The organism is Isoptericola sp. NPDC019693 (assembly GCF_044389085.1).
Taxonomy (GTDB): domain Bacteria; phylum Actinomycetota; class Actinomycetes; order Actinomycetales; family Cellulomonadaceae; genus Isoptericola.
In genome coordinates this window covers 113307-226849 of the sequence record NZ_JBIRXP010000006.1, presented here as the reverse complement: position 1 = coordinate 226849, position 113543 = coordinate 113307, and the positions used below count along the sequence as shown (strand labels likewise).

The 113543-nt window shown below is 74.3% G+C and carries 102 protein-coding genes, 4 tRNA genes and 1 riboswitch (2 of these 107 cut by a window edge); of the genes, 54 read left to right on the top strand and 52 right to left on the bottom strand.

All coding sequences use genetic code 11. The features are described from left to right. Together ACH436_RS17895 and ACH436_RS17890 are read right to left on the bottom strand one after the other, a co-directional pair. A protein-coding gene (locus ACH436_RS17895; RefSeq protein ID WP_430561544.1) for an MFS transporter crosses the window boundary here: on the bottom strand, window positions 1-961 show its 5' portion. It extends 371 nt beyond the left edge of the window; the window shows 961 of its 1332 coding nt (coding positions 1-961); its start codon is at window positions 959-961; its stop codon lies off the left edge, out of view. Then, the gene (locus tag ACH436_RS17890) at window positions 958-1590 is read right to left on the bottom strand and encodes a helix-turn-helix domain-containing protein (protein ID WP_430561543.1); all 633 of its coding nucleotides are present in this window, start codon (window positions 1588-1590) and stop codon (window positions 958-960) included. The genes ACH436_RS17895 and ACH436_RS17890 overlap by 4 nt, the downstream gene beginning before the upstream one ends. 104 nt (window positions 1591-1694) lie before the next feature. Here ACH436_RS17890 and ACH436_RS17885 point away from each other — a divergent pair, with 104 nt between their 5' ends. After that, on the top strand, window positions 1695-2525 hold the full coding sequence (locus tag ACH436_RS17885) for an HAD family hydrolase (protein ID WP_430561542.1): 831 nt from the start codon (window positions 1695-1697) through the stop codon (window positions 2523-2525). A 206-nt stretch (window positions 2526-2731) separates the two neighbouring features. On the opposite strand, the gene ACH436_RS17880 is transcribed toward ACH436_RS17885, so the two are convergent. Then, a complete protein-coding gene (locus tag ACH436_RS17880; RefSeq protein WP_430561541.1) occupies window positions 2732-3322 on the bottom strand; it encodes a GNAT family N-acetyltransferase in 591 nt (196 codons plus the stop codon). Between the two features lie 274 nt (window positions 3323-3596). Between ACH436_RS17880 and ACH436_RS17875 the strand changes: the two genes are divergently transcribed. The 3 genes from ACH436_RS17875 (at window position 3597) to ACH436_RS17865 (ending at window position 6727) form a co-directional block, all read left to right on the top strand. Next, window positions 3597-4148 carry an alternate-type signal peptide domain-containing protein gene (locus tag ACH436_RS17875; RefSeq protein ID WP_430561540.1) on the top strand — a complete coding sequence of 184 codons (552 nt, stop codon included), beginning with the start codon at window positions 3597-3599 and terminating at the stop codon, window positions 4146-4148. A gap of 96 nt (window positions 4149-4244) precedes the next feature. Continuing rightward, window positions 4245-6029 carry an alternate-type signal peptide domain-containing protein gene (locus ACH436_RS17870; protein WP_430561539.1) on the top strand — a complete coding sequence of 595 codons (1785 nt, stop codon included), beginning with the start codon at window positions 4245-4247 and terminating at the stop codon, window positions 6027-6029. Window positions 6030-6193: 164 nt separating this feature from the next. After that, entirely contained in the window at window positions 6194-6727 is a 534-nt protein-coding gene (locus tag ACH436_RS17865; protein WP_430561538.1) for a signal peptidase I, read from the top strand. Window positions 6728-6733: 6 nt separating this feature from the next. Here ACH436_RS17865 and ACH436_RS17860 read toward each other — a convergent pair whose 3' ends face one another. Continuing rightward, window positions 6734-9268, bottom strand: a complete 2535-nt coding sequence (locus tag ACH436_RS17860; RefSeq protein ID WP_430561537.1) for a LuxR C-terminal-related transcriptional regulator — start codon at window positions 9266-9268, stop codon at window positions 6734-6736. 288 nt (window positions 9269-9556) lie between these two features. Here ACH436_RS17860 and acs point away from each other — a divergent pair, with 288 nt between their 5' ends. From acs to ACH436_RS17835, 5 genes are all read left to right on the top strand, one after another. Next, a complete protein-coding gene (gene acs, locus ACH436_RS17855; RefSeq protein ID WP_430561536.1) occupies window positions 9557-11569 on the top strand; it encodes an acetate--CoA ligase in 2013 nt (670 codons plus the stop codon). Window positions 11570-11730: 161 nt separating this feature from the next. Continuing rightward, window positions 11731-13155 carry a cellulase family glycosylhydrolase gene (locus tag ACH436_RS17850; protein WP_430561535.1) on the top strand — a complete coding sequence of 475 codons (1425 nt, stop codon included), beginning with the start codon at window positions 11731-11733 and terminating at the stop codon, window positions 13153-13155. Between the two features lie 92 nt (window positions 13156-13247). Beyond that, the gene (gene mshD, locus ACH436_RS17845; protein ID WP_430561534.1) at window positions 13248-14237 is read left to right on the top strand and encodes a mycothiol synthase; all 990 of its coding nucleotides are present in this window, start codon (window positions 13248-13250) and stop codon (window positions 14235-14237) included. A 49-nt stretch (window positions 14238-14286) separates the two neighbouring features. Then, the gene (locus ACH436_RS17840) at window positions 14287-16668 is read left to right on the top strand and encodes an RNA degradosome polyphosphate kinase (protein ID WP_430561533.1); all 2382 of its coding nucleotides are present in this window, start codon (window positions 14287-14289) and stop codon (window positions 16666-16668) included. 58 nt (window positions 16669-16726) lie between these two features. After that, complete coding sequence (locus ACH436_RS17835) at window positions 16727-17722, top strand: NUDIX domain-containing protein (protein WP_430561642.1); 996 nt, start codon at window positions 16727-16729, stop codon at window positions 17720-17722. A 122-nt stretch (window positions 17723-17844) separates the two neighbouring features. Here ACH436_RS17835 and ACH436_RS17830 read toward each other — a convergent pair whose 3' ends face one another. The 4 genes from ACH436_RS17830 to ACH436_RS17815 all read right to left on the bottom strand — a co-directional run bounded on the left by ACH436_RS17830 (window position 17845) and on the right by ACH436_RS17815 (window position 21421). Next, window positions 17845-18774, bottom strand: coding sequence for a hypothetical protein (locus ACH436_RS17830; protein ID WP_430561532.1), 930 nt, complete (start codon window positions 18772-18774; stop codon window positions 17845-17847). Between the two features lie 140 nt (window positions 18775-18914). Continuing rightward, window positions 18915-19919: an anion permease gene (locus tag ACH436_RS17825; RefSeq protein WP_430561531.1), complete on the bottom strand. Its 1005-nt coding sequence runs from the start codon at window positions 19917-19919 to the stop codon at window positions 18915-18917. 2 nt (window positions 19920-19921) lie between these two features. Continuing rightward, window positions 19922-20542 carry a DUF47 domain-containing protein gene (locus ACH436_RS17820; protein WP_430561530.1) on the bottom strand — a complete coding sequence of 207 codons (621 nt, stop codon included), beginning with the start codon at window positions 20540-20542 and terminating at the stop codon, window positions 19922-19924. A gap of 279 nt (window positions 20543-20821) precedes the next feature. After that, window positions 20822-21421: a hypothetical protein gene (locus tag ACH436_RS17815; protein ID WP_430561641.1), complete on the bottom strand. Its 600-nt coding sequence runs from the start codon at window positions 21419-21421 to the stop codon at window positions 20822-20824. Window positions 21422-21604: 183 nt separating this feature from the next. Here ACH436_RS17815 and ACH436_RS17810 point away from each other — a divergent pair, with 183 nt between their 5' ends. The 4 genes from ACH436_RS17810 (at window position 21605) to ACH436_RS17795 (ending at window position 25975) form a co-directional block, all read left to right on the top strand. Next, window positions 21605-23041, top strand: a complete 1437-nt coding sequence (locus tag ACH436_RS17810; protein WP_430561529.1) for a sugar porter family MFS transporter — start codon at window positions 21605-21607, stop codon at window positions 23039-23041. 237 nt (window positions 23042-23278) lie between these two features. After that, on the top strand, window positions 23279-23752 hold the full coding sequence (locus ACH436_RS17805) for a MarR family winged helix-turn-helix transcriptional regulator (protein ID WP_430561528.1): 474 nt from the start codon (window positions 23279-23281) through the stop codon (window positions 23750-23752). Further along, entirely contained in the window at window positions 23752-25377 is a 1626-nt protein-coding gene (locus ACH436_RS17800) for an MDR family MFS transporter (RefSeq protein ID WP_430561527.1), read from the top strand. The genes ACH436_RS17805 and ACH436_RS17800 overlap by 1 nt, the downstream gene beginning before the upstream one ends. 112 nt (window positions 25378-25489) lie before the next feature. After that, window positions 25490-25975, top strand: a complete 486-nt coding sequence (locus tag ACH436_RS17795; protein WP_430561526.1) for a MarR family winged helix-turn-helix transcriptional regulator — start codon at window positions 25490-25492, stop codon at window positions 25973-25975. Window positions 25976-26076: 101 nt separating this feature from the next. Here the strand turns inward: ACH436_RS17795 and ACH436_RS17790 are convergent, their stop codons facing one another. From ACH436_RS17790 to ACH436_RS17780, 3 genes are read right to left on the bottom strand one after another with little or no spacing between them, the layout of a single operon-like run. Beyond that, complete coding sequence (locus ACH436_RS17790; RefSeq protein ID WP_430561525.1) at window positions 26077-26841, bottom strand: tyrosine-protein phosphatase; 765 nt, start codon at window positions 26839-26841, stop codon at window positions 26077-26079. Between the two features lie 60 nt (window positions 26842-26901). Beyond that, entirely contained in the window at window positions 26902-27306 is a 405-nt protein-coding gene (gene msrB, locus ACH436_RS17785) for a peptide-methionine (R)-S-oxide reductase MsrB (RefSeq protein ID WP_430561524.1), read from the bottom strand. A gap of 56 nt (window positions 27307-27362) precedes the next feature. Continuing rightward, on the bottom strand, window positions 27363-28847 hold the full coding sequence (locus tag ACH436_RS17780) for a DEAD/DEAH box helicase (RefSeq protein ID WP_430561523.1): 1485 nt from the start codon (window positions 28845-28847) through the stop codon (window positions 27363-27365). Window positions 28848-29121: 274 nt separating this feature from the next. Between ACH436_RS17780 and ACH436_RS17775 the strand changes: the two genes are divergently transcribed. Beyond that, on the top strand, window positions 29122-29868 hold the full coding sequence (locus tag ACH436_RS17775; RefSeq protein ID WP_430561522.1) for a M50 family metallopeptidase: 747 nt from the start codon (window positions 29122-29124) through the stop codon (window positions 29866-29868). A gap of 25 nt (window positions 29869-29893) precedes the next feature. Here ACH436_RS17775 and ACH436_RS17770 read toward each other — a convergent pair whose 3' ends face one another. Both ACH436_RS17770 and ACH436_RS17765 read right to left on the bottom strand, forming a co-directional pair. After that, complete coding sequence (locus tag ACH436_RS17770; RefSeq protein ID WP_430561521.1) at window positions 29894-30697, bottom strand: DUF1206 domain-containing protein; 804 nt, start codon at window positions 30695-30697, stop codon at window positions 29894-29896. 189 nt (window positions 30698-30886) lie between these two features. Next, a complete protein-coding gene (locus ACH436_RS17765) occupies window positions 30887-31171 on the bottom strand; it encodes a Fe-S cluster assembly protein HesB (RefSeq protein ID WP_430561520.1) in 285 nt (94 codons plus the stop codon). 272 nt (window positions 31172-31443) lie between these two features. Between ACH436_RS17765 and ACH436_RS17760 the strand changes: the two genes are divergently transcribed. Together ACH436_RS17760 and ACH436_RS17755 are read left to right on the top strand one after the other, a co-directional pair. Next, window positions 31444-31516, top strand: a tRNA-Lys gene (locus ACH436_RS17760). Between the two features lies 1 nt (window position 31517). Then, the gene (locus ACH436_RS17755; RefSeq protein WP_430561519.1) at window positions 31518-32276 is read left to right on the top strand and encodes a glycerophosphodiester phosphodiesterase; all 759 of its coding nucleotides are present in this window, start codon (window positions 31518-31520) and stop codon (window positions 32274-32276) included. Between the two features lie 14 nt (window positions 32277-32290). Here the strand turns inward: ACH436_RS17755 and ACH436_RS17750 are convergent, their stop codons facing one another. Continuing rightward, on the bottom strand, window positions 32291-32866 hold the full coding sequence (locus ACH436_RS17750; protein ID WP_430561518.1) for an antibiotic biosynthesis monooxygenase: 576 nt from the start codon (window positions 32864-32866) through the stop codon (window positions 32291-32293). A gap of 294 nt (window positions 32867-33160) precedes the next feature. On the opposite strand from ACH436_RS17750, the gene ACH436_RS17745 reads away from it, so the two are divergent. Next, window positions 33161-34447 (top strand): D-alanyl-D-alanine carboxypeptidase family protein, encoded by a 1287-nt coding sequence (locus ACH436_RS17745; RefSeq protein ID WP_430561517.1) that lies wholly within the window; start codon window positions 33161-33163, stop codon window positions 34445-34447. 67 nt (window positions 34448-34514) lie between these two features. Here the strand turns inward: ACH436_RS17745 and ACH436_RS17740 are convergent, their stop codons facing one another. Continuing rightward, on the bottom strand, window positions 34515-34859 hold the full coding sequence (locus tag ACH436_RS17740) for a metallopeptidase family protein (protein ID WP_430561640.1): 345 nt from the start codon (window positions 34857-34859) through the stop codon (window positions 34515-34517). Window positions 34860-34955: 96 nt separating this feature from the next. On the opposite strand from ACH436_RS17740, the gene ACH436_RS17735 reads away from it, so the two are divergent. The 5 genes from ACH436_RS17735 (at window position 34956) to ACH436_RS17715 (ending at window position 36231) form a co-directional block, all read left to right on the top strand. After that, window positions 34956-35028, top strand: a tRNA-Glu gene (locus tag ACH436_RS17735). Window positions 35029-35177: 149 nt separating this feature from the next. Next, a tRNA-Asp gene (locus ACH436_RS17730) sits at window positions 35178-35251 on the top strand. A gap of 50 nt (window positions 35252-35301) precedes the next feature. Next, window positions 35302-35377, top strand: a tRNA-Phe gene (locus ACH436_RS17725). Window positions 35378-35500: 123 nt separating this feature from the next. Beyond that, a complete protein-coding gene (locus ACH436_RS17720; protein WP_430561516.1) occupies window positions 35501-35917 on the top strand; it encodes a phage holin family protein in 417 nt (138 codons plus the stop codon). Continuing rightward, window positions 35914-36231 carry a DUF3618 domain-containing protein gene (locus tag ACH436_RS17715; RefSeq protein ID WP_430561515.1) on the top strand — a complete coding sequence of 106 codons (318 nt, stop codon included), beginning with the start codon at window positions 35914-35916 and terminating at the stop codon, window positions 36229-36231. The genes ACH436_RS17720 and ACH436_RS17715 overlap by 4 nt, the downstream gene beginning before the upstream one ends. 61 nt (window positions 36232-36292) lie before the next feature. On the opposite strand, the gene ACH436_RS17710 is transcribed toward ACH436_RS17715, so the two are convergent. Beyond that, window positions 36293-36499: a BldC family transcriptional regulator gene (locus tag ACH436_RS17710; protein ID WP_079575713.1), complete on the bottom strand. Its 207-nt coding sequence runs from the start codon at window positions 36497-36499 to the stop codon at window positions 36293-36295. Window positions 36500-36893: 394 nt separating this feature from the next. Between ACH436_RS17710 and ACH436_RS17705 the strand changes: the two genes are divergently transcribed. Further along, window positions 36894-37094, top strand: a complete 201-nt coding sequence (locus ACH436_RS17705; protein ID WP_430561514.1) for a DUF3073 domain-containing protein — start codon at window positions 36894-36896, stop codon at window positions 37092-37094. A gap of 133 nt (window positions 37095-37227) precedes the next feature. Here the strand turns inward: ACH436_RS17705 and purM are convergent, their stop codons facing one another. The 11 genes from purM to ACH436_RS17650 form a co-directional block, all read right to left on the bottom strand. Further along, a complete protein-coding gene (gene purM, locus ACH436_RS17700; RefSeq protein ID WP_430561513.1) occupies window positions 37228-38334 on the bottom strand; it encodes a phosphoribosylformylglycinamidine cyclo-ligase in 1107 nt (368 codons plus the stop codon). 64 nt (window positions 38335-38398) lie between these two features. Continuing rightward, window positions 38399-39946 carry an amidophosphoribosyltransferase gene (purF, locus tag ACH436_RS17695; protein ID WP_430561512.1) on the bottom strand — a complete coding sequence of 516 codons (1548 nt, stop codon included), beginning with the start codon at window positions 39944-39946 and terminating at the stop codon, window positions 38399-38401. A 48-nt stretch (window positions 39947-39994) separates the two neighbouring features. Next, window positions 39995-40393, bottom strand: coding sequence for a hypothetical protein (locus ACH436_RS17690; RefSeq protein ID WP_430561511.1), 399 nt, complete (start codon window positions 40391-40393; stop codon window positions 39995-39997). Window positions 40394-40435: 42 nt separating this feature from the next. After that, window positions 40436-43246 carry an ExeM/NucH family extracellular endonuclease gene (locus ACH436_RS17685; RefSeq protein ID WP_430561510.1) on the bottom strand — a complete coding sequence of 937 codons (2811 nt, stop codon included), beginning with the start codon at window positions 43244-43246 and terminating at the stop codon, window positions 40436-40438. 239 nt (window positions 43247-43485) lie between these two features. Then, window positions 43486-43860 (bottom strand): sterol carrier family protein, encoded by a 375-nt coding sequence (locus ACH436_RS17680; RefSeq protein ID WP_430561509.1) that lies wholly within the window; start codon window positions 43858-43860, stop codon window positions 43486-43488. Between the two features lie 368 nt (window positions 43861-44228). Continuing rightward, on the bottom strand, window positions 44229-45056 hold the full coding sequence (locus tag ACH436_RS17675) for an ATP-binding cassette domain-containing protein (RefSeq protein WP_430561508.1): 828 nt from the start codon (window positions 45054-45056) through the stop codon (window positions 44229-44231). Next, window positions 45053-45973 (bottom strand): ABC transporter ATP-binding protein, encoded by a 921-nt coding sequence (locus ACH436_RS17670; RefSeq protein ID WP_430561507.1) that lies wholly within the window; start codon window positions 45971-45973, stop codon window positions 45053-45055. The genes ACH436_RS17675 and ACH436_RS17670 overlap by 4 nt, the downstream gene beginning before the upstream one ends. Beyond that, window positions 45970-46986, bottom strand: a complete 1017-nt coding sequence (locus ACH436_RS17665; RefSeq protein WP_430561506.1) for an ABC transporter permease — start codon at window positions 46984-46986, stop codon at window positions 45970-45972. The genes ACH436_RS17670 and ACH436_RS17665 overlap by 4 nt, the downstream gene beginning before the upstream one ends. Continuing rightward, window positions 46979-47971: an ABC transporter permease gene (locus ACH436_RS17660; RefSeq protein ID WP_430561505.1), complete on the bottom strand. Its 993-nt coding sequence runs from the start codon at window positions 47969-47971 to the stop codon at window positions 46979-46981. Before ACH436_RS17660 ends, ACH436_RS17665 begins: the two co-directional genes overlap by 8 nt. 131 nt (window positions 47972-48102) lie before the next feature. Further along, entirely contained in the window at window positions 48103-49851 is a 1749-nt protein-coding gene (locus ACH436_RS17655) for an ABC transporter substrate-binding protein (protein ID WP_430561504.1), read from the bottom strand. Window positions 49852-50123: 272 nt separating this feature from the next. Next, on the bottom strand, window positions 50124-51632 hold the full coding sequence (locus ACH436_RS17650; protein ID WP_430561503.1) for an RNB domain-containing ribonuclease: 1509 nt from the start codon (window positions 51630-51632) through the stop codon (window positions 50124-50126). Window positions 51633-51801: 169 nt separating this feature from the next. On the opposite strand from ACH436_RS17650, the gene ACH436_RS17645 reads away from it, so the two are divergent. Beyond that, a complete protein-coding gene (locus tag ACH436_RS17645; RefSeq protein WP_430561502.1) occupies window positions 51802-54033 on the top strand; it encodes an NADP-dependent isocitrate dehydrogenase in 2232 nt (743 codons plus the stop codon). Between the two features lie 113 nt (window positions 54034-54146). On the opposite strand, the gene ACH436_RS17640 is transcribed toward ACH436_RS17645, so the two are convergent. Next, complete coding sequence (locus ACH436_RS17640) at window positions 54147-54545, bottom strand: hypothetical protein (protein ID WP_430561501.1); 399 nt, start codon at window positions 54543-54545, stop codon at window positions 54147-54149. A 66-nt stretch (window positions 54546-54611) separates the two neighbouring features. On the opposite strand from ACH436_RS17640, the gene ACH436_RS17635 reads away from it, so the two are divergent. Together ACH436_RS17635 and ACH436_RS17630 are read left to right on the top strand one after the other, a co-directional pair. Further along, complete coding sequence (locus ACH436_RS17635) at window positions 54612-55547, top strand: alpha/beta hydrolase family esterase (RefSeq protein ID WP_430561500.1); 936 nt, start codon at window positions 54612-54614, stop codon at window positions 55545-55547. A 117-nt stretch (window positions 55548-55664) separates the two neighbouring features. Next, on the top strand, window positions 55665-56150 hold the full coding sequence (locus ACH436_RS17630; protein ID WP_430561499.1) for a Dps family protein: 486 nt from the start codon (window positions 55665-55667) through the stop codon (window positions 56148-56150). A 93-nt stretch (window positions 56151-56243) separates the two neighbouring features. Here ACH436_RS17630 and gdhA read toward each other — a convergent pair whose 3' ends face one another. Together gdhA and purL are read right to left on the bottom strand one after the other, a co-directional pair. Then, window positions 56244-57581: an NADP-specific glutamate dehydrogenase gene (gene gdhA / locus ACH436_RS17625; RefSeq protein ID WP_430561498.1), complete on the bottom strand. Its 1338-nt coding sequence runs from the start codon at window positions 57579-57581 to the stop codon at window positions 56244-56246. Between the two features lie 237 nt (window positions 57582-57818). Beyond that, complete coding sequence (gene purL / locus ACH436_RS17620) at window positions 57819-60170, bottom strand: phosphoribosylformylglycinamidine synthase subunit PurL (RefSeq protein ID WP_430561497.1); 2352 nt, start codon at window positions 60168-60170, stop codon at window positions 57819-57821. Window positions 60171-60363: 193 nt separating this feature from the next. On the opposite strand from purL, the gene ACH436_RS17615 reads away from it, so the two are divergent. Then, on the top strand, window positions 60364-60882 hold the full coding sequence (locus ACH436_RS17615; RefSeq protein ID WP_430561496.1) for a putative immunity protein: 519 nt from the start codon (window positions 60364-60366) through the stop codon (window positions 60880-60882). Window positions 60883-60888: 6 nt separating this feature from the next. Here ACH436_RS17615 and ACH436_RS17610 read toward each other — a convergent pair whose 3' ends face one another. Further along, entirely contained in the window at window positions 60889-61611 is a 723-nt protein-coding gene (locus ACH436_RS17610) for a hypothetical protein (RefSeq protein WP_430561495.1), read from the bottom strand. 264 nt (window positions 61612-61875) lie between these two features. Between ACH436_RS17610 and ACH436_RS17605 the strand changes: the two genes are divergently transcribed. Next, complete coding sequence (locus ACH436_RS17605) at window positions 61876-62403, top strand: hypothetical protein (protein ID WP_430561494.1); 528 nt, start codon at window positions 61876-61878, stop codon at window positions 62401-62403. A gap of 98 nt (window positions 62404-62501) precedes the next feature. Beyond that, window positions 62502-62825, top strand: a complete 324-nt coding sequence (locus ACH436_RS17600) for a hypothetical protein (protein ID WP_430561493.1) — start codon at window positions 62502-62504, stop codon at window positions 62823-62825. A gap of 135 nt (window positions 62826-62960) precedes the next feature. On the opposite strand, the gene ACH436_RS17595 is transcribed toward ACH436_RS17600, so the two are convergent. Together ACH436_RS17595 and ACH436_RS17590 are read right to left on the bottom strand one after the other, a co-directional pair. Beyond that, window positions 62961-65054: an acyl-CoA dehydrogenase gene (locus ACH436_RS17595; RefSeq protein WP_430561492.1), complete on the bottom strand. Its 2094-nt coding sequence runs from the start codon at window positions 65052-65054 to the stop codon at window positions 62961-62963. Further along, window positions 65051-65839: a TetR/AcrR family transcriptional regulator gene (locus tag ACH436_RS17590; RefSeq protein WP_430561491.1), complete on the bottom strand. Its 789-nt coding sequence runs from the start codon at window positions 65837-65839 to the stop codon at window positions 65051-65053. The genes ACH436_RS17595 and ACH436_RS17590 overlap by 4 nt, the downstream gene beginning before the upstream one ends. An 86-nt stretch (window positions 65840-65925) precedes the next feature. On the opposite strand from ACH436_RS17590, the gene ACH436_RS17585 reads away from it, so the two are divergent. The 4 genes from ACH436_RS17585 to ACH436_RS17570 all read left to right on the top strand — a co-directional run bounded on the left by ACH436_RS17585 (window position 65926) and on the right by ACH436_RS17570 (window position 70744). Then, on the top strand, window positions 65926-67311 hold the full coding sequence (locus ACH436_RS17585; protein WP_430561490.1) for an acetyl-CoA C-acetyltransferase: 1386 nt from the start codon (window positions 65926-65928) through the stop codon (window positions 67309-67311). Between the two features lie 16 nt (window positions 67312-67327). Beyond that, window positions 67328-68686, top strand: a complete 1359-nt coding sequence (locus tag ACH436_RS17580) for a 3-oxoacyl-ACP reductase (RefSeq protein ID WP_430561489.1) — start codon at window positions 67328-67330, stop codon at window positions 68684-68686. Beyond that, the gene (locus tag ACH436_RS17575; protein WP_430561488.1) at window positions 68683-69699 is read left to right on the top strand and encodes a MaoC family dehydratase; all 1017 of its coding nucleotides are present in this window, start codon (window positions 68683-68685) and stop codon (window positions 69697-69699) included. Before ACH436_RS17580 ends, ACH436_RS17575 begins: the two co-directional genes overlap by 4 nt. A 124-nt stretch (window positions 69700-69823) precedes the next feature. After that, complete coding sequence (locus ACH436_RS17570; RefSeq protein WP_430561487.1) at window positions 69824-70744, top strand: LLM class flavin-dependent oxidoreductase; 921 nt, start codon at window positions 69824-69826, stop codon at window positions 70742-70744. A 37-nt stretch (window positions 70745-70781) separates the two neighbouring features. Here ACH436_RS17570 and ACH436_RS17565 read toward each other — a convergent pair whose 3' ends face one another. The 3 genes from ACH436_RS17565 to ACH436_RS17555 form a co-directional block, all read right to left on the bottom strand. Beyond that, entirely contained in the window at window positions 70782-72896 is a 2115-nt protein-coding gene (locus ACH436_RS17565; RefSeq protein ID WP_430561486.1) for a CocE/NonD family hydrolase, read from the bottom strand. Window positions 72897-72967: 71 nt separating this feature from the next. Then, window positions 72968-74464, bottom strand: a complete 1497-nt coding sequence (locus ACH436_RS17560; protein WP_430561485.1) for a peptide MFS transporter — start codon at window positions 74462-74464, stop codon at window positions 72968-72970. A gap of 151 nt (window positions 74465-74615) precedes the next feature. Then, window positions 74616-75197 (bottom strand): GNAT family N-acetyltransferase, encoded by a 582-nt coding sequence (locus ACH436_RS17555; protein WP_430561484.1) that lies wholly within the window; start codon window positions 75195-75197, stop codon window positions 74616-74618. A gap of 115 nt (window positions 75198-75312) precedes the next feature. Between ACH436_RS17555 and ACH436_RS17550 the strand changes: the two genes are divergently transcribed. Both ACH436_RS17550 and ACH436_RS17545 read left to right on the top strand, forming a co-directional pair. After that, a complete protein-coding gene (locus ACH436_RS17550) occupies window positions 75313-76791 on the top strand; it encodes an amidase (RefSeq protein WP_430561483.1) in 1479 nt (492 codons plus the stop codon). A 113-nt stretch (window positions 76792-76904) separates the two neighbouring features. Further along, the gene (locus tag ACH436_RS17545; protein ID WP_430561482.1) at window positions 76905-77078 is read left to right on the top strand and encodes a CsbD family protein; all 174 of its coding nucleotides are present in this window, start codon (window positions 76905-76907) and stop codon (window positions 77076-77078) included. Between the two features lie 99 nt (window positions 77079-77177). On the opposite strand, the gene ACH436_RS17540 is transcribed toward ACH436_RS17545, so the two are convergent. Beyond that, window positions 77178-78620 (bottom strand): aminotransferase class V-fold PLP-dependent enzyme, encoded by a 1443-nt coding sequence (locus ACH436_RS17540; RefSeq protein WP_430561481.1) that lies wholly within the window; start codon window positions 78618-78620, stop codon window positions 77178-77180. Window positions 78621-78654: 34 nt separating this feature from the next. Next, window positions 78655-78771: riboswitch (SAM riboswitch) on the bottom strand. Window positions 78772-78940: 169 nt separating this feature from the next. On the opposite strand from ACH436_RS17540, the gene ACH436_RS17535 reads away from it, so the two are divergent. The 3 genes from ACH436_RS17535 (at window position 78941) to ACH436_RS17525 (ending at window position 81449) form a co-directional block, all read left to right on the top strand. Then, window positions 78941-79444, top strand: coding sequence for a hypothetical protein (locus ACH436_RS17535; protein WP_430561480.1), 504 nt, complete (start codon window positions 78941-78943; stop codon window positions 79442-79444). Window positions 79445-79695: 251 nt separating this feature from the next. Next, window positions 79696-80187, top strand: a complete 492-nt coding sequence (locus ACH436_RS17530) for a rhodanese-like domain-containing protein (protein WP_430561479.1) — start codon at window positions 79696-79698, stop codon at window positions 80185-80187. Further along, a complete protein-coding gene (locus ACH436_RS17525) occupies window positions 80184-81449 on the top strand; it encodes an O-succinylhomoserine sulfhydrylase (protein ID WP_430561478.1) in 1266 nt (421 codons plus the stop codon). Before ACH436_RS17530 ends, ACH436_RS17525 begins: the two co-directional genes overlap by 4 nt. Before the next feature lie 43 nt (window positions 81450-81492). On the opposite strand, the gene ACH436_RS17520 is transcribed toward ACH436_RS17525, so the two are convergent. The 6 genes from ACH436_RS17520 to ACH436_RS17495 form a co-directional block, all read right to left on the bottom strand. Further along, window positions 81493-82161 (bottom strand): hypothetical protein, encoded by a 669-nt coding sequence (locus ACH436_RS17520; RefSeq protein WP_430561477.1) that lies wholly within the window; start codon window positions 82159-82161, stop codon window positions 81493-81495. Then, on the bottom strand, window positions 82158-84347 hold the full coding sequence (locus ACH436_RS17515) for a hypothetical protein (protein WP_430561476.1): 2190 nt from the start codon (window positions 84345-84347) through the stop codon (window positions 82158-82160). The genes ACH436_RS17520 and ACH436_RS17515 overlap by 4 nt, the downstream gene beginning before the upstream one ends. Further along, window positions 84347-84616 carry a hypothetical protein gene (locus tag ACH436_RS17510; protein WP_430561475.1) on the bottom strand — a complete coding sequence of 90 codons (270 nt, stop codon included), beginning with the start codon at window positions 84614-84616 and terminating at the stop codon, window positions 84347-84349. Before ACH436_RS17510 ends, ACH436_RS17515 begins: the two co-directional genes overlap by 1 nt. Before the next feature lie 219 nt (window positions 84617-84835). Beyond that, the gene (locus ACH436_RS17505) at window positions 84836-85309 is read right to left on the bottom strand and encodes a hypothetical protein (RefSeq protein WP_430561474.1); all 474 of its coding nucleotides are present in this window, start codon (window positions 85307-85309) and stop codon (window positions 84836-84838) included. A 247-nt stretch (window positions 85310-85556) separates the two neighbouring features. Beyond that, window positions 85557-86573, bottom strand: coding sequence for an NADP-dependent oxidoreductase (locus ACH436_RS17500; protein WP_430561473.1), 1017 nt, complete (start codon window positions 86571-86573; stop codon window positions 85557-85559). Window positions 86574-86623: 50 nt separating this feature from the next. Next, window positions 86624-87010, bottom strand: a complete 387-nt coding sequence (locus ACH436_RS17495; protein WP_430561472.1) for a DUF1304 domain-containing protein — start codon at window positions 87008-87010, stop codon at window positions 86624-86626. Between the two features lie 102 nt (window positions 87011-87112). On the opposite strand from ACH436_RS17495, the gene ACH436_RS17490 reads away from it, so the two are divergent. Beyond that, on the top strand, window positions 87113-87691 hold the full coding sequence (locus tag ACH436_RS17490) for a TetR/AcrR family transcriptional regulator (RefSeq protein ID WP_430561471.1): 579 nt from the start codon (window positions 87113-87115) through the stop codon (window positions 87689-87691). 51 nt (window positions 87692-87742) lie between these two features. Here ACH436_RS17490 and ACH436_RS17485 read toward each other — a convergent pair whose 3' ends face one another. The 5 genes from ACH436_RS17485 to ACH436_RS17465 all read right to left on the bottom strand — a co-directional run bounded on the left by ACH436_RS17485 (window position 87743) and on the right by ACH436_RS17465 (window position 92282). Further along, window positions 87743-88459 carry a hypothetical protein gene (locus ACH436_RS17485; RefSeq protein WP_430561470.1) on the bottom strand — a complete coding sequence of 239 codons (717 nt, stop codon included), beginning with the start codon at window positions 88457-88459 and terminating at the stop codon, window positions 87743-87745. An 86-nt stretch (window positions 88460-88545) separates the two neighbouring features. Beyond that, the gene (locus ACH436_RS17480) at window positions 88546-89205 is read right to left on the bottom strand and encodes a response regulator (protein WP_430561469.1); all 660 of its coding nucleotides are present in this window, start codon (window positions 89203-89205) and stop codon (window positions 88546-88548) included. Continuing rightward, a complete protein-coding gene (locus tag ACH436_RS17475) occupies window positions 89202-90521 on the bottom strand; it encodes a sensor histidine kinase (RefSeq protein WP_430561468.1) in 1320 nt (439 codons plus the stop codon). Before ACH436_RS17475 ends, ACH436_RS17480 begins: the two co-directional genes overlap by 4 nt. Before the next feature lie 124 nt (window positions 90522-90645). Next, the gene (locus tag ACH436_RS17470; RefSeq protein ID WP_430561467.1) at window positions 90646-91566 is read right to left on the bottom strand and encodes a hypothetical protein; all 921 of its coding nucleotides are present in this window, start codon (window positions 91564-91566) and stop codon (window positions 90646-90648) included. Beyond that, window positions 91566-92282, bottom strand: coding sequence for an ABC transporter ATP-binding protein (locus ACH436_RS17465; RefSeq protein ID WP_430561466.1), 717 nt, complete (start codon window positions 92280-92282; stop codon window positions 91566-91568). Before ACH436_RS17465 ends, ACH436_RS17470 begins: the two co-directional genes overlap by 1 nt. 183 nt (window positions 92283-92465) lie before the next feature. On the opposite strand from ACH436_RS17465, the gene ACH436_RS17460 reads away from it, so the two are divergent. Continuing rightward, on the top strand, window positions 92466-92810 hold the full coding sequence (locus ACH436_RS17460) for a hypothetical protein (RefSeq protein WP_430561465.1): 345 nt from the start codon (window positions 92466-92468) through the stop codon (window positions 92808-92810). After that, window positions 92807-93187: a hypothetical protein gene (locus ACH436_RS17455; protein WP_430561464.1), complete on the top strand. Its 381-nt coding sequence runs from the start codon at window positions 92807-92809 to the stop codon at window positions 93185-93187. Before ACH436_RS17460 ends, ACH436_RS17455 begins: the two co-directional genes overlap by 4 nt. An 84-nt stretch (window positions 93188-93271) precedes the next feature. Here ACH436_RS17455 and ACH436_RS17450 read toward each other — a convergent pair whose 3' ends face one another. Next, window positions 93272-93874 carry a TetR/AcrR family transcriptional regulator gene (locus tag ACH436_RS17450; RefSeq protein WP_430561463.1) on the bottom strand — a complete coding sequence of 201 codons (603 nt, stop codon included), beginning with the start codon at window positions 93872-93874 and terminating at the stop codon, window positions 93272-93274. A 74-nt stretch (window positions 93875-93948) separates the two neighbouring features. On the opposite strand from ACH436_RS17450, the gene ACH436_RS17445 reads away from it, so the two are divergent. From ACH436_RS17445 to ACH436_RS17390, 12 genes are all read left to right on the top strand, one after another. Next, window positions 93949-94470, top strand: a complete 522-nt coding sequence (locus ACH436_RS17445) for a DUF1992 domain-containing protein (RefSeq protein WP_430561462.1) — start codon at window positions 93949-93951, stop codon at window positions 94468-94470. An 84-nt stretch (window positions 94471-94554) separates the two neighbouring features. Continuing rightward, window positions 94555-95262, top strand: a complete 708-nt coding sequence (locus tag ACH436_RS17440) for a TetR/AcrR family transcriptional regulator (RefSeq protein WP_430561461.1) — start codon at window positions 94555-94557, stop codon at window positions 95260-95262. Continuing rightward, window positions 95255-97951, top strand: a complete 2697-nt coding sequence (locus ACH436_RS17435) for an MMPL family transporter (RefSeq protein WP_430561460.1) — start codon at window positions 95255-95257, stop codon at window positions 97949-97951. Before ACH436_RS17440 ends, ACH436_RS17435 begins: the two co-directional genes overlap by 8 nt. Window positions 97952-98017: 66 nt before the next feature. Further along, window positions 98018-101461, top strand: coding sequence for an exodeoxyribonuclease V subunit gamma (gene recC / locus ACH436_RS17430; RefSeq protein ID WP_430561459.1), 3444 nt, complete (start codon window positions 98018-98020; stop codon window positions 101459-101461). Next, on the top strand, window positions 101458-105003 hold the full coding sequence (locus tag ACH436_RS17425) for a UvrD-helicase domain-containing protein (RefSeq protein ID WP_430561458.1): 3546 nt from the start codon (window positions 101458-101460) through the stop codon (window positions 105001-105003). The genes recC and ACH436_RS17425 overlap by 4 nt, the downstream gene beginning before the upstream one ends. Continuing rightward, window positions 105000-107033 carry an exodeoxyribonuclease V subunit alpha gene (gene recD / locus ACH436_RS17420; protein WP_430561457.1) on the top strand — a complete coding sequence of 678 codons (2034 nt, stop codon included), beginning with the start codon at window positions 105000-105002 and terminating at the stop codon, window positions 107031-107033. The genes ACH436_RS17425 and recD overlap by 4 nt, the downstream gene beginning before the upstream one ends. 100 nt (window positions 107034-107133) lie before the next feature. Further along, window positions 107134-108207 (top strand): LLM class flavin-dependent oxidoreductase, encoded by a 1074-nt coding sequence (locus tag ACH436_RS17415; RefSeq protein ID WP_430561456.1) that lies wholly within the window; start codon window positions 107134-107136, stop codon window positions 108205-108207. 64 nt (window positions 108208-108271) lie between these two features. Further along, window positions 108272-108529: a type II toxin-antitoxin system Phd/YefM family antitoxin gene (locus tag ACH436_RS17410; RefSeq protein ID WP_430561455.1), complete on the top strand. Its 258-nt coding sequence runs from the start codon at window positions 108272-108274 to the stop codon at window positions 108527-108529. Beyond that, complete coding sequence (locus ACH436_RS17405; RefSeq protein WP_430561454.1) at window positions 108526-108924, top strand: type II toxin-antitoxin system VapC family toxin; 399 nt, start codon at window positions 108526-108528, stop codon at window positions 108922-108924. Before ACH436_RS17410 ends, ACH436_RS17405 begins: the two co-directional genes overlap by 4 nt. 23 nt (window positions 108925-108947) lie before the next feature. Then, window positions 108948-109745, top strand: coding sequence for an MBL fold metallo-hydrolase (locus ACH436_RS17400; protein WP_430561453.1), 798 nt, complete (start codon window positions 108948-108950; stop codon window positions 109743-109745). Between the two features lie 63 nt (window positions 109746-109808). Then, entirely contained in the window at window positions 109809-110720 is a 912-nt protein-coding gene (locus ACH436_RS17395; RefSeq protein ID WP_430561452.1) for an LLM class flavin-dependent oxidoreductase, read from the top strand. A 67-nt stretch (window positions 110721-110787) separates the two neighbouring features. Further along, window positions 110788-111171, top strand: coding sequence for a VOC family protein (locus ACH436_RS17390; RefSeq protein ID WP_430561451.1), 384 nt, complete (start codon window positions 110788-110790; stop codon window positions 111169-111171). A gap of 3 nt (window positions 111172-111174) precedes the next feature. On the opposite strand, the gene ACH436_RS17385 is transcribed toward ACH436_RS17390, so the two are convergent. The 3 genes from ACH436_RS17385 to purS are packed head-to-tail and all read right to left on the bottom strand — an operon-like array spanning window position 111175 to window position 112702. Beyond that, window positions 111175-111699: a GNAT family N-acetyltransferase gene (locus tag ACH436_RS17385; RefSeq protein ID WP_430561450.1), complete on the bottom strand. Its 525-nt coding sequence runs from the start codon at window positions 111697-111699 to the stop codon at window positions 111175-111177. Then, entirely contained in the window at window positions 111696-112415 is a 720-nt protein-coding gene (gene purQ, locus ACH436_RS17380) for a phosphoribosylformylglycinamidine synthase subunit PurQ (protein WP_430561449.1), read from the bottom strand. The genes ACH436_RS17385 and purQ overlap by 4 nt, the downstream gene beginning before the upstream one ends. Next, complete coding sequence (gene purS, locus ACH436_RS17375) at window positions 112415-112702, bottom strand: phosphoribosylformylglycinamidine synthase subunit PurS (RefSeq protein WP_079575850.1); 288 nt, start codon at window positions 112700-112702, stop codon at window positions 112415-112417. Before purS ends, purQ begins: the two co-directional genes overlap by 1 nt. Window positions 112703-112935: 233 nt before the next feature. Between purS and ACH436_RS17370 the strand changes: the two genes are divergently transcribed. Next, window positions 112936-113543, top strand: partial view of a septum formation family protein gene (locus ACH436_RS17370; protein WP_430561448.1) — the 5' portion only. It continues 217 nt past the right edge of the window; only the first 608 of its 825 coding nucleotides appear in the window; it begins with the start codon at window positions 112936-112938; its stop codon lies beyond the right edge, outside the window.

Here is a 113543-nt window from a genome sequence, read left to right as displayed (position 1 = left end):
CGCCGAGGCCGTTGAGCACCCGCGCCGCCATCGCCGTGCGGGCGACGCCGAACCGTCGCGAGGCGAGCCCGCACAGGGCGGCGCCGAGCGCGAACGCCCCCCAGCCGGCCGACGCGACCGGGCCCATGACGGCGCCCGCCTCGGCCTCGCCGCCGAGCATCTCCGCCATCCGGATCGGCTGCAGCGACTCGAACACGACCATCGCGGTCGCCGCGAAGAGCTCCACCAGGAGCAGGCCGCGCAGCACCGGGTTGTCACGGGCGAGGCGCAGCCCGGAGGCGACGACCGCGGGCATCTGGCGGGCCGACCCGACGGTGGAGCGCACCGCGACGCGCCACCGGCGTCGTCCGGCGAGGGCCACGCCCGCGCCGTCGCCTGCCCCACGGCGCGGTGCCTCGCGCACCAGCAGCGTGACCATCACGAGGTGCACCACGGCCAGCGCCGCGTACGTCGCGTACGGCAGGGTGAGCGCGGACCACGCGCCGATCGGGTGCCACCACACCAGCCCGCCCGACACGAGCGCGCCGAGCGCGATCGACACCCCGAGCACCGTGCCCTGATGGGCCAGCGTGCGGTCGACGTCGGCCCCGGGGTGCTTCGCGTGCACGGCATCGACGAACCACGCCTCGAGCGGGCCGGAGTCCAGCGCGCGGAACATGCCCATGAGCGCGGCCGCCGCGAAGAACGCCCAGATCGACTGGGCCAGCAGGAACGTCGCGGCCGCCAGCACCTGCACCACGGCCGAGGCGATGAGCATCGGCCGCCGTCCGACCGCGTCGGCAGTGCCGCCCGTCGGGAGCTCGAGAGCGAAGACGACGAGGCCCGTCACGGAGGCGAGCGAGAGCGTCTGGGCCACGGTGAGGCCGCGCTCGATCGGCAGCAGCGTGGTGACGGTGACGACCAGGCCGACGGGGAACCACCGGGTGGCGGTGAGCAGGAGGAAGACGCGCTGCGGGCTCATGACTCGTCGTCCTTGCTCTCGTTCTTGCTCTCGGGAAACCCGCCGGGCACGTCGTCGGCGTCCAGCGGGAACAGGAACCGCCACAGGTGCAGCCGCCGCGCCCGGGGGTCGCCGGCGCCGGCACGCAGGTACGTGTTGACCACCGCCTCGAGCTCCTCGCCCATCGCGGCCGCCTGCTCGGGCGTGACCTCCACCCAGGTGTCGGTCATGCCGGCGACGTCGGTCCACTCCTTCGGCCAGCCCTCCTGCACGTCGAGCCAGTGGGAGTAGTTCGTGTCGAACTGCCGGTGGTAGTCGCGCACCAGCCAGCCGAGCGCCGTCTGCGCGTCCTCGTCGCCGCCGAAGTCGGAGTCGCGCCAGCCGTGGCTCTGCGTGGTCGCCGCCCAGAGGCGCTCCTTGCCGCGCCCCTCCTCGGTGTCGGTAACGAGGCCGACGGACTCCAGCCTGCGCAGGTGGTAGCTGGTGGCACCGGTGTTGGTGGACAGCTCGGCGGCGAGCGCGGTCGCCGACGCCGGGCCGCCGCGCCGCAGCGCGCCGAGCAGCCGCGAGCGCAGCGGGTGCGCGAGCACCTTGGCGGCCTCGGCGGTGAGCTCGAGGTGGGTGTACGGGCGCTCCGGCGTCGGTTCCATGCGTGCACGATAAGCATGCATAACTCTTGTGCACAAGACTTCTGCACAAGAGTTATGCATGAACTCCTGCCCGACATGACGACCCGCCCGGCTAGGCTCGGGCCGTGACCGACCAGCGACCCGGACCGCACGAGGCGGCACCGGCGACCCCGCCGGTGCGGGTCGCGGCGTTCTTCGACCTCGACAAGACGATCATCGCGACGAGCTCGTCGGCGGCGTTCTCCAAGCCGTTCTACGCCGGAGGCCTCATCACGCGCGGCGACGTCCTGCGCAGCGCGTACGCGCACCTGCTCTTCTACGCCGGCAACGCCGACGCCGACCAGACGGAGCGGATGCGCAAGCACCTGTCCGAGCTCGCCACCGGCTGGGAGGTGAGCAAGGTGCAGCAGATCGTCGCGGAGACCGTGCACGAGCTCATCGACCCGTACGTCTACGCCGAGGCCGTGGAGCTCATCGCCGAGCACCACGAGCTCGGGCACGACGTCGTCATCGTCTCCGCCTCGGGCACGGAGCTCGTCGAGCCGATCGCCACCGTGCTGGGCGCCGACCACGTCGTCGCCACGCGGATGGCCGTCGAGGACGGCCGGTACACCGGCGAGATCGAGTTCTACGCGTACGGCGAGCAGAAGGCCGAGGCCGTTCGCGAGCTCGCAGCCCGGCGCGGCTACGACCTCGAGCGCAGCTACGCCTACTCGGACTCGGTCACGGACGCGCCGATGCTCGGCGCCGTCGGGCACGGCTTCGCCGTCAACCCGGACAAGACGCTGCGGCGCGTGGCCGCCGAGAACGGCTGGGGCGTGCTCACGTTCTCCCGCCCCGTGGCGCTGCGGTCCGCGATCAGGCCGCCCGCCGTGGCGCTCACCGCGGGCGTCGTCGTCGTCGCGGGCGTGGCCGCCTGGCTGCTCCGCCGCTGGTGGCGCCGCCGGCACGGCTGAGCGCTTGCGGCCCTGCCCGGGCGGGCGTTCCATGGGAGGAGACAGCCGGACGGGGGACCCACGCCAAGGAAGTCCCCGGTTGAGGACCCACTCGGTGGGAACGACCCCACCCAGTGATCGGACCAGCGCCTGCTACCCGCGTCCGGGCTGGCGAGAGCGGCGCTCGGTCGACATGTCTCCCGGGCGCCGTCCTCGTGTCCGGGGCCTCAGCCGGCGGCGTCGACGGTCGGCGGGCCGGCCCACTCGTCCGCGAGGACCGCATACGTGTACCCGTCCACCCAGCCCAGCTCGTCGTGCCAGGAGTCGCGGACGCCGTGCTGCTCGCGGCGCATCCCGAGCTTCTCCATGACCCGCCACGAGGCCTCGTTCGCGGCGAAGCACCCGGCGGTCACGCGGTGCAGGCCGAGGTCGGTGAACGCGACGTCGAGCAGCGCGCCCGCGAGCGCCGTCGCGATCCCCCGGCCCGCATAGGCGGGGTCGACGAGGTAGCCGATCGACCCCTCGGCGCGGTGCCACGCGGCGCCCCGCGGCTGGCCCATGCCGTCGCTCACCTCCAGCTCGCCGGTCGCGACGACGACGCCGTCCACATCGACCACGATCGCCTGGTCGTAGGCGTCGTCGAGCGCACGGCGCCACGACCCCCGCAGCTCGTCGGCGTCCTGCGTGGTGCGCAGCAGCCATCGCGTCACCTCGGGATCGTTGCGCCACGCCAGCACCCGGTCGACGTCGCGGCTCGTCGGCACGCGCAGGCGGAGGTTCCCCGCCTCGCGCGGCCAGGACACGTAGGGAGTCGTCATGGTCGACGTCTACCAGGGCCCGACGACAGGAGCCCGGACGATCTCGCCCCGTCGCACGCCGCGCCGGCGGTACCCGGGGCTACTGCGCAGGGCCGTCCCAGTAGCGCACCGGACTACTGCACTCGTGGAGGACGGCGGACGTCGTCGCAGGTCGTGGGCGTGGGCGTACCTACGGCGGGTGCCACGCCGCCCCCGCGCGCGCCCGCGGCCACCGACAGTGGACGTGTCAGGCGCAGCGAGCGTCGGGCCTCGGTCACTGGGGAGGAACAGCACGATGACGAACACGACCACGAAGAAGGGTGCCGTCAAGGGCACCGTCGCCGCCGCTGCCGGCATCGCCGTCCTGCTGGGCGGGGCCGGCACGTTCGCGCTGTGGAACACCAGCGGGGCCATCGGCGGCGCCGCCAGCGAGACCGGCACGCTCACCGCGGACTTCAGCGGCACCACGGACTGGCAGGACGTCACCCCGGGTGCCGCCAACGCCATCACCGACATCACCACGTTCCACATGGTCCCGGGCGACGTCATCGAGGGCACGACCACCCTCACCGTCACGGCCACCGGCGAGAACCTGGTCGTCGCCGCCACGCTCGACGACACGCAGGCCACGCTTCCTGACGACGTGACCGCCACGATCACCCTGACCGACGCGGCGCACTCCGACTCCGGCGAGTCGCTCGCGCTGACGGGTTCCGACGCGGGGACGACGTACGACCTCACGGCCGTCGTGAGCCTCGCGTTCGACCAGTCCGCCGAGGCCTCGAAGAGCGCGGCGATCAACCTGCAGGACGTCAAGATCGATCTGCAGCAGGTCCTGAGCTCCTGACCCCTGACCACCGCGGGCGGCAGCTTGCCCCTCCCCCGAGCGCTGCCGCCCGCGGTCCCTACCGCCCGTCCGAGCGAGTCGAAACCAGGGTGTGAGATGCGTCGTCAGGTCCGGTTCCTGAACCCGGTGCGCGTGGTGCCGGCCGCCGTGGCGGTCGCCGCCGCGATGCTGCTGGCACTGCCCGGTGCGGGCTCGTTCGCCGCCTGGAACGCCTCCGCGCCCGTCGGCGGAAGCACGACCACGGGCAGCCTGGGCATCGACGAGGACACGCTGACCGCCGGGGCCTGGACCAGGTCCGGCGCCTCCTTCGATCCGGCGACGGACACGCTGAGCGCCGGCGACACGATCACCTCGACGATCGCCGACGTCCCCGTCACCGCCGTCGGGGAGAACCTCCGGGCGTCCTTCGCGATCTCCGGCGCCGGCCTGCCGGACGCGATCAAGGACCACGTCACCGTCCAGCTCACGGCGGGCTCCGTGCCCGTGCAGGGCCTCCGGTCCGACGACGACGGCCACCAGACCGTACGGCTCACGCTCGCGGTCACCGCCGACGCCGGGCTGCCCGCCACCGCGCGCACGATCGACCTGTCCGGCCTCACCGTGTCCCTGTCCAACGGCAACGGCTGGACGGACACCGCCGCCCTCGACGCCGGCACGATCTCGACCGGCGCCCCCGAGCCGCAGGGCGGCACCACCTTCCGCGTGGACTTCGACCTCTCGCTCGACGACGACGGCGTCGTCGGCTTCTACCTCACCGACCCCGCCCCGGGCACGATCATCACCTGGGGTGTGTGGGACGGCGGCAGCGAGCGCCAGACGGACGCCGTCGACGGCCTCAACGAGATGGACTTCGGCACCGCCGGGTTCACGCCGAACGTCCGGGTCGTCGGCGCCTTCCGAGGGTTCGGGTCCGCGGAGCAGACGACCTCCGAGGTGGGGTCGCTGACCCACGTCAGCGGCTGGTCGGAGGACTACGGCACGCGGTCCGCGCGGTACGCCCTCAAGGACGCGGTCCACCTGCAGTACGTCGAGCAGCTCCCGGACACGCTGACGGACACGTCGTACGCCTTCCAGAACGCGGGCTCGGCGAACGCTCCCGGGACGTCCTTCCAGATCACCGGCTGGGACTCGTCCCGCGTCACGACGATGGCGCACATGTTCGACGGTGCGACGAACTACAGCCAGTACAAGCCGACGTTCGACACCTCGAACGTCACGGACATGTCGTACATGTTCGCCGGTGCCGAGAGCTTCACCGGCCCGACCGGGTTCACCGACACGTCGAAGGTGACGACCATGGAGGGGATGTTCCAGGGCGCCACCGGTTTCGTCGGCGCGAGCTGGGACGCGAACGACAACATCACCCGGTGGGACGTCTCCCACGTGACGAACATGTCCCACCTGTTCGAGGGCGCCACGAGCTTCGACGGCGACATCACGGGCTGGAGCACCGGCAGCGTGACGACCATGGAGGACATGTTCAAGAACGCGTCGAGCTTCTCGCGAGACCTCTCCGGCTGGGACGTCGCCGCGGTGACCGACCACGAGGAGTTCGGCGACGGCTCCGGGCTGACCCCCGAGCGGCTCCCGCTCTGGAGCGGCGCGACGTCCGCCACGGCGGCACCGTCGGCGGACGTCACCACCGTGAAGGGCAGCGACCAGGAGGCGGACGACGCGACGAGCGGCGAGGCGCCGGCGGCCGAGCAGACCGAGCAGACCGAGCAGACCGAGCAGACCGAAGCCACAGAGCCCGAGGAGACGCCCGCACCCGAGGAGCCCGCCGGCCCCGACCAGGCCGTCGCCGACCAGGCCGCCGCCGACCAGGCCGCCGCGCCGTCGGCACGTCCGACGGCGACGCCGGAGGGCGAGCAGGCAGACTGAGCAGCGCCTGTGGGGGCGGTCCCCCACGGGAGACCGGGGAGGTCGACATCGACGCGGAAGACACGGCGGACGGCCCGGCGACGACGCCGGCGGCGGACGCGGAGGGCAGCCGGCAGGTCCGGCACCCGGCCCTGTCGGGGCTCTGGGCGGGGCTCACCTACGGGGTGCTGGGCCTCGTCATCCTGCTGGCCGCCGCGGTGATCGTGGTGCCGAAGGTGCTGGGCGGCATCCCGTTGACCATCCTGTCGGGCTCGATGGAGCCGAACCTTCCGGTGGGGTCGCTCGCCGTCGTGCTCCCGGTGGAGCCGGAGGACGTGCGCGTCGGCGACATCGTCACCTACCTGCCGAACCCGGACGACCCGACCGCGATCTCGCACCGGGTGACCGCGATCGACAACCACCAGGACGGCACGCGCACCTTCACCGTCCAGGGCGACGCCAACGCCACCGAGGACGACCCCGTGCAGGAGTACCAGGTGCGCGGCCGGGTCGCCTACGCCGTCCCGTGGCTGGGCTCCGTGAACTCGGCCGTCAACGGCGACCACAAGTCGGTGGCGGTCTACGCGGTCGCCGGCGCGTTCTTCCTGTGGGCGGTCAGCCTGTGGTGGCGCGCCTGGCGGGGCCGACGCCGGACGCGCACCGCCGGGCCCGCGGAGACCAGGCCCGCGGAGACCGGGGCCGGCACGGACCGGCCCTGAGCCCCGTCACCCGCGCAGCTGTCGCCGATCGGTGACGCCCAGCTTCTGCATCGCCCGGTAGAGGTGGCTCTCCACGGTCCGCACGGAGAGGAACAGCCGGCTGGCGATCTCCCGGTTGGCGAGGCCTTCGCGGGCGAGGGTGACGATCTCGGCCTCGCGCGTGGTGAGCCCGGACGTCGGGCCGACGTCGACCCTCGGGGCGGTGGTCCCGGCGATGTCGGCGACGTCGTCCACGGTGAGGACGCGACGCCCCTCGGCGTCCGAGCGCTGCCGGGCGACGGCGATCGCGACGTGGGCCAGCGGTCCGCGCGTGCGCATGGCCCGCAGCGACTCGAGGGCGACGCCGCTGGTGCCGTGCGCCAGGTGCCGGTGCAGCCGCACTGCGGGCGTGAGCAGCGGCATGCGCACGGACGCGAACCCCTCCTCCAGCCGGGCGAGGCGGGCGTCGTCGAGCATCTGCGGCGTGAGCGCCCAGCAGAACACGGCCGACGCGGTCCAGCCGCGCGCCCACAGGTCCTCGCCCGCCGCCCAGAGGAGGTCGGCGTCCGGCTCGCCCCCGGTCGCCGCGTGCTCCACCTCCATCCGGGCCCACGGCCGCATGAAGTCGAGCACGGGCACGAACGGCCGCGGGGTGCGCTCCAGCTCGTCCAGCAGGGTGCGCGCGAGGTCGTGGTGGCCGGCCCGCGCGTGCAGCACCGCGGCGAGCGCGAAGATCCGGTCGTCGAAAGGGCTCATCACCGGACCGCCCCGTCCGAGCCGGAGCACCACGCTCAGCGCACGCAGGGCCCGGTCGTGGTCTCCGCGCACGAACAGCGCGGTCGCCAGCCCGCGGGCGGCCAACCGGATGCCGAACGGGCTGACCTCGTCGTAGGCGGCGCTGACGCGCTCGCGTGCCCAGGTCACGGCGTCGTCCACCTGGCCCACCATGAGCAGCGCGTCGCCGCGCAGGGCGTCCAGCCGGTGCGTGTAGGGCCGCTGGTGAGGCGTGCCGCTCCAGCCGCCCAGCAGCTCGAGCGCCCGGTCGGGGGCCCCCGCCTCGAGCGCGGCCCGCACCAGTTGGACGGTCGCGTAGCCGCGCAGGGACCGCGGGACGTCGGCCTCCAGGTCGAACGCCGCGGGGTCCGGGGCCCGCTCGGGCTCCCCGTACACGTCGTCGAGGTAGTGCAGGAACGGCTCGCCGACGCCGTCGACCGTCACCAGCCCGGACGGGCCGGGGTCGTGCAGGAACCCTTCGCGCACGCTGCCCCCGCGCTGCACCACCCACTGCCCGCGGAGGACGGCGTGGGCCGCCACCTGCTCGGGGTCGTCCGTGGGGGCACGCGACGTGCCGGCGAAGATCTCGTCGGCGTCGACGGGGGCGAGCCCGTCCACGAGGTGCAGCCGGAGCAGCGGCAGCGCGCTCGCGACATCGTGGCGCTCGGCCCAGGCGCGCGACCAGAGCGACGCCCGGGTGCGGACCGACTCGGTGACGATCGCGACCTGCTGGTGCACCGGCTGGTCCTCGGGCACCGTCGTGCCCGCGAGCGCGGCCAGCGGCGACTCCTCGCCGGCCTCGTCGCCGCCGGCCGGCCCACCCGTGCCGAACAGCTCCTCCGCCCGCTCCCGCAGCAGCGCCCGCCGGGCGCCGGTAAGCTGTGCGCGCAGCGCCTGGGCGAGCACGGGCGGGCTCACCGCGACGAGGCGGGCCCGCGGGCGCTCGTCGACCGCGACCCGGCCTGCGGCGTCGAGCGCGGCGAGCCGGTCCTCGCCCAGCAGCACGCGCGCGTGGTCGACGTCGAGCAGCCCGAACCAGGCGAGCGACTCCAGGCCCTGCCTGAGCGGGTCGGGGAGCCCGCCGAGAAGGCCGTGCAGCACCGACCCGGTCGGCACGGCCTCGAGGCCGTGCACCTGCGCCCACCTGCCCTCCACCTGGGCGACGGCACCCGCCCCGGCGGCCGCGACCGCCAGGGCCACGGCGGCGCGCGGGTTCCCGCCCGACCGGCCGGCGACGGTCGCGGCCAGGCTGCCCTCGACCTGACCACCCAGGAGGTCCCCGACGAGGGTCGCGACCTCGTTCACGCCCAGCGGCTCCACGGCGACGGCACCCGCGCCGCGGGCGAGCACCGACCACGGGCCGTCACCGGCGACGCCGAGCGGCACCGTCGTGACGAGACGTACCCGGTCCCGCCGCAGCCGCGCCACCGTGTCGACGACGGCGAGCGACGGACGGTCGAGCAGGTGCGCGTCGTCGACGAGGACGGTCGCCTGCCGGCCGGCGAGCGCCTCGTCGAGCGCGGCCGTCGCCTCGGGCACGCCCCACCGGGGGACGGAGCCGCGGGGCCGGAGCGTCGGGTGGGTGAGGAACGCGCCGAGCGGCACGGCTTCCCCGCCCGCCGACCCCGCGAGCTCGACGACGGCCGCCCCTGCGGACCGCCGGGCGTCGGCGAGCGCGCGCAGCACCGTGCTGCGCCCTGCGCCGACGTCGCCGGTCACGTGCACGTCGTGCCCGGAGCGCAGCCAACGCTGTGCGTCGTCGAGGGTCCTGTGGTGGACGAAGGTCACCGTCGCGCCTCCCTTCCTCCCGACCCACTGCCGGGCCTCGGCCGCGAACGCCCTGCTCAGGATGGCGTCGACGGACCCGCTCGGCCACCGCAGCAAGCATCGTGGCTGGCATCGCAGCGGGCATCGCGACGACCTGTGCGGAGGGCCGCCGGACCGGGGGCGACGTGACCCCGGTCACGCCCCCGGTCTAGACTCCCGACGGCGAGGCCCACGGGCCCGCCGTCCCCGGCCGCACCGCGTCGTGCACCGGCGGACCGCACCAGCGACGATGCGCAACCGGAGGTAAGCGTGCCAGAGAACGAGACCACCGCCCCCAGCCTCGAGAACCTGCTGCACGAGACGCGAGCGTTCCCGCCGAGCCCCGCGTTCGCGGCGCAGGCCAACGCCCAGCCGTCCCTGTACGAGGACGCGAAGGCCGACCGGCTCGGGTTCTGGGCCGACCAGGCGCGTGAGCTCGTCACGTGGTCCACGCCGTTCACCCAGACGCTCGACTGGTCCGAGGCGCCGGTCGCGAAGTGGTTCGCCGACGGCACGCTCAACGCCGCGTACAACGCGGTGGACCGGCACGTCGAGGCCGGTCTCGGCGACCGGGTCGCCATCCACTTCGAGGGCGAGCCCGGCGACACGCGGACCGTCACCTACGCCGACCTGCAGGCCGAGGTGTCCCGCGCGGCGAACGCCCTCACGGCGCTCGGCGTGACCAAGGGCGACAGGGTCGTCATCTACCTGCCGATGCTCGTCGAGTCGGTCGTCGCGATGCTCGCGTGCGCCCGCATCGGCGCCCCGCACTCCGTGGTCTTCGGCGGCTTCTCCGCCGACGCGCTGCGCAGCCGCATCGCCGACGCCGAGGCGAAGCTCGTCATCACGGCCGACGGCGGCTACCGCCGCGGCGCGCCCTCCGCCCTCAAGCCCGCGGTCGACGAGGCGCTGGCGCCCAAGGACGGCGAGCCCGCGACCACGGTGGAGCACGTGCTCGTGGTGCGCCGCACCGAGCAGGACGTCGAGTGGACCGACGGCCGCGACGTCTGGTGGCACGACGCCCTGGAGCACGCCGACACGTTCCACGAGCCCGTGGCCGTCGAGGCCGAGCACCCACTGTTCATCCTGTACACGTCGGGCACCACGGGGAAGCCGAAGGGCATCCTGCACACCACGGGTGGCTACCTCACGCAGGCGGCCTACACGCACAAGAACGTCTTCGACCTCAAGGCCGAGTCGGACGTCTACTGGTGCACCGCCGACATCGGCTGGGTGACCGGGCACACGTACGTCGTCTACGGACCCCTGACCAACGGCGCGACCCAGGTGCTGTACGAGGGCACGCCGGACACCCCGCACCGCGGCCGGTGGTGGGAGCTGGTCGAGAAGTACCAGGTCTCGATCCTCTACACCGCGCCGACGGCCATCCGCACCTGCATGAAGTGGGGCGAGGACATCCCCGCCGGCTTCGACCTGTCGAGCCTGCGCGTGCTCGGCTCGGTGGGCGAGCCCATCAACCCCGAGGCGTGGATGTGGTACCGCCGCGTCATCGGCGGCGACACAGCACCGATCGTCGACACCTGGTGGCAGACCGAGACGGGCGCGATCATGATCAGCCCGCTGCCCGGCGTCACCGCCACCAAGCCCGGCTCGGCGCAGGTCGCGCTGCCCGGCATCGTCGCGGACGTCGTGGACGACGAGGCGCACTCCGTGCCGGACGGCGGCGGCGGATACCTCGTGCTGTCGGAGCCGTGGCCGTCCATGCTGCGCGGGATCTGGGGCGACCTGCAGCGCTTCAAGGACACGTACTGGTCGCGGTTCCAGGGCCTGTACTTCGCCGGCGACGGCGCCAAGAAGGACGAGGACGGCGACATCTGGCTGCTCGGGCGCGTGGACGACGTCATGAACGTCTCCGGCCACCGCCTGTCCACCACGGAGATCGAGTCCGCCCTCGTCTCGCACGACGTCGTGGCCGAGGCCGCCGTCGTCGGCGCCGCCGACGAGACCACCGGCCAGGCCGTCGTCGCGTTCGTCATCCTCCGCGGCGAGCACGCGGACCGCGCGTCGACGCCGGAGGGCGCCGAGGAGGTCCAGCAGGAGCTGCGCAACCACGTCGCCAAGGAGATCGGCCCGATCGCCAAGCCGCGCCGCATCCTCGTCGTGCCGGAGCTGCCCAAGACCCGGTCCGGCAAGATCATGCGCCGCCTCCTGCGCGACGTCGCGGAGAACCGCACCGTCGGCGACGCGACCACGCTCGCCGACTCCTCGGTGATGGACCTCATCTCCGCGGGTCTCGCCAAGCCGGCGTCGAACGAGGACTGACACCCCGGGCCTGCCGGGACCCGCACGGTCCCGGCAGGCCCCTCGGGCCCGTCACGCCGGACGAATCGTTTCAGCGTCCTGACCGGCGCCGACACCTCGACCACTGTGGGACCGCACGCGCAGCGCGTGCCGAGTCGCACGAGAGACGAGGACGTCCCGCCATGCAGCACTCCCCCACTCCCCCCGGAGCACCTCCGCACCAGCACGCCGCCGCGACGGCGCGCCCCGCGGCCCGCCACGTCGTGCCGGCGGCCCTCGCCGCGGCCGCCCTCGCCGCCGGCGCCGCGGCCGCCGTCGTCGCGACGGCGCCCGACGCCCGTGCCGACGCCCCGCCCGGCATCCATGTGGCGGACGGCCGCGTCGTCGAGGCCGACGGCACCGACCTCGTGCTCCGCGGCGTCAACCACGCGCACACCTGGTACACGCACCAGACCGACTCGTTCGCGGACATCAAGGCCGCCGGCGCCAACAGCGTGCGGGTCGTCCTGTCCAGCGGCGACCAGTGGACCCGCAACACCCCCGAGGACGTCGCCGACGTCGTCGACCTGTGCGAGGAGAACCGGCTCGTCTGCATCCTCGAGGTGCACGACACCACCGGGTACGGCGACGAGTTCGCCCCTGACGCGGCCACCCTCGACCAGGCCGTCGACTACTGGGAGGACCTCTACCCGACGCTCGCCGGCACCGAGGACTTCGTCATGGTGAACATCGGCAACGAGCCGATGGGCAACGACGACGCCACCAACGAGACCTGGGGCAGCGCGACCTCCGACGCCATCGTGCGGATGCGCGACATCGGGTACGAGCACGCGCTCGTCGTCGACGCGCCCAACTGGGGGCAGGACTGGAAGAACTACATGCGGCCCGCGGCCGCCGACGTCTTCGCCTCCGACCCTGACGCCAACACGATCTTCTCCATCCACATGTACAGCGTGTACAACCAGCACCAGACGGTGACCGACTACCTCGAGTTCTTCGTGGACGCGGGGCTGCCGATCATCGTCGGCGAGTTCGGCTGGCAGCAGACCGCCGCCGACGTCGACGAGGACTGGGTGCTGTCCGAGGCGGAGCGTCTCGACCTGGGCTGGCTGGCCTGGTCGTGGAGCGGCAACACCGACCCCTACCTCGACATGGTGCTCGGCTTCGACCCCGCCGACCCCAGCGCGTGGGGCACCCGCATCATCGACGGCCCGGACGGCCTGCGCGAGACCGCCGTCGAGGCGTCGTGGTTCGGCGCCGAGCCGCCGGAGCCGACCGAGCCGCCCGAGCCGACCGAGCCGCCGGCCGACGCCTGCACCGCCGTCGTGCGGGTGACCCACTCCTGGCCGGGCGGCTGGCAGGGCGAGGTGACCGTGACGGCCGGCGACGCCGCCGTCGACGGCTGGGACGTCACGTTCGCGCTGCCCGGCGGCAGCACGGTCGCCCAGGCCTGGGGCGGCGAGGCGACGTCGGACGCCGACGGCGTGCACGTGACCCCCGCCGCATGGAACGGCACGCTCGCCGCGGGCGCCTCCACCACCGCCGGTTTCATCGGGACGGGGGCCGCGCCCTCCACGGCTCCCGCCGCCACCTGCACCGCGAGCTGACGGCGCCCGCCGAGGTAGTCCAGCTCTCGCCGAGGTAGTGGTCCAGACCACTACCTCGCGGAGAACTGGACCACCTCGGCGAGAATGGGGGCGTGCCCACCCAGACCACGCTCTCCTTCGACCCACTGGACGCGCCCACGCAGGACGCCGTGCGCGCACTCGCCGCGGCCGCGGCGTCCCAGGACGGCGTCGCCCCGCTCTCGGAGCAGCCGCTGCTGCGCCTCGGCACCGAGGCCGACTGGCTGACGCACGTCGTGGCCCGCGGTGACGACGGCGTCGTCGCCGGCTACCTGCAGGTGGACCGCGGCGGCGAGGACGCCAGCGCCGAGCTCGTCGTGCACCCGGCGCACCGCCGGCAGGGCGTGGGGACCGTGCTGCTCCGCACGGCCGAGCGCGACGCCCGCCTGCCGATGTTCTCGGGCGCCCCTGGTCAGCGCGGCAAGCCGCTGCGGGTGTGGGCGCACGGCGACCTGCCCGCGGCACGGGCGTTCGCGGCGGCCCACGGCTACGAGGTGGCGCGCGAGCTGCTCGTGCTCGCCCGCCCGCTGGGGCCCGACGACGCGGCCAGCGACGTGCCGGACCTGCCCGGCCTCGCCCTGCGGACCTTCCGGCCCGGGGCCGACGACGAGGCGTGGGTGCGGCTCAACGCGCGCGCGTTCGCCGACCACCCCGAGCAGGGCCGCCTCACCGTGGACGACCTGCACGACCGCCGGCGCGAACCCTGGTTCGACCCGGAGGGCTTCTTCCTCGTCGTGCCCGCCGACGCCGGCAGCGATGACGCAGGAGGCGAGCCGCTCGGCTTCCTGTGGACCAAGGTGGAGAACGACCAGCCGGACGGCGCCCGGGACGGGGAGCGCCGTGCTGGTGAGATCTACGCGGTCGGGGTCTCGCCCGACGCGCAGGGGCGCGGGCTGGGCCGCGCGCTCACCGCCGTCGGGCTGCGGCACCTGGCGCGCGCCGGCTGCGACCGCGCGGTGCTCTACGTCGACGGGGACAACGCCGCGGCGCTGGCCACGTACGCGGGCGCGGGGTTCGAGCGCGCCGCCGTCGACGTCCAGTTCGCCCGCCCCGCCGGCGCCTAGCGTCCGACGGGAGAACTTCGTCACCCGCCGTTCACCTATCGGTGCCACGATGGGGGACATGACAGCGTCGCGCCCCCGAACGTCCCGGTCCCGCGACGGACGCGGCCGGTACGCTCCCGCCGCACCGGACCCCGCCGTCGCGGCCGCCGAGGTGACGGACAGCCGGCCGCGGTCCACCGCCGTGGCGCCGGCCCGCCCCCTGGACCCTCAGCTCGCCGCGCACATCGCGGAGCACATCGCGGAGGAGCCCGAGCCGGTGGACGGCGCGGCACGGACCGCGCCCGAGCCCCTGCCGGACGACCGGTTCGCGGAGCGGGAGCTGAGCTGGCTGGCGTTCAACGAACGGGTGCTGGAGCTCGCGGAGGACCCGACGCTGCCGCTGCTGGAGCGCACCCGCTTCCTCGCGATCTTCGCCTCCAACCTGGACGAGTTCTTCATGGTGCGGGTAGCGGGCCTGAAGCGGCGCATCGCCACCGGCATCGCGGTCACCGCGGCGTCGGGCATGAGCCCGCGCCAGGTGCTCGAGTCGATCGGCGAGGGCGCGCACCGCCTCATGACGCGGCACGCGGAGGTCTTCCGCTCCGACGTGCAGCCCGCGCTCGACGCCGAGGGCATCACGATCGTGCACTGGGACCAGCTCGAGGTGCGCGAGCAGGAGCGCCTGCACAAGTTCTTCCGCAAGCAGATCTTCCCGGTGCTCACGCCGCTGGCGGTGGACCCGGCGCACCCGTTCCCGTACATCTCGGGGCTCTCCCTCAACCTGGCCGTCGTGGTCGCGAACCCGCTGACCGGCAAGGAGCACTTCGCGCGCGTCAAGGTGCCGCCGCTGCTGCCGCGCTTCATCGCGGTGGACGACCGCGGCCGCCCGTCCGCGCCGACGCCCGCGCAGGGCGGCAGCGCGCAGACGTCGTTCGTGCCTCTCGAGGAGGTCATCGCCCAGCACCTCGACCACCTGTTCCCGGGCATGGAGGTGCGCGAGAGCCACACCTTCCGCGTCACCCGGAACGAGGACGTGGAGGTCGAGGAGGACGACGCCGAGAACCTCCTGCAGGCGATGGAGAAGGAGCTGCTGCGCCGTCGCTTCGGCCCGCCCGTGCGGCTCGAGCTGGCGCACGGCATCTCCCCGCGCATCCGCGAGCTGCTGGTGCGGGAGCTCGGGGTGGCCGAGGACGAGGTGTACGAGCTGCCCGCGCCGCTCGACCTCACCGGCCTGAACGTCATCGCCGACATCGACCGCGCCTCCCTGCACTACCCGCCGTTCGTCCCGACCACGCACCGCCAGCTCGCGGAGGTCGAGTCCGCGACGCCGCGCGACGTCTTCGCCGCGATCCGCGAGCGGGACATCCTGCTGCACCACCCGTACGACTCGTTCTCCACGTCGGTGCAGACGTTCCTCGAGCAGGCGGCCGCCGACCCGGCGGTGCTCGCGATCAAGCAGACGCTGTACCGCACGTCGGGCGACTCCCCCATCGTCGACGCCCTCATCGACGCGGCGGAGGCGGGCAAGCAGGTGCTTGCGCTCGTCGAGATCAAGGCGCGGTTCGACGAGCAGGCCAACATCTCCTGGGCCCGCAAGCTCGAGGAGGCGGGCGTGCACGTCGTGTACGGGATCGTGGGCCTCAAGACGCACGCCAAGCTGTCCCTGGTGGTGCGCCAGGAGGCGGACGGGCTGCGCCGGTACTGCCACGTCGGCACGGGCAACTACCACCCGAAGACGGCCCGCCTGTACACCGACCACGGCCTGCTCACCTGCGACCGGGACGTCGGCCAGGACCTCACGCGCCTGTTCAACCAGCTCTCCGGCTACGCCCCGCAGTCGCGGTTCCACCGGCTCCTGGTCGCGCCGCGCGCCGTGCGGGCGGGGCTCATCGAGCGGATCGAGCGGGAGGCCGACGCCGCCCGCGCCGGGCACGAGGCCTGGGTGCGCATCAAGGTCAACTCCGCCGTGGACGAGGCGACGATCGACGCCCTGTACCGCGCCTCCCAGGCTGGCGTGAAGGTGGACCTGGTGGTGCGCGGGATCTGCGCGCTGCGGCCGGGCGTGCCGGGGCTGAGCGAGAACGTCCGCGTCCGCTCCATCCTCGGCCGGTTCCTGGAGCACTCCCGGATCTACGCGTTCGCCAACGCGGCCGGACCGACCATCGGCGAGGGGCCGGAGTCCGGGCCGGAGGTGTACATCGGGTCGGCCGACCTCATGCACCGCAACCTCGACCGGCGCGTCGAGGCGCTCGTCCGGATCAGCGACGAGGGTCAGGTCGCGGAGCTCCTGGAGCTCATGGACGCGTCGATGTCGGACGAGACCTCCACGTGGCACCTGCAACCGGACGACACCTGGGTGCGGCACAACGTGGCGCCCGACGGCGCGCCGCTCGTGGACCTCCAGGCGCAGCTCGTCGACCGTCACCGCCGGCGCCCCGAGCGCGCTCGATGAGGGCGCAGTGAGGGCGGCGCACGTGCGCCGGGCGGCGGGCACGGCGGCGTCGCCGCTCGTGGACAGGCTGGGGGCGACGTCGGTGGAGCACGCCCCCGTCATCGAGTCGGCGGGCGGGCTCGTGTGGCGCGAGCGCGAGGGACGTCTCCAGGTGCAGCTCGTGCACCGGCCGCGCTACGACGACTGGTCCTGGCCGAAGGGGAAGCTCGAGCCCGGCGAGGCGCTGAACACGGCTGCCGCGCGCGAGGTCGCGGAGGAGACCGGCAAGCCCGTCGTGCTCGGCGTCCCCCTGCCCGGCCTGCAGTACCTGACGCCCGAGGGACGGGTGAAGCGCGTGCACTACTGGGCGGCGCGGCGCGCGTCGCGCACCGGCGACGCCGCGGCCCTCGCCGCGCGGTTCCCCGTGCAGCCGCCGTCGAAGGACGAGGTCGACAAGAAGGCGTGGCTCGACGTCGACGACGCTGCCGCGCGCCTGACGCGCCGCGCCGACCGGGGGCCGCTCGAGGCCCTCGTGGAGGCGCACGCCCAGGGCCGGCTCGCCACGCACGCCGTCGTCATCGTGCGGCACGGCAAGGCCGTGACCCGGGCCGCCTGGCACGGCGCGGAGCACGACCGCCCGCTGACGCCGACGGGATTCGCCCAGGGCGCGGCCCTCGTGCCGGTCCTCGCGGCCTACGGCGTGACGTCCGTCGTCTCGAGTCGTTGGGAGCGCTGCGCGGCGACCATCGAGCCGTACGTCCGCTCGGCGCACGCGCGCCCCGAGCTCAGCGACCAGCTGGGCGAGGCGGAGCACGAGCGCTCGCCCGCCCGTGTCGCCGCGACCGTGCGCGACCTGCTCGAGTCGGGCCGGTCGTCGGTGCTGTGCACCCACCGGCCGGTGCTCCCGACCGTGCTGGACGTGCTGGGCCAGCACTCGCGTCGCGCTGTCGCGAACGTGCTGCCCTCGCGGGACCCGTTCCTCGAGCCGGGCGACCTGCTCGTCGCCCACGTCGCCGCCACGGGCAAGGGCCCGCGCGTCGTCGCCGTCGAGAAGGTCACGCCCCCGGTCTACTGACGTGTCAGACGCAGGGCTCACCGGAGTGCGACGTGCGTCTGACAACTCCGACGCCGCCGCGAGCTGTCAGACGGAGGACTCACCCGGGTGCGCTGCATGTCTGACAGCTCGACGGGGCCGCATCACGGTGCCAGATGGCGGGTGAGGACGTCGCCGACCCGGCCCGGCTCCGCGCGCACGGCCGCGGCGGGGAACCGCAGCCGCACCGTCCGTTCGTCGGGAAGCAGCTCGGCATCCCGCATGAGGTCGTCGTACCAACGGGTCACCTCCAGATGACCGACCCCGTCGATCTCGACGAGCAGGCGGCGGCCGTCTGCCAGGAGCCACTCCGCGTCCAGGTATCGGTACCGCCCGCGCGCGTCACGACGTTGCGCCTGACGTGCCGGCTCGGGCAGGTCGCGGGCGCGGCACAGCCGGGCGAAGTCGATCTCGCTGAGTGCGTCCGCACCCCCCTCGATGTCATGCAGGCTGAGCTGCATCAGCCGCCGGTGCCGCACCTTCCCCACCCGGTCCAGCTGCTCCCAGAGCCGGGCCGGCGTCGAGAGCCGCTGCTGCACGACGGCCGCGAGCAGTCCGACGGCGGTCCTGCCCGACCGCTGCCACGCCGCGGCGTCGACGGCACACCTCTCGACGCGGAACACCGGCCGGCCGTGCACCGAGACGACGTCCTCGGGGCAGAAGCGGCGGGACTCGTGCACGACGACGCCCGGCAGCCGTCGGGTGCGCGCGCCCCGTGGCACCACGACGTGCAGGCCCGGCCGGTCCCAGCCGACCAGCCCGTGCTCGGCCAGCCCCGTCCATGAGCCGACGGCCACCGGCGGTTCGGGGTCGAGCACGGCCGCCCAGAGCTGCGCCGCACGGGTCGACGGTCCGGTGTGGAGGAGGACCAGGTCGGAGGTCAGCGTCCGCCACCGTCGCGCGGCGACCTGAGAGGAGACGTGGGTCGGCGTGATCCCCAGCCGGCGGAGCTGGGCACGTGTCGCCACGCCGTGCTGACGGCGGAGCAGGTCGGCGAGCCCGGGAACGTCGAGGAAGTCGCGAGATCCGGTCATGCCACCACGGTGGCGGAGCTACCCGCACCGTCCTCGCGGGCAGACCCGGGGTGTGGACGGAGCCCGCCTGGGGGCAGGCTCCCTGCCGCGCGACGTTGTCAGACGCTCAGCCCACCGGAGTGTCCTGTGCGTCTGACAGGTCAGGTGAGGATCGGGTGCAGCAGCCACGTGGTCAGGGCGGCCACGAGCGCCGCGGCCGGGATGGTCAGCACCCAGGCGACGCCGATGTTCTTGGCCACGCCCCAGCGCACCGCCGACAGGCGGCGGGTGGCGCCGACGCCCATGATCGCCGAGGTGATGGTGTGCGTCGTGGAGACGGGGGCGTGCAGGATGAACGCGTTGGCGTAGAGCACCAGCGCGGACACCGACTCGGCGACGAAGCCGCGGGCCGGGTCGAGCTCGATGATGCGGCGGCCGAGCGTGCGCATGATCCGCCAGCCGCCGGACGCCGTGCCGAGGGAGATCGCGCCGGCCGCGGCGAGCTTGACCCACAGGGGGATGCCGGCGTCCGGGTTCGCCCAGCCGACGGTGAGGATGGCCATGAAGATGACGCCCATGGTCTTCTGCGCGTCCTGGAGGCCGTGGCCGAGCGCCATCGCGGCGGCCGACACCGTCTGCGACAGGCGGAACCGGCGGGTCACCCGCGAGGGCGCCGCGTTCCGGAAGATCCACAGCAGCGCGACCATGGCGAAGTACGCGCCGATGAAGCCGATGAGCGGCGAGAACACCATGGGCAGCACGACCTTGTCGACGATCGCCTGCCCGTAGATCGGCAGGCCGGCCGCGAGCCCGGCGCCCACGAGGCCGCCGATGAGCGAGTGCGTCGACGAGGACGGCAGGCCGAACCACCAGGTGATGAGGTTCCACACGATGGCGCCGACCAGTGCGCACAGGATCACCGTGAGCGCGGTGTGGTCGGACGCGTCCTGGAGGTCCACGATCGACGTCGCGATGGTCTCGGCGACCTCGGTGCCGAGCAGCGCCCCCACGAAGTTCATGACCGCGGCCATGAGCAGCGCGATGCGGGGGGTGAGCGCCCGCGTCGAGACCGAGGTGGCGATCGCGTTGGCCGCGTCGTGGAAACCGTTGGTGTAGTCGAAGCCGAGCGCGAGCGCGACGACGAGGACGACCAGCGCCACCTCCACGGTCAGGACTCCTTGAGGGCGATGGTCTCGACCATGTTCGCGACCCGCTCGAAGGCGTCGGCGGCCTCCTCGAGCATGTCGACGATCTCCTTGAGCTTGATGAGCAGCACCGGGTCGGTGGTGTCGTCGAAGAGCTGCGCGATGAGCTCGCGGTGCAGCTTGTCGCCCTGGTTCTCCAGCCGGTTGATCTCGACCCAGTAGTCGGACAGCTGGTCCATCGAGCGCAGCCGGGGCATGGCCTCGGCGGTGAGCTCGGCGCAGCGCTGCAGCACCTGCACCTGCTCGGAGACGCGCAGCGGGAGCTCGTCGACCTTGTACAGGACGATGAGGTCGCCGGCCTCCTCCATGGCGTCCATGCAGTCGTCGAGCGCGGAGGCCAGGCCGTAGATGTCGTCCCGGTCGAACGGGGTGACGAAGGTCTGGTTCAGACGCCGCATGATCGAGTGGGCGGCATCGTCGGCGACGTGCTCCGCCTCGTTGAGCCGACGGACGATGCCTTCGCGCTCCTGCCGTGACGCCCCGAGCAGCTCCGCCAGGAGCGCGGCCCCGGTGACGTTGTGCTGCGCGAGCGTCGCCAGCATGTCGAAATAGGTCGTGTCGCGCGGTGTCAGGCGCAGGCGCACGTGTGGCTCCCGGATCGAGGACGCTGAGACTCTCACAGACTAGAGGTGGCCATCCTGGCGCGACCAGTTGAACGCGCGCTGAACGATCGCCCCGCCGGCTGCGGGAACTCGGGTGAGGTGCGACGCCGGACCGGGAGCGCCTCTCGGCGCGTGGCCGCTCGTAGCGGCTGAAGATGGAGCCCGGGGCTACCGCGGCCCGACGTCGCCCGAACATCGTAAGCCCGACGGTCGGCGTGCTCCGAACACGCAGGTCAGACCCGTGCGGCGCGGCGGTCGGGGTCAGTCCAGCGTGCCGGCCCGCCAGCCCGCCGCCGCGCGCTCGAGCTCCTCGGCGGTGCGCACGAGGTCGGCCGCCCCACGCGTCATCCGGGTCGCGCCCTCGGGGTCGGCGACCTCGCGGGCGTCGGCGTCGAACGCGGCGCCGGTGGCGAGGATGCGGCAGAACGACGCGGCCCGCTCCAGCGCCACGGCCAGGTCCCCGGTGTAGACGCCAGACAGGACGTCGTCCGCGAGCGCCCGCAGGTCCTCCGGCGCCGGGGGGCGGGGCACACCGGCGACCGCCTCGTGCACGGGGGCCGCGTCGACGCCGAGGCGGTAGCGCAGCCCGACGGTGCGCGCGTCGCGGCGCACCCACTCGCGCAGGACGTACAACCGCCACAGGGCGCCGGGCAGCGACGCGGGCGCGGCGTCGGACCACAGGGCGGCGACGACGTCGAGCCCCTCCCGCTCGACGAGCCGCACCAGCCGGTCCACCACCTCCGGGTCCTCGGCGGCCCGCGCGTGGTGCACGACGGCGCGGGCGGTGGTGTGCGCGACCTCGTCGCGCAGCGCGGGGTCCAGGGATCCCGGGATCTGCTCGGCGGTCTGCGGGTCGAGCATGGCGGGTCGGCGGTGCCGGCGTGGCTCGGGTGCGTCGTTCACCCCTCCAGTCTCACCCCGGTGGCCGGGCCGAGGTCCGGGTCGAGGTCCGGGTCGTGCGTCCGACCTGCTCAGCGCGCCGACAGGCGAGCCCCGACCTAGCATCGAGAAACGTCAGGAATGCCGAGCGGAGCGAGGACGATCATGACGAGCCCAGCACCAGGGTCTGCGGCGCACAGCGCCCACCGGAAGGCCACAGCCCTCGCCTTCGCGGCGGCGGTGGGTGGCTTCCTCTTCGGCTTCGACTCGTCGGTCATCAACGGCGCGGTCGACGCGATCGAGGGCCAGTTCGACCTCAACTCGACCGTGACGGGGCTCGTCGTGGCGGTCGCCCTCCTCGGCTGCGCGCTGGGCGCCTGGTCGGGCGGCAAGCTCGCCGACCGCTGGGGCCGCACGCACGTGATGGTGCTGGGCGCGGTGCTCTTCTTCGTGTCGTCGATCCTGTCGGCGATCGCGTGGAGCGCCTGGGACCTCGCGATCTGGCGGTTCATGGCCGGCGTCGGCATCGGTATCGCGTCGGTGATCGCCCCCGCGTACATCGCGGAGATCGCCCCGGCCGCGATGCGCGGGCGCCTCGGGTCGCTCCAGCAGCTCGCGATCACCGTCGGTATCTTCGCGGCCCTGCTGTCCGACCAGATCCTCGCCACGGCGGCCGGCAGCGCGGCGAACGAGCTGTGGTTCGGCTGGGAGGCCTGGCGGTGGATGTTCCTCGTCGCCGTGGTCCCCGCGGCCGTGTACGGGATCCTCGCGCTACGGATGCCCGAGTCGCCGCGCTATCTCGTGACGAAGGACCGCGACGACGAGGCCCGCGCGGTCCTGGCGTCCGTGCTGGGCCCCGACGAGCATCCGGACGACCGGATCGGCGAGATCCGCCGCTCGATCGCCGTCGACGAGGAGAACGCCGAGCTGGGCAGCCTCAAGGGCGACCGGTTCGGGCTCAAGCCCATCGTGTGGGTCGGCATCGTGATGGCGATCTTCCAGCAGTTCGTCGGGATCAACGTGATCTTCTACTACTCGACGACGCTGTGGCAGGCGGTCGGCTTCGACGAGTCGCAGGCGTTCCTCGTCTCGACGATCACGGCGGTCACGAACGTGGCCGTGACGTTCATCGCCATCGCGCTGATCGACAAGGTGGGCCGGCGTCCGCTGCTGCTCATCGGCTCGGCGGGCATGGCCGTCTCCCTGGGGCTCATGGCCATCGCCTTCACGCAGGCGAGCGGCAGCGGGGAGGAGATCACGCTCGCGGCCCCGTGGAGCGTGATCGCGCTGGTGTGCGCCAACGCGTTCGTCGTCTTCTTCGGCGCCACGTGGGGCCCGCTGATGTGGGTGCTGCTGGGCGAGATGTTCCCCAACCGGATCCGCGCGGCCGCGCTGGGCGTGGGCGCCGCCGCCAACTGGATCGCGAACTTCGCGATCACGCTGACCTTCCCGCCGATGCTCGACGCGTTCGGCCCGGCGATCCCGTACCTGATGTACGCGGTCTTCGCCGCCCTGTCGTTCTTCTTCGTCCTCGGCAAGATCCCGGAGACGAAGGGCGTCGAGCTCGAGGACATGGCGGGCGAGGCCTACAAGCGGGCCTGACCCGCGCCCGCCGCGGCACCCCGGCCCCGGCCCCAGCAACGCGGCCCGCGCCCCTCTCCCCGAGGGTCGCGGGCCGCCGTCGTGCACCGGGTGAAGTCCTCACCAGGACACTTGCTTGCTGCAAGCACCAGGCGTATGTTTGCACCCTGCAACAACTCGGCCCGCCCTCGCGGGCCGCACCGCTCCGGCCGCTCGGCCCCGAGCACCCACCCCCCCCCTTTCAGCAAAGGCCCTGCCATGCCCGTTGCCCGCACCGCGGCCCGTGAGCTCGTGGAGACGCTCGAGGACCTCTCCCGCGCCCAGCGCGAGGCCGCCATGCGCGTGGCCCGCGACCTGGACCTCCCTCGAGCCGGCCTCGGGGCCCTGCACCTGCTCACGCGGTGCGGGCGGGTCCAGATCACCGACGTCGCCGCCAAGCTCCGCGTCGACGTCTCGGTCGCGAGCCGCCAGATCAGCGCCCTCGTCGACGCCGGCCTCGTCGAGCGCACGGTGGACGACGACGACCGGCGCGCCCGCTACCTCGCCCTGACGGACGCCGGCCGCGAGTTCGCGGACGCGTCCTTCGAACGCATCGACGACCTCGTCTCCGAGTCGTTCTCCGACTGGTCGGACGACGATCTCGCCGACGCCATCTCCCGGATCCGCAGCGTCGCGGCCGCCCTTACCACGACCCACGACCGCGCCACCGCGCAGGAGGAGATTTCCGCCTGATGAGTCAGTCCCCCAGCCCGGCGCCCACCGCGCCGGACCTTTCCGCCACCCCGGCCCCGGCGATGACCCGCCGCGAGGTGCTCGAGGCCCTCTCGGGCATCCTCCTCGGCGTCTTCGTCTCGCTGCTGGCCACCACCATCGTCTCGACGTCGCTGCCGAAGATCGTCAGCGAGCTGGGCGGCTCCCAGCACTCCTACACCTGGGTCGTCACCGCGATGCTGCTGACGATGACGATCACGACCCCGCTGTGGGGCAAGCTCGCCGACCTGACCAACCGCAAGGTCCTCATGCAGGTCGCGCTCGCCATCACGGTGGTCTCCGCCGCCGCGGCGGGCCTGTCGCAGAACATCGAGATGCTCATCGGCTTCCGCGCCCTGCAGGGCATCGGCGCGGGCGGCCTCACGGCCCTCGCCACCGTGCTCATGGCCGACATCATCAGCCCGCGCGAGCGCGGCAAGTACATGGGCCTCATGGGCGGCGTCATGGCCGTCGCGCAGATCGGCGGCCCGCTGCTCGGCGGCGTGCTCACCGACTCGGTCGGCTGGCGCTGGACGTTCTTCGTCGGCGTCCCGTTCGCCGTCGCCGCGTTCATCGTGCTGCAGAAGACGCTGCACCTGCCCGCCCTCGCCAAGCGCGAGGTGAAGATCGACTACGCGGGCGCCGGCCTCATCGCCGTCGCCGTCGCGCTGCTGCTCCTGTGGGTCACCTTCGCCGGCGACCAGTTCGAGTGGCTCTCGTGGCAGACCGCCGCGATGGTCGGTGGCGCCCTGGTGGCGCTCGTCGTCGTCGGCTTCGTCGAGAAGCACGCCGCCGAGCCGATCATCCCCCTGCACCTGTTCAAGAACCGCACGTTCGTGCTCGCGGTGGTCGCCTCCGCGTCCGTCGGGGTCGCCATGTTCGGCACCGCGGTCTTCCTCAGCCAGTACTTCCAGCTGGCGCGCGGCAAGACGCCGACCGAGTCCGGCCTGCTGACCATCCCGATGGTCGTCGGCACGATGCTCGCGGGCATCGTGCTCGGCCGGATCATCTCGAACACCGGCCGGTACAAGGCGATCATGGTGGGCGGCGCCGTCGTCCTGACCGCCTCGCTGTTCGGCCTGTCGACCATCGAGGTGGACACGAGCTTCGTGCTCATCTCCGTGTACCTGTTCGGGCTGGGCCTGTCGGTGGGTGCCCTGATGCAGAACCTGGTGCTCGCCACCCAGAACACCCTCGACGTGCACGAGATGGGCGCCGGCACCTCCGGCGTCGCGTTCTTCCGCTCGCTGGGCGGCGCGATCGGCGTGTCCGCCCTGGGCGCCGTGATGGCCGCGCAGATCAAGACGGACCTGTCCACCGGCCTCGCGAAGCTCGGCATCGCCTCCGACGCCATGGGCGCCGGTTCCGGCGCCGTGCCGGACCTCGCGTCGCTGCCCGCCCCGGTGCAGACCGTGGTCGAGGGCGCCTACGCCGACGGCATCACGACGATCTTCCTGTACGCCGTCCCCATGGCCGTCGTCTCCCTCATCGCGGTGCTCTTCATCAAGGAGATCCCGCTGGGGCACCGCTCCGGCATCGAGCAGGTGCTCGACGAGGAGAAGGCGGCCGAGCAGCCCGCCGCCGCGCCCATCGCCGAGCGGGCCTGACACCGGCGGAGCACCCGGACGGGGCCGATTTCACCCGCTGAGGCCCCGTCCGGGCGCAACTTCGCCTGCTACGGCACTCCCGTTTGCCCCGGCGAAGCCCCATGATGGGCGCATGCACGACGCAGCCGCCCAGCCCCTGCCCGACCCGGCCACCGACCCGTTCGGGGCTCTCGAACGCGAGATCCGGGTCCTGATCCGTCGCGCCCAGTCGTCGGCGGCGCAGACCGCCCGGCGGGTGCACCCCGAGCTCGAGGCCTCGGCGTACCCGATCCTCGCGCACATCGACTCCCATCCCGGGATCCGCGGGTCGGACCTCGCCGCCCACTTCGGCGTCGGGCGCGCCACCGTCTCGCGTCAGCTGAGCCGGCTCGTGGAGCTGGGCCTCGTGCACCGCGAGGTGGACCCGGAGGACACCCGTGGCCAGCGGATCACCCTGACCACCGACGGGGCCCAGCGCTTCGCGAAGGCCCGCGACCGCCGCATCGAGATGTACAAGGACGCGTTCGGCAGCTGGGACGAGGCCGAGGTCGCCCAGCTCGCCACGCTGCTGCACCGGTACTCCGAGGACTTCGTGCGCTGGCGCGACACGCGCTCCTGAGCCGCCGCCGGTCTCCAGGCCCGTCGGGACACCCGTCCTGGCGGGCCTGACCCGTGCCCGGCGGCGGGCGTCGTGCTCGTGGTCAGCCGCGGCCAGCCGCGTCAGCCGGCCAGGAGGCGGGCCCGTAGCGCGTCGAGCGTCGCCGGGTCGCCGCCGTGCGCGACGAACCAGCCGGCGGCGCCGCCGTCGTGCTCCGCGAGGCGGTCGAGCACCGTCGCGATCGCCCAGCCCGGCGCGGTGACCAGCTCGGGCGGCAGCTTCGCCAGCACGTGCGCGTCCGGGACGGCGTAGTTCGCGGTGACCGCGACGCGAGCGAGCACCTGCGCCATCCGTGGGCCGGTCCGCTCGTAGTCCGCGACGATCGCCGCCCGGTCCACGCCCAGCAGGGCGAGCACCAGGGCGACCGTGACGCCGGTGCGGTCCTTGCCGGCCGTGCAGTGCACGAGGACCGGTGCCTCGGCCGTGGCGACGAGGCCCACGGCCTCCACGAGGTGCGTGGCGCCCGCACCGTCCAGCATCTGCAGGTAGAGCTCGCCGAGCCCGGGCACCGGCGCCGGGGTCGTGGCGCCCTCCATCGCGGTGCCGTCCAGCAGCGGCAGCGGCACGACGCGCGCCGTGCCCGCCAGCGGGTGGGGTTCCCCGTTCTCCCCGGGGTCGCGCAGGTCGAGCACCGTGCGCGGCGGCCACGCGACGTCGCCCGGGGGGACGTCGCCCGACCGCGGCGCGTCGGAGCGCAGCAACGCCCCGGGCACCAGGCCCGGGGCGGCAGTCGCGACGTCGCGCAGGTTGACGAGGTGGTCGGGCACGGGCGCCGGCGCGGCGGTCCGGGCCGCGGCGCCGGGCGCGAGGGGCGCGGGATCGGTCACCCGACCGACCCTAGCCGTGCCCTCGGCCCGGGGCCGCACGGCGGCCCCGGGCCCGGGCGGTCAGGCCTCGGCCGGCTCGAACGTGAGGCTCAACGAGTTCATGCAGAACCGGTCCCCGGTCGGCGTCTGCGGCGCGTCGTCGAAGACGTGCCCCAGGTGCGAGCCGCACCGGGCGCAGCGCACCTCGGTGCGGACCATGCCGTGCGACCGGTCCTCGAGCAGCTCGACGGCGTCGCCGGCGAGCGGCGTGTAGAACGACGGCCAGCCGCAGTGGGAGTCGAACTTCGTCTCGCTCCGGAAGAGCTCGTTGTCGCAGGCGCGACAGCGGTACACGCCGACGCGCTTCTCGTCGAGCAGCTCACCGGTCCAGGGCCGCTCGGTGCCCGCCTGCCGCAGCACGGCGAACTCCTGCGGGTTCAGCTCGACCTTCCACTGCTCGTCGGACTTCGTGACTTCGTACGTCATCTGACACCTCCGTCGTGCTCAACCGTGCCCGGCCCGCCGCTGTTCCGGTGGGGCCGTCAGGCCGCGGGGGCCGACCCGCCCTGGCCACGGCCGCGGCCGCCACGACGGCGACGACGGCGCGCGGGCGCCGAGCCGTCAGCGCGGACCGTCTGCGGGGCGTGGCCGCCCGACGACGCCGCCTGGCCCTGGGGGCGCTGCCCCTGCGCACGCTGGGCCTGCTGGCCGCGCTGCGCCTGTCCGCGCTGCGCCTCGCCGCTCGAGCCGCGACCGCGCTGGCCGCCACCCTGCGACTGACCGCCGCCCTTGCGGCGCTGCGGCTGCTGCGGCGCCGCCGGGGCGGGCGGCGTCACGTACGGCGCGACCTCGCCCACCAGGGCGCTGACGGTCGCGTCGCCGGGGGCCACCGGCTGCGGGCGCGCGTCGATCTTCGCCTTGCGCGTGAGGTCGCGGACGTCGCCGCGCTGCTCGGGCAGCATCACGGTCACGACGTCGCCGCCCGACCCGGCACGGGCCGTGCGGCCCGAGCGGTGCAGGTACGCCTTGTGCTCGGCCGGCGGGTCGACGTGCACGACGAGCTCGACGTCGTCGACGTGGATGCCGCGCGCGGCGATGTCCGTGGCGACGAGCACCTTGACGTCGCCCGAGGAGAACGCGGCGAGGTTGCGCTCGCGCGCCCCCTGCCCGAGGTTGCCGTGCAGGTCGACGGCGGGCACACCGGCGCCGGTGAGCTGCTTGGCGAGCTTCTTCGCCTGGTGCTTGGTGCGGGTGAACAGCACGCGGCGGCCGGTGCCGGACGCGAGCTCGTGCACCACGTGCTTCTTCGCGTCGGCGTCGGACACGGCGAGGATGTGGTGCGTCATCTGCGGCGGCGGCGCGGCGGCCTCGTCCACCGAGTGCGTCACCGGGTTCTTGAGGTAGCGCTTCACGAGCACGTCGACGCCGTTGTCCAGCGTCGCGGAGAACAGCAAGCGCTGGCCCACGGTGGGCGTGCGGTCCATGATCCGCTTCACGCCGGGCAGGAAGCCGAGGTCGGCCATGTGGTCGGCCTCGTCGAGCACGGTGATCTCGACGTCGTCCAGGGTGAGGTGCTTCTGGCCGAGCAGGTCCTCGAGGCGGCCGGGGCACGCGATGAGGACGTCGACGCCGGCGTTGAGCGCCGTGACCTGGCGGGACTGGGCGACGCCGCCGAACACGGTGGTGGTCACGAGGCCCAGGGCCTTCGCGAGCGGCTCCATCGTGGCGTTGATCTGGTTGGCCAGCTCGCGCGTCGGGCACAGGACGAGCGCGCGCGGGCGGCCGGGACGGCGGCGGGGGCGGCCCGCGGCGGCGGCCTGCGCCGCGGACGTCGCCAGGCGCGTCACGACCGGCAGCGAGAACGCGAGCGTCTTGCCGGAGCCGGTGCGGCCGCGGCCGAGCACGTCGGTGCCGGCCAGCGTGTCCGGCAGGGACGCCGTCTGGATGGGGAACGGGGTGGTGATGCCCTGCTCCGTCAGCTGACGGACGACAGGGGTGGGCAGGCCGAAGTCGGCGAAGGTAGACAAGAAATGGGGCCTCTCGGGCTCGGACGTCTCAGACGTCGGGGTCGGGGTCCGCCGCACGTAATCCGGGGGGGATCTCCACGACGCGGGGCGCGCAACGCGCAGCCACCTGCCCCCAGTCTCTCACGACGGGAGCCCGGGTCGACAGGCACGCCGCGGTCCGCCGCCCGCTCGGCGCGGCAGTCCGTGCTCGCGGCGGCAGTTCGAACTGCCGCGCCGAACGGAAACTGCCGCGGCGGGCGCGCGGCCGGAGGGGCTCCCAGGGGCACGTGGTGGAATGGCCGCCGTGGACGACTTCCTCGGGACGGTCGGCGACGTGCTGACGCAGATCTGGACGGCCGCCACCACCCCCGTGCCGCCCCCGGCGCAGGCGGTGGTGCTGGCCGCGGGACTGGCCGCGCTCGCCGTCGTGCTCGTGACGCCGGTGTGGCGGGTGGCGCGGCACGTCGTGACGATCGCGCACGAGGGCGCGCACGCCGTGGCCGCCATGGTCACCGGGCGGCGCCTCGACGCCATCCGCCTGCACTCCGACACCTCGGGCCTCACGGTGTCCGCGGGGCGGCCGCGCGGCTTCGGGATGGTCGTCACGGCGTTCGCCGGCTACGTCGGCCCCGGCCTGACGGGCCTCGGCGCCGCCTGGCTGCTGCGGCACGGCTACGCGGTGGGGCTGCTGTGGCTGCTCGTGCTGCTGCTGGCGCTGCTGCTGCTGAAGATCCGGAACTGGTTCGGCCTGTGGTCCATCCTCGTCTCGGGCGCCGCGCTGGTCGCCGTCTCGTGGTGGCTCGAGCCCGCCGCGCAGGCGACCGTCGCCTACGCCGTCACCTGGTTCCTGCTCATCGGGTCGGTGCGCCCGGTGCTGGAGCTCCAGGCCCAGCGGTCCCGGGGGCGGGCGCGGAGGTCCGACGCGGACCAGCTCGCCGCGCTCACCCGCACGACCGGCATGCTCTGGGTCGTGGTCTTCCTGCTCGTCACGGTCGGCTGCCTGCTGCTCGGCGCGACGTGGATCGTGGAGCCCGCGGCCTGACGGTCAGGGCAGCCCGGCCGGCAGGTCAGAGCCGGGCGTACCGGGCCCGCGCGAACGAGTAGACCCCGTAGGCCGCGATGCCGACGCCCGTCGCGACGAGCAGCACCACCCCGAACGGCTGCTCCCTGATCGTGCGCAGCGCGTCGTCCAGCCCGCCCGCCTTCTCGGGGTCCGCCGTGACCGCGGCCGCCACGAAGAGGCCCCCCAGCACGCCGAGCGCGATCCCCTTCGCCACGTAGCCGACCTGGCCCAGCCGCACGACCGCCCCGTTCCCGGACGTACGGAGGTCGTCGCGGAACGACCTGCGCCAGCCCTTGACGACGTGGAAGACCCCCACCCCCACGATCACGACCCCGACCACCGCGACGAGCCACCGGCCGGCGGGGGCACGCATGAGGTCGGCGGTGAGCCCCTCCTCCGACCCGCCGCCGGAGGACCCGGTGGCGACCCGCACGGACGTCGCGGCGAGCGCCCCGTACAGGACGGCCTTCGCGGCCGCCTTCGCGCGGGCTCCGAGCTGCTTCGCGGTGTCCGTGGCAGGCACCCCCGCCACCGCCTCGGTGAGCTGCCAGAGGGCGAGGCCGGCGAACCCCGCCGCCGTCAGCCACAGCAGGAGGGCGCCGCCCGGGGCGGCGGCGAGCTCGCGCAGGGCGCCCTGCTGGTCCGCGTCGCCCTGCGCGGAGCCGAACGCCAGGCGGACGGCCAGCCACCCGAGGAGCAGGTGCAGCACGCCGGAGGCGACGTAGCCGGCGCGGGCGAGGGTCTTCAGGGCGGGGCTGTCGTTCGCGCTGCGCGAGGAGCGTCGAGCGGCGCGGGCGAGGTCGGGCACGGGTCACCTCCGTCGGTGCCGCAGGGTCGCGGCACCACACGATGACGCACCCTCGCCCAGGGCGCCACCTCCGGCGGCCCGGTCCGGGGACGACGACGGCCGGGCACGGAGCGAGCTCCGTACCCGGCCGTCGGAGGACCGGTCAGACGGGTGGGTGCGTCGTCGACGCGCCGGGCACCCGCCCGGACGTCACGCCTGCGGCGTGAGCACGAATCCCGGACCCTGCGCGGCAGGGTCGGTGTCGAGGGTCAGGGTGTCGAGGGCCGGCGCGGCCTGCGCCTCGACGAACACGTGCGTGGCTCCCGCCTCGTCGACGACCTGGTCGTCGGGCTGCGGGGCCGGGACGAGCGCGAGCTCGAAGTTGCCGGGCTGGCCGGCGGACTGCGCGATCCGCAGCCCGCCCTCGTCGGGCACTCCTGCCTGCTGGGCCAGGTCCTCGACGGCGGTACGGGCGTTGTCGGTCACGGTGAGCATGGACGCTCCTCTCGTCGGTCCTTGCGAACCCGTCCACCGAAACAGCCTGGCGGGCCCGACGCAACGATGAGACGCGATCGGGACGAGATCTCCCGGTGGGTGAGACCCCGCGTGACAGCCGTCCCGCCGCGTCGATAGGTTGCCCTCCGTGACCAGATCGTGACCATTCGGGCGTCGCTCCGACAGTGGTCCAGGTCACGACGCGTCTGCGGCGCCCGCGGCCCCGCGTACGCTGTCCGCAGCCGGCGACCGACCTCCGGGCGGACGGCGGCGGGCCTCTAGCTCAACTGGCAGAGCAGCGGACTTTTAATCCGCGGGTTCAGGGTTCGAGCCCCTGGGGGCCCACGTGGTTACTCGCTACCCCGCCGTCATCGCCCACCGCGGCGCCTCCGCCGACGCCCCGCAGAACACGCCGGCGGCATTCGACCTCGCCGGGCAGGCGGGCGCAGCGATGATCGAGATCGACGTCCACCTCAGCGCCGACGGCGTCCCCGTCGTGATCCACGACGGCACGGTCGATGCCACGACCGACGGCACCGGCGAGGTGCGGAGCCTCACCCGGGACGAGCTGCAGGCGCTCGACGCCGGGTCCTGGTTCGACGGGAAGTTCGCCGGTCAGCGGGTCCCCACGCTCACGGAGGTCCTGGCGCTCGTCGAGCGCCACCCGGGCCTCGGCATCCTCTGCGAGTTCAAGGGACGCTGGTCCGCCGAGGACCTCGCCGTGCCGATGCGCGTGCTGGACGGCGCGGGCCTCGAGGGCCGGCTGGTGGTGCAGGGCTTCGACCCGGTGACGGTCGCGGCCCTGCGCGACGTCGCGCCGGGCGTCCCGCGGTCCCTGCTGGTGGAGCACCCCCGGGCGGACCTGCCCGGGCTGCTCGCCGAGCTCGACGCGGCGGCCGTCAGCCCCGCGGTGGCGCTGGTCGCCGACGACCCGGAACTCGTCCCGGCGGCGCACGCCGCGGGGCTGCGGGTCTTCGGCTGGACGGCGAACGACGAGGCCGCGTGGCGCACGCTCACCGACGCGGGCGTGGACGGCATCATCACCGACCGTCCGGCCGCGCTGCGCGACTGGCTCGAGACGGCCACCGCCCCGGCCCGGGGCTGACGCCCGCCCGCGGCTCACCGCCGCGGCGCGTGCAACCAGCCCGACAGGCGGCCCGTCACCCAGGGCAGCACCCAGAACGACATGATCGGCGTGAGCGCCAGCGTCGAGACCAGCACGCGCGGCACCACGTGCAGCTCCGCGAAGGGCGGCACGAGCCAGCCCATCAGCACGGTGAACGCGAGGTTGACCGGGAAGAAGCCGAGCCAGATGGCCACGGACTGCTTCCACCGGGGCGGCGCGGCCAGCAGCGGGGGCCCGGCGGGCTCGTCCTGGCGCACCGGCGGGTCGAACCACCCCTCGATGCCGGTGCGTCGCTCCACCCGGCGCTCCTCGACGAGCCCCTCGCCGGCGGCGAGCCAGCGCCGCCGCTCCGTCGACTCCTCCCACGCCTCCAGCCGGGCGGCGTCGGCGAACCGGTAGAGCATGATCCAGTCCGAGCCTCCCTCGGAGGCGCGGATCCAGCCGGAGCCCAGGAAGCCGTCCCAGCGGTTCGCGAGCCGGACCCCGGACTGCACCCAGGCGGTGACCTCGGGGACACGGTCGGGGCTGACGGCGCGGTGGACCGCGACGGTCACGGGTGCTGAGGTCATCCGAGCATCCTGGGGCGCGGGCGCCCGGCGCGCCCGGCGGCGAGGTCGCGCGGGACGGCGCGTCCCACCATCCGGTCGCGGCCCGGTCGCGGCCCGGGCGCGCCCGGGCCCGGGCGGGGATGCGCCGGGATGTCCCGTCCTTCACATCTCGTCCTCGCGGCCCGCACGGGATTCGTGTCGTCTGGTCCCCTCGTTGGCCCGGAGCACCCGGAGAGACGGTTGAAGATGGAACGAGCTTCCGTCCGGTGCGAGCTCCCGACAGGTTCGAGCTCCCGACCCCCGAGGACCTTCCGCATGACCGAGCACACGACCGAGCACGCCCCTGCGCCGCTGCCCCGGCGCCGCGACATCCACCACCCGACCCGCCCGCGCCGCGCCGGCCTCCGCACCGCGGAGCCCGCCCCCCGCCCCACGACGCCGCGCCTCGGACGCCGCACCGTGCGCACCGGCGTCCCCGTCGCCCTGACCGTGATGGCGCTGACGACCGGGGTGGTCCTCACGGGCAACTCCTCGGCCTCCGGGGAGACGCGGACCGCAGCCTCCACCGACCCGGGTTCGTCGTCGGTGGGCACCATCGGGCCCGGCACGTTCGGCACCGTCTCCACGGCCGCCTCGGCCACGACGGCGATCGTGCGGCCCGGGCTGTCAGGTGCCGCCGGCGCGACGTCGGGCGCCGTCGGCTCGGGCACCGCGAGCACGGGCACCGCGAGCACGGCCACGGGCACGGCCACGGGCACGGGCACGGCGAAGACGGACGCCGAACAGGGCACGTCGGAGCGCGCCGCCACGAGCGTCACCCCGTCCGGCGACGAGGCGCTCACCGCCGCCCAGCAGGCCCTGGCCCACGCCGACCGGGTGACGACCGAGACCCGCGGGATCCCGGCCGCGCAGCGCAAGGCCGTCGCGAAGAGCGCGGCGCACCTGCGCGACGTCGTGTCCGACCGCTCCGGCGGCGAGGCGGCGTCGCGCGCCGGCGAGCGCACCGCGCTGGACGTCCGCGCGCAGGACGCGGGCGACGTCGCGGACGCGACCGAGGACCTCACCACCCTGATCGAGAAGACCGAAACGAGCGCGATCAGCATCACGCCCGCGCCCGCGACGCCGGCCGAGGTCCTCGACGCGCAGGCTTCGGCGGCCCGCCAGGCCGCCGGGTCCCTCAAGAAGTTCGCGGACGACACCGACGGGTACGAGAACGGTCGCCTCGCGTCCGCCGACCTCGAGGGGCTGTCCTTCGCGCCGGGCGAGTCCCTGCGCCGCGACGCCGCCGAGCAGCTCGAGCGCCTCGACGCCGCCTACCAGGCCCACTTCGGCGAGCACCTGCACATCCGCGACTCCTACCGGTCGTACGCGTCGCAGGTCTCCGTCAAGGCGAGCCGCGGCTACCTCGCCGCCGTGCCGGGCTACTCCGACCACGGCTGGGGCATCGCCGTCGACATCAACGGCGGCGTCGAGGAGCGCTCCAGCGCCCGGCACCAGTGGCTGGTCGCGAACGCGGCGAAGTTCGGCTGGCACAACCCGGACTGGGCCCAGGCCGACGGCCGCAAGCCGGAGGCGTGGCACTGGGAGTACCGCCCGCTCTGAGCCTGCCCCGAACCGCACGACCGACGGACCCGCGACACCGTGTCGCGGGTCCGTCGTCGTCCGCCGGTCAGGCCCAGCCGAGCTCGTGCAGCCGGTCGTCGTCGATGCCGAAGTGGTGGGCGATCTCGTGCACCACGGTGACGGCGACCTCCTCGACGACGTCGTCGCGCGTGTCGCAGATGGCGAGGGTGGGGTTGCGGTAGATCGTGATCCGGTCGGGAAGCGAGCCCGCGGCCCAGAACTGCCCGCGCTCGGTGAGCGGCACGCCCTCGTACAGCCCGAGCAGCTCCGGGTCGTCGGCGGGGGCGTCGTCCTCCACGAGGACGACGACGTTGTCCATCATCGCCGCCAGGTCGGCCGGGACCTGGTCGAGGCCGTCCCGGACGGCGTCCTCGAACTCCTCGCGCGTCATCTCCACCACGGGGACCATCCTCGCCCACGCACGGGAACGGGCAGGAACGGGCAGGCACGGACCGTCCCGGACGGCTGGGTATGCTTGCCGGGTCCAGCCCCCATCGTCTAGCGGCCTAGGACCCCGCCCTTTCACGGCGGTAGCACGGGTTCGAATCCCGTTGGGGGTACGTCCGTGGGGACGCCGGCACCGCCGGAAGCCCTGCGAAACGGCGCATCTGCGCTGGTCAGGATCCGATTTCAAGATCCCGGCGAGCATGGGGTACGCTTCTTCTCGGCTCGAAACGAGCTTCCTCGGTGGGAGTCTTCTCCTCACCATGGCCCTGTAGCGCAGTTGGTTAGCGCGCCGCCCTGTCACGGCGGAGGTCGCGGGTTCAAGTCCCGTCAGGGTCGCGCATGATGCGCCCGGTTCGTCGGCAACGGCGCCCGGGCGTTCGTGTCCAGGCTCTGTAGCTCAGTTGGTAGAGCGTTCGACTGAAAATCGAAAGGTCACCGGATCGACGCCGGTCGGAGCCACCATCGAGACCCCCACGCCCCGGGCGTGGGGGTCTCGTCGTTTTGTGCCAGGAATTGCCTGGACCAGCAGGGACGGGTTGAGTGGGACCGCACGGACGATCACCTCACGCAGGATCGGAGCAGCCGATGACGGACTGGGACGACGGACGCACGCCGCCCGTCGAGCAGCCACCCTCCATGGGACGGCTCGTGGAGCAGCTGTCGGAACAGGCCACGCGGCTGGTGCGCGCCGAGGTGGCGCTCGCCAAGGCCGAGATGGCCGAGAAGGCGAAGCGTTCCGGCATCGGGCTGGGGCTCGTCGCCGCGGCACTGGTCATCGTGCTCTACGCGGTGGGCGTGCTCATCTGGGCCGGCATCACCGGACTCGCCACGGTCTGGCCGCTGTGGCTCTCGGCGCTCGTCGTCGGGGTCGCCATGCTGCTCGTCGCGGGCATCGCCGTGGCGATCGCGGTGGGTCAGCTGAAGAAGGCGGCCCGCCGGCCGGAGACGGTCGACCGGGTCAAGGAGGACGTGGAGACGATCAAGAAGGGGGTGCGCCGGTGACCGAGCCCACGACGCCCGAGAACAAGACCCCGGCCCCCACGGCCCGCGAGCTCGAGGAAGAGGTGGCCCGCACCCGTGCCGAGCTCGGTGCGACCCTCGACCAGCTCGCGACGCGCATGTCGCCGAAGTACCAGGCGAACCAGTTCGCGCGGGCGACGAAGCAGGCCGCCGGCGACGCCGGCACGTTCGTCACGGGTGGCGGGCTGCCCGCCACCGACGCGCGGCGAAAGCGCAACGCCCAGGTGCTCCTGGGTGCCGCGGCGGCGGGGCTCGCGCTGGTGGTCATCGCCGTCGTCCGCGCCCGGCGCCACTGAGCGCGGTCCGCGCGACCGCGCGGCCTGTCCCCTCGGGGTCCAGGCCTGCCCCCTCGGGGGCCTACTTGTCCGGCGTCGCCTCCTCGGAGGCGGCGCCGAGCAGCGCTCGCACCTCCGACTCCTTGTAGCGTCGGTGACCGCCGAGCGTGCGGATCGACGAGAGCTTCCCCGCCTTCGCCCAGCGGGTGACGGTCTTCGGGTCGACGCGGAACAGGCTGGCCACCTCGGCAGGCGTCAGCAGAACCTCGGAGTCTCCGTGGAGCGACATCCCCTGCACCTCCTGTACGGACCGGCCCGGGCGGCGCCCGGTGTGCGGACACGGTCTCGCTCATCCATTGTGTGCAGAAAGCGGGATTGAGGCGACTTGGGAGCCGGATGAAATCGTCCGGAACGTCCCGCATGGACGGAGTCGTCCCCGTCCGTCCGATCTGCCGCGTCGGCCGGGCTTCCGACCGCACTTCGCACCGGTCGGTCTCGTGACCTGAGACACGATCTGACGAGGATCACCCGCTCCGACGTCCGTCGATGCGTCCGGCGCGCGCTGCGGAGTGGAGGGAATGGCGCGCGAGCATGTACCGTTGGGGTCTGAACAGACTACTTACGCACGGGGCCGCCGTCACGGACGGCGCAAGCCCCGCTCCTACGTTGAGGGGGTCTCAGCCATGGGCCGCGGCCGTCAGAAGGCAAAGCAGACTAAGGTCGCTCGCGAGCTGAAGTACTACAGCCCCGAGACGAACTACCACGCGCTCGAGCAGGAGCTCAAGGGCGGCGGAGGCAGTCGCACGGATGTCGCGACGGAGGATCGTTTCTCCGACGACGACGAGTACGACAACCGATACAACGCCTGGGGCGACGAGCGCTGAGCTCCCCAGCGCCAGGCCCGTGCTCCACGGGTTCTGACGCGGCGCGCGAAGGGCCGGACGGCAGCAGCCGTCCGGCCCTTCGTCATGCGTGGGGTCGTGCGCGGGGGAGGTCGCCCTCCCCCGCGCCGGGACGTCAGCGGTAGTCGCCGGTGAGGCGGACGGCGCCGCCGTGCACGCCCTTGGTCCCGGCCACCAGGTCCTCCGCCGGCGCGGCCGGGTCGAGGTCCTCGACGGAGCCCAGCACCCAGGCCGGCACGCCGCGCGCCGCGAGCGTCGCCAGGGCCGCGTCGACGCCGTCGGCGCCCACGACCGCCACCATGCCGACGCCGAGGTTGAGCGTGTTCTCCAGGTCGCCCCGCGGCACGGACCCGAGCTCGCGCACGGTGCGGAAGACGGCGGGCACCTCCCAGGAGGCGCGGTCGACGGTCGCCACGGTGCCCGCGGGCAGCACCCGCGCGAGGTTCGCGGCCAGCCCGCCGCCCGTCACGTGCGTGACGGCGTGCACCTGCGCGGCCGGGTCCTCGGCGAGCGCGAGCACGTCGCGCGCGTACACGCGGGTGGGCTCCAGCAGCTCCTCCCCCAGGGTGCGGCCGAACTCCTCGACATGGCGGTCCAGGGACCAGCCCGCGTGCTTCACGACCGCGCGGACCAGCGAGTAGCCGTTGGAGTGCAGGCCGCTCGAGCCCATCGCGACGAGCACGTCGCCCGCGCGAACGCGCTCCGGCCCCAGGACGGCGTCCGCCTCCACGATGCCCGTGGCGGCGCCGGCGACGTCGTACTCGTCCGGCGCGAGCAGGCCCGGGTGCTCGGCCGTCTCACCGCCCACGAGGGCCGTGCCGGCCACCTCGCAGGCCTGCGCGATGCCGCGCACGATGTCCGCCACGCGCTCGGGGACGACCTTGCCGGTGGCGATGTAGTCCGTCATGAACAGCGGCTCGGCGCCGACCACGACGATGTCGTCCACGACCATGCCGACGAGGTCGAAGCCGATCGTGTCGTGCTTGTCGAGCGCCTGCGCGATCGCGACCTTGGTCCCGACCCCGTCCGTCGACGTCGCGAGCAGCGGCTTGCGGTACTCGCGGATCGCCGACAGGTCGAACAGGCCCGCGAACCCGCCCACCCCGCCGAGGACGGCGGGCCCGTGCGTGCGGCGCACCGCGTCCTTCATCAGCTCGACGGCCTTGTCGCCCGCCTCGGTGTCGACGCCGGCCGCGGCGTAGGTCAGGGGTTCGTTCGTCACGTGATGCTCACCGTTCGTCGGCTGTGTCGGTCGGCTGTCGGTCAGCCGGTCGGTCGGCTGCGGGTCAGGGGTGGTCGAGCGCGGTGCCGCCACCGGCACCGACGGAGACCTGCCTGAGCCCGTCCTCGGGGGCTCCCAGCGGCAGCTCGGCCTGCTCCAGCAGGTGCTTGCCGAGCTGGTCGGCCGTGGGGAGCTCGATCGGGTACTTGCCCGTGAAGCAGGCGGCGCACAGCTGGGAGGCCGGCTGCTCGGTGGCCGCGATCATGCCCTCGGTCGAGATGTAGCCGAGGGAGTCGGCGCCCAGGGACTGGCCGATCTCGTCGGGGCTGAGGCCGTTGGCGATGAGCTCGGCGCGCGACGCGAAGTCAATGCCGTAGAAGCACGGCCACTTCACCGGCGGGGAGGAGATGCGCACGTGCACCTCGGCCGCGCCCGCCTCGCGGAGCATCCGGATCAGGGCCCGCTGCGTGTTGCCGCGCACGATGGAGTCGTCGACGACGACGAGCCGCTTGCCGCGGATCACTTCCTTCAGCGGGTTGAGCTTGAGGCGGATGCCGAGCTGGCGCAGGGTGTCGGACGGCTGGATGAACGTGCGGCCCACGTACGCGTTCTTGGTGAGGCCCTGCCCGAACGGGATGCCCGACTCCGCGGCGTACCCGACGGCCGCCGGCGTGCCGGACTCCGGCGTCGGGATGACGAGGTCCGCCTCGACCGGGTGCTCCCGGGCGAGGGTGCGGCCCATCTCGACGCGCGACGCGTGCACGGAACGACCGTTGATCGTGTTGTCGGGGCGGGCGAGGTAGACGTACTCGAAGACGCAGCCCGCGCGCTCCGGCTCGGCGAACTTCTCCGAGCGCAGCCCGTCGGCGTCGATCGTGATCAGCTCGCCCGGCTCGACGTCGCGCACGTAGGAGGCGCCGACGATGTCCAGGGCCGGCGTCTCCGACGCGACGACCCAGCCGCGCTGCAGGCGGCCCAGGACCAGGGGGCGCACGCCCTGCGGGTCGCGGGCGGCGTAGAGGGTGCCCTCGTCCATGAAGACGAGCGAGAACGCGCCCCGCAGCCGGGGCAGCACCTCGAGCGCGGTCTGCGCGAGCGTGTGGTCGGCGTCCCCGGCGAGGAGCGCCGTGATGAGCGCCGTGTCGGTGGTGTTGCCGCGGGCGAGCTCGCCGCGACGCTGGGCGCCGTAGCGCTCGGCGACGAGGTTCACGAGCTCGGCGGAGTTGGTGAGGTTGCCGTTGTGGCCGAGGGCGACCGTGCCGCCCGCGGTGGCCCCGAGGGTCGGCTGGGCGTTCTCCCAGGTCACGCCACCGGTGGTGGAGTACCGGCAGTGGCCGACCGCGAGATGACCGGTGAGGGCGTCGAGCGCCGTCTCGTCGAAGACCTGGGACACGAGGCCCATGTCCTTGTAGACGAGGATCTGCTCACCGTTGCTGGTGGCGATGCCGGCGGACTCCTGTCCGCGGTGCTGCAGGGCGTACAGGCCGAAGTAGGCGAGCTTCGCGACCTCCTCGCCGGGGGCCCAGACCCCGAAGACGCCACAGGCGTCCTGGGGGCCCTTCTCGCCGGGCATGAGGTCATGGTTCAGGCGGCCGTCAGGGCGCAAGGGCATGATCCGAGTATCCCACAGGAGCCGGATCGGCCGACCTGCGCGGACAGGTCAGCGACGGCGCAGGCTGCGCCGGTCGGAGATCACCGCGATCAGTCCCCCGACGCCCAGGCCGACGGCGATCCCGCCGAGGATCGTCACCGACACGTAGACGCCGGGCTTCATCAGGGTCTCGGCGGCACCGGAGACGTCGATGAGCCAGGTCGAGAAGATCAGCCCGACGACGGCACCCACGAGCGCGCCCATCCACAGGAACACCGGGTACTTGGGCGCCCGGCGGACACGCTCCGGGTCCACCAGCAGCGTCACGTCCTGCGGCTCCTCGGCGTCGCGCGCGGCGCCCGCCGTCCGGTCGGCGGGCGTCGTCGCGTCCTGCTCCACCGACGTCTCGGCGTCGGGAGCCGCGCCGTCGGGTGCCGGGGCGTCGTGGTCGGGGGTCGAGCTGCTCACCCCTCGAGCCTAAGCCACCCGCGGCACCCGACGGCCGCACGGTCAGGCGGCTCCCAGGTCCTTCCAGGGCCCCCACCGCGTCGCGCCGGGCTCGTCGTGCCGGGAGTACCACTTCGCCTCCCAGCGGTGCCCGTCGTGCACGACGACGTCGCCCTTGCCGTACACCCACGTGCCGGTCCACGCCGGGAAGGTGCCGGCCGACGTCGTCACCGGCGCGCCGACCTCGGCCCACGGCCCGTACGCCGCAGCCCCCGGCCGGTCCCCGCGCGACCACCACAGCGCCTCGAAGAGCCCGCCGTCGTAGACGACACGGTCACCCTTGCCGTAGGTGGCCTTCGCGTCCCAGGCCGGCGCGACGGGCGCGAGGTCGAGCCCGACGAGCAGCGGGTCGTGGTCGGAGGACCGGAACGGCGTCTCGTCGTACAGGATCGTCGCGTTGTAGTTGTAGCGGCTGTACTCGTTCGCCACCGGCTCGTAGGCGTTGATGTTCCAGATGTCCGTGCCGGTCACGCGGTCGATCAGCCCGGGCGACGCGAGCGCGTGGTCGAGGGAGCCGACCGCGCCGTCGAACGCGTAGGAGTACTCGCCGGTGGTCGGGCCGAGGTCGGTGTAGCCGGCGTCCGTGAGCACGACGACCGGGTCCTCCTGCTCGTAGGAGTTGAGGTCGCCCACGAGCAGCACCGCGTCGGTGCCGGCGTCCTCGGCCACGTCGTCGGCGAAGGCCACCAGGGCGGTGGCCTGCCGCACGCGCGACTCGTTGGAGGCCCCCTGGCCGTCGCCGGTGTCCTCGTCCCCCGGCCACGGGCCGGCCGAACCCTTCGACTTGAAGTGGTTCGTGATGACCACGACGTCGTCGCCCGGGTCGGCGTCGACGCCGCCGGCCGGCTGGAACACCTGCGCGAGCGGCTGGCGGGCGTTCCCGAACGCCTCGGGGTCGTCGAGGATCCGGGAGGCGCCCACCGGCTCCGCGCCCGCGGTGCGGTAGATGAACGCGGTGCGGATCACGTCCTCGGAGTCCGGCAGGTCCGCCGGCGACGCGACGAACGCCCAGGTGCCCGCACCGTCGTGCGCGTTCAGGGCGTCGACGAGGTCGGAGAGGGCCTGGTCGCGGTCCTTGCCGAACGCGGCCGAGTTCTCGATCTCCTCGAGGCCGACGACGTCGGCGCCCAGGGCAGAGATCGCGGCGACGATCTTGGTCTGCTGCCGCTCCAGGTCCTCGGCCTCGGCGGCGCCGCGGGCGTCGCAGCCGTCGCGCACCGTGACGGGGTCGCCGGCGCGGTCGGTGTAGAAGCGGCAGCCGGTCAGCTGGTCGCCCGTGGTGGTGAAGTAGTTCAGCACGTTGAACGTGCCCACCTGCAGGGTGCCGCCGACGTCCTCGGGCGCGGCCTCGCGCGTGTCCTCGAACGTGGCGGGCTGGACCTCGGCGGCGACGTCCGGGGTGAGCCGGTGCTGCGGCTGGAGACCCCAGGCGTCGTAGCGGTAGTCGAGGACGACGGGCCGCGTGAAGGTCACGGCGGCGCCGACCCGGACGGGCTCGCCGCCCGTGAGCCACGGCAGCGGCTGCGACGAGTTCGCCGAGGACGAGTAGTTGACGGACGCGCCGTCGTCGAGCAGGACGGCGCGGGCCGCGTTGTCCTCGGCCTGCTGCTTCGCCTCGACGGAACCGGGGCGCCCGACCGTCGTCGGCTGGACCAGCGGCTGGTCGCCCGCGGCGAGCCCGATCGTGCCGTAGAAGTTCGTGTCGTAGTTGTCGGTGACGGTGAAGTCCCCCTGCGGGGCCAGCAGCATGCCCTCGAGGGCCTCGCGCTCGGCGTCGGTCGCGGGCCAGGCGGTGGCCAGCGGCTCGACGGCGCCCGGCTGCTCGAGCGGCGTCCACGAGTCCGCGGTGATCTCGGTGAGGCCCTGGTGCTCGCTGACCTCGCCGGTGACCTCGACGTGGTCGCCGACCTCGAGCTCGGACGCCGCGCCACGGGAGTACACGAAGACGGCGTCGGAGGCGCCGGGGGTCCGGTCGTCGGCGGGGTCGCCGCCGGTGCCCGCCGTCTGGAGGTACAGGCCGTCGAAGCCGCCCGTGGGGTACGTGGCGGTCACGACGCCGGTGGTCGTCACGGTGGTCCCGGCCAGCGGCGACGTCGCGCCGGTGCCCTGGATCTCCGCGATCGTCGCGTCCTGGGCCGGCCCCGGGTCGGTGCCCGGGTCCGTGCCGCTCGCGGCCGGCGTCGGAGCCCCGGCGGCGAAGTCGGCGGCGTTGTCGGCCGTGTTCGCGTGGGCGCGCCGGGCGACGGACGTCGCGTTCGTCGTCGCAGGGGCCGGGCCCGAGCCCGCGAAGGCGTTGGCGGTGGGTCCCCAGCCGACGAGGTCGACGACGGCCTCAGCCGCGGCGCAGTCGGCGCCCGTGCAGGAGAGGCGGTCCGTCGAGCGCACCAGCGCCACCTTGGCGCCGGTGCCGGACATCGCGATCGTGCCGGTGACGTCGGGGGCGGGCAGCGCGGGCAGCGAGGTGTTGGAGCCCAGCGCCTGGGCCACGAGGAACGAGCCGCCCGCCGGGATCTCCCCCGACAGGTTGGTCTGCGCCCCGTTGGCCCACGTCCCCGCCGCGGACGCGTACTGCACGGACCAGCCGTCGAGCGGCACGGCGTCGTCGGTCGGGTTGTACAGCTCGACGAAGTCCTGGTTGAACGCGGCGCCGCTGTTGCCGCCGCCCCCGTACACCTCGTCGATGACGACGGGCGCGTCGGGCGAGACGGCGGCGGACGCCGGGGTGGCGAGCGCCGCTCCGACGGGAAGGACGAGCGCGGCCGCGGTGGCGGCCGCGAGCGCTGCTCGGTGACGGATGGGACGGGTCGGGCTCACGGTGGCTCCTTCGCGGCGGACGTGGGTGACGTCACCTCAGCAGACCCGCGTGAACCGTTGTTGAACCCCGTGTCACCGGACGTCGTCGTCCGGCTGTCGGGAGCGCGAGCCTGCCCGGTGCGCCGAACGTAGCGGAACCGACCGACACCCGCGCGCCCGCCACCGGGTTTCGTTCGGCAGTGGCGGCGATGCTCGGCAACCGCAGGGACCGAACATCGCCGACACTGCCGAACGAAACCTCAGGGGCGGGGGCGCGCGGCCTGCAGCGGCAGCAGCGCGGAGAGGTCGGCGCGCTCGCCGGAGGCGCTGACGCGCCCGGAGCCCAGCGCGTCGGCCCAGGCCAGGCGGCCCGTGGCCAGGCCGAGCCACGTCTCGACGTCGGTCTCCACCACGTTGGGCGGCGTCCCGCGCGTGTGCCGCGGGCCGGCCACGGCCTGGACCGCCCCGGCGGGCGGCACCCGCACCTCCACGGAGTTCCCCGGCGCGACGTCGGCCAGCTCCTCCAGCGTGAACCGCACCGCCGTCGTCACGACCGGCCGGGACACGTCGCCGCCCAGCCACGCGGCCACGGCCGCCCGTCCGGCAGCGGGGTCGGTCCGTCGTCGCGCAGGCACGGCAGCACCTTAAGCCTCCCCACCCACCGTCCGACGACGTCGTCCCCCACCATCCCGTCCCGCCCGGCAGCAGGCGCACGCACGGCGTCCGAGGTCCGGCTCGGCCGCCGCCGACTCACCGGGCCGCCGGCGACAAGGAGCGGCGAGCGAGCCGAACGACGAGAAGCGGCGAGCGAGCCAAATGACGAGAAGCGGCGAGCGAGCCAAATGACGAGCGTGGGGCGGGGGTCTCTTCGCGCGGACGTATCCCTCCCGAAGTGGAGGGCGCCCTGGCGCCCGTGAACGCGTCCGCGCGAAGAGACCTCCGCCCCACGCGACCGTGACCACGACCGGGACCGTGACCACGACCGGGACCAGGACCGAAACCGTCAGGAAGCAGCTAGCTCCGCCCGCACCTCTTCCCGCAGCCGCCCATGACGCGACGGTTCCGGGGCTGCCGCCAGCAGCGACTTCGTGTACTCGTGCTGCGGGTCGAGGATGACGTCGTCGGACGGCCCCCGCTCCACGATGTCGCCCCGGTACATCACGAGGATCTCGTCGCTGAAGTGCCGGGCGGTGGCGAGGTCGTGCGTGATGTACAGGACACCCAGGTTCTCCTCGCGCTGCAGCCGGGCGAGCAGGTTGAGCACCCCGAGCCGGATGGAGACGTCGAGCATCGACACGGGCTCGTCGGCGACGAGGAACCGCGCACCCGGTGCGAGGGCGCGGGCGATGGCGACGCGCTGCCGCTGCCCGCCGGACATCTCGTGCGGCCGCTTGACCGCGTAGAGCTCGGGCGGGGTGAGGTTGACCCGCTCCAGCAGGTCGTGGACGGCGGGCTCGAGACCGTCCCCGCTCGCGACGCCGTGCAGCTTCAGCGGGCGCTCCAGGTGGTGCGCCACCGTGTGGTACGGGTTGAGCGACGCGAACGGGTCCTGGAAGACCATCTGCACCTGGTGGCGGTAGCTCGACAGCGCTCGGCCGCGGCGTCCGACCGGCCGGCCGTCGAGCAGGATCTCCCCGCTCGTCGGCGTCTCGAGCTGGGAGATCATCCTGGCCACGGTCGACTTGCCGGACCCGGACTCGCCGACGAGCGCGAGGGTCTTGCCCGGCTCGAGCGTGAACGACACGTCGTTCACGGCGCGCAGGGTGCCGCTGCGCATCCCGCTGCGGACCTTGAACTCCTTGACGAGCTTGCGGACCTCGAGGCTGCTCATGACGCCTCCCCCTCGGCGGCGTCGCGGGCGACGCCGGTGCGGACGAACGAGCCACGGTCGCCCGTGAGGCTCGGGAACGAGTCCAGCAGCTGCCGCGTGTACGGGTGCTGGGCCCTCGCGTAGATGGACTCCGCGGTGTCGAGCTCGACGATGCGCCCGGCGCGCATGACGGCGATCCGGTCGCTGATCTCGAGCAGGAGCGGCAGGTCGTGGGTGATGAACACGACGGCGAAGTTGAACCGCTCGCGCAGGCGCATGATCTCGCGCAGGATGCCGCGCTGGACGACGACGTCGAGCGCAGTGGTCGGCTCGTCCATGATCATGACCTGCGGGTTGAGCGCCATGGCCATGGCGATCATCACGCGCTGGCGCATCCCGCCCGACAGCTCGTGGGCGAAGCTGTCGAGGCGGGCAGGGTCGACGCCCACGAGCTCGAGGAGCTCGGCCGAGCGGGCGGCCCGCTCCTTCGAGCCCATCTGCGGGCGGTGGGTGGTCAGGACGTCGCCGAGCTGCTTGCGCACGCTGATCACCGGGTTGAGCGAGTTCATCGCCCCCTGGAAGACCATGGACACCTTGTCCCAGCGGAAGGCGCGCAGCGCGTCGCCGGTGAGGCCGACGACGTCGATGTCGGCGCCGCCGGCGTCGTGGAACGTCACCTCGCCGGAGCGCAGGATGGCCGGCGGCTTGAGGAGCCGGTTGAGGCCGTAGGCGAGCGTCGTCTTGCCGCAGCCGGACTCTCCGGCGAGGCCGAGGATCTCCCCCCGGTGCAGCGTGAGGGAGACGTCGTCCACGGCGCGCACGGGCGGGTCCACCTCGTACTCGATGGACACGTGCCGGGCGGTGAGGACCGGCTCGAGGTGGGCCACGTGCTCGTCGTGCGTGGGCGACGACAGCGGGGCGGCGGCGGTGGCGGTCATGCGTCGACCCTCTCCTTCTCGGCGGCGACGGTCTCCGGCGCCGCACGACGGCCGAGCTTGTCCTTGCCCGCCTTGCGCGCCTCGCGGACGCTCTTGGCGGCGGCGGGCGCGAGCCGGAGCTTGGGGTTGACGATCTCGTCGATGGCGAAGTTGACGAGGGAGAGGCCGGTGCCGAACAGGGCGATCATCAGGCCCGGGGGCACGAACCACCACCAGGCGCCGCGGGTCAGCGCGCCGCCGCCCTGCGCCTCGTTGAGCATGGTGCCCCAGGTGATCGACCCGTTGGGGCCGAGGCCGAGGTACGACAGCCCGGCCTCGCCGAGGATGGCGAGCACGATCGCGAAGAGGAACTGGGACGCCAGCAGGGGCAGCAGGTTGGGCAGCACCTCGACACCGATGATGCGCGGCGTCTTCTCGCCGGCGACGCGGGCCGCGGAGACGTAGTCACGCACCCGCAGCGAGCGGGCCTGGGAGCGCAGCACGACGGCGGGTCCGGCGAAGGCGGTGACGCCGAGGATGAGCGCGACGACCCACAGGCTGCGCACCTGCAGGTAGCTGGCGACGACGATCATGAGCGGCAACCCGGGGATGACGAGCATGATGCCGGTGACCAGGGAGAGGAACTCGTCGGTCCAGCCCCGCAGGTATCCGGCGACGACGCCGAACAGGAGCGCGAGCACGATCGCGACGAGGCCTGCGGTGACCCCGACGATCAGCGAGCCGCGGGCGCCCTCGGCGAGCTGCGCGAGCACGTCGTAGCCGAGGCTGGTGGTGCCGAGCCAGTGTCCGGGCTGCGGCGGCAGCATCGCGTCGTTGCCGGAGTCGCGCGGGTCCTGGGTGACGAAGGGGCCGACGATCGCGAACAGCACGATCGCGCCGATGAGGACGAGGCCGGCGAGGAGCTTGCCCGACATGGAGGGCAGCATCTGGCGGACGCCGGACCTCGTGGCCGGCGGCGCGGCGGGCGTGACGGGCGTGGCAGGTGCGGTGGTGTCGGTGCGGGTGTCAGTCATGGTGACGCGTCCTCGGGTCCAGGAAGCCGTAGATGAGGTCCATGAGGAACAGCGCCGCAAGGACCGCGAGGGTGATGACGAGGAACACGCCCTGCATCAGCGCGTAGTCGTTGTTGCGCACGGCCGTGATCATGAGCTTGCCGACGCCGGGGTAGGTGAAGACCTGCTCCATGACGAGGGAGCCCGCGACGACGAACCCGAGCGAGACGCCGAACCCGGCGAGGGACGGCAGCGCGGCGTTGCGCATCGCGTAGGTGGTGAACACGCGGCGCGGGCGCAGGCCCTTGGCCTCGGCGGTGGTGACGTAGTCCTCCGACAGCGTCGAGACCATCATGTTGCGCATCCCGAGCAGCCAGCCGCCGACCGAGGAGATGACGATCGTCACGGCCGGGAGGAACGCGTGGTAGAGCACCGACCCGACGAAGGCCCAGCTCCACTCGGGCCCGTTGAAGTGGAAGACGTCGTACGCGCCGATGATGGGGAACCACTGGAGGCTCACGGCGAACACGAAGATGAGCACGAGGGCCACCCAGAAGTAGGGCAGCGACTGCAGCATGGTGGTGCTGGGCACGAGGCTGTCCACCCAGGTGCCGCGCTTCCAGCCGGCGAGGGCGCCGAGCCCGATGCCGAGCACGAACGAGATGATCGTGGCGGTGCCGACGAGGCCCAGGGTCCAGGGCAGCGCGTCGCCGATGAGCTCGGTGACGGGCGTCGGGAAGTTCGTCACCGAGACGCCGAGGTTCCCGGTGAGGACGTTCTTCCAGTACGTGAGGTACTGCTCCCACAGGGTCTGGTCCTCGGCCGCGCCGAGGAGGAGCCGGATGCTGTTCTCCGTGCCCGCCGGGATGCCTCCGGCGCGCTGCAGCTTCGCCATAAGGATCGAGAACGGGTCGCCCGGCAGCATGCGCGGGATGAAGAAGTTCAGCGAGATCGCGGCCCACAGCGTCACCGCGTAGAAGGCGATCCGCCTGGCGTAGAACTTCATGGGGTCGGGCCGCCCTTCGGTGTCGCGGGCATGCGGCTCCTCCTCGCTTCGTGCGTCACAGCGTCGTGGTGCGGGTGTGCGGGTGACCGGCGGGCCGGTTGGGCGGCCCGCCGGTCACGGCCGGGGGCGCGTTACTCGGCGCCGCCGAGCTTGCCGAGGACCACGCCCGACGACGGGCCCTGCCACGACGGCGGGAACATGTACATGTCCTCCTCCGTGGGCCAGCCGGTGAACTTCGTCGTGTTGTAGAACGTCTGCGTGCCGTTCACGACGATCGGGATGTACGGCAGGTCCTCGACGATGTGCTGCTGGACGGTGGCGTAGGCCTCCTTCTTGGCGGCCTCGTCGTTGGTCTGGGACGCGGCCTCGACGGCGGCGTTGACCTCGTCGTTGTCGTACCGGGCGATGTTCCACTCACCCGGCTCGAGTGCGGTGCCGACCTTCTGGGTGTAGTCGCCGGTGAACCACTCGCGGTAGATCTGGAACGGGTCGGCCAGCGAGGTGCCGACGACGCCGCCCATGATCAGCTCGAACTCGCCGGAGACGCGCGCGTCGGCGAACTCGTTCCAGGAGATGGTGGAGGCGGTCACCTTGATGCCCGCGGCCTTGGCCTGCTCCTCGATGAGCTTGGCGGCGTTGTTGAAGTCCGACCACCCGTCGACCGAGGTGAGGGTCAGGTCGATCGGCGTGCCGTCCTTGCCGTAGAAGCCGTCGGCGTCCTTGGTGTAGCCGGCCTCCTCGAGGATCGCGCCGGCGGCCGCGGCGTCGGCGCTCTGCGGCGACTCCTTGGGCATGCCGTCCGCGATCCACTTGTCGTCGCGACCGAGCAGCGCGAACGTCGGCGAGATCGGCTGGGCGAGCCCGACGAACGCCTTCTCGGTGATGGCGGAGCGGTCGATGGCGGCGTCGAGCGCCTGCCGGACGGCCACGTCCGTCTGGGCGCCCTCGCAGCCGAGGTCCGTGCTGGAGCAGGTGTACAGCACGACCGGGTCGACGGGCGTGTTGACGTACCCGAAGCCGCCGGTCGAGGTGACGCGCTCCGGGTCGGGCACGAACATCGTCGTCCAGTCGATCTGACCGGTGGTGAGCAGGTCCTCCGCGGACTGGTTGGCGTCGATGCCGACGTAGCGCAGCGAGGCCACCTTGGGCGCCCCGCCCCAGTAGTCGGGGTTGGCCTTCGCGGTGTACGCCGCGTTGGAGGCGGTGTCGAGCAGGTACGGCCCGGTGCCGACCGGGGACTCCGCGTTGTCCCACGCCACGAGCCCGGTGAGCGCGTTGCCCTCGGCGTCCTCGCCGGCGTCCTTCTCGTGCTCCGCGAACACGTGCTCCGGGACGATGTACGTGCTGCCGAGGATCGCGAACTCGTTCGCGTACGCCGGCTCGGCGAAGGAGAACACGACGGTGGACTCGTCCTGCGCGACGGCGTCCTGGAGGTACTCGGGCTTGGCGGTGTCGTTGGTGAACGAGTAGACGACGTCGTCCGCGGTGAACGGCTGGCCGTCGTTCCACTGCACTCCGCCGCGGATCTTCACCGTGAGCTCGGTGCCGTCCTCGTTCCACTCGAACGACTCGGCGAGCATCGGGGTGGGGTCGACGTCCTGGAGCTTGTTGTAGGCGAACAGCGTCTCGTAGATGCCTCCGTTGGCGAGGTGCAGGACGCCCACGGCATAGGGGTTGAAGTTGGGGGTGATCGGCGTCTGGGAGCCCGCCCAGATCACGAGCTCCTGGTCCGTGGCCGCACCCTCGGCAGCGGGAGCGCCGGTGCTGTCGCCGCCCTCGGTCCCGCCGGCGGAGCCCGAGCAGCCTGCGGCCAGAAGGGTCACGCTCGTCAGCGCGGCGGCGGCTGCGAGCCACCGTCCGCGGATCTTCCCTCGGATCATCGTTGGTCCTTCCAGTCGGCAGCGCACCATCACGCCGCGATCGCTCACGCTTAGGGAAGGGACCTTAACGAATATGCACCGGGCCACGGCTAGACCCTGAATCGTTATAAGGCAGGAGTGTTATCAAACCGTCATCTCGCGGGCGTCCCCGCGGCGAGGGGTTCCAGGGACGGGATCTCGGCCGGCAGCCCACGCCCGCGCCGAGCCCGGCGTGACGGGCAGCCCGCCGCGGTGCGTGGCACCGAGGACGGTGCCGGGCCGGGCCGGGCCGGTCAGGAGAGGGTGAAGAGCACCCGCCGGTCGGGGACGGAGGCCTCGGCCAGCGTCACCCGGACACGCTCGCCCAGCGGCAGATCGGCACCCTCGAGGGGTGCGCGCACGGCCGGATCCTTGAGCATGACCTCGCCGCGCTGCGGGCCGTCCGGCCCGCCGTCCCCGCGCACGTCGACGACGACGCCGTCGAACGTCTGCCCCTCGCGGCCGGCGAGCAGCGCCGCCTCGACCACGTCCACGCAGCCGCGCTCGAACGCGCCGGCCGTGCGGGAGGCCGACGCCATCGTCCCGGGCAGGGTGGGCAGCGCGTCGGTCACCCAGGCGGGCGGCTCCTTGCCCGCGGCGTGCGCGAGGCAGACCTCGGTCGCGTAGCGGTCGGCGAGCCGGCGCAGCGGCGCCGTCACGTGGGCGTACTCGGCCGCGATCGCCGCGTGCCGCGCGTCGGCGGGCAGCGCGACCGGGGCCCCGCCGTCCGGGCCCGGCACACCGAACGCCAGGTAGCCCGCGCCGCGGAAGAGCGACGTCGCCTCGGCGAGGAACGCCGCGTGGGCGGGACGGCGTGACTCCAGCGTCGGGACGAGCTGGGCGTACGAGACCTCGTCGGGCCAGTCGATGCCGAGGGCGCCGGCCGTGCGGCGCAGGCGCGCCACGTCGCGGTCGTCCGCCGGGGGCAGGGTGCGCAGCAGGCCGACTCCCGCCTCGCGCATCATGGCCGCGGCGGCGATCCCGGTGAGGAGCGAGATCTGCGCGTTCCACCCCTCGACCGGGAGGGTGCGGCGCAGCTCGAGCGCGAACGACCCGTCCGGCCCGGGCACGATCTCCTGCTCCGGCACCTCCAGCGACACCCCGCCGCGGTCGCGCTCGCGCTCCTGGCGCAGCCTCCCGACGTCGGCGAGCAGGGCCAGCGAGTCCGACGCGGCGCCCGCGTCGAGCTGTGCCTGGGCCTCGCCGTAGGTGAGGCGGGCGCGCGACCGGACGGTCGCCCGGGTGACGGAGCTGCTGGTGATCTCGCCCTCCGCGTCGAGCCCGATCGTCCACAGGACGGCGGGCCGGTCCTCGTCCGGCAGCAGGCTCGCAGCCCCCTCGGACAGGACGGGCGGGTGCAGCGGGGTGCGCACGTCCGGGCCGTACACGGTGGTGCCGCGGCGGTGCGTCTCGGCGTCGAGCGCGCCGCCCGGCCGCACGAACGCGGCGACGTCCGCGATGGCGTACCGGACGATGTACCCGCGGCCCGACGACGCGACGTGCACCGCCTGGTCGAGGTCCATCGAGCCGGGCGGGTCGATGGTCACGAGCTCGACGTCGCGGCGGTCCTGGCGGCCCTGCGCCGCCGTCGCGCGACCGCCGCCGTCCAGGGCGTGGCCGCCGTCCGCGGCGGACTTCTCCGCCTCCTCGCGGACGTCGGCGGGGAACATGGCGGGCAGACCGACCTCGGCGCGGAGCGCGGCCAGGGCGTCGGCGACCTCGGCCGGGCCCGCCTGGGCGAGATGGAGCTGACGCGTCGGCACGGCTCGACCGTAACGGCGCAGCTCCCGGGTCGCGCGGCGAGGGGCCCGACCGTGAGGCAGCGCACGGGCATCGCGTGCGTCACGTTTTCGACAGGCTCCGCCACGGCCAGATATCTTGATGTCAAACAATCTCTCGTCCATCACTGCCCTGCCTAGGGAGCATCGCCGCATGACCACCGAGTCCCGGCCCGAGGCCGCCACGATCATCTACACGCACACCGACGAGGCGCCGCTGCTCGCGACGTACTCGTTCCTCCCGATCGTCGAGGCGTACGCCGCCCAGGCCGGGGTCACGCTCGAGACGCGCGACATCTCCCTCGCCGGGCGCATCCTCGCCCAGTTCCCCGAGCGCCTCACCGACGACCAGCGCATCGGCGACGCGCTCGCCGAGCTGGGCGAGCTGGCCACCACGCCCGCCGCCAACATCATCAAGCTGCCGAACATCTCGGCGTCCGTGCCCCAGCTCAAGGCCGCCGTCGCCGAGCTGCAGTCGCAGGGCTACGACGTCCCGAGCTACCCCGAGGACCCGCAGACCGACGCGGAGAAGGACGTCCGCGCCCGGTACGACAAGGTCAAGGGCTCGGCCGTGAACCCGGTGCTGCGCGAGGGCAACTCCGACCGCCGCGCCCCCGCCTCGGTGAAGAACTACGCCAAGGCGCACCCGCACCGCATGGGCGCCTGGTCCGCGGACTCGAAGACGAACGTCGCGACCATGGGCTCCGGCGACTTCTTCTCCAACGAGAAGTCGGTCGTCGTCCCCGCCGACGACACCCTGACCATCCGCCTGGTCACCCCGGCCGGCACGACCGTCCTCAAGGACGGCCTGAAGGTCGAGGCCGGCGAGGTCGTGGACGGCACGTTCATGTCCGTCGCGGCGCTGAACACCTTCCTCGCCGAGCAGGTCGCCCGCGCCAAGGCCGAGGGCGTGCTGTTCTCCGCGCACCTCAAGGCCACGATGATGAAGGTCTCGGACCCGATCATCTTCGGCCACGTCGTGCGCGCCTTCTTCCCGGCACTGTTCGAGCGATACGGCGACCAGCTCAAGGCCGCCGGCATCTCCCCCAACGACGGCCTCGGCGGGCTCCTGGCAACCGTCGACACGCTGCCCGACGGCGCGGCGATCAAGGCCGCCGTGGAGCAGGGCCTGGCCGACGGCCCGGCGCTCGCCATGGTCGACTCCGACCGCGGCATCACGAACCTGCACGTGCCCTCGGACGTCATCATCGACGCCTCCATGCCCGCGATGATCCGCGGCGGCGGCCACATGTGGGGCCCCGACGGCAAGGAGCACGACACGCTCGCCGTCATCCCCGACTCGTCGTACGCGGGCGTCTACCAGACCGTCATCGACGACTGCCGCGCGAACGGCGCCCTCGACCCGGCCACGATGGGCTCCGTGCCCAACGTGGGCCTCATGGCCAAGAAGGCCGAGGAGTACGGCTCGCACGACAAGACGTTCGAGATCCCCGCCGACGGCACCGTCGAGGTCGTCAACGCGGCCGGCGACGTGCTGCTGAGCCACGACGTCCAGGCCGGCGACATCTGGCGCGCCTGCACCACCAAGGACGTCGCGATCCGCGACTGGGTCAAGCTCGCCGTCAACCGCGCCCGCGCCACCGGCTCCCCCGCCGTGTTCTGGCTCGACGCGCAGCGTGGCCACGACGCACAGCTCATCGCCAAGGTCGAGGAGTACCTGGGCGACCACGACACCGACGGCCTCGACATCCACGTGATGGCGCCGGCCGAGGCGACGGCGTTCTCGCTCGCGCGCATCCGCCAGGGCCTCGACACCATCTCGGTGACGGGCAACGTGCTGCGCGACTACAACACCGACCTGTTCCCCATCCTCGAGCTGGGCACCTCGGCCAAGATGCTGTCGGTCGTGCCGCTGATGAACGGCGGCGGCCTCTTCGAGACCGGCGCCGGCGGCTCCGCCCCGAAGCACGTGCAGCAGCTCCTGGCGGAGAACTACCTGCGCTGGGACTCGCTCGGTGAGTTCTTCGCGCTGGCCGCGTCGTTCGAGCACCTGGCCACGGTCACGGGCAACGCACGCGCCCAGGTGCTCGCGGACACCCTCGACCGCGCCACCGGCACGTTCCTCGACCAGGACAAGTCGCCGACGCGCCGTGTCGGCGGCATCGACAACCGCGGCTCGCACTTCTACCTCGCCCTGTACTGGGCGCAGGAGCTCGCCGCGCAGTCGGACGACGCCGCGCTTGCCGCCGCGTTCGGCCCGCTCGCCGCGTCGCTCGCCGAGCAGGAGCAGACCATCGTCGCCGAGCTGGTGGGCGTGCAGGGCTCGCCCGCCGACGTGGGCGGCTACTACCGTCCCGACGCGGCCAAGGCCGCCGCGGTGATGCGCCCGTCCGCCACGTTCAACACGGCGCTCGAGGCCCTCTGACGCCGAGATAGAGAGCACGGGAAGCCGAGATAGAGAAGGCGAACCCGCGAGACAGAGAAGCCCGGACGGGCCGCACCGGCTGCGGCCCCGTCCGGGCTTCTCTTTCTCGGCAGCTACCAGGACCAGCCGCGGGCGCTGAGCTCCAGTTCCTCCCGCAGCCGCTCGTCGGACTCGGCACGCTCGCCGGCACGCAGCGGGAGGTCGACGACGCTCAGCCCGGCGAGGCGGCACGCCTCGCGCAGCAGCGCGTCGTACGCGCCCTGCGCGGCGCGCACGTGGTGCGCGCGGGCGTAGACCTGGGGGTCGTCGTCGATGGCGCGCAGCTCGCGCGCGAGTTCCCCCAGGCGCACCTGGACGGTGAGCGTCAGGAGCGGGTCGGTGGCCGGGGCACGACGCCGGTGCGCCCGGCGGGCGACGCCGTCACGGTGGGCGTCGGAACGCAGCCACGACCGGGCGGCGACCGTCGCGACCAGCGCGAACGACGCCGTCACGAGCGTCAGCTGCCACGTCATCGGAGCACCACCTCTGCACCGATTTCAGCCTATGCCGGGGGCGGCGCGCACGCGACAATCGACGGCATGCCGGCGCACCGTCCGATCCTGGCGACGATCGTCGCGCTGGTCGCCCTGCTGCTCGCCGGCTGCGGCTCCGCCACTCCCCCGCAGGTCGCCGAGCCGCCCCTGGTGCTCGCGGCGGCCGGGCCCCTGCCGCCCGGTGCGGTCGGCGTGGTCGACGTCGCCGGCCGGCCCGTCGAGGTCCAGGTGCCGCCCGGGTACGACGCCACGGTGCCCGTGCCCCTCCTCGTCGTCCTGCACGGCTTCGGTTCCGACCCCGCGCGGGCGGACGCCCTGCTGGGGCTGCGCGAGGAGGCCCTCGCGCGGGGCGTGCTCTACGCCCTCCCCGAGGGCACCGAGGGACCGGACGGACGCCGGTTCTGGAACGCGAGCGACGCCTGCTGCGGCGTCGACCGGGCGGGGGTCGACGACTCCGCCTACCTCGCGCAGGTGATCCGCACGCTCGCGGCGACCTATGCCGTGGACCCCGACGGCGTCGCGGTGGCCGGGTACTCCAACGGCGGGTTCATGGCGTATCGCACGGCCTGCGACCATGCCGACCTCGTGGCCGTCGCGGTGTCCGTCGCCGGCGCGATGCCTGCGCAGGACGGCGCCTGCCGCCCGTCCCGCCCGGTGTCGGTGGTGCAGGTGCACGGCACCGACGATCCCGTGATCCGCGCGGGCGGCGGGCTCCGCGACGGGCACGTCTACCCGGGGGCGGCGGAGTCGGCCGCCGCCTGGGCGCGTCTCGACGGGTGCGCGACGACGCCCGCCACCGCGCTCGCCCGGCGCGACCTCGACAGCGCGGTCCGCGGGGCCGAGACCACCGTGACGACGTGGCGCGGGTGCGCGGACGACACCTCGGTCGCACTGTGGTCGATCGCGGGGGCGGACCACGCCCCCGCGCTCGCGCCGGCGTTCGCCACGGCGGTGCTCGACGTCGTGACCAGCACGCGCTGACGACGAGCAAGGCTCGCCTGTCCTTGCTGGCGGAGCCCGGGAAGGCTCCCTAACCTGGAATGGTTCAAGAGAGCGATCGTCACCGAAGTGATCGGCATCGGAAAAGCGAGGTTCACCATGACCACTCCCACGATGAAGCGACACGCCCCCCGCGCCGAGGCGTCCGACAAGCTCCGCTCGCACCTGCAGCGCGTGCTCGTCGCGCTGGTCGACCTGCACGTCCAGGGCAAGCAGGCCCACTGGAACGTGACGGGCCGCGGCTTCCGCGACCTGCACCTGCAGCTCGACGAGCTGGTCGACGTCGCGCGGGAGCACAGCGACACCGTCGCCGAGCGGCTCCGCGCCCTGCAGGCCGTGCCCGACGGCCGCACCGAGACCGTCGCCACCACGACCGACCTGTCGCCCTACCCCGCCGGCCTGGTGTCGGTCGAGGACACGGTCGACGCGATCGTCGAGCGCGTCGCGCAGACCGTCGACGTCGCACGCTCGGTGCACGACGAGGTCGACGCCGAGGACCCGACCACCGCCGACCTGCTGCACGAGATCATCACCGACCTCGAGAAGCAGGCGTGGATGATCTCCTCCGAGAACACCGAGGCCTGACCGGCGGCACCGGGGCCGCAGCGCCCCGGCCCGCTCATGACGACGGCGCGGTCCCCGGCAGGGGCCGCGCCGTCGTCGTGCGTGAGGCGACCGTCAGATCACGCCGAAGGCGATCATCGCGTCGGCGACCTTGGTGAAGCCGGCGACGTTGGCGCCGACGACGTAGTCGCCCGGAGCCTCGTACTCCTCCGCCGTGGCGATGCAGTTGTCGTGGATGCCGGTCATGATCTCGGCGAGGCGGGACTCGGTGTAGTCGAAGCTCCAGGAGTCGCGCGACGCGTTCTGCTGCATCTCCAGCGCCGACGTCGCCACGCCGCCCGCGTTCGCGGCCTTGCCCGGGCCGAAGAGCACGCCGGCGTCGCGCAGGAGCGACACGGCCTCCGGGGTGGTCGGCATGTTGGCGCCCTCGGCGACGGCGCGCACGCCGTTGGCGACGAGCTCCTTGGCGTCGGCCTCGGAGAGCTCGTTCTGGGTGGCGCAGGGCAGCGCGACGTCGGTCGGCACGTCCCAGATGCTGCCGTCGGACACGAGGCGGGCGCCGGGGCGCTGGTCGACGTAGTCGGACACGCGCCCGCGACGGACCTCCTTGACCTCCTTGAGCAGGTCGAGGTCGATGCCCGCCTCGTCGACGACGTAGCCGGACGAGTCGGAGAACGTGATCACGCGGCCGCCGAGCTGCTGCGCCTTCTCCGCCGCGTAGATCGCGACGTTGCCCGAGCCAGACACGGAGACGCGACGGCCGTCGAAGCTCTCGCCCTTCGTGCCGAGCATGCTCTGGGCGAAGAGGACGGCGCCGTAGCCCGTGGCCTCCTTGCGCACGAGCGACCCGCCCCAGGTCAGGCCCTTGCCGGTGAGCACGCCGGACTCGTAGCGGTTGGTGATCCGCTTGTACTGCCCGAACAGGTAGCCGACCTCGCGGGCGCCCACGCCGATGTCACCGGCCGGCACGTCCGTGTACTCGCCGATGTGGCGGTACAGCTCGGTCATGAACGACTGGCAGAACCGCATGACCTCGCCGTCGGAGCGGCCGCGCGGGTCGAAGTCGGAGCCACCCTTGCCGCCGCCGATCGGCAGGCCGGTGAGGGCGTTCTTGAAGATCTGCTCGAAGCCGAGGAACTTCACGATCCCCAGGTACACCGAGGGGTGGAAGCGCAGGCCGCCCTTGTACGGGCCGAGGGCCGAGTTGTACTCCACGCGGAAGCCGCGGTTGATCCGCACGCGGCCCGTGTCGTCCACCCACGGCACGCGGAAGATGATCTGCCGCTCCGGCTCGCAGATGCGCTCGAGCACGGCGGCCTCGACGTACTGCGGGTTCTTGCGCAGCACCGGGCCCAGCGACTCGAAGACCTCACGTACCGCCTGGTGAAACTCCACCTCGCCGGGGTTACGACGCAGCACCTCGGCGAACACAGGCTGCAGACGGTCTTCCATGGGGGCTCCTCCCGAGTTCTGGGGAGCGCGCCCGCGGGGCCCGGAGGGCGGCACGGCACACGCACGACCATCGCAGCCTAGACGCTCCCGAGACGCCGTCTCACGCCCCGAGACGCTGTCCACGAGCCGGTCGCTCCCGCGCCACCGCACGCGGACCCGGGAGCCGGGCCGTGAGCGCGAGATCGGGGACCGTCCGGTCGCGAACGGTCCCCGATCTCGCGCTCACGGCGCCTCGGATCAGCCGAAGATGCGCGGCAGCGTGCCCTCGTGCGCCTCGCGGGCCTCGGCGAGCGGCACGCTGAAGGTCTCGCCGTCGAAGCCGCCGGCCACCGTCAGCGCGTCGCCGCCGGTGTGGCCGAGCCGCAGCACCGGAACGCCCGCGGCCTCGGCCACCGCGACCAGCTCGGTCTCGTGCTCCGGGTCGACGGCCACCACGGCGCGCGCGGTGGACTCGGAGAACAGCGCGGCGAACGGCGTCACGCCGTCACGCCCGGTGATGCCGTCGAGGGCGACGTCCGCGCCGACGCCGTAGCGCAGCGACGCCTCGAGCAGGCCCTGCGCGAGCCCGCCCTCGGACAGGTCGTGCGCGGCGGCGACGAGGCCCTGCTCGCGGGCCTCGACCAGCACGGACGCCAGCGCCTTCTCGGCGGCCAGGTCCACGCGCGGCGGCAGGCCGCCCAGGTGCCCGTGCTCGACGTCGGCCCACGCGGACCCGTCGAGCTCGTCGGCCGTACGACCCAGCAGCAGGACCGACAGACCCTCCGCACGCCAGCCGGACGGGACGGCGGTGCGCACGTCGTCGATCACGCCGAGCACGCCCACGACCGGGGTCGGGTGGATCGACGAGTCGATCTGGCCGGGCTCGCCGGTGCCGTTGTAGAGGGAGACGTTGCCGCCCGTGACCGGGACACCGAGCTCCTGGCAGGCGTCCGCGAGGCCCTCGATCGCCTCGACGAGCTGCCACATCGAGTCGGGGTGCTCGGGCGAGCCGAAGTTCAGGCAGTCGGTGACGGCGAGCGGCGTGGCGCCGGCCGTCGCGACGTTGCGGTACGCCTCCGCGAGGGCGAGCTGGGCGCCCGTGCGCGGGTCGAGCTTGCCGTAGCGGCCGTTCGCGTCGGTCGCGAGGGCGACGCCGCGGCCCGTGGTCTCGTCGACGCGGACCACGCCGCCGTCGTCGGGCTGGGCGAGGGCCGTGTTGCCCTGCACGAAGCGGTCGTACTGGTTCGTCACCCACGCCTTGGACGCGAGGTTCGGCGAGGCCAGCAGGCGCAGCGCGGTGGCACGCAGGTCGCCGGCCGACGTCGGGCGGGACAGGCCCGCGGCCACCGTGGTGTCGGCCTGGAGGCCGTCCTGCCACGCGGGGCGGGCGTAGGGGCGCTCGTAGACCGGGCCCTCGTGCGCGACCGTGCGCGGGTCGACGTCCACGATCCGCTGGCCGTGGTGGTCGATGGTGAGGCGGCCGGAGCCGTTGACCTCCCCGATGACGGCGGTCTCGACGTCCCACTTGCCGGTGATCGCGAGGAACTCGTCGAGCTTCTCGGGCGTGACCACCGCCATCATGCGCTCCTGCGACTCCGACATGAGGATCTCGCCGGCGTTGAGCGTGGGGTCGCGCAGCAGCACGTCGTCGAGCCAGACGTGCATGCCGCCGTCGCCGTTGGACGCGAGCTCGCTCGTGGCGCAGGAGATGCCCGCGGCGCCGAGGTCCTGGATGCCCTCCACGACCTGCGCGGCGTACAGCTCGAGGCAGCACTCGATGAGCACCTTCTCCATGAACGGGTCGCCCACCTGGACGCTCGGCCGCTTGGCCGGCACGCCGTCCTCGAACGTCTCCGAGGCGAGGATCGAGGCCCCGCCGATGCCGTCGCCGCCCGTGCGGGCGCCGAACAGGACCACCTTGTTGCCCACGCCGGACGCGTTGGCCAGGTGGATGTCCTCGTGCCGCAGCACGCCCAGGCACAGCGCGTTGACCAGCGGGTTGCCCTGGTAGGAGCCGTCGAAGACGAGCTCGCCGCCGATGTTCGGCAGGCCGAGCGAGTTCCCGTACCCCCCGACGCCGCTCACGACGCCGTGCACCACGCGCGCGGTGTCCGGGTGGTCGACGGCGCCGAAGCGCAGCTGGTCCATGACCGCCACCGGGCGCGCGCCCATCGAGATGATGTCGCGGACGATGCCGCCGACGCCGGTCGCGGCGCCCTGGTAGGGCTCGACGAACGACGGGTGGTTGTGCGACTCGACCTTGAAGGTCACCGCCCAGCCGTCGCCGACGTCGACGACGCCGGCGTTCTCGCCGATGCCGACGAGCAGGTGCTCCTTCATCTCCTCGGTGACCCGGTCGCCGAACTTCTTGAGGTGCACCTTGGACGACTTGTACGAGCAGTGCTCGGACCACATCACGGAGTACATGGCCAGCTCGGCGGCCGTGGGGCGCCGCCCGAGCAGGTCGCGGATGCGCTGGTACTCGTCCGGCTTGAGGCCGAGCTCGGCGTACGGCTGGACCTCGTCGGGCGTGGACGCGGCGTTCTCGACCGTGTCCAGCTGGGGGCGGGGGGCGGACACGGCTTCGGCACGGTCGGCAGCGGCGGTCATCAACTTCCCTCGGGTCGCACGAGTACGAATGGCGCGGGCGGCCGGAATGCTCCGGGTGCTCGGACCGGGTGATCGCCGCACCGCCTCGCGGTGCCGGTATCCGGCGTCGGTCCGGGCGGGGGCGCCCACACGGCGCGCAGCCAGTCTACCGGCGCCCGCCCGCGCTCCCGACGCCACCGGTGCAGGATGAGGTGTGCCGATCCTGCCCGCCGACCGCGACCCCCGCCTGATCACCGTGCGCCGAGGCGGCACGCTCACCGACGACCACCACCGGATGCTGGCCGAGTGGGCGGTCGCCTGCGCCGACCACGTCCTGCCGCTCTTCGAGCGCGAGGCGCCCGACGACGCACGCCCCCGGGACGCGCTCGAGGTCGCCCGCGGATGGATCCGCGGCCAGGTCCCGATGCGCGAGGCGCACCGCACCGCCTTCGTGGCGAACGCGGCAGGACGCGGGCGACCAGACCCCGCCCGGTTCGCGGCGCTCGCGGCCGGGCAGGCCGTCGCCGTCGCCCACGTCGCCGCGCACGACCTGGGCGCTGCCGCCTACGCGATCCGCGCCGCGAGCGCCGCGGCCCCGGACGGCGAGCAGGAGGCCGCCCGGCTCCGTGAGCGCGACTGGCAGCGGGCGCGGGTACCCGCCGAGCTCCTCGACCTGGTCCTGGACGACCAGCGGGCCCGCAGCCCGATCTGCTGGGGCGCCTTCGACGACTGACGGGGGCTAGCGGGCACCCGCGGCCGGCCCGTCGCCGGACCGGTCGGCAGTCTGGTCGGCAGTCTGGTCGGCAGGCTGGTCGGACTGGCCGTCGGCGAGCCTTGCGGCCGCCGACGGTTCGAGGGCCGTCGCCGCGGCGGCGAGCACCCCGAGGACCAGCCCGACCCGCGTGTGCGGCAGCCGCCGCCCCTGCGCGCGCCACCGCTCGCCGCGCCGGTAGGCCCACTTCTCCCCGAGCACCGCGACGGCGATCCCGAAGGCGATCGCCCCGGCCGTCACGGAGCCGGCCACGACGGGGTCCGGCAGCGGGTCGGCGCCGTCGACGAGCTCCGGGTCGCCCAGCAGGACGTTGTCCTCGGGCACGTGCGCGTCCGGGGTGCGCCCGGCGGCGTCGCCCTCCGGCTCCGCGACCCCGGGACCGTCCTCGTCGGCCTCCTCGTCGGCCTCCTCGTCGGCCCCCTCAGGCGGCAGGGCCTTGATGCGGTCCGCGAGGTCGCGCAGCTCCCGGGCCTCGTCCCGCGACTCCCGGATGCCCTCGACGACGGAGCGGCCCTCGGTGGTGACGACCATCCCGAGGCCGAACCCTCCGGCCAGAACGCCCGCCTTGGCCAGGGCGCGCGCCCACCGCGGCCCGACGACGTCGGGCACGGCGTACCAGGCGAGCGTCGTGAGTCCGGTGATCGCGACGCTCCGGGCGTCGACGCGCCTGAGCGCGGCGGGCGTCTCCATGGGTGTTCCTCCGGGTCGGGGGCTCGTGCGGGCAGGGGCCCGAGGTCCTCGGGGCACCCGTGGGACAACGGACGGTGCGGAGGCAGAGTTCCGTCCTGGCGACCGACGCGCGCACCACCTGCACGGATGACCGGTTCTTGACCTTTGGCCCCAGATCCTTGACCGCTACCGCGACCAGGTGATCCTCGTCCGTGAGCAGAGCCACGCGCAGGCCGGGTGGAGCCGGGGGTTTCGTCGTTTACCACAAGGTGGTTTGATGCGCACGTGGAACTGCTCAGAACTTTCGCCCCCGGCGCGTTCGCGTACGGGCTGGCGTCCTGGTCGTGGCTGGGGGTCCACGGCAAGACGCCCCGCTTCACGACCGTCTTCGGCGACGTCTTCCTCGAGTCCCTGGAGGGCTGGTGGTTCCTCGACACGATCGAGGGGTCGCTCGAGCTCCGCTGGTCCACCGCCGTCGAGATGTACACCCAGCTCGACTCCCCGGACGGGCGGGCGGACCTCCTCCTGGAGGACCTTTGCCGGGAGGTCCTCGACGCCGGCACCCACCCCCGCGCGGACGAGGTGCTCGCCTTCTCCCCGCACCCGGCGATCGGGGGCAGGCTCCACGCCGACCACGTGGCACCGCTCCGGTTCGAGCTGGCGCTGCGGCTCACCGGGGAGATGCACCACCAGCTCCGCGCCACGCTCGACCCGGCCCCCTCGCCCCTGCTGCTCGGGCACGTCGACCCGCCGGCGTCGCACGGCGCACCCGCACCCGCCTGGAGCACCGGGGGTCACGACCGACGACCGTGACCCACCTGTGACCTGCACCCTCCGCCCAGCAGATGCACGACCGGCCGTCGTGTCGTCTCCTGGAGAGGCACGGATGAGGCGGACCGTGGGAGGTAGGCATGAGACGAGTGCTCGTCGTCGGGCTCGTCGTCGGGGTCGTGGACGGCGCGCTGCTGGGCGCGTCGGCGGCGCTGGGGTGGACCTGGGTGGCGTGGGCCGCCGTCGTGGCCGGGCTCGGTGGCGCGGCAGCGGTGGCGCTCGCCGTGCCGGCGCCGCGCGTCGCCCGGCCGGCCACCGTCACCCTCGGGCTGCCGCTGCGGGACGAGCAGCCGGCCGAGGACGCCGTGCCGGCGCCCGCCGAGGCGCTCGGGCCGCGGCCCGCCGCCGTCGAGGAGTACCCGCAACCGGTGCGCGCGGGCGAGCCGACGCCCGCAGCCGCCTGAGGCGCCCGCCCGAGATCGGTGCGGCACGGACGCACCGCACGACGCCACTGCACGACACACCCGTACGACGCACCAGTACGACACAGGGGGCACAGACCGCACCGGGTGCGGTCCGTGCCCCCTGTCGTCAGGGCGTCAGCGCTTCTGCTTCTTCAGCGCCTTCTCGCTGACCGGGGCCGTGCCGTCGGCGCGCTGCTGCGCGTAGTACGCCCGGGCCTCGTCCTGGCGCTCGGCCTCGATGCCCGACGCGATGACCGCGCGCAGGTGGTCCGGGCCGTACCCCCAGGCGTCGACGAGGTCGACGGCGTGCGGGCGCAGCCGGTCGAGCAGCCGGTCGACGTACGACGTCACGGTCCGCGCCCGCTGCACCGACAGCCTGCCGTTCAGGAGGTACCAGGCGAGGTTGCGCTCGATGAGCGTGAGCCCGAAGACGTCACGCACCCAGGTCAGCACCCGGCGGGTGCCCGGGTCCGCGACCTGATCGAGCGCGTCGGTGAAGGCCGACCAGCGCAGCAGGTCGGCGTGCGCCCGGGCGGCCTCGACGAGCTGCACCTGGTTCTCGTCGAAGATGCGGGCGGCCGTCACCGGGTCGGCCTTCTGGGCCGGGCGCAGCGCCATGGCGACGTCCTCGACCAGGGTCGCGACCCGGTCGGCCAGCAGCTCGCGCTGCGTCTCGGCGTCGCGCAGGTGGCCGGCGGCGCGACGCGGGTCGCCGACGTCGGCGAGGGCCTGACCGGCCCGGCGCAGGCCGGTGCGGTGCAGGGCGGCGTCCGCGGCGCGGTCGACGACGAACCGCGCGATGCCGGCCGGGGTCGACGTGCTGCCCTTGAGCTCCTTCGCGTAGTCGCCCACGAGCCGCTTGGCCACGAGCTGCAGCAGCACCGTGTTGTCGCCCTCGAACGTGGCGTACACGTCCATGTCGTGGTGCAGGCTCGTGATGCGGTTCTCGGTGATGAAGCCGGCGCCGCCGCAGGCCACGCGGGCCTCCTGCAGCGTCTCGAGCACGAACGTGGTCGACGTCGCCTTGAGCGCCGCCGCCATCGTCTCGAGGTCCTCGCGGTTCTCCGGGGTGTCCTTCTCGCCGGAGAAGACGTCGTCGAACAGGTCGAGCAGGCGGTCGTGCGCGAAGTGCGTCGCGTACGTCTCGGCGATGCGCGGGAACAGGCGGCGGCGGTGCGTCGCATAGTCCAGCAGCACCGTCTCCTCGATCGGCGACGACGAGGTGAACTGGCGGCGCTCGGCGCCGTACTTCACGGCGATGGCGAGCCCCAGCTTGGACGCGGTCGACGCCGCGCCGTCCAGGGAGACGCGGCCCTGCACCAGCGAGCCGAGCATGGTGAAGAAGCGACGGCCGGGGCTGTCGATCGAGGACGAGTAGGTGCCGTCCGGGGCGACCGCGCCGTAGCGCGCCAGCAGGTCCGTGCGGGGGATGCGGACGTGGTCGAACGCGAGACGCCCGTTGTCGACGCCGCGCAGGCCGCCCTTGAGGCCGTCGTCGTGCCCGCTGATCCCGGGCAGGAACTCCATCGTCTCCGGGTCGCGCACCGGCACGTAGAAGCAGTGCACGCCGTGGTTGACGCCGTTCGTGATGAGCTGCGCGAAGACGGTGGCCGCCGTGGCGTGCACGGCCGCGTTGCCGAGGAACTCCTTCCACGCCGCGCGGAACGGCGTGTGGATCTCGAACTCCTCCGTCTCGGGGTCGTAGGTGGCCGTGGTGGCCACCGACGCGACGTCCGAGCCGTGCCCGATCTCCGTCATCGCGAACGCGCCGGGCACGGACAGGTCCATGGCGCCGGGCAGCAGGCGGTCCTGCTGCTCCGGCGTGCCCAGGTGCAGGATGGCCGAGCCGAACAGGCCCCACTGGACGCCCGCCTTGATCTGCAGCGACGGGTCGGCCACGGCGAGCTCCTCGAAGCCCGCCAGGTTCGCGCCGGGGGCGTCGGCCCCGCCGAGGCGTGCCGGGTACCCGAGCCACACCTGGTGCTTCTCGTCGGCCGCGAGCAGCTTCATCTGCTCGAGCACGCGCTCGCGGTGCTCGTCCATCGACAGCGACTCGTCCTTCCAGAAGGTCGGGTCGGTCGAGCGCTCGCGGGCGTACCGGCGCCACTCCGGCCAGCGGCCGAGCAGCTGCTCGGACAGGCCGGCGACGTCGACGCGCGGCGTCGCCCTGGGGGCGGGCGCGCTGCCGGCGGCCTGCGTCGTCGCGGGACGGTCGGACGTCGTGGTCATCGCTTCTCCTGCGGTTGTGCGGGGTTGGAGGTCTCGAAGGGACGGGAGGGGCCGGAGGGGTCGAGCAGCGCCGTGCCCTCGTGGTGGCCCTCGGGGTCGCCCTCGTGGTGGAGGACGCCCACGGGGCCGGTCCACAGCCAGAGCGTCACCTTCTCGGTGAGCTCCTCCCGGGTGAGGCGGTCGGGGCCGCCGGGCGCGGCACCGTGGCCGAGCCACCACTCGCCGGCGCCGCGCACGAAGCCGACGGCGCCGGCCGCCCACGCCGCGGCGAGCGCCGGCGGCACCTGGACGGCCCTGGCGAACGGCTCCGCGACCAGCTCGATCACGGAGTCGAGGTAGGCACCGAGCGCCTCGGCCTGACCGGTGCCGGCGGCACCGGGCGCAGGCTCGTTGCCGCCGATGGCCGTGCGGGTGACGAACCAGTAGACGTTCGGCGAGTGCTCGATCATCTCCAGGTACACGCGGACCATGGCGCGCAGCGCGGCGTGCGGGGTGGGCGCGGCCTCGGCCGCCTCCCGGAGCGCGTCGTGCATCGTCGCGACGACGTGCGCGGCCACGGCGAGGCGCAGCCCCGCCTTGTCCTCGAAGTACCGGTAGACGATCGACTTGGACGTGCCCGCCTCGCCCGCGATCTCGTCCATCGAGACCCCGGGACCGCCACGGTGCACCGCCTTGCGCGCCGCGTTGACGAGCTGTGCCCGCCGCGCGGCACGATGGTCGTCCCATCGCGTGGAACGACCATCGAGGGTCGAGCGTCCGTCGAGCTGCTGCCCTGCGGCCGTCATCGGCCGCACCTTGTGACTCGTCTCACGGGACTGAGAGTATCAGGTACTGTGAGTCCTACCTGACCGACGGAGTGAAGGATCTATCTGTGGCTACACGCAAGCCCTCCGACGGCTCCTCCCGGAGCACGTCCCGGACCACCGCCCGCGCCGCGAACCCGTCCGCCCCCGCGGGCGTGCGTGACGCCGTGATCGTGGGCGGCAACCGCATCCCGTTCTCGCGCGCGGGCAAGAAGTACGCCGACGCCTCCAACCAGGAGATGTTCACCGCCGCCCTCGAGGGTCTCGTCGCCCGCTACGGCCTGCAGGGCGAGCGGATCGGGGAGGTCGTCGGCGGCGCCGTCCTCAAGCACTCGCGGGACTTCAACCTGGTCCGCGAGTCCGTGCTCGGCTCCTCCCTGTCCCCGCAGACGCCCGCCTTCGACCTGCAGCAGGCCTGCGCCACCGGCCTCGAGGCCGCGATCACCGTGGCGAACAAGATCCGCCTCGGCCAGATCGAGTCGGCGATCGCCGGCGGCACCGACACCGTGTCCGACGCCCCGGTCGCCGTGAGCGAGGGGCTGCGCCGCGCGCTCCTCGACGCGTCGCACGCCAAGACGCTCCAGGGACGGCTCAAGGCCTTCGCCAAGGTCCGCCCGTCCGACCTCAAGCCCCTCACCCCCGCCACCGACGAGCCGCGGACGGGGCTGTCGATGGGCGAGCACCAGGCGATCACGACCGCACGCTGGGGCATCTCCCGCGCTGCGCAGGACGAGATCGCGCTCGCCAGCCACCAGCACCTCGCCGCCGCGTGGGACGCCGGCTTCTTCGACGACCTCGTCACCCCGTTCCGCGGCCTGACCCGCGACGACAACCTGCGCGCCGACACCTCGCTGGAGAAGCTCGCCAAGCTCAAGCCGGTGTTCGGCCGCGGCCTCGCGGAGCCCGCCGAGCCCACCATGACCGCCGGCAACTCGACGCCGCTGACCGACGGCGCCTCCACCGTGCTGCTGTCCTCGGCCGCGTGGGCCGCCGAGCGCGACCTGCCCGTGCTCGCGCGTCTCGTGGACGCCGAGACCGCCGCCGTGGACTTCGTGCACGGCCACGACGGGCTGCTCATGGCACCCGTGCACGCCGTGCCGCGCCTGCTGGCCCGCAACGGCCTCACCCTCGGCGACTTCGACTTCTTCGAGATCCACGAGGCGTTCGCCTCGACCGTCCTGACGACGCTGGCCGCCTGGGAGGACGCCGACTACTGCAAGACGGAGCTCGGGCTCGACGCGCCGCTGGGGAGCGTCGACCGGGAGAAGCTCAACGTCAACGGCTCCTCGCTGGCCGCGGGCCACCCGTTCGCCGCCACCGGGGGCCGCATCCTCGCCACCGCCGCCAAGCTCGTCGCCACCAAGACCGCCGAGACCGGCAAGCCGGCGCGCGCCCTGATCTCCGTGTGCGCCGCGGGCGGCCTCGGTGCCACCGCCGTCGTCGAGTCCGTCTGATCGGGAGAGGAACGAGATGACCGACTCCTACACCAAGGCCGTCAACTCCGGCTTCACCAAGACCCTCGCGAAGAAGCTGGGCCTCCCGCGCCCGGCGATCCTGCGTCGCTTCCGTGCGGGCGACCCCCTCACCGTGGGGCCCGTGCTCGTCGTCTCCGACGACGCCTCCACCGGCGACGCGGACACCCTCGCCAAGCAGCTGCTCGACTGGGGCCTCGACGTCCGCCGCCAGCCCACCGACGACGTCCGCTGGGGCGCGGTGCTGCTGGTGCTCACCGAGGTGGGCCGGCCGACCGACGTCTCCCCGGCCGTCCTGGCCGTGGGCTCCGTCCTGCGCCGCCTCGCCACCAACGGGCGCGTCGTCACCGTCTCGCGCGCGGCCGCCGACGGCGACGGCCCGGCGCTCGCCGCGGCACGCGACGGCGTCGACGGCTTCCTCCGCTCGCTCGCCAAGGAGCTGCGCGCCGGCGCCACCGGCAACGGGATCGTGCTCACGGACGGCGCGGCGGTCGACAGCACGTCCGTGCTGGCGACGCTGCGGTTCTTCCTGTCCGCCCGGTCGGCGTACGTGGACGGCCAGCTGCTGCCCGTCGGCCCGGCCGACGCCGTCCTGCCCGAGGACTGGGACCGGCCGCTGGCCGGGAAGGTCGCCGTCGTCACCGGCGCGGCCCGGGGCATCGGCGCGGCGATCGCGCGGACGCTCGCCCGCGACGGCGCGACCGTGGTGTGCGTGGACGTCCCCGCCGCCGGCGAGGGCCTGGCCCGCACCGCCAACGCCGTGGGCGGCACGGCCCTGCAGCTCGACGTGACGGCGGACGACGCCGGGCGGCGCATCCTCGAGCACGCGCGCAGCCGCCACGGCGGCCTCGACATCGTCGTGCACAACGCGGGCATCCTGCGCGACAAGCTGCTCGCCAACATGAAGCCCGCCCAGTGGGACGCCGTCATCGCCGTCAACCTCGAAGCGCAGCTGCGGATCAACGACCAGCTGCTCGGGCTCGACGGCACGGAGGGCGGCGTCGGCGGGCTGCACATCGTCTCGCTCGCGTCGACCTCCGGCATCGCCGGCAACAAGGGCCAGACGAACTACGGCTACTCCAAGGCCGGCGTCATCGGCCACACCCGCGCCACGGCCCCGCTGGCCGCGGCCCAGGGCGGCACCGCGAACGCCGTCGCGCCCGGGTTCATCGAGACCGAGATGACGGCGTCGATCCCGTTCGCCACGCGCGAGGTGGCCCGGCGCCTGAACTCGCTGCAGCAGGGCGGCCGGCCGATCGACGTCGCCGAGGCGATCGTCTTCCTCGCCTCGCCGGCCTCGGCCGGCGTCAACGGCCAGGTGCTGCGCGTCTGCGGCCAGAACCTGGTGGGGCGGTGACGGCGGCCGCGTCGGCCACCAGCGCCGGCGACCCGTTGCGCGTCGAGACCCTCCCGACCCTGCCGGGGCTCGGCGGCCTGTACGCACGCGGCGCCGCCGCCTCCGGCCGCATCGCCGCGGGGCGTGCGATGCCGGGGCTGCCGGTCATCGGCCAGGGCCGGTCGGAGGTCGAGGGGGAGGCCGCTCCCCTGACCCTGCCCGACGTCGCCTACCGCGTCACCGGCGTGCCGACGGCGGACCTCGCGCACCACCTGCACGACTACCAGCGGCTGCTGCACGAGCCCGTCACCGACGTCCTGCCGGCGGGGTACCTGCACGTGCTCGCCTTCCCCCTGGCGACGGCGGTCATGGTGCGCAGCGACTTCCCGCTGCCGCTGCTGGGCATGGTGCACCTGGCGAACGCCGTCGAGCTGCGGGGCCCGGTCCTCCTGGGCGACGTGCTCGAGGTGCGCGCGTGGGCCGAGCACCTGCGCCCGCACAAGCGCGGCGTGCAGGTGGACCTCGTCGCGGAGGTGCGCCGCGAGGCCGACCCGGGGGCCGCTCCCGTGTGGCGGGGCGTGTCGACGTACCTCGCCAAGGGCTTCCACCTGCCCTGGACGGCGAGCCCGGCGGACGAGGCGGGCGAACCCGAGGGCGCGGAGGACCGCGCCCCCGCGGGCACGTGGACGCCGCCGCTGCCCACCGGCCGCTGGGCGCTCGGCCCGGGCACCGGCCGTGCGTACGGCGCCGTCTCGGGCGACCGGAACCCGATCCACCTCTCGGCCCTGTCGGCGAAGGCGTTCGGCTTCCCGCGCGCCATCGCGCACGGCATGTACACGGCGGCGCGGGCCCTCGCGGACGTCGGGCAGGCCCGCGGCGACGCCTACCGGTGGACGGTCGAGTTCGCCTCGCCCGTGCTGCTGCCCGGCACCGTGGACGTCGCCGTGACCCCGGACGACGACGGCTTCACGTACGTCGGCTGGCACGGCGGCCGACGCCGGCAGCACTTCCGCGGCACGGTCGCGCCGCTCTGACACGCCTCGCGGCCGGCTCCGCCGGCTGCCGAACAGGCGGTTGACACCGTTATCGGGCCTCTTCGGGCCCGATAACGGTGTCAACCGCCTGTTCGGCGTCGGAGGGCTAGGGCAGGATCGGCCCATGACGACCCTCGGCTGCATCCTCGCGCCCTACGGCAACCCGCCCTCACGGTTCGTCCCGTTCGCCCGTACCGCCGAGGCCGCCGGTCTCGACGAGGTGTGGCTGTGGGAGGACTGCTTCCTCGAGTCCGGCCCGTCGGCCGCGTCCGCGATGCTCGCCGCGACGCAGCGGCTGCGCGTCGGGATCGGCGTCATGCCGCTGCCGCTGCGCAACGTCGCGCTCACCGCGATGGAGACGGCGACGCTCGACGGCATGTTCCCCGGCCGGTTCCTGCCGGGCGTCGGGCACGGCGTGCAGGACTGGATGGGCCAGGTCGGCGCGCGGGTGGCCTCGCCGCTGACGCTCATGCGGGAGCAGGTGACCGCGCTGCGCGCGCTGCTCGCGGGCGAGCGGGTCACGACGTCCGGCCGCTACGTGACCCTCGACGACGTCGCGCTCGACTGGCCGCCGGCCGCCGCTCCCCCGGTGCTCGCCGCCGCGAAGGGGCCGAAGACGCTGCGGCTGGTCGGCGAGGTGGCCCAGGGCGTCGTCATCGACGGTGACTCCGGGGTCTCCGGCGCGCGGCAGGCGATCGCTCTGCTCGACGAGGGGCGCGCGGCCGCCGGCCTGCCGCCCGTGGCCGAGTCCGGGCCCGGCAGCGCGCACCCGTTCCGGGTGGTCGCGTTCGCCCAGACGGCGACCGGGGACGGCGCGGCCGAGCGGCTGCGCCGGTCGCTGGCGCGGTGGGACGTCGACGCGAGCAGCGCGGAGGTCCTCGCCGACCACGCCACGTGGGGCACGACGGAGCAGGTGGCCGACGGGCTGCGCCGCTTCGCCGACCTCGGGGTGACGACGGTCGTGGCTCAGCCGACCCTCGACGAGCCCGACCTCGACGGCTTCGCGGGCTTCCTCGGCCAGGAGGTCGCTCCCCTGCTGCGGTAGCGCGGGGCGTGGGGGCCGGCCGCCGCCGGCCCCCGCGTCAGCCTGCGGTGCGCGGGATCGTCCGCGTCCAGCGCCGCTCGAAGACCACCTCGTCGCCGTCGCGCGCCACCACCTCGTTCTCGGTGTGGAAGGCATCCGCGTCGCAGGTGATCTCGGACCGCGTGACGACCGACGCGTCCCAGCCGCCCGTCATCCCCGCGGGCAGCGGGTCGCCGGCGGCCCGGCGCAGCCGCACCGTCCAGTCGGAGCGGGTGCGCGCGCTGGTCGCCTCCGTGCCGATCCAGTACCGCTCCAGCGCGTCCTCGGTGAACTCCAGCCCGTCCGGGTAGGTGCGGGTGCCGCCGTAGCGCGGGTCGACCTCCAGCAGCCAGCGCCCCTCCGCGACGTCGCGCACGACGCGGCGCTCCGGGCGCCCCTCGGCGCCCTCGCCGAAGACCACGCCCAGCGGCGGCGCCTGCTCCGGCTCCTCGAAGGCGACGGGCGGGTGGTCGGCGGCCCGGTCGTGCACCGGCAGCTCGACGGCGCCGTCCCCCACCGCGACGGCCAGCACGGCGTCGCCCGGCTGCGGCCAGACCCACGGCCAGTACGCCGACGACACCGCGAGGCGCAGCCGGTGGCCCGGGGCGAGCGCGTAGCCCGTGCCGGTGAGCTCGAACGACACCTCCTCGGTGGCGCCCGGCGTCCACGGCACGACCCGGTCCCGGCCGTGCCGGGACGACAGGTTGAGCACGCCGCGCGTGACGAGGGTCGACGAGCCGTCGGGGCCGACGTCGCAGAGCCGTGCCACGACCTGGCCCTTCGCGGCCGAGCACGTGAGGCGCAGCCGCACCCGCGCCCGCCCGAGGATCTCCAGCGGGGCGTCGAGCGGGTCGGAGTCGAAGCAGAGGGACCGCCCGTCCTCCTCGCGCTGGTCGGGCGGCAGGTCGGCGTCGTTGCCGAACGGGAAGAACCGCCCGGCGTCGACGCCCGTGTGCGACGGCGAGTCCACGAGCCAGGAGGTCGGCACGGGGTGGCCCCCGGGCAGCGCCTCGACGGTCGTGGCCAGGGTGCGCAGGCCGCCCTCGGGCGGGTCCTCCTCCCCGGCCGCGACCAGCGGTAGCTCGCGAGGGAGCACGTGCGGCGACGGCCACGACGGCTCCCCCACCCAGCGGCCGGGCAGCTCGTCGTACACGGTGGCCGGGGGCACGGACTCGCTGATCCAGGCCCGCAGCGGCGGGTCGTCGAGCACCCCGCGGTCGGCGCCCTTGAGCCAGTGGTCCCACCAGCGCAGCGTCTCCTGGAGGAAGCCGATGGCCGGGCCCGGCGGCAGGCCGCGGTCGGGGTACTGGTGCGACCACGGCCCGAGGATGCCGCGCACGGGCCCGCCGAGCGCGCCCTCGTCACCCGCGGCCGCGAGGCGCAGCACCGTGTCGCGGTACGGGTCGTTCCAGCCGCCGACGGCGAGCACGGCCGCCGAGATCGCCGAGTAGTCCTCGATGACGCTGCCGTGCCGCCAGTAGTCGTCGCGGGCCTGGTGGTCCAGCCAGGTGTGCACGAACGGCTCGGTGCGCTCCAGCCGGTCGAGCCACTGCTCCCGCCAGCCCTCCCCCACGTACGCCGGGTCCGGCGGCCGGGAGCAGAACGCCAGCATCGTGGCGGCCCAGGCGTGCATGTCGACCGCCAGCACGGAGCCGCCGGTGTAGTGCACGTCGTTGTCGTAGCGGTCGTCGGTGGAGCACACGGTGACGATCGCCTTGAGCGGCTCGGGGGCGAGCGCCGCGATCTGCAGGGAGTTGAAGCCGCCCCACGAGATGCCGAACATCCCGACGTTCCCGTCGCACCATTCCTGGGCCGCCAGCCACTCGACCACGGCCACACCGTCCGCGAGCTCGGTGGGCGAGTACTCGTCGTCCTGGAACCCGTCGGAGTTCCCGCTGCCCCGGATGTCCACGCGCACGGACGCGTACCCGTGCCCCGCGTAGTAGGGGTGGCGCTGGGCGTCGCGCGGAGCGGTCCAGTCGGACAGCCGGTAGGGCAGGTACTCGAGGATGGCCGGCACGGGCGTCGGGTCGACGGGCCGCCAGACGCGGGCGGCCAGGCGGGTGCCGTCGGGCAGCGGGATCCACAGGTCCTCGACGGTGGTCTCGTACGGCAGGTCGGTGACGTGGCGCATGGTGTCCTCCGGGCGCTCGGACGATCGGTGGTCGGGTGGTGCGGTCGTGCTCGGGGTCGAGGGCACGGGCCTCAGTGGACGGGGTGCATCGTGCGCTTCATCCAGCCGGACATCGCCAGCACGACGACGCCCACCACGACGGCGACCGCGCCGTTGACCGCGAAGTACACGCCGTCGGGGATCTCGCCGTAGAAGCGCACGGTCTGCGCCTGGATGCCGTTGGCCAGCGCGATCGACAGGAACCACACCGCCATCGACTGGCTGGAGAACGCCGCCGGGGCGAGCTTGGTCGTGGCCGACAGCCCGGTTGTCTGCAGCAGCACGTCACCGAGGCCGAGCAGCAGCAGCGAGACGAGCAGCCACCACACGGCGATCCGCCAGTCGCCCGACTGCCCGGACACGGCCGGCACGAGGACGAGGTACGACAGACCGCCGAGCAACGCACCGATCGCGACCTTCTTCGAGGCGTGCGGCTGGCGCGGGCCGAGCCACGTCCACAGGGCCGCGACCAGCGGGGCGACGAGCACCTCGGCCGCCCCGAGGTAGGAGCTGAACCACGCCGACGGCACGTCCCACCCGAAGATCTGGCGGTCCACGTGGTCCTCCGCCAGGAGGATCAGCACCGAGTAGGCCTGGAAGAGGACGAAGTTGAACGCGACCGACGCGATCCACAGCACGAGGAACGGACGCAGACGCCCGCGCTCCTCGGTCGTGACGCGCGGGCTGCGGAACATCACGGTGAAGTAGACGACGGGTGCGACCATCGCGATCACGGTCAGCGCGTCCACGACGCCGGCGACGCTCAGACGGCCGACCGACGCGAGCACGGCCAGGACGCCGACCACCGCCGCGGCCGAGCCGAGGAGGATCCAGCGCATCCGGCGCGCGGCGGCCGGCGGGAGCGGCGCCTCGGCGCCCCGGCCGTAGCCCGGGATGCGGCGGCGGCCCACGACGTACTGGATCAGGCCGGCCGTCATGCCGATCGCCGCGGCGGAGAAGCCCCAGTGCCAGCCGACCTCGGCGCCCAGCCAGCCGGTGACGAGCGGGCCGACGAACGCACCCACGTTGATGCCCATGTAGTAGAGGGCGAACCCGGCGTCGCGCCGGTCGTCGTCGGTCGAGTAGAGCTTGCCCACGAGGGTCGACACGTTGGGCTTGAGGAGCCCGGTGCCGAGGCTGATGAGGACGAGGCCGACCCACGTGGAGATCTCGGCGGGGATCGCCATCGTGTAGTGGCCGGCGGCGATGAGGATGCCGCCCCACAGGACGCCGCGGTAGGAGCCGAGCACGCGGTCGGCGATCCAGCCGCCGCCCACGGACACGAGGTAGACCATCGTGCCGTAGCCGGCGGCGATGGACGCGGCGTTGCCGGACTCCATCGCGAGGCCGCCGTCGGCGACGGTCGCGGTGAAGTACAGGACGAGGATGGCCTGCATCCCGAGGAAGGAGAACCGCTCCCACACCTCGAGGCTGAACAGGGTGGCCAGGCCGCGCGGGTGCCCGAAGAACCCCCGGTCGTCGCGGTTCTCGGGTTCCGGTTCGACGACGGTCGCGTCCTCGGTGGTCACAGGCTCTCCAGGTCTCGGGGACAGGGCGTGGCGTCGGGCCGGTGACGTGCGTCCGGCCCGGACCGGCCGTCGACCTTACCCGCTGTCCTCCCGCCAGGGTCTCACCGCCCGGGCGGCGGGACCCGTCGAACAGCCCGAAGGGGCGGCCCGCTCAGTCCCGCCCGGCGCCGCCCAGCCGCGCGTGCAGCCCCGCGCGCACGTCCGGCCACTCGTCGTCGACGATGGAGAAGTACACGGTGTCGCCGACGGTGCCGTCCGCGGCGACGCGGTGCTTGCGCAGCACCCCCTCGGGCCTCGCCCCGAGGCGCTGGATGGCCGCGCAGGAGCGCGCGTTGCGGGTGTCGGCGCGCAGCGCGACGCGGCGCATCCCCCACTCCTCGAACGCGTGCCGCAGCAGCAGGAGCTTGCACGCGGGGTTCGTGGTGCCGCCCCACCAGTCACGGCCGTAGAAGGTGGTGCCGATCTCCACGCGGCGCGGCCCGGGGGCGAGCTCGTAGAAGCGGGTCGAACCCCGCACCGCGCCGTCGTCGCCCACGACGGCGAACGCCATCGTGCCCGGCGTGGCGACGCCGGCGGCGATCCATGCCTCGAGGTCCGCGACCTGCGTCGGGACGGGGGACGTCATGCCGAACCACAGGTCGGCGTCGACGAGGCCGAGCAGCGCGGCGGCGTGCTGCGGGCCGAGCGGCTCCAGGCGCACGCCGTGGCCGGCGAGGACGAGGTCGTGAGTCACCGGCCCATCCTCGCCGAACAGGCGGTTGATGCCGGAATGCGCCCAGGATCGGCGCCATTACGGTGTCAACCGCCTGTTCGGCGGCCGGCGCGGGTGGATGGGTAGCGTGCGGAACATGGACGACGCCCTGCACGAGATGACCGCCGCCCGGCTGCGCGACCTGCTGCGCGCGGGCGAGCTCACGCCGACCGAGGTGGCCGACCACTTCCTGGCCCGGATCGAGCGGGCCGACCCCGACCTCGGGGCCTTCGCCAGCGTCACCCCCGGGGCGGCGCGCGAGCGGGCGGCGCGCCTCGAGCAGAGCGACGCGCACGGGCGGGGCGTGCTGTGGGGGCTGCCCGGCGCGGACAAGGACCTGTGGCTGCGTGCCGGCGTGCCCGCCGGGTTCGGCTCCCGCGCGTTCGCCGGCGACGACGCCGTGGTGGCTCCGGTGAGCGACGAGATCGTCGACGTCCTCGACGCCGCCGGCATGGTGAGCCTCGGCCGGACGACGGCCCCCGAGCTCGGCTTCCCCGCCTACACGGAGCCGCTGGCCGGGCCCGTGGCGCGCAACCCGTGGGACCGGTCGCGCGGGGCCGGCGGGTCGAGCGGCGGCGCGGCGGTGGCCGTCGCAGCAGGCCTCCTGCCGTGCGCGCCCGGCTCGGACGGCGGCGGCTCGGTCCGCATCCCCGCCGCCGCGTGCGGCGTCGTCGGGCTCAAGCCCAGCCGCGGCCTGGTGCCCGCGGGGTCGGGGCAGGAGTCGCTCGGCGGGCTCGTCGTGAACGGTCCGCTCGCCCGCACCACCGAGGACACGGCGCTGCTGCTCGAGGGGATGCTCACCCGCACGCCGGACGGGCGGGTCGCGCACCCGCTGACGCTGCGCGCGCCGTCGGCCCGCGCCGGCGAGTACCTGGCGGCGGCGCGCCGTGGCGAGGTGGCGGGCAGCGGCGGCGAGGACGTGCAGGGCCGGTTCCGCGTCGGCGTGACGACCGACTCCGCCTGGGACGACTTCTACGCGATCGAGACGTCGCAGGACGCGCTCGACGCGCTCGACACCGGCGTGGCGACGCTCACCGGTCTGGGGCACGAGGTCGACGGGCTGTCCCTTCCGCCCGACCCGACGTACGGCCCCGCCTTCCGCACCCTGTGGATGGCAGGCGCGTCCGCCGTGCCCCTCGACGACCCCGCCCGCCTCGACCGGCTCGAGCCGCTGACCCGGTGGCTCATCGGCCGCGGCCGCGAGGTGCCCGCCCGCGAGCTCGCCGAGGCGCTGCGGGCCCTCACGGCGTTCGAGCGCCGGCTCGTCGCGCAGGTGTCGCGCTTCGACGCCGTCGTCACGCCCGCGCTCGCGATGACGCCCCGCCCCCTCGGCTGGTTCGACCCCGAGGACCCGGAGCGCAACTTCGAGCAGCAGTGCCAGTACACGCCGTGGACGTCGATGCTCAACGTGGCGGGGCTGCCCGCGATCACCGTGCCGACCCGCTGGACCGGCGACGGGCTGCCGATGGGGGTGCAGCTGATCGGGCGGCCGGGCGGGGAGACGACGCTCCTCGCCCTGGCCGCGCAGCTCGAGGACAGGCTGCGCTGGGCGGACCGGCACCCGCCGGTCTGGTGACGGACGGCTCTCCGACCAGGGCGGGCACCACGATCCGAGACGCCGGAGTGCGAACCCGGGGACAGGCGCCTACGGTCGGTGACCGAGGTCGTTCGTACGACGGAAGGAGCCCCATGGGACTCGGAGACAAGGCCAGGCACCTCGCGGAAGAGGCGGAGGGCAAGGTCAAGGAGGCGACGGGCAAGCTCACCGGCGACGAGAAGCAGGAGGCCGAGGGCAGGGCCCAGCAGGCCGGCGCGAACCTCAAGCAGGCGGGCGACGACGTCAAGGACGCGTTCAAGGACTGACCCGCTGTCACGACGGGGCGCCACCGGGGGGTGGCGCCCCGTCGTCATGTCCGCCCTGCGTGCCCGCCCTGAGCGGGGCGGGGACGCGCGGCCCGTCCGTCAGAGGTCGTCGGGCAGGCAGCCGAACGCCTCGTCGGCGCCCAGCGCGGCGGTGGCGAGCAGGCCCTCGAGGCCGGAGCCCTCGGGCACCGGGCGCGGGTCGTCGACGACGACCCACAGCCCGTCCACGACGTCGTACTGCGCCTGGGGGCCCTCGGTGACGAGGGAGCGCACCGCGGCGACGAGACGCTCGACCTCCTCGCCCGCCGTGCCGACGCCCACGGACGCGCGGACGGCGCCGGCGTCGAACCCGAGACGGCCGAGCAGCGGGTGCGCGCAGAACCGGCCGTCGCGCACACCGATGCCGTGCTCGGCCGACAGGTACGCGGCGACGAGGCCCGGGTCGTACCCCGTGACGGTGAACGTCACGACGCCCACCGGGTCGACGGCGTCGTCCCACACGTGCACGACCTCGACGCGGTCGATCTCGCCGAGCCCGTCCACGAGCCGGCGCCGCAGCGCGTCCTCGTGCTCTCCGGCGGCCCACGGGTCGAGGGCGGCAAGCTCGTCGCACGCGGCCGCGAGCGCCACCGCGCCCACCACGTTGGGCGACCCGGCCTCGTGGCGGGCGGGGCCCTCGTGCCAGTCGGTCGTCGTGGTGCGCACCCGCCGCACGGCGCCGCCGCCGGCGAGGTACGGGGTGCCGGCGTCGAGCCAGTCGCGGCGCCCGACCAGGGCCCCGGCCCCGAAGGGCGCGTAGGTCTTGTGGCCCGAGAAGGCGACGTAGTCCACGCCGGTCGCCGCGAGCGAGAAGCGGCGGTGCGGCACCAGCTGCGCGCCGTCGAGCACGACGCGCGCGCCCGCCCCGTGCGCCGCGGCGACGACGTCGGCCACGGGCAGCGCCTCCCCCGTGACGTTGGAGGCGCCGGTGAGCGCGAGCAGGGCGTACGGGCGCCCCGCGGCGGCGGCCGAGCTCAGCTCCTCCTCGAGCTCCGCGAGGGTGGCGGCCACCGAGGACCCGCCCGTCACGACGGTCGCGTCGGTGACGCGCTGCCAGGGCAGCAGGTTGGCGTGGTGCTCGATGTCGAGCACGAGCACGCGGCCGCGCTCCCCCGTGACCGGGTCCGCGGGCACGCAGCCCGCGAGCAGGTTGAGCGAGTCGGTGGTGTTGCGCGTGACGATCGTCAGGTCGTCCTCGCGGGCGCCGACGAACGCGCCGATCGTGCGCCGGGCCGTCTCGTACAGGGCCGTGGACACCTGCGACAGGTAGCCGGCGCCGCGGTGCACGCTCGCGTACAGCGGCAGCACCCGGGCGACGCGGTCGGCCACGGCCTGGAGAGCGGGCGCCGACGCCGCGACGTCGAGGTTCGCGTACGGCACCTGGCGGCCGTCGACGAGCGGGACGAGGGTGTCGCCACCGACGACGGGCAGCACGGGCGAGACGTCGTGCACGGTGGCGGGCGCGACGTCGTGCACGGCGGGCGCGGGGCTGAGCGTGGTCATGCGGGATCCTCCTCGGTCGTGCCGGGGAGGTCGCTCCCCGCGCTTGCCCGCGCGCCGGACGGCGCGGGGCCAGGTCGTCACCCGGGGCACCCCGCCGCGAGAGGAGGGTTGCCGGCCAGCGAGCCGGGGCTTCGCGCTGGCGCTCATGACCTGTCGCCCATCGTGAGTGCGCAGCACCACACGGTCAAGCGGAGCCCGGGACCTTCTCACGATGCGGTCGCGTGAGACGCTGGACGTCGGCCCGGCCCGGCCGTCCCCCGCCTCTGCAGCGGCCGCCCGACGGACCACCACCGAGGACCACAGAGCAGCACGGAGTGACCATGCGACGCCTTCCCCGCCGACTGACGCCGATCGCCCTCGCGAGCCTGCTGGCCCTGACCGCGTGCACGGGACCGCAGGCCGAGGGCGACGACGCGGGCACGCCGGGCTCCGGTGCCGCTCCGACCGCGAGCGCCTCCGCCCCCACGGAGGCCGGGGACGCGGCCGGTGGGACGACGAAGGACCCGTCGGCGTACACCGTCCCCCACACGGACGACCACAAGACGATCGTCACCATGGACCGGTCGCAGGTCGAGGCGCTCACCGGCACCGACCTCGGCGAGGGCGTCCAGGACGCGCAGCGCGCGATGACGCAGGCCGACACGTGGGCGGGCGACGCGACCGCCGACCACGTCGACCTCGTGACCGCGGCGGCCGAGCGCGAGTCCGACCGCATCGAGCGGGTGCTCTCGCAGCAGGCCGACGGCCGGGACGTCGAGCTGCGGCTCACCGTCGTGCACCACGAGCACGCGCAGGAGGCCCACTTCGGCGAGGACGACGACTGACGCGCGCAGGCCGCGGAGTGCGGCGAGGCGCCGGAGGCGCTGTTCAGACGCCCGGGCGGCACCGGCACGCGTCGCTCAGGTCGCGAGACGGGGTGCCCATCAGGCGGACGCCTGTCGTACGATCGCCGCGACCATCCCGAGCGGCCGAGTGACGTGGCACGTCGACGCCGCAGCAACCCGCGGGCAGGTCGCCGGCGACGGCGGCCCGTCCGGACGAGGGTGCTACCGCCACGACCGATGGGAGGACTGCGATGAGCACCCAGATCGATCCCCGCCCCGCCGAGGGCTACGCCGGCGACCTCACCCCGCAGCAGGCGTGGGACCTGCTCGCCGCCGACCCGGACGCCGTCCTGGTGGACGTGCGCACCGAGGGCGAGTGGCGCGCGATCGGCGTGCCGGACACCGCGACCGCCGGCAAGCGCCCGGTCTTCGCCGAGTGGGTCCAGGCGGGCGGGCGTCCCAACCCCGGCTTCCTTGCCGAGCTCGCCGCCGCGGGCGTGACCGCGGACCGTCCGGTCGTCTTCCTGTGCCGCTCCGGCCAGCGCTCGATCGGCGCCGCACGCCTCGCGACGTCGTCCGGCCTCGGCCCGGCGTACAACGTGCTCGAGGGCTTCGAGGGCGGCCCCGGCTTCGACGGCGTCCGCGACCGCGAGGGCTGGAAGGTGCGCGGCCTGCCGTGGGGCTCGTACGACGACGCTGCCGCGACGCCGGCGGCCGGGCAGCAGCCGGAGCAGACCCGATGAGCAGCACGCAGGTCCCGACCGGTCCTGGCGCCGACCCGACGACCCTCGGCGGCTCGCGCCCGCTGCCCGCCACGGTCCGGCCCGCGACCCTCGCCGTGCGCGGCGGGCACCGCCGCTCGGACTTCCAGGAGATGTCCGAGGGCCTGTTCCTCACCCAGGGCTACACCTACGGCTCGGCGGCGGACGCCGAGGCCGCGTTCGCCGGCGAGCGGTCCCAGTTCCTGTACTCGCGGTACGGCAACCCGACGGTGCACACGTTCGAGGAGCGGCTGCGCCTCATCGAGGGCGCCGAGGCCTGCTACGCCACGGCGTCGGGCATGTCGGCGGTGTTCAACGCCCTCGCCGCGCTGGTCTCCAGCGGTTCGCGCATCGTGTCGGCGCGGGCCCTGTTCGGCTCCACGAACGTCATCTACGACGAGATCCTCGCCAAGTGGGGGGTGCGCGTCGACCTGGTGGACGGGCACGTGACCTCGCAGTGGGAGGAGGCCCTCGCCACCCCGGCGGACGTCGTGTTCTTCGAGTCGCCGTCCAACCCCATGCAGGACCTCGTGGACGTGCGGCGGGTGGCAGAGCTCGCGCACGCCGCCGGCGCCGTCGTCGTGGTGGACAACGTGTTCGCGACGCCGGTGCTGCAGAAGCCGCTCGAGCTCGGCGCCGACGTCGTCGTCTACTCCGCCACCAAGCACATCGACGGCCAGGGCCGCGTGCTCGGTGGCGCGATCCTCGGCAGCGAGGAGTTCCTCTCCGGGCCGGTGCAGACGCTCGTGCGCAACACCGGCCCGTCGCTGAGCCCCTTCAACGCGTGGGTGCTGCTCAAGGGCCTGGAGACGCTCGACGTGCGCGTGCGCGCCCAGAACGCGGCAGCGCTCGAGGTCGCGACCGCGCTCGAGGGGTTCGACGGCGTGACCGGGGTGCGCTACCCGTTCCTGCCCTCGCATCCCCAGCACGAGCTGGCGAAGTCGCAGCAGTCGGGTGGCGGCACGGTCGTGACGTTCGACCTCTCCGTGCCCGAGGGCACCGAGCCGGAGGCGGCGAAGAAGCGCACGTTCGCGTTCCTCGACGCCCTGCAGGTCGTCGACATCTCCAACAACCTGGGCGACGCGAAGTCGATCATCACGCACCCCGCCACGACGACGCACCGCAAGCTCGGCCCCGAGGGCCGCGCCAAGGTCGGCATCGCCGAGACCACCGTGCGGCTGTCGATCGGGCTCGAGGACCCGCGGGACATCATCGAGGACGTCGAGCAGGCCCTGCAGGCCTGACCCGCCCCGCCCGAACGGGGCCCTCCGACGCGCCGGCCGCGGCTCAGGAGGACGGGACGGCGACGTCGTCCACGGACGCCGTGGTCAGCAGGTCGAGGTCCGGCGCGGTGGTGAACCGCCCCACCGGCACCTCCGCCCCTGGGTCGCACGACGAGTCCGGGTCGGGGCCGTAGCCCCAGCGGGCGCTGTCGACGAGCCAGCGGTCGTCCACGCGCACGAGCTCGTAGGTGTCGTGCTCGAACGCCCCGGTGTCCCGCGACCGCTCCACGACCTCCGACGCGTCGTCGTCCCACGCCCACCAGGTGGGTAGGCGGCTGCACATGAGCACGGTGGCCTCGTCGCCGCTGCCGGAGACGTCGACCACCGTCATGTCGCTCGGCCCCTCCCACAGCTCGAGCTCGCGGGACTCGACGTCGCTGCGCAGCCGGTCGCCCTTGGTGGCGATCCACTCCGGCGTGGTGACCTCCGCCAGGCGGGAGTCGGTGAGGTCGAGCTCGTTGGTGGACGCCTTGACCAGGGTGTCGTAGCGGCGCACCGCCTCGACCCGCGGGTCCTCCTCGGCCGAGCCCGTCGGCCCGGTGCCGTCGTCCCACGCGACCTCGTCGTGCACCGTCGCCGTCGCGGGGGCGGTGCACGCCGCCGCGGCACCGACCACGACCAGTCCGGCGAGCGCCGTGGCGACCCGGTACGACCGGGCGGTCCGGCGCGTCACTCGCCCCGCTCCGCTTCACGCGCCCAGGCGTCGAACCCGTCGTTGTACTCCTGGATCAGCTCGTCCACGTACCGTCCTTCGTCCTCGGGGGCGTCCATCACCCCGTGCTCGACGTACGCGTCGACGATCGCCGTGAGGCGCTCGCGCATGACGTCGTTCCGTGCGTCCTCGTCGCCGTGCTCCGCCGCCAGCGCGTCGTTGTACTCCGTCGCCCACGCGTCGCCGAGGGCGTCGGCCATCCAGCCCGCGACCTCCCCGACGGCGTACCCGGCGAGGGTCCCGCCCCCGACGGGCACCAGGCCGACCAGGGAGGACACGTCGTCCAGGGCGTCGCGCACCTGCTGGTCGTGGGCGGCGCCGGTGGCGAGGCCCGCCCCCACGGGCGCACCCTCGAGCGCGGCCTGGGTGCCGAGCAGACGGGCGATCGCGCCCTCCCCGCTCAGCGAGGTGGCCGGGTCCGCGGCGTAGGCGACGACCGACTCCTGGTACTCGGAGACCGTGGCGGCCAGCACGGCGTGCCCGCCGGGGTCGTGACCGGCGACCCCCATGAGGTCGGCCACCCAGTCCTGCTCGGCGTTCACGATCCAGACGTCCGGCCCACCCAGCATCCCCGTGTGCAGGGCGCCGTCCCGGTCGGTGTTCGCGCTCATCGGGTACTCGGCGAGCTGCGGCAGCTGCTGCGCGAGCGCCGTGGCCAGGGCGAGCGACCCGGCGGGCGTCATGTGGTCCGGCACCAGCTGCTCGTTCCCGCTCAGGAGCTCGAAGACGCGTGACGACAGGTCGGCGACCGACCGCTGCACGTCCGGGTCCGCGGCACGCGGGTCGAGGAGCGACCCGGTGGCCTGCTGCGCCCCCGCCCACAGGGCGCTCGGCCCCTCGAACCCGTCGCCGGTGGTGTTCGCGGCCCAGTCGCGCTCGCCGAACCAGTAGTCCACGCGGTCGGCACCGAGCTCGCCGTCGCCGTACGGGTCCTCGCCGGCAGCAGTGAGCCACGCGAGCGCGGCGTCCGGGTACTGCCCGAGCGTCTGGAGCACCCGGCCCGCGAAGTCGTCGACCCGCCGGAAGGCGTCCTCGTCCTCGAGGATCGCCAGCAGCCGGCCGCCGGCGTTGGGCGACGTGTCGTACGACGCCCCGTGGCCCGGGTTCATGGGGTCGCGCTCGATACGGTCGACCATGGTCGCCATCGCCACGGTCAGCGTCTCCCCCAGCCGCGCTCCGTCGGGGTCCCCGAACAGGAAGCCGATCGACGAGCCCGAGGCGTGGCCGTCGAGCATCTCCCGTGCGAACTCCGACGCGGTCGCCGGTGTCCACCGCGCGGACCCGTTGCTCAGACCGAGCCGCACGGCCTGCGCGGCCGCCAGCGCGAGGGCGGGGTCCAGGTCGCCCGTCAGCGTCTGGTAGCCGAGCCGGTCGATGAGCTCCGTCGTCCCGGTCCCGCCGATCCGGAGGAACGTGCGGGCCATGACGCCGTGGTCGTCGCCCCAGGTCTCGAAGAACGTCTGCAGGTCGCGGACGTCCTGCTCGTCGCCGTCGCCTGCCGCGACCCGGGCCGCGAGGTCCGCCATCGCGGTCGAGATCTCCCCGGGGGTGAGGTCGTCGACGGAGGCCACGCCGGCGCGCACGAGCGCGTGGTGCAGGTCGTCCCAGCCGGCCGGCTCCCCCTCACGGAGCGCGTCGCACAGCACGCCGTCGAGGGTCCGGCGTTCGTCGTGGAGGTCTCGCAGAGCCGCCCAGGCCTGCGCCTGCTCCCGCTCGGCGTCCTCCCGGATCTCCTCGCGGATCCGGTCGCGCGCGTCCTCGTCGGGGGCGTACCTGCCCCCGGTGTACTGGGTGTTCCAGTACAGGGAGCTCATGGTCGCCTCGGCCTCGTCGAGCCGGGCCCGCTCGGGCTCGGCCCGCCGCGCGAGATCCTCGACCGCCCCGACGTAGGTGGACAGCGCGGGCCGGACCGCGGAGAGCCTGGCGCGGACCGCGTCGAGGCGCGTGCGCGGTGCGTCGAGCGACGTCCGCCACGCCTCACCGGCCTCGCCCTCCCACGTCGCGACGTCGAGGTCCGCGAGCGCCTGGACCAGCACGGTCACCACGCTCTCCAGCTCCGTGTGCCGGACGCCCAGGTGGGAGTCGTAGTCGGTGAGCACGCCCATGTCGCCCGCGTCCGGGTGGCGGTCGGAGTGGTAGCCGCCCATCAGGCGCTGGCCGCGATCGTGGCGTCCGTCGCCTGCAGCTCGGCCGCGGCGTCCTTGGCCACCTGCCCGGCGGCGACGACCTGCGCCTGGACACCACCCAGCTCCACGGCCACCGAGAGGGCGAACTCGAGGACCGCGGACTCCACCCCCTGGCTGCCGCAGCCGGAGGCGTCGTCGCGCAGGCTCGTCGACATCCCGTACCCCTGCGAGACGAGGGTGCTCCCCGTGCCCTGCATCGCCTCGAAGTCCGCGGCCAGCTGTCCGGCCATGCGTGGTCCCCCTGCTCGAACCGTCCGAAGACCCTTCGGACGTCGCCGCGGGTCGGTGCCGGGCAAGACTATGCGGGCGGACCCGCCGCGGCGACGGGGAGAACTCCCCGTCGCGGGCGCGCGGTGGCGGACGACGCCCTCACCGCGGCGACGACCGCCCACTCGACCAGCGCATGACGTCGACGGGCGAGCGTCAGCCCTTCGGACGAGGTGGCACCGTCACCCGTCGCGACCGACGGGGAAGTGCTCGACGACCTCACCCGTCGACACGTCCACGACGACCAGGGAGCCCTCCGGCCAACCGGAGGTGTCCTGCGGCACCTCCCACCCCTCGACCTCCCCGCACCGGACCCGGTCGTAGGACGCGACGACGGTGTTCGACCAGGTGTTCACGAGGGCGACCCGGGGGTGCTCGCGCATCTCGTCGGGCCAGTCCGCGGGATCGGTGAGGACCTTCCCCTCGGCGTCGGACGGCGTGCCGTTGAACCACCCTTCGTAGCCGCCGTCAGGCTCTCCGGGCTCGTTCGTGCCGGCGACGGAGGACGGCAGGGTCGCGCACAGGTCCGGCGCCGTGGTCGTGGGCCGGGGCTCCGCCGTCGACGCCACCGGCAAGGGGGCGGCGTCAGGCGGAGGGTCCGCGGGCGCGCTGCAGCCGGCCAGCACCACGACCGCGGCGACGATCCCGCACGTCACGACGACCCCACCTAGGGGTCGCGACCTCCACCCGTCCACCGTCGGCTCCCTCCGCAGGATCGGCGGGCGCTCCGCCGCGCCGCACCCGCAGAGTCAACCAGAGGCGGCCGTGGCCGAGCGACGGGCCGCCGGAATCGCACGGATCCCGGCCCGACACCGGGCCTACGGTCGGCCGCCTCGACGACCCGTCCGAGCCGGCCCAGGCGACCAACGGCGCCAGGGTGAGCCCTTCGGCGCGCCGGGTTCCTCAGCGCGCCGTGCGGACGACCATCTTCCCGGTGTTGGCGCCGCGCATCATGTCGAGGAACGCCTGCGGGGCGTTCTCGATGCCGTCGACGACGGTCTCGTCGTAGGCGATCTTGCCCTCGGCGAACCAGCCGGTCATGAGCTCGCGGAAGGCGGGCGCGTGCTCGAGGTAGCCGGCGAGCGTGAAGCCCTTGAGCATGAGGCCGCGGGTGATGAGGTTCGCCATGTTGTCCGGGCCGGGCAGGCGGTCGGTGCTGTTGTAGCCGGCGATGGCGCCGCACAGCGCGACCCGGCCGCCGTCGTTCATGACGTCGAGCGCCGCCGTGAGGTGGTCGCCGCCGACGTTGTCGAAGAAGACGTCGACGCCGCCGGGCACGAGGTCCGGGAGCTGCTCGCGCACGGGCGCGTCCTTGTAGTTGAGCGCCGCGTCGTAGCCGTACTTCGACGTGAGCAGCTCGACCTTCTCGGCCGAGCCGGCCGACCCGACGACGCGGCTCGCGCCGAGCAGGCGGGCGATCTGGCCCGCGGCCGTGCCGACCGCGCCCGCGGCGCCGGAGACGAAGACGGTGTCGCCCGGCTTCATGCCGGCGATGGCGGTGAGCCCGACGTAGCCGGTGAGGCCCGTCATGCCGAGGATGCCCAGGTGCAGCGACAGCGGCACCCCCGGGATCTCGGGCACGACGCGGAACCCGCGCGCGTCCTCCTGCACGACGTCCCGCCAGCCGTGCTGGTGCAGGACCACGGCGCCCACGGGGACGTCGTCCGACGCCGACTCGAGCACCCGGCCGATCGCGCCGCCCGTCATCGTCTCCCCGAGGGCGAACGGCGGGGTGTAGCTCTTGACGTCGTTCATGCGCCCGCGCATGTAGGGGTCGACGGAGACGAACTCGTTGGCGACGCGGACCTGGCCGGGCTCGAGGTCGCCGTAGGTGACCTCGACGGTGCGGAAGTCGTCGAGCGTGGGCCACCCGGTGGGGCGGGCGGCGAGCTGGATCTGGGTGCTGACGATCGAGGACATGCGGGGGGAGCCTTCTTCCGGGTGGGGACGGTGGCGGGCGGGGCGGCCGGTCAGGCCACGAGGCCCACGACGAGGGCGACGACGGCGAGCAGCGGCAGGGTGCCCTGCGTGACGGCGGCGCGGCGCTTGTCGGGCGAGGACAGGAACAGGACGAGGGCGGCCGCGAGCATGCTGCCGGTGCCGGCCAGGACGAGGGCCGCGCCCGCACCCGTGGTGCCGGCGGCGACGAGGACGATGCCGACGGCCGTCACGAGCGCGAGGAACAGGTTGTAGAAGCCCTGGTTGTAGGCCAGCTCGCGGGTGGCCGACGCCTCCTGCTCGGTGGTGCCGAACACCGCGCGCGCCCGGGGCGTGGTCCACGCGACGGACTCGAGCCAGAAGATGTACACGTGGAGCGCGGCGGCGATCCCTGCCAGGACGAGCCCTGCGACGACCATCGGTTCTCCCTGCTGCCTGCCCGGCGCGGACCACCGGAGCGATTCTGTAACGGTCGGTCCACTGTATATACTGAAACGAGCGTTACACAACTTGGAGGCACGATGGGCAGGGCGCAGGGGTTCGAGACCGAGCAGGCGGTCCGGGCAGCGCGCGAGGTGTTCTGGCGCGACGGCTACGCGGAGGCGTCGGTGCCGGCGCTGGAGCGCGCCACCGGGCTGAACCGGTCGAGCATCTACCACGCCTTCGGCTCCAAGCGCGGCCTCTTCGACGCGGCCGTGCAGAGCTACCTCGACGAGGTCGTGCGTCCGCGCCTGCGCCCCCTCGTGGCCGACGACGTCTCCCCCGGCGCCCTCGTCACCTACCTCACCGGGCTGCGCGCGGCGCTCGCCCGCGCGGACGAGGTGCAGGGGGCCGCCGGGTGCCTGCTCGTCAACACCTCGAGCTCGCCCATCGCCTCCGACGACGCGGTCCGGCAGACGGTCGCCGACTACCGCGCCGAGCTGCGTGACGCCCTCCGGCGCGGGGTGGTCGCGATGCGGCCGGACGCGGAAGGCCCGGAGGTCGACCGGCTCGCCGACATCTGCACCGCGTTCGTCATCAGCGCGTTCACGCTGGTGCGCGTGGACCCTCCGAGCGCGCTGCACTGCCTGGACACCGCTGTCGACGTCCTCGAGCGCTGACGTCGCCGCCCGGGCGGACGCGGCGACCGGCGACGTCGGGTGCCCGGCGCCCTACCTGACCTTGGCCTCCGCCGGCCGGCGCGCCTCCGACGCCGGCAACGGCTGACGCCGGCCGGGCGTGTGGCCGGCGCACGCGACGGCGAACGCGAACGCGACGACGAGGGCCAGCACGGCGAGCTCGCCGCCCTCCTCGACGGCGGTCACGAGGTAGGTGTGCGGGGCCTGGCCCTGCACGGCCACGTGCAGCTGGTCGACCACGACGCCGAACAGCGCGAGCGCCCCCACGAGCAGGAGGAGCGCGCGCGACGTGGCCCGCGCCTCGGCTCCCGCGCGGAGGTGGGCCACCAGCAGCATCCCGCCCAGCACCAGGCCGAGCCCCGCGAGCCACACCAGCTCCCCGAGCGCGGGGTCGGCGACGGGAGCCGGGCTGCGCGCGAGCCACGCGCCCGCGCGCTCGTGCAGCATCAGCCTGTCGTCCACGAGCATCGCGACGAACCCGAGGCTCCAGAACGCGAGGACCGGCCAGCGGCGGCGGGCGGCGGCCCAGCCGAGCAGCCCTGCCGTCCAGGCGACCATCACCGCGAACAGGACCTCGCCGTAGCCCCACTCACGACCGAGGCGGAACCCGGGCTCGCCGGGCCACCCGGCGAGCCGGTGGCCGAGGTACGCCGCGACGAGCGCGCCCACGACGGCCAGCAGCATCACGGCGAGCGCGGCGACGGGACCCCGCAGCCCCAGGAGCGCGACCGCCCCGCGCAGCATCGACATCGATCGTCCTCCCCTTGAGAGGCCCGCGTCGACGGGCCGGCCCGGAGCCTAGGCGGCGTCCATGAGAGGAGGATGAGACGCGAGCGTCAGGCGCCCGGCACGGCGAGCCCGGCGTCGTACGCCCACACCACGAGCTGCACGCGGTCGCGCGCGCCGGTCTTCGTCATGATCCGGCTCAGGTGCGACTTCACGGTGCTGGGCTCGAGGAACAGCGCCGCGGCGATCTCCGCGTTCGACGACCCGCGGCACAGCAGCGCGACGATCTCGCGCTCGCGGGCGGTGAGCAGGCCGGCCGCCTCGGCGTCGGGCGTCACGGGCCCGCGACGGCGGGCGAACTCGTCGATGACGCGGCGCGTGAGGGTCTGGTCCACCAGGCCGTCGCCCGCGGCGACCCGGCGCACGGCGTCGACCAGCACGTCCGGCTCGGCGTCCTTCAGCAGGAAGCCGGACGCGCCGGCCTCCAGCGCGCCGAACACGTAGTCGTCGAGGTCGAAGGTGCTCACCACGAGCACGGGCACCGGGTCGGCGACGCCCGGTCCGGCGAGCTCGCGCGTGGCGGTGATGCCGTCACCGCCCGGCATCCGCACGTCCATGCACACGACGTCGGGCCGCTCGCGCCGTGCCACGCGGACCGCGTCCGCGCCGTTCGACGCCTCCCCCACGACCTCGAGGCCCTCGCTCTGCAGGATCACCGTGAACCCGGCGCGCACCACCGCCTGGTCGTCCACGAGCACGACCCGCGTCATCGGGCGCCCTGCCCGGCGCGCACCTGCCGGTCCTGCGCGCCCGCGGGGCGCGGCACGACGAGCCGCACCAGCCAACCGCCGCCGGACGTGCGCCGCGCGGTGAGCCGCCCTCCGACGAGCTCCGCCCGCTCCGTCATCCCGATGACGCCGTGCCCCGGGCCCGCCTCCGGCGGGGCGGTCGCGACCGCCCGGTCGGCGGGGCCGTTGCGCACCGTCACGGCCACCTCGTCCTCGTCGTACAGGGTCTCGACGTCGACGGCGCTGCCCGGCGCGTGCCGGCGCGCGTTGGCGAGCGACTCCTGCAGCACCCGGTACACCGTGAGCTGCACCGTGGGCGGCAGGTCGTAGGGCTCTCCGCGCCGCGTCTCCTGCACGCGCGTGCCCGTGCTGCGGGCGAGGTCGAGCAGCGCGGGCACGTCCGCGAGCGTGGGCTGCGGGGCGGACGGCGCGTCGTCGCCCTCGCCGGTGTCGCGCAGGATGCCGACGACGAGCCGCAGGTTCTCGAGCGTCTCCCGGCCCTGCCTGCGGATCCAGCGCAGCGACTCCTTGGCCCGCTCGGGGTCCCCCTCGACCAGTCGCTCGGCCGCGGCCGCCTGCACGACGATCCCGGACAGGTGGTGCGCCGCGACGTCGTGCAGCTCGCGGGCCATGCGGCCGCGTTCCGCGAGGACGGCCTGCGCGGCGAGCGCCTCGCGCTCCCGCTCGGCCTGGGCGACGCGCGCCCGCAGCTGCTTCAGGAGCTCGCGCCGGGTGCCGACGTACGCCCCGCCGAGGACCGCACCGAGGTAGATGAGCAGCGTGGACACGAGCCCGCCCCACAGCTGGGCGCCGACGGGCACGCCCAGCTCCGCGACCGTCGCGGGCCCGCCCAGCACGTACCCGAGCAGCACCTGCACGACGGCGGCGCCCGCCGCCGCGCCGAGGGCCGGGCGCCGCGGGGCGAGCACCCCCACCGAGTACGCGGCCACCAGCGTGGCCGGCGCCTGGAAGTTCATGAACGGCGGCAGCAGCGGCGCCAGCGCGAGCTGCCCGAGGATGACGAGCGCGAGGCACAGCATCGGGAAGCGGCGCCGCAGCGTGAGCGCCATCGCCTGCCCGACGAGGACGACGCACGCCGCCACCAGCGCCCCGGTGCTCATGCCGTCGACCGACGCCTGGGTGCCGAGGGTCTCGCCGAGGCTCGACGACACGAGCTGCAGCATGGCGAGGAGGAGCCCCACGGACAGCGCCGCGACCACGCCGCCGAGCAGCGCGTCGCGGCGCATGGGGGTCCGGACGCCGAGGGCGTCGAGCCGCCGTCGCAGCGCGTCGAGCACAGGTCCTCCGTCGATTCCGAGCGTTCCGCAAGCTCTTCGCGTGGGCGTCGAGCCGGGCCCACGGTACGCCGCCCGGGGCCCGGCAGAGCGTATCGTGGCTGGTCAGGCCCGTTTCCTGCCGACGTCAGGCAAGGTCACGGCGCCGGAAGACCGCCCCCGCGACCACGAGCAGCACGGCCGCCCAGGCGACCAGCCCCGCCAGCGCAGCGGCGGCACCGAGACCCGCCCCGGCGTCCGACGTCGCCCCGAAGAGCTGGGCTGCGCCCTGACCCGCCGACGCGAGGGAGCCGAGGGTGATCGGCAGCCACGACGTCGCCGTCGTCGCACCACCCGTGAGGACGAGCGCGGCGGCCTGGATCATCGGTTCCACGAGGGCGAGCGCCACGACCACGACGATCGCCGCGACCTGCCCCCGCACGAGGGTACCGACGGCGAGCCCGAGCCACGAGAGCAGCACCATGACCGCGAGGCCGCGTGCCCACACCCCGAGCGCCTCACCGGGCCCGATCGCCAGGCCCGCGCCCGGCGTCGTCGCGACCGCCAGGACCAGCCCGACGGCGGTGACCAGCGCGAGCGCCGCGCCGATCGCGAGCGCGACGGTCGCCGTCGCGCCCGCCTTGCCCGCGAGGACCCGCAGCCGGTCCGGGACGGCGAGCGCCGTGGGCACGATGCCGCCGGTGCGGAAGTCGGCCGTGGCCGCGAGCACGCCCAGCAGCAGCACGCACAGGGTCGTGACGCCGCTGGAGCCGGACGCCGGACCCTGCCCGAGCAGGTCGAGCAGCGACCGCTGGGCCGTGGCGGAGCCGAGGTCGGTGGCCGCGGCGAGCCCCGACAGGAGCTCGCTGGTGTCGGCCGGCGACAGCTGCGCCCCGACGTGGGACCCGGCGTCCGACCCACCGAGACCCTCCAGGGCGCGGAGGGTGCGCGGCAGCACGAGCGTGAGTGCCTGGGTGAGCAGCATCCCCGCGAGCGCGACGGCCCCGATCACCCACGGGGTGCGGGTGGTGCGCAGCTTGAGCAGCTCGGCCCCGAGCACGGCGGACATCAGCGGACTCCTTCGGTGGCGGCGGTGAGGTCGAGGTACACGTCCTCGAGGCTCCGGTCGGTGGTGACGAGCTCGCCCAGCGTGCCCGCGGCGACGACGCGACCCTGGCCGATGACGACCAGGTCGTCGGCGACCTGCGCCACCTCGCCGAGCACGTGGCTGGCCAGCAGCACCGTGCCGCCGTCGTCGGCGAAGGCACGCAGCAGCTCGCGCAGCCACCGCATCCCTGCGGGGTCGAGCCCGTTGGCGGGCTCGTCGAGGACGAGGACGTCGGGCTCGCCGAGCAGCGCGGTGGCGAGGCCGAGGCGCTGCTTCATGCCGAGCGAGTAGGTGCGCACGCGGCGGTCCGCGGCCGGGATCATCCCGACGGCGGCGAGCACCTCGTCGACCCGGCGGCCCGGGAGCCCGGACGCCGTGGCGAGCACCCGCAGGTGGTCGCGGCCGGTGCGGCCGGGGTGCAGCCCGCCGGCGTCCAGGAGGGCGCCGACCACCTGTGCCGGGTGCTCGAGCTCGCCGTAGCGCCGGCCGTCGAACGTCGCCGTGCCGGCGTCTGCGCGGGCCAGGCCGAGCAGCACGTGCAGCGTGGTGCTCTTGCCCGCGCCGTTCGGGCCCAGCAGGCCCACGACCCGCCCGGGCTCCGCCGTGAACCCGACGTCGTGCACGGCCTCGAAGCCGCCGTAGGACTTGTGCAGCCCGTCGATCCGGATGGTGGTCATCCGTCCCCTCCCTCGTCGTCCGGCGGTCGTTCGCCACGCCGGTACCCCGAGCCTCCCCGGGAGCAGGGGGCCGGGTCTTGGGGCGGAGGACGGAACCTGCATTGCGCCTTTCGGGGGAACCGGGCGAGCACGCGTCCAGTGGTCCCTGTACGCCGCGGTATGGTCCGTAGTAGTTTGTAGTGCATGGCGGTGATCCTCCCCGACTGGCGTCACGCAGACGCGCACATCCGCGACCGACGAGGTCGCAAGGGTCAGCCTGGAGAGACGGACATCGATCCGCAGTGGGCCAATGAGGCGTACAGCGACCGGGAGGCGGTGTGGTTCATCCCCGACCCCAAGGGCCGCAAGGGGATGTCGAACCGAACGGTGGGCTGGTCGGAAACGGCGGGGTTCGTCATCACGGTGATCACCGCCCGGTCCGGCAGGCTCGGGGTTCGTGTGGGGCGCGAGCGCGTGGCGCTCCGACCCGTCCGAGGTAGCCGTGTACGAGAGCAGGGAACAGCGAGCCGAACGAGGGGCATCCGATGAGTGACAACGTGCGCGACCTGATCAGGGAGGTTGCAGCCGAGGCTGAGGAGACTCGCCACGAGCCGCTGCCAGCCGATGCGGTGGGCACCCGGCCTCACAGCCAGGGCACGCAGCCGCGCGTCCTATCAGTCCGTCTGACCGGTGAGCAGTACGACAAGCTTGTGACGGCGGCCGAGTACCAGGCGGTGCCCGTCTCGACGCTCGCACGCATGCTGATCGTGCAGGGGGTGGAGGGCACTGGGCTCACGCCGCCGCGCGCGACTCTGAGCCCAGAGCAGTTCGAGGTGCTGCTGAGCCACTTGCCGGAGGACCTGAGCGACATCCTGGGGACCGCTCTGCGGCGCAACGTGAAGCCGGAATTCCTGCAGACCGCCTAGGTGGGCGTGCGCCAGTCCCCACGGGCCCCCGTCATGCCTGCAGATCGTGGCGGTACTGGCGGGCGACGAACCGCGCGCAACGCGTCATGGAGCTCCGGCGAAGAGGCGGTCCAGGTGCTGGTCGATCGCCGCCAGCGCGGCCTCCGGCTCGATGACGCCGAGCTCGAGCAGCGGGGTGAAGCCGGTCAGCGCCAGGAGGAGGTCCGTCTCGACGTCCGGGTCGCGGTCGGCGGCGATCTGGCCCTGCTCCACCGCCTGGCGGACGAGGCGCTCGACCAGCGCCCGGCCCTCGCGGAGCCCGAGGCCCGCCTGCCGGCGCAGCGCCGGGTCGTGCAGCGCCTCCAGGACGTACGCGGCGCTCATGCGGCTCGACGCACGGGAGTCGGGGGCCAGCGGCAGCATCTCGGTGAGCACCACGCGCAGCACGTGCTTCGGGTGCGGCGGGCGGTCGAGCGCGGCGAGCCCCCGCTCGACCCGGTCGGAGGTGCGCTCGGCGGCGAACTCCGTCGCGAAGGCCAGCATCGCCGTGCGGGACGCGAAGTAGTGCTGCAGCTGCCCCAGCGAGACCCCCGCCTCGCGGGCGACCTCGCGCAGGGACGCGCCGGCCCAGCCGTGCTGGTCGACCACGCGCCACAGCGCGTGGGCGATCGCCTCGCGGCGTTCCTGGTGGTCCACCAGCTTCGGCATCGCACCCCCCTCCGGGTCGTCGTACGCTCGAGATAATACAGGTGACCGAAAACGCGCCAGGACGGGGGCCCACGATGACCGACGAGCAGCCGCCGGCGCCGTTCTTCAACCCGTACGCGGTCGCCATCGACGACGAGGTGGCGATCGCGCTGCTCGCCGAGATGCAGCTCAGGAAGGCGATCGAGCGCGGCGACTTCGACGACCTGCCCGGCAGCGGCAAGCCGCTCGACCTGCAGGACCTCCACGACCCGGACTGGTGGATCAAGGCCTTCATGCGGCGCGAGAAGCTCGTCGTGCTGCCGCCGTCGATCCAGCTGCGCAAGGACGACGCCGCGCTGGACGGGCGCCTCGACGAGCTCTGGACCGAGCAGGACGTGCGCGAGGAGGTCGAGGAGTTCAACAAGAGCGTCCTGCGCGGCCGCTACCAGCCGGCGGCCGGCCCGCCGCTGGTCACCATGCCGCGCGACGTCGAGGCGACCGTGGCCGCCTGGGCGGAACGGCGCGCGGCACGGGCCGCCGAGGCCCAGGCACGTGCGCACGCCGAGGCGCCACCTGCGGGCCGTCGTCGTCGACGTCTCCGTCAGACGCACCGGTAGCCGTCGCCAACCGGACACCGGGTGAGACGAGCGCCACCCGGGAACTCATTGCACTGAGTGCAACGAGTTACCTAGGGTCGCCGGGTGCCCACCGACCCCGCGGAGCCGCGTCCTGACCGACGCGCCGAGCTGAAGGCCCGCACGCGCCGCGCGATCGTGGCCGCCGCGGGCAGCCTGATGAACGAGGCCGGCGGCGTGGGCTTCTCCGTCGACGAGCTGGCCGCGCGCGCCGGGGTCTCCCGCCGCACCGTCTTCAACCACTTCCCGTCGCTGGACGACGTCGTCGCCGCGGTGGGCGCGGACGCGTTCGGCATGGTGCGCGACGCGCTCCTCGCGGTCGACGCGCCCCCGCCGCGCCGGGACGACGCCCACGCGCGGCGGACCGCCGTCCTGGCCGACCTGGTGGGTGCCCTGCGCCGTGCCGACCTCGTGGCGCCGATGGCCTCGCTCACGCGCGGGCTCGGGCTGACGGGCGGCTCCGCCGACGCCGCCGTCGTCCCGGCGCACCAGGCGATGCTGCTGCTGCGGTCGCTGTCCGACGTCAGCGCGGACCTCGCCGCCGACCTCCGTGGCCGCCACCCCGGGACGGCACCCGTCGACGTCGACCTGCTGGTCGCCCAGACCATGAGCAGCCTCGTCGTGCTGCACCGGCACTGGTACGCCCGCACCGGAGGCGTCTCGGACGCCGAGGCCCGCGCCGTCTGGGCCGGCCTCCTCACGCACCTCGCCCCCGCCCTGGCCACCGCCACCACCCCATCTGCCGCCACCCCACCCGAAGGACACCATGGCTGAGCTCCTCTACCGTCTCGGGCGCTTCGCGTCCCGGCGCGTCAAGACCGTCGTCACCGCCTGGATCGCCGTCCTCGCGATCGCCGGCGTCGGGTACGCCGTCGGGGCCGGCACGCTGTCCGACAGCTTCTCGATCCCCGGCACCCCGACGCAGGAGGTGACCGACCAGCTCGCCGACGAGATGCCCGCGGCCGCGGGAGGCACCGGCACCGTGGTGCTGAGCACCGAGGACGGCTCGGAGCTCACGGCGGACCAGCAGGAGTCCCTCGGCGGGGTCCTCGCCGACGCGAAGAAGGTCGACGGCGTCGAGGACGTCGTCGACCCGTTCGCCACCGAGGCCGACCGGCAGGAGCAGGCGGACCAGCTCGCCGACGGTCAGCAGCAGATCGCCGACGGGCGCGACCAGCTCGCGGACGGCCGGGAACAGCTCGACGCCGGCCAGCAGCAGCTCGACGACGCCCGGGCCGAGCTCGAGGCGGGCCAGGAGCAGCTCGACGACGCCCGCGCCCAGGCCGAGGCCGCGGGGCAGGCCGAGCTCGCGGCACCCCGGTTCGACGCCCAGCAGGACCAGCTCGACGCCGGCCTCGCGGAGCTCGACAAGCAGCAGGACACCCTCGACGAGAGCGCCGCGGAGCTCGAGGACGGAGCCGCCGAGCTCGACACGCAGGCCACGCAGCTCGAGCAGGGTCAGGAGCTGTTCGACCTCGCCTCGGGCATCACGCTCGTGTCCGACGACGGTTCGACGGCCGTGGCGACGGTGATGTTCACCGACGCCCAGATGGACATCTCCCAGGAGACCAAGGACTCCGTCATCGACGCGATCGAGACCGGCGTCGCGGACGTCGCCGGGGTGCACGTGGACTTCGGCTCCGACATCGCCCAGGAGACCCCGTCCGTCTTCGGGCCGGGGGAGGTCGTGGGCCTCGTCGTCGCCGCGATCGTGCTGGTCATCATGCTCGGCACCTTCATCGGCGCCGGCCTGCCGCTGCTCACCGCGCTGATCGGCGTCGGCGTCGCCGCGCTGGGTGCTCTCGCGTTCTCCGGCGTCGTGCAGATGTCGTCCGTGACGCCGGTGCTCGGCCTCATGCTCGGCCTCGCCGTGGGCATCGACTACGCGCTGTTCATCGTCAACCGGCACCGCCACCAGCTCAAGGACGGGTACGAGGTCCGCGAGTCCGTGGCCCTCGCCAACGGCACGTCGGGCAACGCCGTCGTGTTCGCGGGCGCGACGGTGGTCATCGCGCTGCTCGCGCTCAACGTCACCGGCATCCCGTTCCTCGGCCTCATGGGCACCGTCGGCGCGGCCTCGGTCGCCGTCGCCGTGCTGGTCGCGGTCACCCTGACGCCGGCGCTGCTGTCCGCCATCGGCATGCGGATCCTCAGCCGCAAGGAGCGCAGCCCCTTCGCGCCGGCCGGCCCTGCCGACGGGGCGGGCTCGACCGCGCCCGACGCCGGTCACGCGGCGTCGGGCCCGTCGAAGGCGCTGACGCCGCTGAAGCCAATGCGGACGCTCGTCGCGGTGGGCCGCGTGCTGCTCGGCGTCGCGGTGCTCGGCGTCGTCGCGATCCCGGCGCTGGACCTGCGGACCAACCTGCCCGACGGCTCGTCGGCGCCCGAGGACTCCACGTCGTACGCGGCGTACACCACCGTCGCCGACGAGTTCGGCGCCGGTGTGAACGGTCCGCTGCTCGTGGTCGCGGACGTGCCCGACGCGGTCACCGACGACACCGAGGTCGCGACGCAGCTCGCGCTCGCGAAGCAGCTCGCGGCCCAGGACGACGTCGTCGCCGTCGCGCCGGCGGGGATGTCGGAGGACGGTTGGACGCTCGCGTTCCAGGTCGTGCCCGCCGACGGGCCGACGAGCGCGTCCACCGAGCAGCTCGTGCACACGCTGCGCGGCCTGTCCCCGCTGACGATCGACACGGCGTCGGTCGGGGGCGGCGCGAACGGCGCCTCCGTCTCCGGCGACACCGAGATCGGCGTCGCCGGGGCGGCCTCGGGCAACATCGACATCTCGGAGAAGCTGTCCGACGCGCTGCCGCTCTACCTCGGCGTGGTCATCGGGCTGTCGCTGCTCATCCTCGTCGTCGTGTTCCGGTCGATCCTCGTGCCGGTGATCGCGACGCTCGGGTTCGTGCTGTCGTACTTCGCGGCGCTCGGCGGCGTGGTGGCGATCTACCAGTGGGGCTGGCTGTCGAACGTCTTCGGCGTGCACAACCCCGGGCCGATCCTCAACTTCCTGCCCACGATCCTCGTCGGCATCCTGTTCGGCCTGGCCATGGACTACATGCTGTTCCTGGGCTCGGGCATGCGGGAGGCGTACGCGCACGGCGCCCCCGCGCGCCTCGCCGTCGTCCAGGGCTTCCGGGCGGGCCGCTCCGTGGTCACCGCCGCGGCGATCATCATGATCTCGGTGTTCGGCGGCTTCATCTTCGCCGAGGACGCGATGATCCGGTCGATCGGGTTCGCCCTCGCGTTCGGCGTGCTCGTCGACGCGTTCGTGGTGCGGATGCTCGTGGTGCCGGCGCTCATGCACCTGCTCGGCGACTCCGCCTGGTGGCTGCCGCGCTGGCTCGACAGGATCCTGCCGAACGTGGACGTCGAGGGGTCGGCCCTGGAGCGTCGTCACCCGCACGCGTCGACCGAGGCCTCGGACGACGACGCCCCCGCGCCCGCCGGCCGCGGTCGATGAGAGGCCGCGGCGGGGGCCTGTGGAAGCCGGGTGTCGCTGTCGGCGCGGCCCCGTAACCTGGCGGACGTGCTGCACGTCCACCGGTCCGAGCGCTCCGACGCGCTGGTCGCCCCGCTCGCCGAGGTGCTCGCCGCGCCGCCGGACGACCCGTTCACGCCCGACGTCGTCGCGGTGCCCACCCGCGGCATCGAGCGGTGGCTGGCGCAGCGGCTGTCGCACCGGCTCGGGGTCGCCGGGGCCCCGGGAGCCGGCGTCTGCGCCAACGTGGACTTCGCGTCGCCGTCGCGGCTGGTCGCGTCGGCGGTGACGGCGGTGACCGGCGTCGAGCCGGACGACGACCCGTGGCGCCGCGCCCGGCTCGTGTGGCCGGTGCTGGAGACGATCGACGCCGCTCTCGACGAGGGCTGGGCGGCGCCGCTCGCGCGGTACGTCGGGGAGGACGGCGACGGCGTGCGGCGCTCGCGCCGCGTCGCGCTGGCCCAGCGGGTGGCGGAGCTGTTCGCCGCCTACGCCCAGCAGCGGCCCGGCCTGCTCACCGCCTGGCTCGAGGGTCGCGACGACGACGGGGCGGGCGCAGCCGTCCCCGACGACCTGGCGTGGCAGCCGCGGCTGTGGCGGCGGGTGCACGAGCGCGTGGGAGCCCCGGGACCGGCGGAGGTGCTGGCGCAGGCGGTCGGTGCGCTGCGCACCGACCCGGGGGGCGTCGACCTGCCTGCCCGGCTGTCCGTCTTCGGCCCCACCCGGCTGCCCGAGGACCAGCGTCAGGTGCTGGCCGCCCTCGCACTGCACCGCGACGTCCACCTGTGGCTGCCCCACCCGTCGCCCGCCCTGTGGCGGTCGGTCGACGAGCTCGTCGCCGCGGGCGCGACGACGGGCCCGCGCCGCGCCGCGATGCCGCCCGCCGCCCGGCATCCCCTGCTGGCCTCCACCGCCCGCGACGCCGTCGAGCTGCAGCTGCGGCTCGCGGGCGCCCTCGACGCCCCCGGCGACGGCGCCCCCGAGGTGCGGGTCTCCGCCCACCCCGCACCGACGCTCCCCGGCAGCCTGCTCGGCGCGCTCCAGGCAGCGCTGCGCGACGACGACCCCGACGCCGCGCCGCGCCCGGTCGCCCCCGATGACCGCAGCGTGCAGGTGCACGCGTGCCACGGACGGGCGCGGCAGGTCGAGGTGCTGCGGGAGGTGCTCAGCGGGCTCTTCGCCGCCGACCCGACGCTGGAGCCGCGCGACGTCATCGTCATGTGCCCCGACGTCGAGTCGTTCGCCCCGCTCGTGACGGCGACGTTCGGCGCCGCGCCCGACGGCATCACGCAGGTGCACCCCGGGCAGCGGCTGCGGGTCAGCCTGGCCGACCGCGGCCCGGGCGTGATCAACCCGGTGCTCGGCGTGCTCGCCACCCTGCTGCGCCTCGCCGACGGCCGCGTCACGGCGTCGGAGGTGCTCGACCTCGCCACGACCGAGCCCGTGCGCCGCCGCTTCCGCCTCTCCGACGACGACCTCGACCGCTGGCGGGCCTGGGCCGTCGAGGTGGGCGTGCGCTGGGGCGAGGACGGGTCGCGGCGCGAGCGTTTCGGCATCGACCCGCGGGTGCGGCAGGGCACGTGGGACGCCGCGCTGGACCGCGTGCTGCTGGGCGTGGCGATGGCCGAGGAGGACTCGCGGTTCGTGGGCCCGGCGCTGCCGCTGGACGACGTCGGGTCCACCGACGTGGACGTCGCCGGCCGGTTCGCGGAGCTGGTGTCCCGCCTGACGGGGCTGCTCGCCGACCTCGACGGCACGCACCCGCTGGAGCACTGGCTCGACACGCTCGGCCGGGCCGTCACGCTGCTCGCCGACCCGGCGCCGGACGACGCGTGGCAGTCGCTGCAGGCGCACCGCGTGCTCGGCGATGTGCGGGCGGCGGGCGCGGGCCGGGCCACCGCGGGCGACGGGCTGCGGCTGGAGGACGTGCGGGCCCTGCTCGCCGACCGGCTGGCGGGCCGCCCCACCCGCGCGGGCTTCCGCACCGGCGCCCTCACCGTGTGCTCGCTGGAGCCGATGCGCGCCGTCCCGCACCGCGTGGTGTGCCTGCTCGGCATGGAGGACGGCGCGTTCCCCCGGTCCGCGACGCCCGACGGCGACGACCTCCTGGCGCGCGACCCGCTGCTGGGCGAGCGGGACCGGCGCAGCGAGGACCGGCAGATCTTCCTCGATGCGCTCACCGCCGCGCGCGAGCACCTCGTGGTGCTGCACTCGGGCGCCGACGAGCGCACCGGCGCGGCCCGCCCGCCCGCCGTCCCCGTCGCGGAGCTGCTGGACGCGCTCGACCGGGTCGGCGAGGCGTCGGACGGCGGCCCCGTGCGGCGCCAGGTCGTCGTGCGGCACCCGCTCCAGGTGGTCGGCGAGCGCAACTTCGAGGCCGGCGCCCTGGGCACCCCCGGGCCGTTCAGCTTCGACACGGCGGCGTTCCGGGGCGCGGAGGCCGGCAGGGGGACGCGGGTCGAGCCGGGGCTGCTCGTGCCCGAGCCGCTCGCGCTCGACCCCGCCGACCCGGCGGAGGTGGACCTCGACGACCTCGTCGCGATGCTCGAGCACCCGGTGCGCTGGTTCCTGCGCACCACGCTCGACGTGCGTGTGGCTCAGGACGAGGACGAGGTGGACGACCGCCTGCCCCTGACGATGGCGCCGCTGGCCGCGTGGGGCGCGGGCGACCGGATCCTCACCGCCGTGCTCGGGGGGACCGACCCCGGGCGCGCGTTCCAGGCCGAGTGGCGGCGTGGCCAGGCTCCGCCGCGCGAGCTGGGCCGCACCGCGCTGCGCGACGTCGTCGAGCGGGTCCAGCCGGTGGAGACGATGGCGCGGCAGGTCCGCGCCGAGCAGGCGGCGCGCGCCGTCGACGTGTCGGCCGCGCTGCCCTCCGGCGTCCTCGTCACCGGCACGGTCCCCGGGGTGCACGGCGGCCGCGTCGTGCGCGCGGAGTACTCGAAGCTCGGCCCGAAGCACCGCCTGCGCGCCTGGGTGCAGACCCTCGCGCTCGCGGCCTCTGGCGCTTCGACAGGCTCAGGACGGCGCGGCGACGACGGGCTGCCCACTGGGCAGCAGTGGCACGCGGGCACGGTCGGGCGGGCGCCCGGCCGCGGGGCGAAGGCGGCGTGGAGCCTGATCCAATCCCCCGACCCCGCCGACGCCGCGCGCCTGCTCGACGACCTGGTCGCGCTGCGCGCCGAGGCCGTCCGCGCGCCGCTCCCCCTGCCGCCCGACGCGTCGCACGCGTATGCGGTCACGCGCGGGGGCGGCACGGGCGACCCCGGGCAGGCGATGAGCGAGGCGCGCTTCACGTGGAACGGCGGCTTCGAGAAGTCCGACGCCTACCACCTCATGGTGTGGGGCGAGGGCGCGTCGTTCGATGCGATCGCGGGGGTGCCGGGCGACGACGACCGGCGCAGGTACCCGGACGAACCCTCCCGGCTGGGCGCGCTCGCCCGGCGGGTGTGGGACCCGTTGCTGGCGCACGAGCAGAAGGGCACCTCATGAGCGCGGGCATCGGCACCGACGCGACCGCCGGGATCGCGGGGGTCCCCGAGCGGCCGGTCTTCGACGTCTGCGGCCCGCTGCCCGAGGGCACCACGGTGCTCGAGGCGAGCGCCGGCACGGGCAAGACCTTCACGATCGCGGCGCTCGCGACGCGGTACGTGGCCGAGGGGCGCGCCGAGCTGCGCGAGCTCATGCTCGTGACGTTCGGTCGGGCGGCGACGTCGGAGCTGCGCGACCGCGTGCGCGAGCGGCTGGTGAGCGCCGAGCGGGCGCTGCGCGGCCCGGACCCGGCGTTCAGCGACGACCCGGTCGTTGCGCTCCTCGCCGACGTCGACGACGCCGAGCTGGAGCGCCGCCGCGGCCGCCTCACGGCCGCCCTGTCCCAGCTCGACGCGGCGACGATCACCACGACGCACGGCTTCTGCCAGCAGATGCTCACGTCCCTCGGCATCGCGGCGGACGTCGACCCGGCCGCGACGTTCGTGGCCGACGTCGCCGACCTCGTGCGCGAGGTGTCGGACGACCTGTACGTGCGCCGGTTCTCCGACGAGGCGCACCCCGCGCTCACGCCGTCGATGGCGGCCGACCTGGGCCGCGCCGCGGTCAGCGACCACCAGGCCGGCGTCGAGCCCGCCGAGCCGGGCGGGGGCACGCCGTCCACCCCGGGCGCGCTGCGCCGGGCGGTGGCCCAGGAGACCCGCGACGAGACGCTGCGGCGCAAGCGCGCGCAGCACCTCATGGACTACGACGACCTGCTGGTCATGCTGCGCGACGCGCTGGCCGACCCGGCGCACGGGGCCACCGCGGCCGCGCGGGTGCGGTCCCGGTTCCGCGTCGTCATGGTGGACGAGTTCCAGGACACCGACCCGGTCCAGTGGGAGATCCTGCGCACCGCCTTCCACGGCCACCGCACCCTGGTGCTCATCGGCGACCCCAAGCAGGCGATCTACGCCTTCCGCGGCGCCGACGTCGTCGCATACCTCGACGCGCAGCAGGACGCGACCGCCGTCGCCACGCTCGGCACCAGCTGGCGCAGCGACGAGCCGCTGCTGCGCGCCCTCGACACGGTGCTGGGCGGCGCGGCGCTGGGCGACGAGCGGATCGTCGTCCGGCCGGTGGACGCCGCGCACCGGGGCTCGCGCTTCGACGGCGGCGCACCGCTGCGGCTGCGGCAGGTGACGCGGGCCGCCCTCGGGATGTCGCCCGGCGAGACGCCGCCGGTCGGGCCGCCGCGCCAGCTCGTCGCGGCGGACGTCGCGGCCGACATCGCGGCGCGCCTGGGCCGCGACCGGCTGGTGGACCCGGACGCCGCGAACGACGAGGGCGACGGCGGTGGCGCGTGGCGGCCGCTCGAGCCGCGCGACGTCGCGGTGCTCACCCGCACGAACGCGCAGGCCGAGGCGGTGCGGTCGGAGCTGACGACCCGCGGCGTGCCCGCCGTCGTGTCCGGGCTGTCGAGCGTGTTCGCCACGCCCTCGGCCCGCGACTGGCTCACCCTGCTCGCCGCGCTGGAGCAGCCGGGGGCCCACGGGCGCGCGGCCGCGCTGGCCCTGACCCCGTTCGTCGGCTGGGACGCCGAGCGCCTCGCGACCGCGGACGACGCCGCGCACGACGCCCTCGCCGACACGGTGCGGCGCTGGTCGAGGCTGCTGTGGTCGCGCGGCGTCGCCGCCCTCCAGGAGGCGGTGACCCGCGACGGGCTGGCAGAGCGCCTGATGCGCACCAGCACGGGCGAACGCCACCTCACCGACCTGCGGCACGTGGGCGAGGTGCTGCACGCCGCGGCCGTCACGGAGGGCCTGGGCGCGTCCGCGCTCACGGCCTGGCTGCGCCGGCGCATCCGCGAGGCCGCGCAGGACTACGACGAGGAGCGCAGCCGCCGCCTCGAGACGGACGCCGCGGCGGTGCAGGTCGTCACGGTGCACGCCAGCAAGGGCCTGGAGTTCGGCGTCGTGTACGTGCCGTTCGCGTGGGACCGGTTCGAGCCGCGCCAGCCGGAGGTGCTGCGGTTCCACGCCGGCGACGGGCGACGCATCCTGCACGTGGGCGGGCCCGGGTCCTTCGGGTACGACGCCGCCCTGGAGCGGCACCGCCGCGAGGAAGGCGGCGAGGACCTGCGCCTGCTGTACGTGGCGCTGACGCGCGCCCGGCACCAGGTGGTGGCGCACTGGGCGCCGTCCAAGGCGAACTCCGCGAAGGCGGGGCTGACGCGCGTCGTGCTGGGCGACCGCACGCTCGGCGGCGAGCCCGCGCCGCACGCCCCCCAGCAGGCGATGCGTGACGACGCGGTCCGGGCGGCGCTCGGCACGCTCGCCCAGGCGTCGGGCGGCACGATCGCCGTCGAGGAGGTGCCGGGCACTCCGCCGACCGAACGCTGGCGGCCGCCCGCGCAGGACGAGCCCGTGCTCGACGTCGCGCGCCTCGACCGGGTGCCCGACCCGACGTGGCGCCGCGCGTCGTACTCCGCGCTCACCGCCGCCGCCCACCACGGGGCGCGGCCCGGCACCACGACGGCGGCCGCGACGGGGTCGGGTGGCACGGAGCCGGGGGGCGTCGAGTCCGAGCCGGAGGGCGGCGGGGTCCAGGACGAGCCCGCCGAGGCCGCTCCGACGGCCGTGCGGCCGGGCGGCGTCGACGGAGACCCCGGCACGGCGCCCGGCGCCGACCTGCCGTCCCCCATGTCGGGGCTGCCGGCGGGCACCGGATTCGGCACCCTCGTGCACGAGGTGCTGGAGTACGCGGACACCGCCGCCCCGGACCTCGACGCCGAGCTGCTCGCCCGCTGCGCGGCCGCGGCGACCACGCGGGTGCCGGGCACCGACCCGGCCGAGCTCGCCGCCGCCCTGGGCGTCGTCGCGCGGACCCCGCTCGGCCCGCTCGCCGGCGGACGCACCCTCGCGGACGTCGTCCCCCGCGACCGGCTCGCCGAGCTGGAGTTCGAGCTCCCGCTGGCCGGGGGCGACGGCGACACGGGCACGGGCGCCGGCGGGAGCGACCCCGCGCCCGAGGGCGCCACCCTGGCCGGCATCGCGACGGTGCTGGGCCGCTTCCTGGGCGACGACGACGCGTTCGCCGCCTACCCGGCCGTGCTCGCCGAGCTCGCGGCGTCCGACCCTGCGGCCCGCCCGCTGCGTGGTTACCTCACCGGGTCGATCGACGCGGTGCTGCGGGTGCCCGGGGACGACGGGACGCCGCGCTTCCTCGTCGTGGACTACAAGACGAACCGCCTCGGCGCGTTCGACGCCCCGCTCACCGCGTACGACTACCGGCCGGAGGCCACGGTCGACGCGATGCTGCACGCCCACTACCCGCTGCAGCTCGTGCTCTACCTCGTCGCCCTGCACCGCTATCTGGCGTGGCGGCTGCCCGGCTACGACCCCGACGTCCACCTCGGCGGCGGCCTGTACCTGTTCGTCCGCGGCATGTGCGGCCCGGACACCCCCGCGGGGCCCGACGGAGCCCCGCACGGCGTCGTGTCGTGGGTGCCGCCGCGCGGGCTGGTGCCCGCCCTGTCCGCGCTGCTCGACGGAGGCGACGCATGACCGGCACCACCACCCTCCGGGGCCTCGCGGCCGAGGCCTCCGGCGACGTGCGCCTCGCCGCCACGGCGCCCGACCTGCTGCGGGAGTTCAACGCCGCGGGGCTCGTCGCCGCGACGGACGTGCACGTCGCGGCCCGGCTGGGGCGGCTGACGGGCGAGGACGACACGACGGTGCTGCTCGCCGTCGCGCTCGCCGTCCGCGCGCTGCGCGGCGGGTCCGTGTGCGTGCGGCTCGACGACCCGGCCGAGCTCGCCGCGCTCGCGGTGCCCGAGGACGCCGACCGTGGCGACACACCGGCCGACGGTCCGGGCGACCGCCCCGGCGCGGCCGCTCCCCCGCCGTGGCCCGAGCATGCCGCCTGGTTGCGGGCGATCGAGGCCAGCCCGCTCGTGGCCGTCGGCGCCGGTGAGCCGCAGGACCGGCCCGCGCGCTGGGTCGGCGGGCGGCTGTACCTCGACCGGTACTGGCGGGACGAGCTCACCGTGCGGCGGCTCGTCGACGCGCGGCTGCAGGCGCCCCCGCTCGCGCCCGCCGCCGCGGACCGGCTGGGGGCGGCGCTCGCCCGCCTGTTCCCCGAGGCGGGCGACGTCCGACAGCGGCTCGCCGCGGCGCACGCCGCCGGGCGCCGGCTCACGGTGCTCACCGGCGGGCCGGGCACGGGCAAGACCACGACCGTCGCACGGCTCCTCGCGGTGCTCCAGGACGTCGACGGCGACCCCGCGCTGCGCGTCGCGCTCGCCGCACCGACGGGCAAGGCCGCCGCCCGGCTCCAGGAGGCCGTGCGCGACGTCGTCGGAGCCCTGCCGCCCGAGGACCGCGAGCGCACAGGCCGCCCGGAGGCCACCACCGTGCACCGGCTGCTCGGCTACCGCAGCGCCACGCGGTTCCGGCACCACGCGGGGCACCACCTGCCGCACGACGTCGTCGTCGTGGACGAGACGTCGATGGTGCCGCTGTCGCTCATGGCGCGTCTGCTCGAGGCGCTGCGACCCGACGCGCGGCTCGTGCTCGTCGGGGACCCGGACCAGCTCGCGTCGGTCGAGGCGGGGGCCGTGCTGGGCGACCTCGTCGCACGCCCGGCCGTGGTGGAGCGCCTGGACGAGCACGTCACCACCACGCGGCCGGACGGCGGCACGTTCGGCGGCTCGTTCGAGGGCATGGAGGGCGGCACTGGCGAGGACACGGACGAGCGGAGGACCGGCGGCGGGAAGCCGGGCTCGGCGCTGGCCAACGGCGTCGTGCGGCTCGTCACGGTGCACCGGCAGGGCGAGGACTCCGCGATCCTGCCGCTCGCGGCGGCCATCCGGGAGGGCGACGCCGACGCCGTCCTCGACGTCCTGCGCGCGGGCACCGGCGGCGTCGAGCTGGTCGAGGCGGACACCGAACGCCTCGACGAGGCCGCCGTCCAGGGGCTGCACGAGGACGCGGTCGACGCCGGCCGACGGCTCGTCGCCGCGGCCCGGGACGGCGACGCCGCGGGTGCCCTCGAGGCGCTCAACGCGCACCGGGTCATGGTGGCGCACCGGCGCGGCCCGGTCGGCGTGGCCCGCTGGGCGGCACAGGTCGAGGCCTGGGTGGAGGACGCGACGGCCGACGGACCCCTGTCGCCGGCGGCTCCGGGGACGCCGTGGGTCGTGGGCCGCCCGCTGCTCGTCACGAGCAACGACGCCGACGTCGGCCTGTACAACGGCGACACCGGGGTGCTCGTCGCGGAGGGGGACCCGGCCGACGGCGCGGTGGTCGCGGTGTTCGGCGACCCTCGGGCCCCGCTGCGGGTACGCACCCACCGCCTGCCCCCGGTCGAGACGGTGCACGCCATGACCGTGCACCGCGCACAGGGCAGCCAGTTCCGCCGTGTCTCCCTCGTGCTGCCGCCACCCACGTCGCCGCTGCTCACCCGCGAGCTGCTGTACACGGCGGTCACCCGCGCGCAGGAGTTCGTGCGCGTCGTCGGCACCGCCGACGCCGTGCGCGCCGCCGTCGCGCACCCCGTGCGTCGCGCGAGCGGGCTCCGCGACCCTCTCCCCTGACGTGGAGGGCGTGATCTTGGCCCTGTTTCGGTGCCGATACGGGGCCAATATCACGCCCACGACGGAATAGGAGTCCCGCCTTCGAGGGTTGTCCCAGGCGATGAACGCCGCCGCCCCCACCCCCGCGCCCACGTCCCCCCGCCTGTCCGTGCTGGACCTCGTGCCGGTCCGCACCGGGCAGTCCAGCCCCCAGGCGCTGGCCGCCTCGCTCGCGCTGGTGCGCCGGGCGGACGAGCTGGGCTTCGAGCGGTACTGGTTCGCCGAGCACCACAACATGCCCGCGGTGGCGGCGTCCACGCCGCCGGTGATGATCGCGGCGGCCGCCGCCGCCACGGAGCGGATCCGTGTCGGCTCCGGCGGCGTCATGCTGCCCAACCACGCGCCGCTCGTCGTGGCGGAGCAGTTCGCCGCGCTGGAGGCGCTCGCCCCGGGCCGCGTCGACCTCGGCATCGGCCGCGCGCCCGGCTCCGACCCGGTGGTCACGGCCCTGCTGCGGCAGTCCGGCCCGACGTCGGACGTCGAGCGGTTCCCGCAGCACGTGCGCGACATCCTCGCCCTGATGAGCCCCGACGGCGCCACCCTCCGGCTCGGCGACGGCAACCTCTACGACGTGCACGCCACCCCGGCCGCCGACGGCGCCCCCACGGTGTGGCTGCTCGGCTCCAGCGACTACTCCGCCCGGCTCGCCGCCGAGCTCGGCCTGCCGTACGTGTTCGCGAACCACTTCTCCGGCGCGGGCATCGACCAGGTGCTCGCCCTCTACCGGGACGGCTACCGGCCCAGCGCCGCCCACCCGGAGCCGCAGACGTTCCTCACCGTGAACGTGGTCGTGGCGCCCACCGCCGTCGAGGCGCACGAGCGCGCCCTGCCGCAGCTGCGGTCGATGGCACGCCTGCGCACCGGCAAGCCGATGGGCCGCGCCGAGACGGTCGAGCAGGCCGCCGCCGACCCGCTGGACCCGATGGCCGAGCAGATCGTCGCGGACATGCGCTCGCGCTGGGTGGTCGGCGAGCCCCACCAGGCCGCAGCACAGCTCCGCGACCTCGCCGTCCGGCACGGCGCGGACGAGGTCATGGTCGTGCCCGTCGCCGGCTCCTACGAGTCCGAGCCCCTGGACGCCACCCCCGGCCGCGTCCAGACCCTCGAGCTGCTGGCCGAGGCGCTCGCCGCGTGACGTTGCAGCCGGCCACGCAGGCGGACTAACCTCGACTTAGTCCAGTCGGGTCCCGGAGGGCAGCGTGAAGACCGTCAACGTGCACGAGGCCAAGACCCACCTTTCCCGTCTCCTCGCGGCGGTCGAGTCCGGCGAGGAGGTCGTCATCGCCCGAGCCGGCCGACCCGTCGCCCGCCTGGTCGGCACCGACGCGACGGCACGGCCGCGGCGGGAGCTCGGCCCGCTGCGCGGCCGGTTCACGATGCCCGACGACTTCGACCACTGGGCGCAGGACGAGGTGTCCGCCCTGTTCGAGGGTGACGACGCGGCGGGCGCCCGGTGAGGTACCTGCTCGACACCAACGTCCTCGTGTGGACGCTCGGTTTCCCGGAACGGCTGCCCGACGACGTCGCCGAGATCCTGGCCGACCCCGAGCCCGAGATCTGGTTCAGCGCCGTCAACATCTGGGAGATCGGCATCAAGTCCGCACTGGGCCGGGCCGACTTCGACCTGGACCCGCACGTGGCTCGCGCGACCACCCTGGCCCTCGGATTCGTGGAGCTCGCCGTCGACGGCGCCCACGCGGTCACGGCGGCCCGGCTGCCTGCCGTCCATCGGGACCCGTTCGACCGGATGCTGGTGGCGCAGGCCATCATGACGGGTTCCACCCTGCTGACCAGCGACACCACCGTCGCCGCGTACCAGGGGCCCGTCCGCCACGTCGGTCGCGGCGGCTGACGACCGCGAGAGAGGACCAGCTGATGACCGACGTCGCCGTCGTCCGCGCGGACAACCCCGGCCCGATGACCCTGGACGGCACGCGCTCGTACGTGCTGCGCGCGCCGGGTTCGGCGTCGTGCGTGGTCGTGGACCCGGGACCCGACGACGAGCGCCACCTCGCCACCCTGGCCGCGGCGGGCCCGGTGGAGCTGGTGCTGGTCACGCACCGCCACGCCGACCACACGGCCGGGTCCGCCCGCCTGCACGCGCTCACCGGCGCCCCGGTGCGAGCTGCCGACCCGGAGCACTGCCACGGTGGCGACCCGCTGCGCGGCGGCGAGTCGATCGACGCCGCCGGCCTCCGGGTCGACGTCCTCGCGACGCCAGGGCACACCGCCGACTCGGTGTCCTTCGTCGTGACGGTGCCCGACGGCGCCGGGTCGCCGGAGCCAGTGGTGCTCACGGGCGACACGGTGCTCGGGCAGGGCACCACCGTGATCGCCGAGCCGGACGGTTCGCTGCGCGACTACCTCGCGAGCCTGGATGTTCTCGAGCGGGTGGGCGACGGCCGGGCCGGCCTGCCCGGGCACGGCCCGGCGATCGACGACCTGGGCGTCGCCGTCCGCGCGTACCGCGCCCACCGCCTGGAGCGCCTCGACCAGGTCCGGGCCGCGCTCGCCGCGCTCGGCCGGGCACCCGGCGACGGCAGGGAGGACGCCGGCGAGACCGCCGACGCCGTGGTCGCGCACGTCTACGCGGACGTGGCACCGGCCGTGCGCCGGGCGGCGCGACAGTCCGTCGTCGCCCAGCTCGCCTACCTGCGCGACGAGCCCGCCTGACCCGAGGCGCAGCCCCGGCCGGCGGGCCGGGCGGGTGTCGGTGTCCCGCGGCACGATGACGTGATGACGGTCACGCCTGCCCCGCTCCCGGAAGCCCGACCCGCCGTCCGCCTGGGTGTCGCCTTCGTCCCCACCATGCCGCCCGAGTCGCTGCGGACCCTCGCCACCGCGGTCGAGGCCGCGGGCCTGGACGACCTGTGGGTGTGGGAGGACTGCTTCAAGCAGAGCGGCGTCGCGTCGGCCGCCGCCGCGCTCGCCTGGACCGAGCGGATCCGCGTCGGGATCGGCCTCATGCCGGCGCCGCTGCGCAGCACCGCCGTGACGGCGATGGAGGTCGCCACGGTCGCCCGCATGTTCCCCGGGCGGTTCGTGCCGGCCGTGGGTCACGGCGTCCAGGAGTGGATGGAACAGGCCGGGGTGCGCGCGTCGTCGCCCCTCACGCTGCTGCGCGAGCACGCCGACGCCCTGCGCGACCTGCTCGCGGGCGACGAGGTGACGACGTCGGGCCGCTACGTGACGCTCGACCGCGTCCGCCTCGACTGGCCCGCGCCGGACGTGCCGCTGCTGCTCGGCGGCGTCGGGCCGCGCTCCCTGGCGCTGGCGGGCGAGCTGGGCGACGGCGTCATCCTCGCCAACGCCCTCACTCCCGACGACGTGCGCGCGGCCGCCGAGACGGCCGGCGCCGCCGCCCGGGCCGCCGGCCGGCCCGCGCCCGGCGTGTACGCCACCCTCATCGCGGCGACCGGGGCCGACGCGCAGCAGCGACTCGACGCCGAGCTGCCGCTGTGGGGGGCGGAGCCCGGGCGCGGCATCGGCGCGGCCGGCGACGCCCGGGCCGTCGCCGACGGTGTCCTCCGCCTGGCCGCCGCCGGCGCCTCCGCGGTGGCGGTGCAGCCCACGGCCGACGAGCCCGACCTGGCCGGGTTCGTCGAGCTGCTCGGCCGCGAGGTGCGGCCCCTACTCGACCACGCATGAGAGTGACGACGCACGACCACGCACGACCACGCACGACCATTCAGGCAGGTCCACCCGAGGAGCAGACATGGACTGGAAGATCGAGCTCATCCACGTGCCCGTGAGCGACGTGGACCGGGCGAAGGAGTTCTACGAGCGCGTGGGCTTCCACCCGGACCACGACCAGCAGGTGAACGACGACCTGCGGTTCGTGCAGATGACGCCGCCGGGCTCGGCCTGCTCCATCGCGTTCGGGACAGGCCTGGGCGGCACGCTGCAACCGGGTCAGCTGGACGCGATCCAGGTGGTGGTGCCCGACGCCGACGAGGCGCTGGCCCACCTGCGCGCCGCCGGGGTCGAGGCGCAGGGCGTGGACGACCAGCCGTGGGGACGCTTCGTCACGTTCGCCGACCCGGACGGCAACTCCTGGACCCTGCAGCAGCTCCCCGCCTGGTCCGCGAACGCGGGCTGAGGGTCAGAGGCGCTTGCCGTAGCAGCGCTGCTGCTCGAAGTGAGCGTGGTCGCCGAACGACTCGATCGGCTCGTAACCGAGGGCCTCGTACAGTGCGATCGCCTCGGGCTGTGCGGTGCCGGTCTCGAGCACGAAGCGGCGGAAGCCGACCTGCCGGGCGGCGCGCTCCAGCTCCGACATCAGGCGCCGCGCGACGCCGCGGCCGCGGACGTCGCCGTCCACGTACAGGCGCTTGACCTCGCCGGTCGCCGCGGGGTGGGTGGTGCCGCGCCCCCGGCGGTCGTCCGTGCCGGAGACGTCGCGCACCGCGGCGGTGCCGACGGGACGGCCGTCCAGCCGCGCCACGAGCGTGACGACGATCGTCCGCGGGTCGATGGCCGGCGCCTCGTCGTCCCCGCCGTACCGCACGGCCATCTCCGCCTCCTGCGCGGAGCGCAGGGCCGCGGCCGCGGGGTCGTCCCACGCCACGGCGTCGACCGTGAGGCCGTCCGGCCCGGTGGTCGACGGCGGGGTGGCGATCGCGGTCATGCCGAGACGAGCGACGCCAGCACCGACGTGAAGAAGCCGAGCCCGTCCGTGCCGGAGCGCGGGCCGGCCTCGCCGTCCGGGCCGAACCCGGCCTCGACGGCGTGCTCCGGGTGCGGCATGAGGCCGACGACGTTGCCGCGCGCGTTGGTGATCCCGGCGATGTCACGACGCGAGCCGTTCGGGTTCCACCCCTGGTAGCGGAACACCACGCGGCCCTCGCCCTCGAGCTCGTCGAGGGTGCGGTCGTCGGCCACGAACTGGCCGTCCTGGTTCTTCAGCGGGATGGTGATGTGCTGGCCGGGCCGGTACTGGTTGGTCCACGCCGTCGACGTGTTCTCGACGGACAGCACCTGCTCGCGGCACACGAAGTGCAGGTGGTCGTTCTTCACCATCGAGCCGGGCAGCAGGTGCGCCTCGGTGAGCACCTGGAAGCCGTTGCAGATGCCGAGCACCGGCATGCCGCCCTTCGCGGCGTCCACGACGGCGTCCATCGCGGGCGCGAAGCGCGAGATCGCGCCGGCACGCAGGTAGTCGCCGTAGGAGAAGCCGCCAGGCAGGACGACGGCGTCGACGCCCTGCAGGTCGCCGTCGCCGTGCCACAGCGACACGGGCTCGCCGCCGGCGAGCCGCACGGCGCGCGAGGCGTCGCGGTCGTCGAGCGTGCCCGGGAAGGTGACGACGCCGATCCGCGCCGACGCGAGGGTCCCGGCGGTCATCAGGCCACGCCCTCGGCGGTGATCGTCCCGGCGGCGTCGGTCGCCGCGTCGGCGACGCGCACGACGTCCTCGATGACCGGGTTCGACAGCAGCGTCTCGGCCGCCTGCTGCGCGGCGGCGAGCACCTCGGGCGTGACGTCGCCGTCCACCTCGAGCTCGAACCGCTTGCCCTGGCGCACCCCGCTGAACTGGGTGAAGCCGAGGCGGGGCAGCGCCCCGACGACGGCCTTGCCCTGGGGGTCCAGGATCTCGGGCTTGGGCATGACCTCGACGACGACGCGTCCCACGGGTGCTCCTTGGATCGTGACCGGTAGCTGGCCGGGTGGTCCAGCGGCCGCCGCTCCTCAGGTCCCCGCACGGGCAGCACCGCGGGGGCGCGCGCGTGAGGGCGGGAGCACGACGGCGGGATTCCGCGACGAGTCTACCGCTCGCGCGCTAGCCTTCTGACGCCGCGGAGCGCAGCCGGACGACGGCGCCGCCGACGCCGCGTCATCCACCACCGCACCGACCCCGAGGAAGCATGTCCGCACCCACGCCTCCGCCCTCCGGCGGCACGCCCGACCCGTACACCACGCCCGACGCCGGCGGCCCGCAGGAGCCGTACGCCCCGCACGCGCCGTACGGGCAGCCCGCGCCGCCGGTGCCCGGCACCCCGTACGGCACCCCCGCCCCGGGGACGCCGTACGACGCCCACGCCCCGTACGGGTACGCCCCGCCCCGCAGGACCGACGGCGTGTCCGTCGCGGCGCTCGTCACCGGCATCCTCGGCATGGCGCTGATCCCGCTCGGGCTCGGCATCGCCGGCGTGGTGCGCACCAAGGACCCCGCGAGGTCGGGCCGCGGCCTGGCGATCGCGGGGATCGTGCTGGGCGCCCTGAGCACGATCGCCTGGGCGCTGTTCTTCGCGCTCGTCGTCTTCGTCGCGACCGACGACGACTTCCAGGACGCGTTCGCCGAGGGCTACCAGGACGGTATCCAGGAGGAGCTGAGCCTCGGCTACGGCCCGGGCGAGTGCTTCGACGTCCCCGACGGCTCGGTCGACCTGGCCGACGTCACCCCCGCCGACTGCGAGGGCCCGCACTCCTCCGAGGTGATCGGGACCCACGACCTCGAGGGCGACGACGGTTT

Bases quoted from the DNA above. Each gene is read 5' to 3' on its own strand.
- ACH436_RS17890 (WP_430561543.1), bottom strand. From the start codon at position 1,590: ATGGAACCGACGCCGGAGCGCCCGTACACCCACCTCGAGCTCACCGCC.
- ACH436_RS17880 (WP_430561541.1), bottom strand. From the start codon at position 3,322: ATGACGACTCCCTACGTGTCCTGGCCGCGCGAGGCGGGGAACCTCCGC.
- ACH436_RS17875 (WP_430561540.1), top strand. From the start codon at position 3,597: ATGACGAACACGACCACGAAGAAGGGTGCCGTCAAGGGCACCGTCGCC.
- ACH436_RS17870 (WP_430561539.1), top strand. From the start codon at position 4,245: ATGCGTCGTCAGGTCCGGTTCCTGAACCCGGTGCGCGTGGTGCCGGCC.
- ACH436_RS17850 (WP_430561535.1), top strand. From the start codon at position 11,731: ATGCAGCACTCCCCCACTCCCCCCGGAGCACCTCCGCACCAGCACGCC.
- ACH436_RS17840 (WP_430561533.1), top strand. From the start codon at position 14,287: ATGGGGGACATGACAGCGTCGCGCCCCCGAACGTCCCGGTCCCGCGAC.
- ACH436_RS17830 (WP_430561532.1), bottom strand. From the start codon at position 18,774: ATGACCGGATCTCGCGACTTCCTCGACGTTCCCGGGCTCGCCGACCTG.
- ACH436_RS17815 (WP_430561641.1), bottom strand. From the start codon at position 21,421: ATGCTCGACCCGCAGACCGCCGAGCAGATCCCGGGATCCCTGGACCCC.
- ACH436_RS17810 (WP_430561529.1), top strand. From the start codon at position 21,605: ATGACGAGCCCAGCACCAGGGTCTGCGGCGCACAGCGCCCACCGGAAG.
- ACH436_RS17805 (WP_430561528.1), top strand. From the start codon at position 23,279: ATGCCCGTTGCCCGCACCGCGGCCCGTGAGCTCGTGGAGACGCTCGAG.
- ACH436_RS17800 (WP_430561527.1), top strand. From the start codon at position 23,752: ATGAGTCAGTCCCCCAGCCCGGCGCCCACCGCGCCGGACCTTTCCGCC.
- ACH436_RS17795 (WP_430561526.1), top strand. From the start codon at position 25,490: ATGCACGACGCAGCCGCCCAGCCCCTGCCCGACCCGGCCACCGACCCG.
- msrB (WP_430561524.1), bottom strand. From the start codon at position 27,306: ATGACGTACGAAGTCACGAAGTCCGACGAGCAGTGGAAGGTCGAGCTG.
- ACH436_RS17775 (WP_430561522.1), top strand. From the start codon at position 29,122: ATGGCCGCCGTGGACGACTTCCTCGGGACGGTCGGCGACGTGCTGACG.
- ACH436_RS17765 (WP_430561520.1), bottom strand. From the start codon at position 31,171: ATGCTCACCGTGACCGACAACGCCCGTACCGCCGTCGAGGACCTGGCC.
- ACH436_RS17750 (WP_430561518.1), bottom strand. From the start codon at position 32,866: ATGACCTCAGCACCCGTGACCGTCGCGGTCCACCGCGCCGTCAGCCCC.
- ACH436_RS17745 (WP_430561517.1), top strand. From the start codon at position 33,161: ATGACCGAGCACACGACCGAGCACGCCCCTGCGCCGCTGCCCCGGCGC.
- ACH436_RS17740 (WP_430561640.1), bottom strand. From the start codon at position 34,859: ATGACGCGCGAGGAGTTCGAGGACGCCGTCCGGGACGGCCTCGACCAG.
- ACH436_RS17720 (WP_430561516.1), top strand. From the start codon at position 35,501: ATGACGGACTGGGACGACGGACGCACGCCGCCCGTCGAGCAGCCACCC.
- ACH436_RS17710 (WP_079575713.1), bottom strand. From the start codon at position 36,499: ATGTCGCTCCACGGAGACTCCGAGGTTCTGCTGACGCCTGCCGAGGTG.
- ACH436_RS17705 (WP_430561514.1), top strand. From the start codon at position 36,894: ATGGGCCGCGGCCGTCAGAAGGCAAAGCAGACTAAGGTCGCTCGCGAG.
- purF (WP_430561512.1), bottom strand. From the start codon at position 39,946: ATGCCCTTGCGCCCTGACGGCCGCCTGAACCATGACCTCATGCCCGGC.
- ACH436_RS17675 (WP_430561508.1), bottom strand. From the start codon at position 45,056: ATGAGCAGCCTCGAGGTCCGCAAGCTCGTCAAGGAGTTCAAGGTCCGC.
- ACH436_RS17670 (WP_430561507.1), bottom strand. From the start codon at position 45,973: ATGACCGCCACCGCCGCCGCCCCGCTGTCGTCGCCCACGCACGACGAG.
- ACH436_RS17665 (WP_430561506.1), bottom strand. From the start codon at position 46,986: ATGACTGACACCCGCACCGACACCACCGCACCTGCCACGCCCGTCACG.
- ACH436_RS17660 (WP_430561505.1), bottom strand. From the start codon at position 47,971: ATGAAGTTCTACGCCAGGCGGATCGCCTTCTACGCGGTGACGCTGTGG.
- ACH436_RS17655 (WP_430561504.1), bottom strand. From the start codon at position 49,851: ATGATCCGAGGGAAGATCCGCGGACGGTGGCTCGCAGCCGCCGCCGCG.
- ACH436_RS17645 (WP_430561502.1), top strand. From the start codon at position 51,802: ATGACCACCGAGTCCCGGCCCGAGGCCGCCACGATCATCTACACGCAC.
- ACH436_RS17640 (WP_430561501.1), bottom strand. From the start codon at position 54,545: ATGACGTGGCAGCTGACGCTCGTGACGGCGTCGTTCGCGCTGGTCGCG.
- ACH436_RS17635 (WP_430561500.1), top strand. From the start codon at position 54,612: ATGCCGGCGCACCGTCCGATCCTGGCGACGATCGTCGCGCTGGTCGCC.
- ACH436_RS17630 (WP_430561499.1), top strand. From the start codon at position 55,665: ATGACCACTCCCACGATGAAGCGACACGCCCCCCGCGCCGAGGCGTCC.
- gdhA (WP_430561498.1), bottom strand. From the start codon at position 57,581: ATGGAAGACCGTCTGCAGCCTGTGTTCGCCGAGGTGCTGCGTCGTAAC.
- purL (WP_430561497.1), bottom strand. From the start codon at position 60,170: ATGACCGCCGCTGCCGACCGTGCCGAAGCCGTGTCCGCCCCCCGCCCC.
- ACH436_RS17610 (WP_430561495.1), bottom strand. From the start codon at position 61,611: ATGGAGACGCCCGCCGCGCTCAGGCGCGTCGACGCCCGGAGCGTCGCG.
- ACH436_RS17600 (WP_430561493.1), top strand. From the start codon at position 62,502: ATGAGACGAGTGCTCGTCGTCGGGCTCGTCGTCGGGGTCGTGGACGGC.
- ACH436_RS17595 (WP_430561492.1), bottom strand. From the start codon at position 65,054: ATGACCACGACGTCCGACCGTCCCGCGACGACGCAGGCCGCCGGCAGC.
- ACH436_RS17590 (WP_430561491.1), bottom strand. From the start codon at position 65,839: ATGACGGCCGCAGGGCAGCAGCTCGACGGACGCTCGACCCTCGATGGT.
- ACH436_RS17580 (WP_430561489.1), top strand. From the start codon at position 67,328: ATGACCGACTCCTACACCAAGGCCGTCAACTCCGGCTTCACCAAGACC.
- ACH436_RS17570 (WP_430561487.1), top strand. From the start codon at position 69,824: ATGACGACCCTCGGCTGCATCCTCGCGCCCTACGGCAACCCGCCCTCA.
- ACH436_RS17565 (WP_430561486.1), bottom strand. From the start codon at position 72,896: ATGCGCCACGTCACCGACCTGCCGTACGAGACCACCGTCGAGGACCTG.
- ACH436_RS17550 (WP_430561483.1), top strand. From the start codon at position 75,313: ATGGACGACGCCCTGCACGAGATGACCGCCGCCCGGCTGCGCGACCTG.
- ACH436_RS17545 (WP_430561482.1), top strand. From the start codon at position 76,905: ATGGGACTCGGAGACAAGGCCAGGCACCTCGCGGAAGAGGCGGAGGGC.
- ACH436_RS17540 (WP_430561481.1), bottom strand. From the start codon at position 78,620: ATGACCACGCTCAGCCCCGCGCCCGCCGTGCACGACGTCGCGCCCGCC.
- ACH436_RS17535 (WP_430561480.1), top strand. From the start codon at position 78,941: ATGCGACGCCTTCCCCGCCGACTGACGCCGATCGCCCTCGCGAGCCTG.
- ACH436_RS17530 (WP_430561479.1), top strand. From the start codon at position 79,696: ATGAGCACCCAGATCGATCCCCGCCCCGCCGAGGGCTACGCCGGCGAC.
- ACH436_RS17525 (WP_430561478.1), top strand. From the start codon at position 80,184: ATGAGCAGCACGCAGGTCCCGACCGGTCCTGGCGCCGACCCGACGACC.
- ACH436_RS17515 (WP_430561476.1), bottom strand. From the start codon at position 84,347: ATGGGCGGCTACCACTCCGACCGCCACCCGGACGCGGGCGACATGGGC.
- ACH436_RS17510 (WP_430561475.1), bottom strand. From the start codon at position 84,616: ATGGCCGGACAGCTGGCCGCGGACTTCGAGGCGATGCAGGGCACGGGG.
- ACH436_RS17500 (WP_430561473.1), bottom strand. From the start codon at position 86,573: ATGTCCTCGATCGTCAGCACCCAGATCCAGCTCGCCGCCCGCCCCACC.
- ACH436_RS17495 (WP_430561472.1), bottom strand. From the start codon at position 87,010: ATGGTCGTCGCAGGGCTCGTCCTGGCAGGGATCGCCGCCGCGCTCCAC.
- ACH436_RS17490 (WP_430561471.1), top strand. From the start codon at position 87,113: ATGGGCAGGGCGCAGGGGTTCGAGACCGAGCAGGCGGTCCGGGCAGCG.
- ACH436_RS17485 (WP_430561470.1), bottom strand. From the start codon at position 88,459: ATGTCGATGCTGCGCGGGGCGGTCGCGCTCCTGGGGCTGCGGGGTCCC.
- ACH436_RS17480 (WP_430561469.1), bottom strand. From the start codon at position 89,205: ATGACGCGGGTCGTGCTCGTGGACGACCAGGCGGTGGTGCGCGCCGGG.
- ACH436_RS17470 (WP_430561467.1), bottom strand. From the start codon at position 91,566: ATGTCCGCCGTGCTCGGGGCCGAGCTGCTCAAGCTGCGCACCACCCGC.
- ACH436_RS17465 (WP_430561466.1), bottom strand. From the start codon at position 92,282: ATGACCACCATCCGGATCGACGGGCTGCACAAGTCCTACGGCGGCTTC.
- ACH436_RS17460 (WP_430561465.1), top strand. From the start codon at position 92,466: ATGGCGGTGATCCTCCCCGACTGGCGTCACGCAGACGCGCACATCCGC.
- ACH436_RS17455 (WP_430561464.1), top strand. From the start codon at position 92,807: ATGAGTGACAACGTGCGCGACCTGATCAGGGAGGTTGCAGCCGAGGCT.
- ACH436_RS17450 (WP_430561463.1), bottom strand. From the start codon at position 93,874: ATGCCGAAGCTGGTGGACCACCAGGAACGCCGCGAGGCGATCGCCCAC.
- ACH436_RS17445 (WP_430561462.1), top strand. From the start codon at position 93,949: ATGACCGACGAGCAGCCGCCGGCGCCGTTCTTCAACCCGTACGCGGTC.
- ACH436_RS17435 (WP_430561460.1), top strand. From the start codon at position 95,255: ATGGCTGAGCTCCTCTACCGTCTCGGGCGCTTCGCGTCCCGGCGCGTC.
- ACH436_RS17425 (WP_430561458.1), top strand. From the start codon at position 101,458: ATGAGCGCGGGCATCGGCACCGACGCGACCGCCGGGATCGCGGGGGTC.
- recD (WP_430561457.1), top strand. From the start codon at position 105,000: ATGACCGGCACCACCACCCTCCGGGGCCTCGCGGCCGAGGCCTCCGGC.
- ACH436_RS17415 (WP_430561456.1), top strand. From the start codon at position 107,134: ATGAACGCCGCCGCCCCCACCCCCGCGCCCACGTCCCCCCGCCTGTCC.
- ACH436_RS17400 (WP_430561453.1), top strand. From the start codon at position 108,948: ATGACCGACGTCGCCGTCGTCCGCGCGGACAACCCCGGCCCGATGACC.
- ACH436_RS17395 (WP_430561452.1), top strand. From the start codon at position 109,809: ATGACGGTCACGCCTGCCCCGCTCCCGGAAGCCCGACCCGCCGTCCGC.
- ACH436_RS17390 (WP_430561451.1), top strand. From the start codon at position 110,788: ATGGACTGGAAGATCGAGCTCATCCACGTGCCCGTGAGCGACGTGGAC.
- ACH436_RS17385 (WP_430561450.1), bottom strand. From the start codon at position 111,699: ATGACCGCGATCGCCACCCCGCCGTCGACCACCGGGCCGGACGGCCTC.
- purQ (WP_430561449.1), bottom strand. From the start codon at position 112,415: ATGACCGCCGGGACCCTCGCGTCGGCGCGGATCGGCGTCGTCACCTTC.